Here is a 114,069-nt window from a genome sequence, read left to right on the forward strand (position 1 = left end):
GTAGGCGAGCGAAGCCGTGAACGGCAGCTTGGTGACGTTCCCGCTGTCGAGGTTGACGATGGCGGCGAATGCGCCGCCCTGCATCAGATCCGGCTTGTTCGTGAACGTGCGGGGCGCGTAGACGACGGCAGCGTGCGCGTTGTCGATGACGCACTGGTTGCCGATCCACGAGTCCGCTGGCATGCCGGGCTCGGCAAGGACGGTGGCGGTCTTCCACTCGTACGCCTTCGCGCTGTCGGCCACGAGGACGTGTACGCCGTCGGAGTCGGCGGCAAGGGTGACAGCCCGGTCCTCGGAGGTGTTCCAGCCCTTGCCGAGCTTGCGGCCCGGATGGGCGACCCGGCTGGTGGGCTCCGACGGTGTGGTGTGGCTGCGGTCGGGCTGCGGCTCGGGTGCGGCGGTGGCGGGCGCTGCCTGCAGGAGGCCGCCGGTCAGTGCGGCGCAGGCCAGCACGGTGGCCAGAGGCGCGCGTGTTCGTTTTCTGGGTCTCAAGAGAGTGCTTCCCCGCTTCTCGTTGAGTGGTCTCCCGTGCCTGGTCGGGGCACAGCTAGGCCCGCCTCCGGGCGAGACGGGCCTGAAGGGACGGGCGTGTCCTGGTGGTCAGCCGGTTGCTTCGAGAACCGCGCGGAAGACGGCACCGACGGGCTCCGGACGGTGCGCCTGCTCGGTGGTGGCGGCGATGGCCAGGCCCTCGCGGAACGCGTTGAGGCGACCTTCGTCTCGTCCGATGGCGGCGGTGGCCGCCAGGCTCGCGACAACGACGCGGGCCTGGCGAACGGGTCTGAGTACCTTCAAAGCTTTTACCCTTCGTATGCATGTCTTCGTGCATGACAGGGCGAAGCCGCCGCACCTCGGGGTGTCTTCATGGAAGGACCACGAACTCTGGGATATGACGGCTGACTTGAGAGAACGGCGAAGGCGGCCTACTTCGTGGCGGTTCGTGTGAGACGCAAGGACCCTCCCCCTTGGAAGCTGTGTGTGCTGCCAGGGGAGTGCACATGGCTGGGCACGCTCCCCCGCTTGCCGTTCCCAGCCTGCGTACGGGCGGACTGGTCTGGTCCATTCGCCGCAAGAAGTGCACTGTAGACACACGCACACCACGTGTAGCAAGGGCGCTTCATGTGCATGACGGGAAACTGGCAGGCGTGCGCGGAACCCACTGCCACGCGCTTCCATCTGTGCGTCTTCTTGAATGCGGAACGCGCTGGAACCCTGTGAGCGTTGCGGAGATGGCGGAGACCCGCCTATCACTCACCGGCTCCTGGCCAGTGCATGCTCCACCCTCAACCAGCATCATCCGGACGGGTTGATGAGACTCCTAGCCCATCAGCAGTACCGCCTTAGCCTTCCGGCGTCATGCTCACGCGAACTGCTGCCTGCGTCGCAGCCCTCCTCGCCACCCTCGCCGCGTGCACCAGTCACCCTCCAAGGCGGGCCACACAAAAGACGCGCCGCAGGTCTGAGCCTCTGTCACGTGGTCCCCGGAGTACAGCCGATCCTCGCGATCCGGACCGGCGCCTGCCCCACCTGCCACCGCAACACACCCACCCCGATTCCACCCTGACCAAGCCCTACTGGCTAGGACGCGTCCGGGAAGCCGCCCACCCGGAGAGTGACGTTCAGTCTGCCGGTGAGCCCCAACTCGGGGGGCGCCGTGCCCGCGTGCACCCGCGGGACCCCGTGGTACGCGAGCCGGGAGGCTCCGCCGAAGACGAAGAGGTCCCCGCTGCGCAGCTCGACGTCCGTGTACGGGCGGGTCCGCGCCTCGGTGTTCCCGAACCGGAAGACGCAGGTGTCGCCGAGGCTCAGGGACACCACCGGCGCGTCCGACTCCTCGTCGCTGTCGCGGTGCATGCCCATCCGGGCGTCGGCGTCGTAGAAGTTGATCAGTGCGATGTCGTGGGCGGGGTGATGCGCGGCCGCCCGGCCGAGGGCATCCGTCACCGCGCGGCGGCCGAGGTCCGCCAGCCAGTCCGGGAAGGGCTTCACCGGCGAGCCGTCGCCGTCCACCACGGTGCGCGCGTACCCGTAGGGATACCAGTGCAGGCCGAGGCAGACCTGCCGGGAGGTCATGGTGCCGCCGCCGGGGGTGCGGACCGTGCGCAGCCCCGCGGGCGGTTCGGCCCACGCGCGGCAGGCCGCCAGCAGTTGCCGCTGGCCCACGGGGTCGAGCCAGTCCGGCAGGTGCACCGCGCCCGGCGCGACCTCCGTCCGTCCGCGCGGAAACAGCTCGCTGTCCATGGCTCCATCATGACCCAGGCGCCGACGGGGCCGGTCGGTCGCGTCGGGTCAGGGCCGGGACCGCGCCCCGGCATCGCGCGGCCCGGGGCGCCCGGGTACCCCGGCCGCACCCACCCTGACCGGTGCTGAGCCGCGCCTCGGATAGCCTGGGGCACGATGAACGACCGGATGGCCACACCCTGGGGCGAGTACACGCTGGCCCGCTTCCCCGAGGACCCCCGCGACCGGCTGCGTGCCTGGGACGCGTCCGACGCCTATGTCCTGCGCCACCTCGCGGCGAGCGACACCTCCCTGTCCGGGTCGGTGGTCGTGACCGGCGACCGGTGGGGCGCGCTGACCACGGCGCTGGCGGCGCACCGGCCGGTGCAGATCACCGACTCCCACCTCGCGCGGGAGGCGACCCGGGCGAATCTGCGGCGCAACGGCGTCGACGAGGACTCCGTACGCCTCCTCACCACGCGGGACACCCCGCCCGACCGCGTCGACGTCCTGATCGTGCGTGTCCCCAGGAGCCTCGCGCTGCTGGAGGACCAGCTGCACCGGCTCGCACCCGCCCTGCACGAGGGGACGGTCGTCGTCGGCACCGGCATGGTGAAGGAGATCCACACCTCGACGCTGCGCCTGTTCGAGCGGATCGTCGGCCCGACCCGCACGTCCCTCGCCGAGCAGAAGGCCCGGCTCATCTTCAGCACCCCCGCGCCGGGGCTCGTACGGCCGACGAACCCGTGGCCGTACCGCTACGAACTCCCCGACGGCGTCGGCGTGGTGTCGGGACGGACCGTCACCAATCACGCGGGGGTCTTCTGCGCCGACCGCCTCGACATCGGCACCCGCTTCCTCCTCCAGCACCTGCCGGAGAGCCGGGGCGCCGAGCGCGTCGTGGACCTGGGCTGCGGCAACGGGGTCGTCGGTACGGCGGTCGCGCTGGCCAATCCGCGGGCGAGCGTGCTGTTCGTGGACGAGTCCTACCAGGCGGTGGCCTCCGCCGAGGCGACGTACCGGGCGAACGTGGAACAGCCGGCCTCGGACGGCCCGGCGGACCCGGTGGGCTCGGCGGACCCGGTGGGCTCGGCGGAGTTCCTCGTCGGGGACGGGCTGACCGACGTACCGAGCGCGAGTGTCGACGTCGTGCTGAACAATCCGCCCTTCCACTCCCACCAGGCGACGACCGACGCGACGGCGTGGCGGATGTTCAGCGGAGCACGCCGTGCGCTGCGGCCGGGCGGCGAGCTGTGGGTCATCGGCAACCGGCATCTCGGCTACCACCTCAAGCTGCGCCGCCTGTTCGGCAACAGTGAACTGGTCGCGAGCGACGCGAAGTTCGTGCTCCTCAGGGCGGTCAAGAAGTAGACGCGCCCGGCTGCGGTGCCGGCTCACTGGGCCCGCGCCCGGTGCGCACCGGACCCGTGAGCCGACGCGCACCGGACCCGTGAGCCGATGCGCACCGGACCCGACTCAGGCGCTCACCGGGTGCCTCTCGGACGACCGCCGGTGCGACGCAGGTGCTGACCGGCGTGTCCCAGGCGCTCACCGGGTGCGGCTCAGCCGCGCAGCACCCTGATGAGGCGCGCCACCGTCCGCGCCATGGCCTCCCGCCCCTCGCCGAGGTACGTGCGGGAGTCCGCCGCCTCGGGGTGGGCGGCGAGGAACTCCCGGATGGCACCGGTCATGGCGAGGTTCAGCGCCGTTCCGATGTTGACCTTGGCGATACCGCCCGCGACGGCCGCCGTCAGTTCGTCGTCCGGTACGCCCGAGGAACCGTGCAGGACGAGCGGCACGTCCAGGGCGGCGGCCAGCCGCTTGAGCAGCTCGTGATCGAGGGCGGCGGTGCGGGTGGTCATCGCGTGCGAACTGCCGATCGCGACCGCCAGGGCGTCCACGCCCGAGTCGGCCACGAAGGCGCGGGCCTCGGCGGGGTCGGTGCGGGCACCGGGCGCGTGCGCGTCGAGCGCCGGTTCCCCCTTCTTGCCGCCCACCTTGCCCAACTCGGCCTCGATCCAGAGCCCTTGGGCATGAGCCCAGTCGGTGGCCGCCCGGGTGACGGCGAGATTCTCCTCGTACGGCAGGCGGGCCGCGTCGTACATCACGGAACTGAACCCGGCATCGGCCGCCTGGCGCAGGAGTGCGTCGTTCCGCACGTGGTCGAGGTGGAGCGCGACGGGGACCGCGGCGCGCTCCGCCGCCGCGGCCGCGGCACGGGCCAGCGGGAGCAGGCGTCCGTGCCGGAACCGCACGGCGTTCTCGCTGACCTGGAGGACGACGGGCGCGTTCACGGCCTCCGCACCGGTGACGACCGCCTCGATGTGCTCAAGCGTGATGATGTTGAACGCGGGGACGGCGGTCCGCGTCCCGACGGCGGCGGCGATCAGGTCACCGGTTGCGGCGAGGGGCACAACTCTTCCTTCTGTCCGGGCGGTTGGGCCGGCTCACTGCGCGCTCTGCCGGAGGATGACCGAGCGGGTGAGGTGGCGCGGCCGGTCCGGGTCGAGCCCGCGGGCGGCGGCGACCGCGACCGCGAGCCGCTGGACGCGGACGAGTTCGGCCAGCGGGTCGAGCGCGCCGGCCACCCACAGGGCGCCGGTCGCCCCCACCTGCTCGGCCAGCCCGTCGGGGGCGTCCCCGAGCATCCAGGTGGCCGTGCCGCGGGTGGCGATGCTGATGGGACCATGCCGGTACTCCATCGCCGGGTAGGCCTCGGTCCACGCCAGCGAAGCCTCGCGCATCTTGAGCGCGGCCTCGCAGGCCAGCCCGACGGTCCAGCCACGGCCGAGGAAGGTGAACTGCGTGCCGTCGACAAGCCCTTCGGGCAGCGGAGTCTTCAGTGCGGTGGCCGCGTCGGCCACGACGGCGTCGGAGTGCAGACCGAGGTGGGCGCGCAGCAGGGTGAGGGCGGTGGTCGCGAACCGGGTCTGCACGACGGACCGCTCGTCCGCGAAGTCGAGGACCACGACGTCGTCGGCACAGTCCATGACGGGCGTGCGCGGGTCGGCGGTGACGGCCGTCGTACGCGTACGGCCCCGGAGCCGGCCGAGGAGTTCCAGCACCTCGGTGGTGGTGCCGGAGCGGGTGAGGGCGACCACCCGGTCGTACGTGCGGCCGTGCGGGAACTCGGACGCGGCGAAGGCGTCGGTCTCGCCCTGCCCCGACTGTTCGCGCAGCGCGGCGGCGGCCTGGGCCATGAAGAGCGAGGTGCCGCATCCGACGACGGCGACCCGCTCCCCCGGTGCCGGCAGCGCGGCACCGTGCCCCTCGGCCTGTTCGGCGGCCCGGGCCCAGCACTCGGGCTGAGTCATCAGCTCGTTCTCGACATGGGTCATGCCGTGTTCCTCCTGCGCATGCGCCGATGCTTGTTCATGCAAGATATAGCCGACTTTCGCGCACAATCAAGCATTCGAGCAGGGGAAGGGGTGCGTTAGGGTCGCGGAAGATCGAGGAACGGAGAGTGCGGATGTCGCGCGACGCCCGCTGGAAGACCCTGCTGGAACTGCTCGTGGAGCGGGGCCGGCTGGACGTCGAGCAGGCCGCGGCGGAGCTCGAGGTGTCCGCCGCGACGATCCGGCGCGACCTCGACCAGCTCGCCGAGCAGCAGATGCTGGTCCGCACCCGCGGCGGCGCGGTGGTCCACGGGGTCTCGTACGAACTGCCGCTGCGCTACAAGACCGCCCGCCGGGCCCCGGAGAAGCAACGGATCGCCGAAGCGGTGGCCGATCTCGTCACGCCGGGCGAGGCGGTGGGCCTGACCGGCGGCACGACCACGACGGAGGTGGCCCGCGCCTTGTCCGTACGCCCCGACCTGGCGTCCGGCTCACCCGCGCTGACGGTGGTGACGAACGCGCTCAACATCGCCAACGAGCTGGCCGTGCGGCCCCAGTTCAAGATCGTGGTGACCGGCGGGGTGGCGCGCCCGTCGTCGTACGAGCTCATCGGCCCGCTCGCGGACGGCGTGCTGGGGCAGATCACACTCGACGTGGCCGTGCTCGGCGTGGTCGCCTTCGACGCCGAGCACGGGGCGGCGGCGCACGACGAGGCGGAGGCCGCGATCAACCGCCTGCTGTGCGAGCGCGCCGAGCGGGTGATCGTGGCGGCCGACTCCAGCAAGCTGGGACAGCGCGCGTTCGCCCGGATCTGCGCGGCCGACGCGGTCGACATCCTCGTCACGGACACCGCGGTCGCCGGAGAGACGGTGCGGCGGTTCGAGGAGGCGGGAGTGGAGGTCCTGGCGGTCTGATCGCCCGTCCGAGAACCCCGTCGTTCAGCCGCTCGGCCGCTCAGCCACTCAGCCGCTTCTCCGGCAGCACCCCGTACGCCGGGGCCGTGCCGCGCGCCTCCTGCGTGCCGCCGCCGACGCACGCGAGGGCCTTGCCGTGCCCCATCGCCCCGCCTACCCTGACTTTGTGCCGCTAATAAACAAAAGAGTCCAGCACAGTGTCGTGCCGGGCACCGACCTCACCCGGCTCCGGGCCGCCCTGACCGCCTTTTTCGCACTGGACGGCTTCATCTTCGCCGGCTGGGTGGTCCGGATCCCCGCCATCAAGGAGCAGACCGGCGCTTCCGCCAGCGCCTTGGGGCTCGCGCTCCTCGGAGTCTCCGTCGGCGCCGTGATCACCATGATGCTCACCGGGCGCCTGTGCCGCCGCTTCGGCAACCACCCCGTGACGGTTGTCTGCGGCGTGCTGCTCTCACTCGGCGTCGCCCTGCCGCCGCTCACGCACTCGGCACTGACACTGGGCGCCGTTCTGCTGGTCTTCGGAGCCGCGTACGGCGGGATCAACGTCGCCTTCAACAGCGCGGCCGTCGATCTTGTCGCAGCGTTGCGGCGGCCGGTCATGCCGAGTTTCCACGCCGCCTTCAGCCTGGGAGGCATGATCGGTGCCGGGCTCGGCGGACTTGTCGCGGGCACGCTCTCCCCCGCACACCATCTGCTCGGCCTCACCGTGGTCGGACTGCTGGTGACGGCCGTCGTGGGCCGCATCCTGCTGCGCCTGGAGCCACCGGCGCCCGCGGACCACGCGCAGCCCCGGGAGAAGGACGGCACTCCACGAAGTCGGGACGCGCGGACCCGGGGGCTCGTCGTCGTCCTCGGTCTGATCGCCCTCTGCACCGCTTACGGGGAGGGCGCCCTCGCGGACTGGGGCGCCCTGCACCTGGAACAGGACCTGCACGCCCACCCGGGCGTCGCCGCGGCGGGGTATGCGTGCTTCGCACTCAGCATGACGATCGGCCGGGCCGGCGGCACGACCCTCCTGGAACGGGCCGGGCGGACGCGGACACTGGTGGCGGGCGGCGCTCTGGCATGCGCGGGCATGCTGCTCGGCGCACTGGCACCCTCGGCCTGGGCGGCGCTGCTGGGTTTCGCGGTGACGGGACTCGGCCTCGCCAACATCTTCCCGGTCGCCGTCGAACGTGCGGGCGCGCTCGCCGGGCCGGCCGGCGTCGCGACCGCGTCCACCCTCGGCTACGGCGGCATGCTCCTCGGACCGCCGGCGATCGGGTTCATGGCGGACTGGTTCTCCCTGCCGGCGGCCCTCACCAGCGTGGCGGCGCTGTCGGCGGTGGCGGCCGTCATCGGCTTCGCGACCCGCCGCTCGGCGGTGGGCTGACGGCCCCGCCCCGGGGAGCGGGTCGGCCCGTGGCAGGCCTGCTCGGCCGAAACCCGCGCGGGGAGAGGCAGTTCTCGCCGCCGCAGCGCGATCCGGTTCACGCGAAGGGGCGTGCGGGGTTGGCTCCCGGCGGTCGAGCCGCACTCCCCCGGCCTCGGCCCATCGGTCACACTTGCGCCATGAAGATCACTGAGTTCCTTGAAACCCTCGACCACGAAGGCCGGTTGCTCGCCTCGGCCGCCGCTGAGGCCGGGGTCGAGGCCGCAGTGCCGACCTGCCCGGGGTGGCAGGTGCGCGACCTGCTGCGGCACACGGGCATGGTGCACCGCTGGGCAGCGGCGTTCGTCGCCGACGGGCACACCTCGTACCAGCGCGACGGCGGCCTGCCGGACCTGGACGGCGGAGAACTCCTGGCCTGGTTCCGAGAGGGCCACCGCCGGCTCGTCGACACGCTGGCCGCGGCACCGTCCGACATACAGTGCTGGAGTTTCCTGCCCGCGCCCTCCCCGCTGGCCTTCTGGGCGCGGCGGCAGGCCCACGAGACGACCGTGCACCGGGTCGACGCCGAGTCGGCACTCGGAGGTGAGCCGACCGCGATCGCCACGGCCTTCGCGGTGGACGGCATCGACGAGCTGCTGCGCGGATTCCACGCCCGCCCGAAGAGCGGGGTGCGTTCGGAGGCGCCCCGTGTGCTGCGCGTACGAGCCATCGGCACCGCGGACCTCGCGGAAGCCACGGGAGGCGCGGACGCCGTGGAGGCCGTGTGGACCGTACGGCTGTCGGCTGAGCCGCCCGCGGGCGAGCCGGGCGAGGACGGGGACGCCGACTGCGAACTGGCCGGACCGGCGGACCAGTTGTACCTGGCGCTGTGGAACCGCCGGCCCTTCCCGAGCGTGGCGGGCGACGCCGGACTCGCCGACCTGTGGCGGGAGAAGTCGGCCGTCACCTGGAACTGAGAGGACCGAGGAGGCGCACGAGCGAGGCGAGTTGCCCGATCCGAGGGCAGGTGGTCCGCAGCCGGGCGGCCCGACCGGACCGGGGGCCGTTCAGGTCAGCGGCATCCGACCGGGCGGTCCGCCAGCATCCGGTGCAGCACCGCCCGCTGCACCGGCAGCACCTCGCCGTGCAGCTCGCGCCCATTCGGCGTGAGGGCCACCCGGACGCCCCGGCGGTCGGTCGGACACACACAGCGTGTGACGTGCCCGTCCTTCTCCAGGCGGCCGATCAGCCGGGACAGCGCGCTCTGGCTCAGGTGCACCCGCTCGGAGATCTCCTGCACGCGGTACGAGGGGCCGCCGTCCGACGCCGCCCCTTCCGCCAGTACGTCGAGGACCTCGAAGTCGCTCGCGCCCAGGCCGTACGGGTGCAGCGCTCGGTCGAGTTCACAAAGTGTGCGCGCATGCACCGCGAGGATGTCACGCCACTCGTCCACGAGCACCTGCTCGGCCTTCTTCGCCGCCGCCATGGGCGCACCGTAGCAAAGAATCCATTTTGTTGCATCGGAATTAAATGCGCTTGCATTGGATGCGTATGCATGTACTGTCTTCGTCATGACTTCTCCGCTCACCGCCCCCGAGTCCCGGAGCACGTGGACGCCCCGGCTGTGGGGCACCCTGCTGGTGCTCTGCGCCGCGATGTTCCTGGACGCGCTGGACGTGTCGATGGTCGGCGTCGCCCTGCCGTCCATCGGTTCCGAACTCGACCTCTCCACGTCGACGCTCCAATGGATCGTCAGCGGCTACATCCTGGGCTACGGCGGGCTCCTCCTCCTCGGCGGACGCGCCGCCGACCTGCTGGGCCGCCGCGAGGTCTTCCTGGTGGCCCTCGGCGTCTTCGCACTCGCCTCGCTGCTCGGCGGACTCGTCGACTCGGGACCACTGCTGATCGCCAGCCGCTTCATCAAGGGTCTGAGCGCCGCGTTCACCGCGCCCGCCGGCCTGTCCATCATCACCACGACCTTCGCCGAGGGCCCACTGCGCAACCGCGCGCTCTCCATCTACACCACCTGCGCGGCCACCGGCTTCTCCATGGGGCTCGTGCTGTCCGGCCTGCTGACCGAGGCCAGCTGGCGGCTGACCATGCTGCTGCCCGCCCCGATCGCCGTCATCGCACTGATCGTGGGCCTGAAGCTGATCCCGCGCAGTGAGCGCGAGAAGGACCACCGCGGTTACGACATCCCGGGCGCCGTGATCGGCACCGCCTCGATGCTGCTGCTCGTCTTCACCGTCGTCCAGGCGCCCGAGGTGGGCTGGAGCACGGCCCGTACCCTGCTCTCCTTCGCCGCCGTCGCACTTCTGCTCACGGTCTTCGTCGCCGTCGAACGCCGCAGCCCGAGCCCGCTGATCCGGCTCGGGGTACTGCGCTCCGGCAGTCAGGTCCGCGCCCAGCTCGGCGCGATGGCGTTCTTCGGCTCGTACGTCGGCTTCCAGTTCATGGTGACGCTGTACATGCAGTCGCTGCTCGGCTGGTCGGCGCTGCACACCGCCCTCGCCTTCCTGCCCGCCGGCGCGCTGGTCGCGCTGTCCTCCACGAAGGTGGGCTCGGTCGTCGACCGGTTCGGCACCCCGCGTCTCATCGCCGTGGGCTTCGCCCTGATGGTCCTCGGCTACGCCCTGTTCCTCCGTGTCGACCTCGACCCGGTCTACGCGGCCGTCATCCTGCCAACGATGCTGCTGATCGGCGCGGCCTGCGCCCTGGTCTTCCCGTCCCTCAACATCCAGGCGACGAACGGCGTGGCGGACCACGAGCAGGGCATGGTCTCCGGCCTGCTGAACACCTCGGTCCAGGTGGGCGGCGCGATCTTCCTCGCCGTCGTGACGGCGGTCGTGACCGCGAACTCCTCCGGGAGTTCCTCCCCGCAGGCCGTCCTCGACAGCTACCGGTCGGGCCTGGTCGTCGTGACCGGCATCGCCCTCGCGGGACTGCTCGTCACCCTCACCGGCCTGCGTACTCCGCGGACGCGGGAGACGATCGTGGTCGCCCGCTCGCCGCAGGAGCCGGGTACGGCGCACAAGGAGTCGGAGGAGGCGCGGGTGGCGGTCGTCGACTGAGCGGCCCGCCTCGCACGCGCATCGACCGGCCCGGCGCCCGGCTCTCGCGACCGGGCCGGTCCTGCGTCCCCGATCGGGCCCGCCCGGCGGCCACTTGCTTGCCCGCCGGGCGTTCCCCTGTTTGACTCGGTGCATGGGGAGACGTACACAGGCGGAGCGGGACGCGATGACGGTCGAGATCGGCTACGCGCTGTTCGCGGGCGCGGTGCTGGCCGGAGCGGTCTGCCTGGGCGTGCTCCATGCCGTCCCCGCCCTCTTCGGGACTCCGGGCGGGACGAGCCACACACTGAAGCAGGCCGCGGCCGGTCTCACGGCCGTCACCTTCTTCGCGACCGTGGCGACGGTGCTGATCCGCTTCCAGCACCTCCGTCAGCCCAGCCAGCCCGGCCGCACCAGTCCCGACTCGTAGGCCAGCACGACGAGTTGGGCCCGGTCACGCGCTCCGAGCTTCACCATGGTCCGGCTGACATGGGTCTTCGCGGTCAGCGGGCTGACGAACAGGCGGCGGGCGATCTCGTCGTTCGACAGACCGATGCCGACCAGGGCCATCACCTCCCGCTCCCGCTCGGTGAGTGCGGACAGCGACCGGACGGCCGCCGGCTCCTTGGAGCGGGCCGCGAACTCGGCGATCAGCCGCCGGGTCACCCCCGGCGACAACAGCGCGTCACCCTCCACCACCGCCCGCACCGCGCGCACCAGTTCCTCCGGTTCGGTGTCCTTCACGAGGAAGCCCGACGCTCCGCAGCGGATCGCCTCGAAGACGTACTCGTCCAGCTCGAACGTGGTGAGCATGACCACCTTGACGCCCTCCAGGTCCGATTCGCCGGTGATGCGGCGGGTGGCGGCGAGACCGTCGAGGCGGGGCATGCGGATGTCCATCAGGACGACGTCCGGGCGCAGTTCGCGAACCCTGCCCAGCGCCTCCTCGCCGTCGGCGGCCTCCCCGGCCACCTCGATGTCCGGCTGCGCGTCGAGCAACGCCCTGAAGCCCGCTCTCACCAGCGACTGGTCGTCGGCGAGCAGTACGCGGATCATCGGTCCTCCCCGAGTCCGAGTGGCAGCAGCGCCAGCACACGGAAGCCTCCGTCGGCGCGCGGGCCGGCCTCGATCGTGCCACCCAGCGCCGCGGCCCGCTCCCGCATCCCGGCGAGCCCGTTGCCGCTGCCGCCGGCGTCCGCGCCGGTCGCGGGGCCCTCGTCGTCGACCCGCAGCCGCAACGCGCCCTCCGTACGGTCGATCCGCACCCGCGCGTGCCGCGATCCAGAGTGCCGTACGACATTGGTCAGCGCCTCCTGCACGATACGGAACGCGGCGAGGTCGGTGGCGGGCGCGAGCCCCGTGACCTCACCCAGCACCTCGACCGTCAGTCCGGCGCTTGCCGCCTGCTCGACCAGTTCGGGGAGCCGGCCGAGGCCCGGCGCCGGGGCCCGCGGCGCCTGGCCGTCTGCCCGCAGCGTGTCGAGAACCTGCCGGACCTCCCCCAGCGCCTCCTTGCTGGCGGCCTTGATGGTGATGAGTGCCGTACGCGCCTGCTCCGGGTCGGAGTCGAGGAGCGCGAGACCGGCACCCGCCTGGACGTTGATCACGGAGATGCTGTGTGCGAGCACGTCGTGCAGTTCACGGGCGATCCGCAGCCGCTCCTCGTCGGCGCGGCGCGCCGCGGCCAGCGCCCGCTCGGCCCGGTCGCGCGCCCACTGCTCACGCCGTACGCGGACCAGCTCCGACACCGCCACGATCGCCACCACCCAGGCGGCCACCACGATCTCCTGGCCCCAGGCGGCGGCGCCGTCCCCCGTCGGAGGCAGCCGGCGGTAGAGCCAGTGCGCCACCAGCAGATGGCCGGCCCACAGCAGCCCGACCGCCGACCAGGCGGCCCTGCGGTGCCCGGCCACGACAGCGCCGAAGCAGCCGGCCGCCACGGTGAGGAACACCGGGCCGTACGGGTACCCGGCGCCCAGATAGACCATCGCCGCCGCGGCCGTGGCGAAGGCGACGAACACCGGGTACCGCTGCCGCCACAGCAGCACGCCGCATCCCGCGAGGAGCAGCACGCGGGCGAAGCTGTCCGGAGAGGCGCGCACGCCCGCCTGTGCGTGGGCCGCGAACTGCGAACCGGCGAGCACGAGGACGGTGAGCAGGAGGGTGGAACGCCACGGCCGGCCGGCGCCGCGGTCCTCGTCGTCCCGGCGGTCGCGCCCCGGCGGCCCGCACCGCCACCACCGGGACGGCCCGGCCGGGGCCGGGGGCCTGCGGGCGTGCTGCTCTTCCATGACCGTCACGCTAGACGCCGTCCGGTGTTCCCGGCGTCAGCCGGGCGTGGTGACCAGGCGTACTCCCCGCGGAGTACGCGGTGGGCCTGCGCACCTGCCCGGCCGACGGAAGGACGCTCTCACGCACCCGTCACCCGACGGGCGCACACCTCACCACCGGCGACCCGGCGGGCTCACGCCCTCACGCACCCGGCCGCCCGAAAGCCTCATGCTCGTACGCACCCGCCACCCGCGGACCCGCGCCTCCGCGCGTCAGTCGGTCGGCGGAGCGGGCTGCCGGTCGAGGGCGGTCAGGGCCCGCCCGGCCATGGGGTGGCTGCGCACCATCTCGCCGAGCGAGGTCGAGCCACGGGTGATCCCCGTGAACGCCTTCCACGCGGGCCGGAAACCGGTGAGCGCGGCATGGAACAGACCCGGACGGCGCTCGAAGGCCCCGAGCAGACGCTTGCCCACGCTCATCTCCACGCCCAGGCCCGCCTTGATCGCGAAGGCGTAGTTCAGGGCCTGGCGCCGGGTGTCCACGGCGTCGTGCGCCTCGGCGATCCGTACCGCCCACTCGCCCGCCAGCCGTCCCGAGCGCAGCGCGAAGGAGATGCCCTCGCGGGTCCACGGCTCGAGCAGTCCCGCCGCGTCGCCGCACACCAGCACCCGGCCGCGCGACAGCGGTGAGTCGTCGGCGCGGCAGCGCGTCAAGTGCCCGGAGGAGATGCTCGGTTCGAAGCCGGCGAGCCCCAGCCGGGCGACGAAGTCCTCCAAGTACCGCTTGGTGGCGGCGCCTTCACCGCGGGCCGAGATCACGCCGACCGTCAGGGTGTCCCCCTTGGGGAAGACCCAGCCGTAACTGCCGGGCATCGGGCCCCAGTCGATGAGGACACGGCCCTTCCAGTCCTCGGCGACGGTGTCGGGCACCGGGATCTCCACCTCCAGGCCGAGGTCGACCTGGTCGAGTTTCACACCGACGTGTGCTCCTATCCGGCTCGCGCTGCCGTCCGCTCCGACGACGGCCCGCGCGAGCACCGACTCGCCGCCCTGCAGTACGACGGCGACGGTGCGCCGGTCCGGTACCGCCGAACCGTGCTGTTCGACCCGCGAGACGGTCACGCCCGTCCGGAGTTCGGCACCGGCCTTCTCGGCGTGCTCGACCAGCTGCTGGTCGAACTCGGGGCGGTTGATCAGCCCGAACAGCATCTGCCTGGAGCGCCGGGTGCGCGCGAACTTGCCGTCCAGGGAGAACGTGACCGCGTGCACCCGGTCCCGGAACGGCAGCTCGAAGCCGGGCGGCAGTGAGTCACGGGAGGGGCCGATGATGCCGCCCCCGCACGTCTTGTAGCGCGGCAGCTCCGCCTTTTCCAGCAGCAGGACGCTGCGTCCCGCGACCGCCGCCGCATAGGCGGCCGAGGCCCCCGCGGGTCCCGCGCCCACCACGACGACGTCCCATACCCGCTCCGCGTCGTCCGCCGTCGAAGAGTTCTCGCTGCTCACGATGGTCTGTTGCTCCCGATCCAGCCGCCTGCCGCACCTTCCCCCCGCATCCTACGGCGGGCATCGCCGCAGGCCACTGTGGGAGGATCGGCGGCGTATGCGCCCTGCACACCGGTACGCGCGTACGCACCAGGAAAAGATCGTGGAACAACCCCCACGAGGTCCACACCTCGCACACCCCGTGCACCATGCACAGCCCGTACTCGTACACCGAAGTACCACGTCGCACCCACAAGGAGCGTGCCCATGTCGTCGAATCCGGTCGCCGAGATCGTCGCCTCGCTGATGCCCCGGGCGAAGGCGGAGCTCACCGAGCTGGTGGCCTTCAAGTCGGTGGCGGACTTCGGCCAATACCCGCGGAGCGAGAGCGAGGGCGCCGCGGCCTGGGTCGCGGACGCGCTGCGGGCCGAGGGTTTCCAGGACGTGGCACTGCTCGACACCCCGGACGGCACGCAGTCGGTGTACGGCTTCCTGCCGGGGCCCGAGGGCGCGAAGACGGTCCTGCTGTACGCGCACTACGACGTGCAGCCGCCCCTGGACGAGGCGGCCTGGGCGTCTCCGCCGTTCGAGCTGACGGAACGCGACGGCCGTTGGTACGGACGAGGGAGCGCCGACTGCAAGGGCGGCCTGATCATGCACCTCCTCGCCCTGCGCGCGCTGAAGGCGAACGGCGGTGTGCCCGTGCACGTCAAGGTGATCGCGGAGGGGTCCGAGGAGCAGGGCACGGGCGGTCTGGAGCGGTACGCCGAGGCGCACCCGGAGCTGCTGGCCGCCGACACCATCGTCATCGGCGACTCGGGCAACTTCCGGGTGGGCCTGCCGACGGTCACCTCGACGCTCCGGGGCATGACGCTGGTACGCGTACAGGTCGACACGCTCGAAGGGAACCTGCACTCCGGGCAGTTCGGCGGCGCCGCGCCCGACGCGCTCGGCGCGCTGATCCGCGCACTGGACTCGCTGCGCGCCGAGGACGGTTCGACGACCGTCGACGGCCTCACCGGCGACACGCGGTGGGACGGGCTTCAGTACGACGAGGAAAGCTTCCGCAGGGACGCGAAGGTGCTCGACGGCGTACAGCTGATCGGAGCCGGTACGGTCGCCGACCGGATCTGGGCGCGGCCGGCCGTCACCGTGCTCGGCATCGACTGCCCGCCGGTGGTGGGGGCGACGCCGTCCGTGCAGGCCGGGGCCCGTGCCCTGATCAGCCTGCGGGTGCCGCCGGGCACCGACGCGGCCGAGGCGACCAAGCTGCTCCAGGCCCATCTGGAGGCGCACACGCCGTGGGGGGCGCGCGTGCGGACGGAACAGATCGGCCAGGGCCAGGCGTTCCAGGCGGACACCTCCAGCCCGGCGTACGCGGCGATGGCCGAGGCCATGGCGGTCGCCTATCCGGGTGAGGAGATGCAGTACGCCGGCCAGGGCGGCTCCATCCCGCTGTGCAGCACCCTCGCCTCGCTGTACCCGCGGGCGGAGATCCTGCTGATCGGGCTCAGCGAGCCGGAGGCCCAGATCCACGCGGTGAACGAGAGCGTGTCCCCCGAGGAGCTGGAGCGCCTGTCCGTTGCGGAGGCGCTCTTCCTGCGGAACTACGCGGCGAGCTGATCCGGCCGGGCCCGACCGGCCCCCGCCGGCCCGGCCCCCTGGGTCCCTCCGCCCTCGGCAGAGGGGCCCAGGGCCTGTCGGAGTCGGCTCCTCGTGCGCCCCGTCGTCCTCAGCCCATCGGGACACCGGCCTCCAGGTAGAGTGCCGCCGCTCGTTCCCGGGCGCGCAGCGCCCAGCGCAGCCGTTCGTAGCGCACCGGCGGCAGCAGTCTGGCCGCCTCCTTCTCGGTGACGAAACGCCATTCGCGCAGTTCGGGGCCCGGAAGCAGCAGGCGTCGGGCCTCGTCGGCGGGCAGGCGCCCGCCGTCGAAGAGGAGGCGCAGGCCCCCGTAGCCCGGCGGTGCGGGCGGCTCCCAGTCGACGACGAGGAGCCGGGGCACCTCGTCGAGGACGATTCCGGTCTCCTCGGCGACCTCGCGCATGCCCGCGCGCGCGGGAGCCTCGCCCGGCTCGACGACACCCCCCGGGAACTCCCAGCCCGGCTTGTAGGTCGGGTCGACGAGCAGCACCCGGTCCTGCTCGTCGAACAGGAGGACGCCGGCCGCCAGGGTCTCGGCGGTCGGCTCGGGCGTCTGCACGATGTCGCTGACGGCCGCGTCCCCGCTGCGCACGGCCTCGGCGATGCGCAGGGCGGCCTCGTGCGGGGTGAGCGTGCCGGTGTCCACGAGGTGCGCATCGGCGGTGAGCCAGGAGGCGAGCGCGGCGCGGTAGGGCTCGATGTGGTCGAAGGACCACCGGCGCACCCGCAGCTCGCCGTCGGGCAGGTCGGCCGGCACCTCACGCCCGGCTATTCGCTCCCGCAGGATCGTTTCCGCCGGGGCGAGGAGCACATGGCGTACGGAGATGCGGCGCGAGGCGAGGCCGCCGAAGATCTCGTCGCGGTACTCCTGGCGCAGCAGGGTCATCGGGACCACGAGGACGCCGCCGAGGTCGGCGAGCATCGCTGCCGCGGTGTCGACCACGAGGCGTCGCCAGATCGGCAGGTCCTGGAAGTCGCCGACCTCGGCGAGGCGCTTGGCCGGCAGCAGGTGTGTGAGTGCTCCGCCCACCACCTCGGGGTCGAAGAGCGTGCTGTTCGGGATCAGGTCGATCAGTTCCCGTGCGGTCGTCGTCTTCCCCGCACCGAACGCACCGTTGATCCAGACGATCACGGTTCCCCCTCTTCTGTTGGCCCCCTGGGGCTTGCCCGCTCCACCCTGCCACGGAAACCGGGCGTTGTTGAGGGAGCCTCCCGAGGGGCGGCACGCGTCGGCGCCGGCACCCCGGCCGACCCCCGGGATGCCGGCGCCGCGAAGCTGCCGGTCAGCCGTCCTGGTCCAGGACGCCTTCCTCCATGTCCAGGCTGTCGCTGCTGACCGTGTGGTCCACGTTGCTGAGGGTGCGCTCGAGATGCAGATCACCCAGCGCGTCCCCTCCGAGGGCGTGGGAGGGAGTGACCGCCGCGACGACGAATCCGGTGGCGAGGGAGGCTACGGCGAGCATGGTTCGCTTCTTCATGCCCGGATCAACTACGGACCCGGGGATGAGTCACGGGTACTCCCCCGCCGGACCCACTGCCCACTGATCCGCTCACACCTCTCGCCATCGGGCTCACGGGCCCCGGGCAGCAGCATGCCCCGCCCTCCCGGTGCTGTCCCTGACGGGGCGGAAGGACGGGGCACAGCAGTAACCCGACTTGTTCGTAGTTACATTGCCGCCAGCGTAGCGACGGGCACTGACACCGCCGTCGGTGCGCGCGTTCCGGTGCGGACCGGGTGGGCCCGCCACCCCGCTCGGAACCGCCGCCGACCGTCCTCGAACCGGGGTCGCCGCTCGCTCCCCGCCCGGCACGCTCACACGCCGGCGGTCGTGCTCGGCCTCCCGCTGAGCGCTGCCGCCGCCGCACCGACCAGACCGGCGTCCGTACCCATCAGCGCGGGCGTCACGGTCAGCCGCTCGACGAACGACAGCGTCGCGTACGTGCTCAGTGCCCTGCGCAGCGGGGTGAAAAGGACGTCCCCCGCCTTGCCCACGCCGCCGCCGATGACGGCGACGTCGATCTCGACGAGGGTCGCGGTCGCCGCGATGCCGGCGGCGAGCGCCTGGGCCGCACGCGCGAAGGACGCGACGGCCACCGGGTCGCCCGCCCGCGCCGCGGCCGCCACCGCGGCCGCCGAGGTGTCACCGTCGGGGCCGGGCCGCCAGCCGCCCTCGAGCGCGCGCCGGGCGATGTTCGGGCCGCTCGCGATGCGCTCGACGCAGCCGCGGGAGCCGCACGGGCACGGGTCACCGTCCAGGTCCACGCTGATGTGTCCGATGTGACCGGCGTTGCCGGTGGGGCCCGGGTGCAACTGCCCGTTCAGCACCAGACCGCCACCGACGCCGGTGGACACGACCATGCACAGGGCGTTGTCGTGACCGCGCGCGGCGCCCTGCCAGTGCTCGGCCGCCGTGATCGCCACGCCGTCACCGATCAGCTCGACCGGCAGCCCCGCCGTGGCCGTACGGACCCGCTCGACCAGCGGGTAGCCGCGCCAGCCCGGCACGTTCACGGGACTCACCGTGCCGGCGGAGGCGTCCACCGGGCCCGCGCTGCCGATGCCGACGGCCCTCACCCCGCCCCACAGCGGGGAGAGCGCCAGCTCGCCGAGGACTCCCTCGACGGCCCGCATGACGGTGTCGCCGTCCTCCCGCGCGGGCGTCGCGCGCTGGGCGCGCAGGAGGATCCGGCCCTGGCCGTCCACCAGCGCTCCGGCGATCTTGGTGCCGCCGATGTCGAGCGCGGCCACGAGGTCGGTGTGCATCAGAGTCAGGTCTCCCGCTGCTGTGTCGTGCCGGTCCCGGCGCGCGGCGACTGCCGCGGCGGGCCCGGATCCCCGGCCGGAACCCGGCAGGACGACGCTCCCCCCTGGTGGGGAGCGGGACCGGAGATTGCGGTGGACAGTGTCTCCCGCATCTGACAACGTTGTCCAGGCTCTATGCTCGACGCCACATCCTCATACAACCCCATGGACCTACGCATCCCCGTGGACGACAGGACAGGACAGCACATCGTGGCCGAGACCGCCCGCCGCTCCGAGACCCGTTACGGCAACCGTCCCACCATGAAGGACGTGGCGGCGCGTGCCGGTGTGGGCCTCAAGACGGTCTCGCGCGTGGTGAACGGCGAGCCGGGGGTCACCCCGGACACCGAGCGCCGCGTCCAGGAGGCGATCGACGCGCTGGGCTTCCGCCGCAACGACAGTGCGCGGGTGCTGCGCAAGGGGCGCACCGCGAGCATCGGTCTCGTCCTGGAGGACCTCGCCGACCCGTTCTACGGCCCTCTCAGCCGCGCGGTCGAGGAGGTCGCCCGCGCCCACGGCGCCCTGCTGATCAACGGGTCCAGTGCGGAGGACCCGGAGCGCGAGCAGGAGCTGGTGCTCGCCCTGTGCGCCCGCCGCGTGGACGGGCTCGTCGTCATCCCGGCCGGTGACGACCACCGGTATCTGGAGCCGGAGATGAAGGCGGGCGTCGCCACGGTCTTCGTCGACCGCCCCGCGGGCAGGGTCGACGCCGACGTCGTGCTGTCGGACAGCTTCGGGGGTGCCCGCGACGGCGTCGCCCACCTCATCGCGCACGGTCACCGGCGGATCGGGTTCATCGGCGACATGCCGCGCATCCACACCGCCGCCGAGCGTCTGCGCGGTTACCGGGCCGCCATGCAGGACGCGGGCATACCGGTGGAGGACGCCTGGATGTCCCTCGGTGTCACGGACCCCGAGCGGGTGCGCCGCGCGGCCGAGGACATGCTGTCCGGCTCCTCCCCCGTCACCGCGGTCTTCGCGGGCAACAACCGCGTGACCGTCACCGTCGTTCGTGTCATCGCCGAGCGCGGCAGGCCCGTCGCCCTGGTCGGCTTCGACGACCTCGAGCTGGCCGACCTCCTGCAGCCCGGCGTGACCGTCGTCGCCCAGGACGCCGCCGCCCTCGGCCGCACCGCCGCCGAGCGTCTCTTCCGCCAGCTGGACGGCAGCCTCGTCACCCCCGAACGCATCGAACTGCCGACCCGCCTGATCACCCGGGGCTCGGGCGAACTGCCCCCGTCGGGCTGACGGCCGGAGCCCGGACCCCGCTGCGCTCGCCCGCACCGGAAGGACCGGGCCACGCTCCCGGTCCCCCGCGTCGCGGTGTCGCGCCTCGTCGCGGCCCCCGGCCTCCTCCCGCGAGCGCGACCTCACCCCGCGAGCCTGCGCGACACCGAAGGCGAAGCCCTCCGGCTCAGCGCGTGCCGGGCAGGCGGCGCAGCTCGGCGACCTTCATCAGCCGGGCGAGCACGAGGTATCCCAGAACGGTCGTGAGTGCGCCCGCGGTCAGCGCGGCGGCGGTCTGCCATGTTCCGCTCCCCAGCGCGGTGCACGTACGCGCCGCGGCCCAGCCCAGCGCCGCCGCCGGGCCCGCGGCGCACAGCAGCTTCACGTAGGTACGGCGCACACCTCCCTCGTCGAGGCGGCCACCGAGTTTCCTGCGGAGCAGATACGCGGTGAGGGTGAGGCCCGCCAGACAGGACAGCGTGTAGGCCCCGGCCATGCCGACCACGGCCCAGCGCGGGGGCAGCAGCAGATGGCAGGCCGTGGCCAGGGCGATGTTGACGCCCGCGGTCCAGGCCGCCATGAAGAAGGGGGTGCGGGTGTCCTCGAACGCGTAGAAACCGCGCAGCAGCAGATACTGGGCGGAGAACGGGATCAGCCCGAGCCCGAACGCCTGGAGCATGTACCCGAGCGGACGGACCGAGGCGGCGTCCGCTGCTCCATGGGCGAACAGGAGCGATGCGATCTGCGGTCCCAGGGCGACGAAGAGGAAGGCGGCGGGCACGATGACCGCCCCGCTGATCCGCAGCCCCCGGGACAGGTCCGCGCGCAGATCCGGGATGCGCCCCTCGGCGACGGCCCGGCTCATGCGGGGCAGCAGCGCCGTCACCAGGGACACCGTCACGATGGACTGGGGCAGCATCCAGATGGTCTGGGCGTAGGTGTAGGCCGAGTAGCCCGCGCCCGCCTCAGGCAGTTCCTGGTCGGCGGCGTTGGCGTAGTTCGTGACCACGGCCAGGGCGACCTGGTTCGCCAGGACGAACAACAGCGTCCACTTCGCCGCGTGGACGCTCCCGCCCAGACCCGTGCCCCGCCAGTCGAACCGCGGCCGGAACCGGAATCCCGCGGCCCGTGCGAACGGGATCAGCGCCAGCGCCTGCACGGCGATGCCCGCGGTCGTCCCGATTCCCAGCAACCGCACCTCGTCGGCGGTGACGTCCGCCACCTGACCGGGAACCGTCATCAGCCCCAGGTACGCGGCGAACATCGCGACGAGTACGACGTTGTTGAGGACGGGGGTCCACATCATCGCGCCGAACTTCTCGCGGGCGTTCAGGACTTGACCGTAGATGCCGAACAGGCCGTAGAAGAAGATCTGCGGCAGCAGGAACCGGGCGAATGTCACCGTCAGCTCGAACGCCTGGTGGCCGTCCGGGGTGTCGCGCATGTACACGCCCACGATCTGCGGCGCCGCCCACACCGCCAGCGCCGTCCCCGCTGCCAGCACGCACACCACGAGCGTGACGAGCCGCTGCTCGTAGGCACGCCCGCCGTCGGGCTGCGTCGCCCTGGCCCGCACCAGCTGCGGGACCAGCACGGCGTTGAGCGCGCCACCGATCAGCAGCGTGTACAGGCTCGTCGGCACCGTGTTCGCCGTGTTGTACGTACTGGCCAGCAGGCCCGTCCCCAACGCCGCGGCCTGCAGCACCTGACGGATCAGCCCGGTCGCCCGTGAGACCACCGTGCCGACGGCCATCAGCAAGGACGAACGAGCCGCCCCGCCCCCGCTCCGGTCCTTGTTCCGCCGGGCGGCGAACCGCCCGCTTGTCCCATCCTCCCGCGGCACGGCCTGCGACACCGCGGAGTTCGCCCCCTGCTCCATGCCGTCAACCTATGCCCACGGGGTCCCGCGGCTGCAACCGCCCTCGATGACCCCGGACTTGACGAACCAGGCCACGTCATGACCCGTGTGCGACGATTCAGCGGCACACGCGCCGCACCCGGCTACTTGGCCGACGCGGTCAGGTCGCCGCGCCGGGGGGACGCGAACGCCTCCAGGTCGGCACGGGTCAGGCCGCTGAGCCGGGCCACCTCGGCGACGTCGAGGGCACCGCAGTCGAGGCCGCGCAGCAGGTAGCCGCTGAGCGCCTTCGCGGTGGCGGGCTCGTCCATGACATCGCCGCCGGCCTGGTTGGCGTAGCGGGCGAGGCGGGCGGCGGCCTGCTCGAAACCCTCGCGGTAGAAGGCGAACACGGCCGCGTACCGGGTGGGAATGTGCCCGGGGTGCATGTCCCAGCCCTGGTAGTAGGCGCGGGCCAGGGCGCGGCGGGTGAGCCCGTAGTGCAGGCGCCAGGCGTCGTGGACCTTGGCGGTCGGGCCGACGGGCAGGACGTTGGTCGAACCGTCCGAGACGCGGACGCCGGTGCCCGCGGCGGCGACCTGCATGACCGCCTTGGCGTGGTCGGCGGCCGGGTGGTCGGACGCCTGGTAGGCGGCGCTCACGCCGAGGCAGGCGCTGTAGTCGAAGGTGCCGTAGTGCAGGCCCGTGGCGCGGCCGTCGGCGGCCTGGATCATGCGGGCGACGGTGGCGGTGCCGTCGGCGGCGAGGATGGACTGGCTGGTCTCGATCTGGATCTCGAAGCCGATCCGGCCGGGCTCGAGGCCGCGCGCCTTCTCGAACTCCTCCAGGAGCCGGACCATCGCGGTGACCTGTTCCGGGTAGGTCACCTTGGGCAGCGTCAGGACGAGTCCCCCGGGCAGGCCGCCGGCCTCCATCAGGCCGGTGAGGAAGATGTCCAGGGTGCGGATGCCGCGGTCGCGGACCGGGGCCTCCATGCACTTCATGCGGATGCCCATGTACGGGGCCGCCGTGCCGTTCGCGTACGCCTCGGCGATCAGTCGCGCCGCGCGCGCCGCGGCCGCGTCCTCCTCGGCGTCGGGGCGCGGGCCGTAGCCGTCCTCGAAGTCGACGCGCAGGTCCTCGACGGGCTCACGCTCCAGTTTGGCCCGCACGCGGTCGTACACGGGTCCCGCGAGGTCGTCGGCGAGGCCGAGGACGGCGGCGAAGGAGGCGGCGTCGGGGGCGTGCTCGTCGAGGGCCGCCAGGGCCCGGTCGCCCCAGGAGCGGATGGTGTCGGCGGCGAAGGCGTCACCGGGGACGTACACCGTGTGGACGGGCTGCCGGGTGCCGGGGTCTCCCGGATAGCGGCGCTCCAGCTCCGCGTCGACCGGGGCGAGGGAGGCGCTGATCTCCTCGCTGACGGCGCCCGCGAGGCTCGTTGCCACCTTCTCCTGCTGACCCTGACCCATTCCACACCCTCCTGTTTTCCGCTGCACGGAATCAACAATCCGTATAGCGAAGTTAATAGGCGGTTGCGATCTGCGTCAATGGTCACCCGGAACGGCTCGGGGCCGCGCGGTGACGAACACCACGCGGCCCCGGCAGGAGCGGCAGACGCGGCCCCGGCGGACCGGCCTCCCGTGGAGGGATCAGCCCTTGCGGGTGTTGATCTCCTCGGTGAGCTGCGGGACGACCTCGAAGAGGTCGCCGACCACGCCGTAGTCGACCAGGTCGAAGATCGGGGCCTCGGCGTCCTTGTTGATGGCCACGATGGTCTTCGAGGTCTGCATACCGGCGCGGTGCTGGATGGCACCGGAGATGCCGGAGGCGATGTACAGCTGCGGCGAGACGGACTTGCCGGTCTGGCCGACCTGGTTGGAGTGCGGGTACCAGCCGGCGTCGACCGCGGCACGCGAGGCACCGACGGCCGCACCGAGGGAGTCGGCGAGGGTCTCGATGATCGAGAAGTTCTCGGCGCCGTTGACGCCACGGCCGCCGGAGACCACGATCGCGGCCTCGGTCAGCTCGGGGCGGCCGGTCGACTCGCGCTCGGTGCGCGAGGTGACCTTGGTGCCGGTGGCCTTCTCGGAGAAGGAGACCGTCAGGGCCTCGACGGTGCCCGCGGCCGGCGCGGCCTCCACGGGAGCCGAGTTCGGCTTGACCGTGATGACCGGAGTGCCCTTGGAGACACGGGACTTGGTGGTGAAGGAGGCGGCGAACGCGGACTGCGTGGCCACCGGGCCCTCGTCGCCGGCCTCGATGTCCACGGCGTCGGTGATGATGCCGGAGCCGATGCGGAGGGCGAGACGGGCCGCGATCTCCTTGGCCTCGGCGGAGGACGGCAGCAGCACGGCGGCCGGGGAGACGGCCTCGTACGCGGCCTGGAGCGCGTCCACCTTCGGCACGACCAGGTAGTCGGCGAACTCGGAGGCGTCGGCGGTGAGGACCTTGACCGCGCCGTGCTCGGCGAGCACGGCCGCGGTGTCGCCGGCACCGGCGCCGAGGGCGACGGCGACGGGCTCGCCGATACGCCGGGCCAGCGTCAGCAGCTCCAGCGTGGGCTTGCGGACGGCGCCGTCCGCGTGGTCGACGTAGACGAGAACTTCAGCCATGGGACTTCTTCTCTCCTGCTTACGAAGTATGAGGGGGCAGTGGGGTCCGACGGTCCGGACCCCGGGCGAATCTGGCGGGCCTAGATGAACTTCTGGCCCGCGAGGAACTCGGCCAGCTGCTTGCCGCCCTCGCCCTCGTCCTTGACGATCGTGCCGGCGGTGCGCGCCGGACGCTCGGCAGCGGAGTCGACCTTGGTCCAGGAACCCCCGAGGCCGACCTCGTCCGCCTCGATCTCCAGGTCCGACAGGTCCCAGGACTCCACCGGCTTCTTCTTGGCGGCCATGATGCCCTTGAAGGACGGGTAACGCGCCTCGCCCGACTGGTCGGTGACCGAGACGACCGCGGGAAGCGAGGCCTCCAGCTGCTCGGAGGCGGCATCGCCGTCACGGCGGCCCTTGACGACGCCGTCCTCGACGGATACCTCGGAGAGCAGGGTCACCTGCGGCACACCCAGACGCTCGGCCAGCAGGGCGGGAACGACACCCATGGTGCCGTCCGTGGAGGCCATGCCGGAGACGACGAGGTCGAAGCCGGCCTTCTCGATCGCCTTCGCCAGCACCAGCGAGGTGCCGATGGCGTCGGTGCCGTGCAGGTCGTCGTCCTCGACGTGGATGGCCTTGTCGGCGCCCATCGACAGCGCCTTGCGCAGCGCGTCCTTGGCGTCCTCGGGGCCGATGGTCAGCACGGTGATCTCGGCGTCGTCGGCGTTCTCGGCGATCTGCAGCGCCTGCTCCACCGCGTACTCGTCGAGCTCCGAGAGCAGACCGTCCACGTCGTCGCGGTCCACCGTCAGGTCATCGGCGAAGTGCCGGTCGCCGGTGGCGTCGGGCACGTACTTCACAGTGACAACGATCCTCAAGCTCACGCCGGCTCTCCTACTGCATCGTCATTTCTGGGCTGCCTTCTTGCAGGCAGCATAGGCGCCTGAAGCGGCCGGTCCCGGTCGGGGCGACCCGCGCTCCGAACGAAATATTACTCGTCAGTACACCTACCGGATGCCCACTAAGCAAGCGCTTTGAACTGTGACCTTGACAACGCTGCGTAATCAACTGCGGGCGCCTGTGGCATCGGCCACACCGGTCCGGGACTCACGTCCACCAGTCGCGCAGTCCGTTGAATCGCCCCTGGTGGTAGAGCAGCGGGCGGCCCGCGCCGGAGGGATCGCCCTGGCAGACCTCGGCCAGGACGATGCGGTGATCCCCGGCCGGCACGCGCGCGACGACCCGGCACACCAGCCAGGCGAGGACGTCGTCGAGCAGGGGGACGCCCTCGGGGCCCTCGCGCCAGCGGGTGGGCGCCCCGAAGCGGTCGGCGCCGCTGCGCGCGAAGGTGGCGGCCAGATCCTGCTGGTGCTCGCCGAGGATGTGCACGCCGACATGGTCCGCCTCGGCCACCGCGGGCCAGCTCGACGCGCCGGTGCCGATGCCGAAGGAGACGAGCGGGGGCTCGGCGGAGACCGAGGTGAGCGAGGTGGCGGTGAAGCCGGCCGGGCCCGCGGCCCCCCGGGCGGTGATCACGGCGACTCCCGCCGCGTGCTGCCGGAAAACGGCGCGCAGGAGGTCGGGAGAGGCGAGCTGCGCGGTGCCGAGGCCGGGCGTGGCCGTCATCTGGTGGTCCTTCTTCGCGAGGCGGCGTGGCGGTCCCCCCGCTCGGCCGAAGCCGCGGTCGGGGGCGGGTCCGTGGGTGCTCAACGGCCCGGACAGCGCGCACTCGCGGTGCGGGCGAGGTCCACATGGACACGCTCGAAGAGAAGGAGTTCGCGGGGCATACGGTCAGGCTGACGACAGGCGTCGGGCACAGTCAAGGGCGTCCCGTGTTCTGCGAGATGCCTCACGAAGATCACCACGGGTCAGACGGCCTCGCCGAGCGCGGCGATCACGTCCGCCTTGCGCGGCTGCCCGGTCGCCCGGCGCACGATCCGGCCGTCCGCGTCGAGGACGAACACCGTGGGCGTCCTGAGGATGCCGAGTTCCCGCACGAGGTCCAGGTGGTCCTCGGCGTCGATCTCGACGTGGGACACGCCGGGGACCAGGCCGGCCACCTCGGCGAGCACGCGGCGGGTGGCCCGGCAGGGGGCGCAGAAGGCGCTGGAGAACTGGACGAGCGTGGCCCGCTCACCGAGGCGCGCCCCCAGCTCGGCCGCGCCGATTCGTCTGCCGTCGTCACGCCCGCGCACTGCGACTCTCCCGCTCCGCCGCCGATGCAGCACTCCGTAGGCGCTCGCGACCACGAGCACCGCCACGCACACCACAAGTCCGGTCATCCCCCGGAGCAGCGTTCACGAGACCGCAAAGATTCCCGGCCCACGGATCCCGCCCCGTACGGAATGCTTGATTCATGGACATCGACGTGAGGGGGCCGCGGTTCGGTGCGGCCGTGACGGCCGTGGTGCTGGCGACCGTGCTGATCACCGGCAGCGCCTGGCTGCTGGCCTGGCAGACCCTGGCCTTCGCCCTGGGCGCGGCGGGCGGCACGGGGCGCTCGCCGTACAGGTGGCTGTTCCGCACGCTGGTACGGCCACGGATCGGGCCGCCGACGGACTTCGAGCCGCCCGAGCCCCCGCGGTTCGCGCAGGCGGTCGGACTGGCGTTCGCCGTCGTGGGCCTGGCGGGTTACGCGGTGGGTCCGCAGTGGCTGGGGACGGCGGCGACCGCGGCGGCGCTCGCCGCGGCGTTCCTCAACGCCGTTTTCGGGTACTGCCTGGGGTGTGAGATGTACCTGGTCGTGCGTCGCCTGTCGGTGCGCGCGGAGTAAAGCCGAGGGAAAACGCCGAGGTCGATCAAGGGTCGACGTGACGAGGATCTCGCCACACTCCGGCACCAGGACTGGCCCCCGGTCCGTTCTTGGGGCACGATCTGCGCAATGCCGTAAACCTACGGCTGCGTAACTTACCGCCGGGAGCCCCTTTCCCAGGCAGAGAGAAGGGTCCACCCCGTCCATGGCAGAGCTTGTCTACCGTCCCGTCGTCGGTCTCGCCCTCACGCTGTTCAAGGCCTGGGACCTCAAAATCGACTGCAAGGGATCGGAGAACATTCCGCGCTCGGGCGGCGCCGTGCTGGTGAGCAATCACATCAGCTATCTCGACTTCATCTTCGACGGGATGGCCGCACTTCCCCAGAAACGTCTGGTCCGCTTCATGGCGAAGGAGTCGGTGTTCCGCCACAAGGTCTCCGGCCCCCTGATGCGCGGCATGAAGCACATCCCGGTGGACCGCAAGCAGGGTGAGCAGGCCTACGCGCACGCGCTGGACTCGCTGCGTTCCGGTGAGATCGTGGGCGTCTTCCCCGAAGCCACCATCTCCCCGTCTTTCACGCTGAAGAGCTTCAAGTCGGGTGCCGCGCGCATGGCCCAGGAGGCCGGGGTCCCGCTGATCCCGATGGCCCTGTGGGGCACCCAGCGCCTGTGGACCAAGGGGCACCCGCGCAACTTCAAGCGGAGCCACATCCCGGTCACGATCCGCGTCGGCGAGCCGGTCGAGGCTCCCCGCGACCAGTACGCGGGCGCGATCACGCGCCGGCTGCGCGACCGGGTCCAGGAACTCCTCGAAGCCGCGCAGCACGCCTATCCCGGACGCCCGCAGGGCCCGGAAGACGCCTGGTGGATGCCCGCGCACCTGGGCGGCACGGCGCCGACCCCCGAAGAGGTGCGTGCCGCCGAGGCGCGCTGACCTGCCGTCAGGCCGGGGCGTGGACGGTGATCCGCGCCCCGGGGCTGAACTTCTCCAGCAGCTCGGCGAGTTCGGCTCCGGCACGTTCCACGTCGGCGACCGGCATCGGGGCGAGGCTCTCCAGCAGGAAGATCGCGGAGGTCGACCTCTCCGTGAGCCGCGTCCGCGGCCCCTGGCGCCAGTTCCACCTCCGGCAGGTCACGCCCGCGTCGTCGCGCCACACCACCTCGCCCGCGTCCGGGTGCTCGACCACCTCTTCGCCGCCCGCGACGGTCACGAAGTCCTCGTCGCCCGTCGCGCGCACGAGCCGCATCCCGCCCTGGACCAGGGCGGCGTCCTCACCGCCGACCGGGATCAGGTGGGCGACGCTGATGGCGTTGTAGACGTCGACGAGCAGGTTGATCCGCGGCAGCCCGGCGTCCGACAGCGCCCTCTTCGCCAGTGCCTCTGCCGAGTTGCGGGTGCGGGCCGGCTTCGAGCCGAACGCCGTGTAGGTCTCGCGCCAGGCCGCCATGTGCGGGTCCTCGTGCGGGGCGCGGCCGTCGAGCCGTACGGCGAGACGGCGGGCCGCGTCGTCGAGCAGCGCGGACGTCCCCTCCGTGCTGGGCCCGTTGACGAGGCCGTCCGCCTCGATCGCCACGTGCGTGAAGCCGGGCGCGAGCGCGCGGACCTCGTCGGACACGGTGAGCGTGAGAGTCATCGTCTGCCTTGCCTCAGAGTGCGGTGGGAAGCGTCTTCCACAGCTGCGGGCGGTCCTGAGCGGCCTTGAGCGCTGCCAGCACCGCCGACTGAGGTTCAGCGTACAGCACCGGATAGTCCACCTCATTGGACTTCGGGTCGGGCACCCAGGCCAGCCGCTCGCCGTCGAGCGAGAACTGCGCGTCGACTCCCGGCTTGTTGCCACGGCAGTCCTGGCGGTGCCACGCCCCGTCGAACCGCACGGCGACCAGGCCGTGCACGGCGTATCCGTCACCGTCGTCGTGCCGCAGTCGCTGGTAGCACAGCGCCGTGGGGATGTCCTCCGCGCGCAGGAGCGCGGCCAGCGCGTGCGCCTTGGCGTGACAGATGCCGGTGCGCTGCTCCAGCACGTCGGAGGCGCGCCAGGTGACGCGGGGGTCCTCCGCGTCCTGCGAGTGCGGGATGGCGTCACGGACGAATTCGTAGGCGGCTCGCGCATAGGCATACGAGTCCGTCGCGTCCCGGGCCAGCGCGGCGGCCGCCTTTCGCACCGCGGGGTGATGGTGATCGATGACGTCGTCGGCAGCCAAGTACGCCGAAAGGTCAGGGGTTTCCTGGATCAGTTCCATGACCGCGGAGCATAGAAACACGGCCGACCGGAAGTCAATGACTTTTCGATCGACCGTATATCTATGCAGAGACTGGTCTTCGGGTTCAGACAGGTCCTAGCGGGCCATCTCCTCCTTGAGTGCCGCTACGAACCCGTCCACGTCCTCTTCCGTCGTGTCGTAGGCGCACATCCAGCGGACGTCGCCCGCGGCCTCGTCCCAGAAGTAGAAGCGGTACCGCTTCTGGAGCCGCTCGCTGACGTCGTGCGGCAGCCGCGCGAAGACCGCGTTCGCCTGCACGGGATGGAGGATCTCCACCCCGTGGACGGCGCGGACACCCTCGGCGAGCCGCTGCGCCATCCCGTTGGCGTGCCGGGCGTTGCGCAGCCACAGGTCCTTGGCGAGCAGGGCCTCCAACTGCACCGAGACGAAGCGCATCTTGGAGGCCAGCTGCATGGACAGCTTGCGCAGGTGCTTCATGCGGCGGACGGCGTCGTGGTTGAGGACGACGACCGCCTCGCCGAACAGCGCGCCGTTCTTCGTCCCGCCCAGCGTGAGGATGTCCACGCCGACCGCGTTGGTGAACGCCCGCATCGGGACGTCCAGGGCGGCGGCCGCGTTGGCTATCCGGGCACCGTCGAGATGGACGCGCATGCCGTGGGCGTGGGCGTGCTCACAGATCGCGCGGATCTCGTCGGGCGTGTACAGGGTGCCGAGTTCGGTGTTCTGGGTGATGGAGACGACCTGCGGCATCGCACGGTGCTCGTCGTCCCAGCCGTACGCCTGCCGGTCGATCAGCTCGGGGGTGAGCTTGCCGTCGGGGGTGGGCACCGTGAGCAGCTTGAGGCCGCCCATGCGCTCGGGGGCACCGCCCTCGTCCACGTTGATGTGCGCGCTCTCCGCACAGATCACCGCACCCCAGCGGTCGGTGACCGCCTGGAGTGCCACGACGTTGGCGCCCGTGCCGTTGAAGACCGGGAAGGCCTCGGCGCCGGCCCCGAAGTGGCTGCGGATGATCCGCTGGAGATTGGCCGTGTAGTCGTCCTCGCCGTACGCGACCTGGTGCCCGCCGTTGGCCAGGGCCAGGGCGGCGAGCACCTCGGGGTGGGCCCCCGCGTAGTTGTCGCTGGCGAAGCCGCGGACATCCGGGTCGTGGTGACGCCGGGCATCGGTCTTCGGAGGGTTCACGGCTTCTCGGTCAGCCACAGACGGTTTCCGTTCACTTCACCGGCGGGCTTGTCCCAGACGCCGGCGATGGCCTCGGCCAGTTCCGTGACGTCCGTGAAGCCCGCGAACTTCGCGTTGGGGCGCTCGGCGCGCATCGCGTCGTGCACCAGTGCCTTCACCACCAGGATCGCAGCCGCGGAACGCGGCCCGTCCTCGCTCCCCGCCTTGCGGAAGGCGTCGGCCATGGCCAGCGTCCACGCCTCGGCGGCGGCCTTGGACGCGGAGTACGCCGCGTTGCCGGCGGTGGGCTGCGAGGCACCGGCGGCACTGATCAGCAGGTACCGGCCGCGGTCGCTGCGCTGGAGCCCGTCGAAGAAGGCGAGCGAGGTGTGCTGGACCGTGCGGATCAGCAGCTTCTCCAGCAGCTCCCAGTCCGCGAGGTCGGTCTGCGCGAAGGAGGCGCTGCCGCGCCAGCCGCCGACCAGGTGGACCAGGCCGTCCACGCGGCCGAAGTCCTTCTCGATGCGGCCGGCCCAGTCACGGGCCGCCTGCGGGTCGAGCAGGTCGACCGTGTCGCCCACGACGGTGGCACCGCCGTGCGCGTAGCGTGCCGCGTCCACGGCCTCGGCGAGCCGCTGGGGGTCGGCGTCCGAGCCGACGACGACCGCGCCCGCCTCGGCGAGCCGCATCAGCGCGGCACGTCCGGCCGGTCCGCCGGCGCCCGCCACCGCGATCACCGCGCCGCCGAGTGCTCCGTTGCCGTTCCCCTGGGCCATCGTCTTCGCCTCCTGGGCGTCTTCGGCGCGGGCGCTCACGCGGCGATCCGCTCGGCGTTCTCCGCGGTGATGCCCTTGGTCGCGGCGATCACGTTCTTCAGCTTCTTCGCGAGCGCCTCGTAGAACATGCTCAGCGGAAACTCGTCGGGAAGCACGTCGTCGACGAGCTTGCGCGGGGGCAGGCTCAGGTCGAGGGCGTCGGGGCCCTTGGCCCAGCGCGAGCCGGGGTGCGGGGCGAGGTACTGGGAGACCAGGTCGTACGCGGCGAACCAGTGCACCAGCTTGGGGCGGTCGATGCCCGCCCGGTAGAGGTCCTCGATCTCGGCGCAGAGCTGGTTGGTGACCTGCGGGGCGCGCTGCCAGTCGATGTGCAGCTTGTTGTCGGTCCAGCGGACGACGTCGTGCTTGTGCAGGTAGGCGAAGAGCAGTTGGCCGCCGAGACCGTCGTAGTTGCGCACGCGCTCACCGGTCACCGGGAAGCGGAACATGCGGTCGAAGAGGACCGCGTACTGCACGTCACGGGCCTGCGGGACGCCGTCGGCCTCCAGCTTCACGGCCTCCTTGAAGGCGGTGAGGTCGCAGCGCAGCTCCTCCAGGCCGTACATCCAGAACGGCTGCCGCTGCTTGATCATGAAGGGGTCGAAGGGCAGGTCGCCGTGGCTGTGGGTGCGGTCGTGGACCATGTCCCACAGGACGAAGGCCTCCTCGCAGCGCCTCTGGTCGTGCACCATGGCGGCGATGTCCTCGGGCAGGTCGAGGCCCAGGATGTCGACCGCGGCGTCGGTGACGGCGCGGAAGCGGGCCGCCTCACGGTCGCAGAAGATGCCGCCCCAGGTGAAGCGCTCGGGGGCCTCGCGCACGGCGATGGTCTCCGGGAAGAGGACCGCGGAGTTCGTGTCGTAGCCCGCGGTGAAGTCCTCGAAGGTGATGCCGCAGAACAACGGGTTGTCGTAGCGGGTGCGCTCCAGCTCGGCCAGCCAGTCCGGCCAGACCATGCGCAGGACGACCGCTTCGAAGTTGCGGTCCGGGTTGCCGTTCTGCGTGTACATGGGGAACAGGACGAGGTGCTGGAGGCCGTCCTCGCGGCGCGCGGCGGGCTGGAAGGCCAGCAGCGAGTCGAGGAAGTCGGGCACCTTGAAGCCGTCGTCGGCCCAGCGCCGCAGGTCCTTGACGAGCGCCTCGTGGTAGGCCGCGTCGTGCGGCACCAGCGGGGCGAGCTGCTCCACGGCGTCGATGACACGGCGTACGGCCAGCTCGACGTCGGAGGCGTCCGGGGCACCCTCGGCCTCGAAGTCGATCGAGCCGTCCTTGGCCTGCCACGGCCGTATCTCCTCCACGGCATCCTTGAGCACGGGCCAAGCCGGGTGCTCCACCACCCTGACCGAGGGAGGAATGAGTTCCTCCGTAGCCGTCTGCACAAGAATCTCCGTCATGACCCATCCTCCACAAAAGAACCTCGCGTATCGACACCGTATGCATTCGAGGTTCCTTCCCACAAGTGGAGGTCCGGCAAATTATCCTGCGCGACCCCCGTCTTCGCCGCGCTTTTTCCTGTCGGACACCGTCGATGCGACGACTTGCACCATCCGTTGCCGGGATCGGGGGTGAGAGCGGCGACGGCGGTCAACCGGCGGGGGACTCGCCCACCCCGGGGTGACGCGCCCGCCGTGCCACGGTACGGGTCGGCCCTGCGGAGCGCCCCCATTGCCCGGCGCAGGAGCGGGTACACCGCACAGCGGGGCCGTTAGGCTGCGGCCTTGCCGCGTGGACGCCCCGTCGGACCCCACGCCGGAGCCGAGCCGCCGTCGACGGAAGCGAGACGAACCGTGAACTTCCTCACCATCGGTCATCGCGGGGTGATGGGTGTCGAACCCGAGAACACCCTGCGCTCCTTCGTCGCCGCCCAGCAAGCGGGCCTCGACCTGATCGAACTCGACCTGCACCTGAGCAAGGACGGCGCCCTGGTCGTCATGCACGACCCGGACGTGGACCGCACGACCGACGGCACGGGCCCGATCGCCGAGAAGACGCTCGCCGAGCTGCGCGTACTGGACGCGGGGCGAGGCGAGCGCGTCCCCGTCTTCGAGGAGGTCCTCGACGCCGTCAGCGCGCCGCTCCAGGCGGAGATCAAGGACGTGGCGGCGGCGCGGGCACTGGCGGAGGTCATGCACCGGCGGGACCTCGTCGCACGCGTCGAGGTCCTCTCCTTCCACGACGAGGCGATCGCCGAGATCGCCCGTCTCGTGCCGGGCGTGCGTACCGCGCTGGTCGCCAGCCGTTACGGCGTCGACGTCGTCGACCGCGCCACCGCCGTCGGCGCGGCCTGTCTGGTCCTGAACATCCGGCGGCTGACCCTGGAGATCGTCGAGCACGCGCGCAAGGCGGACCTGCGGATCATCGGCTGGGTGGTGAACACCCAGGACCAGCTGCGGCTGGTACGGGCGCTCGGGCTGGACGGCGCGACGACCGACTACCCGGAGATCAAACGCACCGGCCGCTTCACCGCATGAGCCTCACACCAGCGGCTTGACCAGCAGCTCGAACTGCAGGTCGGCCCGGCGCGGGACGCCGAAGCGCTCGTCGCCGTACGGGAAGGGCGTCATCCTCCCCGTACGGCGGTAGCCGCGCCGCTCGTACCAGGCGATCAGGTCGTCGCGTACCGATATCACGGTCATGTGCATCTCGCCGGCGCCCCAGACGTCACGCGCGTACCGCTCCGCCTCCGTCATGATCACCTTGCCGAGGCCGGCGCCCTGAAGTGCCGGGCTCACCGCGAACATTCCGAAGTAGGCGTGGTCGCCGCGGTGTTCGAGCTGGCAGCAGGCGACGACCGCGCCGTCCCGCTCGACCGTCAGCAGACGGCTGTCGGGCGACTTGACCACCGCCAGCACACCCTCCGGGTCGGTCCGCTGCCCGTCCAGGATGTCCGCCTCGGTGGTCCACCCGGTCCTGCTGCTCTCCCCGCGGTAGGCGGACTCGATCAGCCCGACCAGGGCGTCGACGTCGGCGTCGGTGGCATCGCGGAAGGTCAGTCCGGCGGCAGAGGTGTCCATGGGGCGGCTCTCCGATGTGTGGCGCGGCTCGGGCACCGCCGAGCCTAACCCTCGCCTAGGCTCCGGGTGCATGGTGCATGTACTGAGCAGCCGGACCCTGTTGCGTCCGACCGATCCCGAGCGTTCCCGGCGTTTCTACGGCGAGCAGCTGGGCCTCGCCGTCCACCGCGAGTTCGGCACGGGCCCCGAGCGCGGCACGGTCTACTTCCTCGGCGGCGGCTTCCTGGAGGTCGCGGGCCGCTCCGACACCCCGGCCTCCCCCGCGCTCAAGCTGTGGCTCCAGGTCGCCGACGCGGCGGCGGCGCACGAGGAGCTGACGGCCGCGGGCGTAGGCATCGTGCGTCCGCCGGTCAGGGAACCCTGGGGACTGATCGAGATGTGGATCGCCGACCCCGACGGGACGGAGATCGTGCTCGTCGAGATCCCGGCGGACCATCCCCTGCGGTACCGGCCGGGCATCTGACCTAGGGCGTCAGACGCGCGGCCTGCCGAGGCTTCCCTCCAGCCGACCCAGCAACTCGCCGAGCAGCACGGCGAGTTCGCGCTGCCGGCCGGGGTCGATGCCGGACAGGACGGCCGCCTCGTAGGCGAGCTGGTCGGGCAGGATGCCGTCGACGAGGTCGCGGCCCTCGTCGGTCAGCCGGACGTGCGCGACCCTGCGGTCGCGGGTGTCGCCGCGCCGCTCGACGAGGCCGCGACCGGTGAGCTGCTTGAGCCGCTTGGTGACTGCCGCACCGGACGAGAAGGTCTCGCGGGCGATCTCGCTCGGGGTCAGCTCGTGACCGGTGCGCCGCAGCGTGCCCAGGACGTCGAACTCGGGGCGGGTCAGTCCGGCCCGGCGCAGCGGGGCGTCCTCCGCCTGCTGAAGGAGCGCCGCGCTGCGGTTGATACGGCCGATGATCTCCATGGGACCGGTGTCGATACCGGGGTGCACCGACTGCCACTGCCGTACGACGACACCCATGGTGTCCACGGGTGCCGCCGCTCCCGCCCCGCTCACGGGCTCCGCGGCCCCCGGACCGCTCCGGGGCGTCTCGCCCGGGGTCTCCCCCGCGGGCGCCCGCCGGGCCGTGTCCCGCCCGGCCGCCGCCTTCGCCGCCCGCCCGTGTGCTGCCGTCATGCCTGTGCGTCCTCCAGGGAGTGGGGTCCGTGACCTCGTACCGTCGCCGCGAGCGTACGGTGTGCGGCCTGCTCGGCCCGCATCACCCGCTCCTCGGGCAGGGCGCGCTGCCACCACTCCCCGGCCGCGGCGTCGGATGCCGCGCGCAGATCGACGACGGCCGCGGCGAGGTGGCGGCGAGCGGATTCGAGGGCCCCGGGCGCGGGGTGCGGGCCGGCCAGGACGCGTGCCGCGTGCCCGCGGGCGCGCTCGACGGCGCCGAGTGCCTCCTCGACACGGTCGCCGGCCCGCCGGTTGGTGACCACGACCGCCGCGACGAAGCCGACCAGCGCGCCGACGAGGGTGTCCGCGACCCGGTCGGCCATCAGCTCGCCGGGCTCCTGGCGGCGGGCGAACTCGGTGATGAGCAGCGCCATGGGGGTGACGCAGACGCTGCCGAGCCAGTAGTTGCGGCCGATCAGTGCCTCGGCGCCGAAGTTGAGCAGGAGGCAGCTCAGCACGAGTGCCGGCTGTCCGAGGTGCGCGAGCGGGACGATCGCCGCGAAGACGAGCACGCCGGCCACGTTGCCGACGACGCGCTGGACGCCCCGGCTCCAGGTCAGGGTGACGTTGGCCTGGTAGAGGGAGGCCGCGGTGACCAGGGCCCAGTAGGGGCGGCCGATCCCGAGGGCGAGCGAGACGTATCCGGCCAGGGCGCAGCCGAGTGCCGTGCGCAGAGCGATGGGGGCCAGTGGAGCGAGCCTGGCACGCAACGGCCGTGCGGGAGCCTCGAGTTCGGCTTCGACACCGAGCAGCTCGCCGGCCTCCCGGACGTTCGGGCGCGGGACGGGCCCGGTGCCGCGCAGCCGGCGGGCCCACGCGCGCAGCCGCTCGGCCTCGGTGTCGTCGGGAGCGGCGAGGGCGGCCTCCGCTCGGACCACGAGCCCTTCCAGGGCGCGCCGGGACGCGGAACGGGCTCCGGTGGAGAGCAGGCACTGCCAGGCGGCGTGCACGGCGGCCGCCGCGGCGGCCCGGCTCCCGGCGCGGCCGTCGTCGGCGGCGCGCGTCCCGGCGTACGCGGCGGCGGCATGGAGCGCGTGAGCGGTGGCCCGGCGCTCGGGCCCGTGCGGCCGTACGAGAGCGGGCGCCATGCCGACCAGCCAGGCCCAGGCGCCCGCGCAGACGGCGAGCGCCAGGTGTCCGGGGACCTGGCCGAGCGTCTGCGGCGCGAACAGGGAGGCGGAGCTGATGAAGGTGAGGACGACGTGACCGGGCGGGCCGAGGCGGGTGGCGTCGCACAGCACCTTCTGCACGGCGGCCAGCAGCGCGCCGACGGTGACGAGGACGACGGCGTCCGTGGTGAGCGACGCCGTGACCAGGGCGACGGTGAGACCGCCGAGCATGCCGAGCACCACCCCGGCCAGGACGCGGGCCCGGGCGGCGTACGGGCGGTTGTGGGCGTACAGCGCGCACAGGGATCCGGCCATCGTGTAGATCGCCAGGTCGAGGCGGTCGAACGCGAGCAGCGTGAGGTTGGGCGGGGCGACCGCGGCGACGACGCTCAGGGCGGGCTTGAACCAGATGTCGGAGGGTCTGCCCAGCCGCAGCACCCCGGCGAGCGGGAGGCGGCGTACGCGGACGAGGGGTGACAGGGGGGACACACTGCTCATGACTCGAACTTTAACAGGTGTTTTACTCGTAAATTGTCAGCCTGGTTCATCCCCGCGGGCCGGTTCCCGGCAGGCCGCCACCCGCCGCCCGGGTCCATCGTCCGCCGTCCGGGTGCACCGTCCGCCGTCCGCCGTCGAGGTGATGGCCTGCGGTGCACCCCGCACGCTCCCCCGTGTACACCCTTGCGCTCGCTTGCGCACCGGGCGGCACGGGCATGCCCTGACCGACTGTCCGACACCGTCGAAGGGGGAGGTGTGCGGTGCACGGACCGGTTTCGTCCGGCTGGCTGCTCGTCGCGTTGTGCACGGCGACCGGCGTGTACTGCCTGCTCCGGATGCGCAGCCCGGTCGACGAGCAGCGCCGTGCGGCGGGCGGTGAGGCCCTCATGGGTTTCGGCATGGCCGCGATGGCCGTCCCGGCGGCCGTGGCCTCTCCGCCGCGCTGGACCTGGCTGGTGTACGCGGCCGTCTTCGGCACGGCAGCGGTCCGCGCGCTGTGGGCCGCCCGGGAGAGCGCCCACCACCTGCACCACCTGGTGGGCGCCCTGGCGATGGCCTACATGGGCGGGGCGATGGCCGCGTCGCCCTCGGTACAGGAGCACGGCGGACACGGCGGGTCCGGAGCCCCCCTGGTGACCGGTGCGCTCCTGCTGTACTTCACCGGATACGTGCTGTGGTCCGGCACCGGACTGCTGCCGGGCACGGCCGGGGCGCCGCCCGGGGCGAGCGCCGCGTCCCCGGCCCGGCGCGGCACCGCCGGCTGGGGCGACCGGCCCGAGCTGGCGCGGGCGTGCCGGCTGTCGATGGGGATCGCCATGGTGGCCATGCTGCTGACCCTCTGAACCCCACGCCGCCCGCGTGTCGGCGCCGCCGCACCGACGGACATGTGCGGGCCTTGGCATGCGGGCGGACCCGTCCGGCCGGCCGTACTCCCCCGTGGTGTGCGTCACTTGGCGCGGCAGCCCGTATCCTCCGGCGGTTCCCGCTCATAGGCTTCGCCCCATGATGGTCCCCGTGGCACTGCTGCTGCTCGGCGCCCTCGCCGCCGTCGCCGCTCCACGGCTGCTCGCCCGGGCCGACTGGACCGACCGGGAACCGGTGGTCGCCCTGTGGATGTGGCAGTGCGTGGTGGCCGCCGTCCTGCTGTGCTGCGTGCTGTCGATGACCCTGAGCGCCGCCGCCGCCTGGGCAGCCGTGCGGGGCCACGTGTTCGCCCCCGCGCCGCATTCCGTCGTGGACGCCTACTCCCTGGGCACGGGCGGCCCCTGGGCCGCGACGACCGCGCTGGTGCTCGCGGGCGGAGGTGTGTGGACCGCGGCGATGCTGACCCGCGAGATCGCCCGGGCCGCCGCGCACCGCCGGCGCAGCCGCGCCGAACTCCTCGACCGCGCTCCTCTGTTGCCCGGCGAAGAGTCCGGCCGTGAGCGCCTGGTGGTCCTGGAGGGCGAGCGCCCGGACGCCTGGTGGCTGCCCGGCGCGGCGCCCCGACTCGTCATCACGACGGCCGCGTTGCAGCGCCTCCGAGGACCCCGGCTGGACGCCGTACTCGCCCACGAGCAGGGACACGCGCGGGCGCGCCACGACTGGCTGCTGCACTGTTCGGCCGCGCTGGCCAACGGGTTCCCGCAGGTACCGGTCTTCGCCGCGTTCCGCGACGAGATGCACCGTCTGGTCGAACTCGCCGCCGACGACATGGCGTCCCGCCGCTTCGGCCGTCTCAGCATCGCGCTGGCGCTGGTCGAACTCAACGAGGATCGCGGCGTGTTCGGTCCCGGTCCCGCTCCGCACGCCCAGGTCCCGCAGCGCGTGCACCGCCTCCTCACCCCTGCGACCCGGCTCACGGCGGCGCGCCGGCTGCGGCTGACGGCGGCCGGAGCGCTGGTGCCGGTGATCCCCGTACTGATCGCGTTCATACCGGGCCTGCGGGCGCTCGGACACTGAGACCGGGGCCCGGGCACCGCCGATCCGTGGATCCGCCCGACGCCCGCGGGTGCCGCACGCCTGCCGGTCCGCCGGCCCCTGGCCGCGCGCCGAGTCGGTGCGGGCATCGGGACACGAGCGCTGGAGGTGGTGGGCGGGAGCACCAGCGGCGCCCGCCCACCGGAGGTGGTCACTGACTCGCGGGCACCGTGTCTTCGAAGGTCGTGCCTGCCGCCCGGTAGGCGGTGATCTTCGCCGCGACCTGGGCCGGGGTCAGCACCCGGTCCTTGACGTGCAGGACGTAGTCGACCTTCTGGTCGTAGGCGCGTGGGGTGGTGCTGGTCTGGCCCGCAAGGTCGATGAGCCACTGGTTGAAGTTGATGGACATCGGCCGTTCTGGCAGATATCGGGCGTCGTGGCGGCCGAACTCCTGGCCGTCGACGTAGTAGGTGATGTTGCTGTCGTTGACGGTGAAGACGAGGTCGTGCCAACCGGCGAAGCTGGTGCGCGACTCCGAGTGCTGGTTGACGGCTTCCCAGGGGTCGGGCCGGTAGGTCTCCCACGACGTGGTGTAGAGGATGTTACCGGGCTCGCCCCAACCGCCGTTGGGCAGGTACTCGAAGTCGTACTCGGCGTAGTCGTCCGCCATCGGGGCCTTGAGGTCGTTGATGGTGAAGAAGGTCTGTACGACGCGGTCGCCGTCGGGTCCCGACTTCGGCGTGTCGGAGAACCGCACCCGGGCCGCATAGGTCCCGTTCTTGAACTTCGCCGCCCAGGTGAGCACTTCGGCGTGTTCGGTGGACTCGGGCGTGCCGGCCGTCGAGGTTTCCAGGTTCATGATCGAGTTGGTCCCCTCCTTGGCGAACGTGACGTTCTGCGCCGCCCAGGTCGCGCCCGGCACGCCGGGCCCGCCCGCGTTGGACCGCACGCTCCAGCCGTGGGCGCCGATCGCCGGATCGCTGTGCGACGAGTAGTTGAAGTCGTCGAAGAGGGCGGCGCCGGTCGGTGGGTCGGTCGGATCCGGGTCGGGCCCCGGACCGCTGCCCTCCGGCGCCGTCCCCCACACCTGCGTACCCCCGACGCTTGCGGTGACCTTGGACCAGTTGCCGTACACGGTCTGGGCGGGCCCGAAGGAGTAGTCGTCGCTCTGGTTCAGCTGCTGCCAGTCGGAGCGGTGGAAGCGCAGCTGCATGTCGCCGGTGTCCGCGCCGGGCGCGAGAGTGCCGGCGCCGGCGGTGAAGCCGATCTCCAGGTAGCGGTCGGCGGTGGCGGTCGGCTTGGCGAGGGTGCCGAAGGTGCCGGTGATGTACGCGCAGCCCCTGACGGCCCAGGAACAGGCGAAGGTGTACGAGGCACCCGACTCGGACTTGAAGTAGTACCGGATCTTGACCTGGCCGAGGGACACCGGGGCGGTGCCGGTGTTGACGGCCTTGAACCAGGGTTCGGCCTGGTCGCTGCCGGAGGCGCTCTGCCGGTACTGGACGGTCAGTGACTCGCCGGCGGCGGCAACGGGCGTCGCCGACAGGGCGGTGCAGCCGAGTCCGGCCACGAGGGCGGCGGCCAGGGCCGCGCGTATCCGTGGGAGTCGCGCTGTCTTGCTCGTGCTGATGCTTCTCACCTGGTGGTCCTCTCGGGACGAAGGATCGCGGAGGGGCGGCTCGGCACTCCAAGGGCGTCGAGCCGGGTTCGGTGGTGGTGCAGCCGTGCTTGGAATCCCGGCCAGTCGTGGCCGCCGGACCAGGACGTGTCGGCCAGCGCGCACAGCCGGGGAAAGGCGAGGTACTCGGCGTGCGCCGCCGTGGCGACGTACTCCGTCCACAGCTGCGCCTGGGTGCCGAGCACCCGTGCGGCGACCGCTGCCTCCCAGTGGGCGGGGGCGGGTTCGGTGGCGTACACGGCCTGCAGGTCGACCGCGTCGCCCGGCTGGCCCGGCGGTTCGTCCGGGTGGGGGGACTGGGGATAGTCGAGGTACGTGGAGCGGTGCGGGGCCATGATCACGGGCTGGCCGCGGCAGGCCGCCGTCAGCCCGTGATCCGCGTCGCGCCAGGCGAGGGCGGCGAAGCAGTCGGGCAGGTCACGACCGGTCTCGGTCCACCCCAGCGGCCGCCTCCCGCGCCCGGTCAGGAAGCTCCCGATCTGTTCCATGAACCATCCGTGCAGCGCGTCGGGGCCGTCCAGCCCTTCTTCGGCGACGCGCCGCAGGGCGGCGGGGGAACGGTGCCATTCGGCGGTCGGGCACTCGTCGCCGCCGACGTGGACGTGGAGCGAGGGGAAGACGTCCATGACCTCGTCCAGGACGGCGCGGCAGAAGTCGAGGACCTCGTCGGTGACGCCGAGGACGGTGTCGCACACTCCCCAGCCCTGCCACACCTTCAGGGGCCGCCCGGGGAAGTTGCCGAGGTGCGGGTAGGCGGCCAGGGCGGCACGCGCGTGGCCCGGCATCTCGATCTCGGGCACGACGGTGACACCCCGGTCGGCGGCGTACGCCACCAGATCGCGCAGCTCCGCACGGCTGTACGCGCCGCCGTACGGTATCCCCGCGACCTCGGTGAGCCGGGGGTACGCCGTGATGGGCATCCGCCAGCCCTGGTCGTCGGTCAGGTGCAGGTGCAGCACGTTGAGTTTGTGCAGTGCGAGCAGGTCGGTGAAGCGGCGCAGGAAGGAGACGGGCTGGAAATGGCGGGCCACGTCGAGCATCGCGCCGCGCCAGGCGTATCGGGGTACGTCCGTGATCTCGATGCCGGGGATGGACCACCGCACTCCGCGTACCGGTTCTGTCCCGAGTACGGCGACGGGCAGGAGCTGCCGGAGGGTCTGGACACCGTGCCGGAGCCCGGCGACGCCCGCGGCACGGAGCAATACCGTTTCGCCGCTGACAGTCAGGCCGTAACCTTCCGCGCCGAGGCCGGTGAGGCCGGGTTCGAGGACGAGGACGATCCGGCCGTCCGGGGCGAGGGGCAGGGGCAGGCCGGTCGCGGGGGCCAGCAGCGTGCGCAGCAGTGCGGCGGCGGGCCCGGCGCCGGGGGTGGCGCGGATCGCCGTCCTCTCGTCGAGGGTGAAGGTCCCGGAGGACCGGCTGAGTCTCAAGGGGGCCGGGACGAGTCCGGGGCATGTGGATGGTCGTAACACGGTGTCTCCCAGGGCCTGTCGTTGGGATCGGGCCGGCTGTGACCGACGGTTCGTCCTGACCGACCCGAGTGCCGGCCCCGCGGACACGGCCTAGCCCTTGACCGCGCCGCCGGCGAGGCCGGTGGCGACCCGGCGCTGGAGCACCAGGAAGAGGATGAGGACGGGCAGCGCGAAGAGCGTGGAGGCGGCCATGGTGGCGCCCCAGTCGGTGCCGAAGACGTTCGAGAACGACGAGAGCCAGACCGGGAGGGTGCGGTCGTCCTGGTTCTTGATGATCAGCATGTTGGCGAAGGCGAATTCGTTCCAGGCGGTGATGAAACCGAAGAGCGAGGTGGCGAGCAGGCCGGGTGCGAGCAGCGGGAGGGTGACCCTGCGGAACGCGGCCGTGCGGGTGCAGCCGTCGAGCTGGGCGGCTTCCTCCAGTTCCTCGGGTATTCCGGCGAGGAAGCTCCGCAGGGTGACGATGGTGAAGGGCAGTGTGATCATGAAGTAGACGAGGGTGAGGGTGGCGAGCCGGTCGAGCATGTCGGTGTCGCGTGCGATGACGTACATCGGGATGAGGAGGGCCTCCCAGGGCGCGACCTGCGCGATGAAGACCATCAGGACGAAGCCGCGGCGGCCCTTCCAGTGCAGCCGCGCCACCGCGAAGGCCGAGCCGAGGGCGACTGCGAGGGCCAGCAGCACGCTTCCGGCCGTGACGAGGAGACTGTTGCGCCAGAACGACCAGAATCCGTCGGCGTTCACTGCTGCGGAGAAGTGCTCCAGCGTCAGCGAGGTGGGCAGGAAGAGGGGTGACTCGGCCTGGATGTCGGGTGTGGGCCTGAAGGCCGTGAGGACCATCCAGTACACGGGAAAGGCGCAGACCACGAAGGTGAGCAGCGCACCCGCGTGCAGGGGCACCCGCCGCAGCATGCGGGAGGTGGCGGCGGGGACGCGGCTCACAGCTCGGCCTCCTGCCGGTACATCTGACGGAAGTAGAGGATCAGTGCGGCGATCAGGATGAGGACGGTGAGGGTTGCCGCGGCGGCTCCGAGGTCGTAGCGGTGCAGTGACTGGGCCACCTGGTAGGCGTAGACCGGCAGGGTGGTGGTCGCTCCGCCGGGACCGCCCCGGGTGACGGCCCAGATCTGGGCGAAGCACCGGAAGACCCAGATGACTTCGAGACTCAGGACGAGTCCGAAGATCGGCCGGAGCAGGGGAAGGGTGATCGAGCGGAAGGTGCGCCAGCCGCCGGCGCCGTCGAGCCGGGCCGATTCGAAGAGTTCGGTGGGAACGGTGGTCAGCGCGGAGTGCAGGGTGATGGCGACGAACGGCACGGACTGCCAGACGACGAGCAGCACCAGGACGGTGAAGGCCGCCGGTCCGTGCGCCAGCCAGGAGTAGTCCTGGAAGGAGTCGAACCCCAGCCGCACCAGCAGCCAGTTGACCACTCCGAGGCGGGAGGAGAAGAGCCACTGGAAGACGGTGGTCGTGGCGATGACGGGGCTGGCCCACGCGAGTACGAGTCCGCTCAGGACCAGAGTGCGCATCCGTCTGCCGAGCCGCTGGAGCATCAACGCGACGGCTGTGCCGATCACCATGATGAGTACGACGTTGGTCGCGGTCCACCACAGGGTACGCCGGGTGACCTGCCAGAATTCGGCGTCGCTGAGGATCTGCCGGTAGTTCTCCAGACCGGCGAAGTCCGCGCCACCCCCAATCAGTTCGGCCATTCCGTAGTGCTGGAGGGAGATCAGCAGGTTGCGGGCGAGGGGATAGGCGAGCAGGAAGACGATGCCGAGGGCCGTGGGTGCGATGAGCAGGTAGGACCACAGGGCATCGGGAACGGCTCGTCGGCGTATGGCCGGCGCGGGGGCCGGTGTCGGCGCGGACGCGGAGGCTGCCGCAGTGGTGACCGGTCGAGCTGCCGGACCGGGACGGGTGTCGGGGCGCGTCATGCTCTCTTCCCCGGCCGGGTCCCGCTCATGAGTTCAGCGTCTTGCTGATGGCGTCGGAGGCGTCCTCAGCGGCCTTCCGCCGGTCGCTTCCGGTCAGCACCGCGGTCATGTATTCCTTGATCGGGTTCGTGGCCTCCACGGCGGCCCACTGCGGGGAGTTGGGTGTGGCGCGCCCTCGTGCGGCCGCCGCGGCCATGGCGGCGGTGCCCTCGTCGTCCTGCAGGGCATCGGCGAGCGACGTCCGGTTGGGTACGTAGCTCATGGTCCTGGCCAGGTCCCGCTGCCACTTCTCCCCCGCGAGCGACTTGACCACTTGGTAGGCCGCGTCGGGGTGGGCGGACGCGGCCGGAATGATCAGATCCGAACCGCCGGTGAAGGTCGCTCCCGGCGTGCCCGCCGTACGGCCGGGGATCGGGAAGAAGCCGAGCTTGCCCGCGAGGGCCGGGTTGGCCTGTTCCACGATCTTGGCTCCGCCGGGAACGGCGATGATCTGGGCGACGTCGCTCTTGGCGAACACGTCCGCCTGCGGCGGCTTGGCCTCGTCGGAATCCTTGGGGCCCTTGCCCAGCCCTTGGAGCCGCCGGTAGAAGTCCATGCCCCGGGAGGCCTCCGGGCTGTCGAGTGAACCCTGCCACCGGTCGCCGCTCTTCTCCGCGAGTTCTCCTCCCTCCTCCCAGATGAAGCCGGCGAGGGTGTACCAGTTCTGGCCGGGCAGGTAGATGCCCTGCGTCTTGCCCCGGTTCAGCTTCTCGGTGATCCGCAGCCACTCGTCGCGGGTTCTGGGCGGGGAGGTGATCCCGGCCTTGGCGAAGAGGTCCTTGCGGTAGATCACGACGCGGTTGGCCGCGTACCAGGGGACGCCGTACTGCTTGCCGCCGACCCTCCCCGGCTCGGCGAGGCCGGGGAGCCAGTCGGAGCCCCGCAGTTCCCCGACCTTGTCGCTCAGATCGAGGACACCGCCGCTCTGCGCGTACTGCGCGACCTGGGTGTTGCCCACCTCGATCACGTCGGGGGCGTCCTTGCTCGCGAGGGCGGCGGTGATCTTCTCACCGATTCCGTCCCACTCCTGTATCTGGATGTCCAGGACGGTGTCCTCGTGCTGCCGCTCGAAGTCCTTCTCGAACCGATGGAGATACGCGTCGGAAACGCTGTCCTTCATGATCCATACGGTCAGCGCGCCGGAGCCGCCCGCCTGGTCGGAGCCGGACGAGGCGCCGCTGCAGGCGGTGAGCACACAGGCGGCCGCAAGTGCCGCAACAGCGGGGATGAAGCGGATCTTCACTGGATTCACCTCGCGGGAGAGTTGACCAGTTGACCAACTGGTCAATGATGTGGTTCGAAGGTGGCATAGACCAATAGAGGCGTCAACCCCCTTGGTAATCAAGGCCTCTTCGCTGATTTGGCGGACGGTGGTCGCCTGAACTACCGTTTACCACCAGACCAGTTGTGGGTAGCGAGGCAGAGAGGTCGCAGACATGGAGAGCAGCTCCTCAGGTGCCGTACTCAAGCGGGAGCGGGTCCGGGAGTTCCTCCTCGGTCTGATCGAGGTACGCAGCCCCGGCGACGCCATCCCCTCCGAACGCACACTCAGCACCGAACTGGGCGTCTCCCGCCCGACCCTGCGCGCCGCGGTCGACGAACTCGTCGCCACCGGGCAGCTCGTACGCGAACACGGCCGTGGCATGTTCGTCGCCCCCGCCAAGATCACCCAGGAACTCGTCTCCGGCGACGCCACCTTCTCCGTGCCCCGGGCCGGCGGCACCTGGTCCAGCAGGCTGCTGCGGCTGGACACCATCCGTGCGGGCGCCCGCATCGGCCGCAAGCTGCGCGTCTCACCGGCCGCGGGGGTCATCTACATCGCCCGGCTGCGGCTGGTCGACGGAACGCCGATCGCCATAGAGCACCTGCACATCCCCGCCGACCTGGTGCCCTCCCTCAATCCGCAGGAACTGGAGGCAGGAGACCTCTACGACCACCTGCGCGAACACCATCAAATCCATGTCGACCAGGCGGTGCAGTCCATCGAGCCGACGGTCGTCAACGAGGCCGAAGCCGGCGTGCTCGACGTTCCGGTCCTCTCGCCCGCCCTGCTCATCGAACGCCTCACCACCGACACCGCCGGCCACCCGGTCGAGTATGTCCACTCGGTCTACCGGGGCGACCGCTACCGGATCGTCTCCCGGCTGGCCCTGGGCGCCACTGCCCCGCACTCACGTCCCGAGAGCCATCACCCGGGCATCCCCCCGGGCGACTTCGCGCACGGGGACATCATCACCTCGTCGACGACGGGAGACGCCCGTTGACCGGACCGACCCACCGGCAGCGACCACCGCGGGCTGCCGGCCGGCGGACCACCCCCGGGCCGCGCCCCCCGCAACGGCAGAACCGGTCGCGCCGGCCCTTTGACCTGCCGCCCGGAGTTGGCCGAGGCTCCCCCGACCGCGTCGCGGCGGGTGGGTACGGGATCACATGCCGGACATCGGCGAGGATCGGCGTATGCACAACCCGTCCGCCGGCTCCCCCGCCCGCACGCCGGCCCCGCGGGCCGCGGTCCTGGCCGCGGTCCCGCTCGCCGTCGCCTCCCTGGTGCTCCTGCTGCTGGTCGCGGCCTCCTGGCAGCCGCTGCTCGACCTCGACGGCGACATCTCACGCACCGCACACCGCCGGGCGGTCGAGGACGCGGGCACCACTCGGGCCTTCCGGGTGCTGACCGACTGGGTGTGGGATCCGACGACGATGCGCATCCTGTGCGTGGCCGTGATCCTGTGGCTGGTACTGAGGCACTCCGCCTGGCGCACGGCCCTGTGGCTGGCGGCCACCTGCGCGGCGGGCACCCTGCTGCAACAGAGCGTCAAGACGGCCGTGGACCGCCGCCGGCCGGTGTGGCCCGACCCCGTGGACTCCGCCCACTACTCCGCCTTCCCCTCCGGCCACGCCCTCACGGCCACCTTGGTGTGCGGGCTGCTGCTGTGGCTGCTGCACCGGTACGGAGCCGGGCGCGCCCTGTGGTGGGCCGGGTTCGTCCTCGCTGTGATCTCCGTCGCAGGCGTCGGGCTCACGCGCGTCTGGCTGGGCGTCCACTGGCCCTCGGACGTCCTGGCCGGCTGGCTCCTCGGGGGGCTCCTGGTCGCGCTCGGGGTACTCGCGCATCACCGCTGGGTGGAGCCGGCCGGGCCCGAACCCCTAGGGCCGCCCCCGGGCCCAACGGCCGGGCGGCCCTGACCCCTTCGGAGGGCCGGGCGGTCTTGACCCCCGCGACACGGACCCGAAAGATCGACTCCCATGGCGATCAAAGGTGCGCTCTTCGACTTCTCCGGAACCCTCTTCCGTATCGAATCCACCGAGTCCTGGCTGCGGGCGGTGCTGGCGGACGCGGAGATCTCCCTGCCCGACGCCGAGGTGGCCGCAACGGCGCGGGAGCTCGACTCGGTGGGCGCGCTGCCGGGCGGGGGCTCCGCGATACGGCCGGTCCCGGACGACCTCGCCGAGGTGTGGGCGGACCGGGACCGCAGCGCCGAACTGCACCGGGCCGCGTACACCGGCGTCTGCCGTCAGGTTCCGCTGCCCGATCCCCGGTTGTACGACGCCCTGTACGACCGGCACCGCACGCCGGCGGCCTGGACGGCCTACCCCGACGCCCGTGAGGTGCTGGCGGGGCTGCGTGAGCGGGGCGTCGCCGTGGGCGTGGTCAGCAACATCGGCTGGGACCTGCGGCCGGTCTTCCGCGAGCACGGCCTGGACGCGTACGTCGACGCGTACGCGCTGTCGTACGAGCACGGCATCCAGAAGCCGGACGCGCGGCTGTTCGCGACGGCGTGCGGTGTGCTCGGGATCGCCCCGCAGGACACGGTGATGGTCGGGGACGACCGACGGGCCGACGGCGGCGCCGCGGCGCTGGGCTGCCGGGTGCACTTCGTGGACCACCTGCCGGTGGCCCACCGCCCGGCCGGACTGCGTCCGGTGCTCGACCTGCTCGACTGACCGGCGGCGCGGGCGGCCCGGCCGGCTGACCGGCGCCCGGACGGCTCAGTTCTGATAGCCCTCGACCTGCGAGGAAGGTCGCGCCTGCGCGTCGTCCGGGTTCTCTCCGAACTCGGTCTTCGCGCGGCGCTGGCGCAGCAGGTCCCAGCAGCGGTCGAGCTCGCGTTCCAGCTCTTCCAGCCGCTGGTTCTCCGTGGCGCTGTCTATCTGTCCGGAGGCGAGGGCGTCACGCAGGCGCCGCTCGTCGTCCACCATCGTCGTGATCCTGGCCAGGATCTCTTCCTGATCCATGTCCGTATCGCCTCCTCGGCCCCCGTGCCCACTGTAGGGACGGTTCGCCGGCGCTGCGACAGGTGGCCGCGCGCGTCCGCCCTGGACGATCCCCCGCGTCGCCCAGGGCGGACGGCAGCCCGGACGGGACCCACGAGGGGTCTTGGCCGGACGCGTTGAGTATAGTTGGCTGGCAGCCAGTCAACGCAGGAGTTACAGCATGTCCCCGCGAAGCGCCTCGGTCAATGAAGAGTTGCGGCGGCGTTCCCGGGAGCGGCTCCTGCAGGCGGCCGTGGAACTGGTCCGCGAGCGTGGATACGACGCGACGACGCTCGGCGACATCGCGGACCGCGCGGGTTCGGCGCGGGGCCTGGTGTCGTACTACTTCCCGGGCAAGAGGCAGCTCCTCCAGTCCGCGGTGCACCGGCTGATGCACCGCACGCTGGAGGAGGCGCTGGAGCGGGAACCGCGCACCGAGGACGGGCGGGAGCGGATGGCCCGGGCGATCGACGCCGTCCTGGGCCTCACCCGGGACCACCCCGTCCTCATGCGGCAGCACATGGCGGGGATCCTCCAGGCCGAGGGCTTCGTGCAGTGCCCGGAGCAGCAGCGTCTCGCCGAGCTGCTGCGGGAGACGGTCGCCCGTCACGGCCCGCCGGACGCCGCCTCCGACTATCCGATGCTGCGGGCGCTGCTGATGGGCGCGGTGTTCGCGGCGCTGGTGCCGGGTGTCCCGATGCCGGTACCGGTCCTGCGGGCCGAGCTGTTCAAGCGCTACGGCCTGGACCGGACGATGGGCATCCCGCCGGAGGCCGAGGCATCCGGCGGGATCGGCGACGAGGACCTGTCACGGTTCTTCGCGACGGAGAGCCGCGACTCGTCCGGGCCGTCAGGTCAGTCGAAGTAGTCCGGCTGCGTCTGGACGTTGAGCTCGTCGAGCCGGATCCGCTTGGCCGGGTCCGTCCGCCGGTCGCTGAGCTTCAGCACGTCGAAGCCCTTGGCGATGTCGTTCGAGTAGATGTAGCCGTTGTAGTAGTACGCGGACCAGGAACCGCCGGTCGCGAGGGTGGTGGTGGACAGCGGGCCGCGCTCGAAGTAGGCGATCTCCTTCGGGTTCGCGGAGTCCGTGAAGTCCCAGACGGAGACGCCGCCCTGGTACCAGGCCTGGACCATGAGGTCCTTGCCCTTGACCGGGATGAGCGAGCCGTTGTGTGCCACGCAGTTCTCGGTGTCGGCCTGGTGGCGGGGGATCTTGTAGTAGCCCTTGAAGACGAGCTTGCGGTGGTCGCCCCGGCCGACGATGTCGTAGATGCCGTCGGCACCCCGGTTCGGGCCGATGGCCGCGTTGCAGGTGGCCGCGCCGCCGCCGCCCAGTTCGTCGGTGAAGACGACCTTGTCGGCCTTCTGGTTGAAGGTCGCCGAGTGCCAGAACGCGAAGTTCACGTTGTCCTGGACCTGGTCGATGACCTTCGGGTTCTCCGGGTCCTCGATGGAGAAGAGGATGCCGTCGCCCATGCAGGCGCCGGCCGCGAGGTCCTTGGAGGGCAGCACGGTGATGTCGTGGCAGCCGGTGGTCTTCGAGACGCCCGGGTTGGTGGGCGCGCCCGGGTTGCCGCCGCCGTCGGGTCCCTCACCGGGGAACAGGACGGGGAAGTTGACCACGGCGGCCTTCTCGGGGGCCTTGCGCGGCACCTTGATCACCGTGATGCCGTCGTGCGGAGGCTGGCAGTCGGGGAAGGCCGCGTTCGGCGAGTACGAGGAGACGTAGATGTAGACGTTCCTGCGCTCGGGCACCAGGGTGTGGGTGTGCGAGCCGCAGGCGGTCTCGACGGCGGCGACGTACTTCGGGTTGGCCTTGTCGCTGATGTCGAAGACCTTCATGCCCTCCCACGAGGACTTCTCGGTCGCCGGCTGCGTGGTGCTGTTGCAGGAGTTGTCGCTGCGCGAGGAGTCCGTCGACAGGAACAGCAGGTCCCCGGAGACGGTGATGTCGTTCTGCGAGCCGGGGCAGAGCACCTGCGCGACCGTCCTGGGCGCCCTGGGGTTCCGGATGTCGAAGATGCGGAAGCCGTCGTAGTTGCCGGCGAACGCATAGTGGCCCTGGAACGCCAGGTCCGAATTGGTTCCGGCGAGGGTTTCCTTGGGGATGTTGACGAGATGCTCGATGTTGTCGGAGTGGACGATCTCGTCCTGTCCGGGTATCTCACCGGCTGCGATGTCCGCCTTGACCTCGGCGGCCTCGCTGCTGGAGACCTTCTTCTGCGCGGCGGGGCCGTCCCCGGGGTCGGGGGTCGCGGCCGCCGGGCCGGCCGTGAGCAGCGCGGCCAGGAGTCCGGCCGCGGACGCCGCAACTCCAAGGCGTCTGCGCCGCGTTCGGGGATTGTTCAACAGGGTCACTGTGCCCTCCCTAGTCGCCGTTCGGGTTCGAACGGCACGGACCCCCGCAGTATCGTCTTCATCATGCACAGATCAACAGATGGCAACGGACCCTTAACAAAAGTTCCTGATCACCCAGATGCTCAAGCGTGCTAGGACGGACCTCGACACCCGAGAGGTGTCCGTCAATGCCCGGGCCACAGGAGGTCGTTGTGCTCGTTCGCCGTAGGTCCCGCGCATTGCTGGTCAGGGCGTCGCTGGCGGCTGCCGTACTCGTCCTAGCGGGCTGTGACGCGGACTCACCGGATTCCGCCGCCAAGTCACCTGCGGGGACGGGCCCTTCGGTGATCGCCCCGGGAAAACCCGGGGAGGCCGCCGAAACCCTCTCCGCCGAGGACGCGCGCAAGCAGAACTCCGGCGACGGCGCCCCCAATTCGGCGGACATCTCCTACGCGCGCATGATGATCGAGCACCACACCCAGGCCCTGGAGATGACGGGACTCGCGCCCGAGCGGGCGGCGTCCGGCAGGGTGCGGCGGCTCGCCGAGCGGATCACGGCCGCGCAGCAACCGGAGATCGCGGTCATGAAGAGCTGGCTGAAGAAACACGGCGGGGCACGGAAGAGCCCGGAGCACCAGCACGGGGCCATGCCGGGCATGGCGACCGAGGCACAGCTGAAGAAGTTGCGGGCGGCACGCGGGAAGACGTTCGACGAACTCTTCCTCAAGCTGATGATCACCCATCACGACGGGGCGATCACGATGGCCACCGACGTGAAGGCGCAGGGCAACAACGTCCAGATCGAGGAGATGGCGGACGACGTGATCGCGCAGCAGACGAGCGAGATCAGCCGGATGCGCGACATGTGACTCGGCACCGGCGCGCGGGGCGGCGTCGGTCACCCGGGCAGCGTCGGTCACCGGGTGGCGCGGGTCGGCTCAGCGGCGCGCGTGCCGCGGCGACAGGAATCCCGCGTCACGGGCGCCGGCGATCAGCCGCAGTGCGCGTCGGCGACTGTGTCCGGTCGCGCACATGACCGCGAGAACCGGGTCCGCGCCGGCCTCCTGGGCCGCGCGGTACTCCTCCGCGATCAGACGCCGGCCCTCCGTGCCGCGCGGCCAGGGGGGCCGGGCGCGACGCGGGGACCGCGGGCAGCCGTCGGACGCCCCGGCACCGCACGCCTCGTAGAGCGGACCCTCGATCCATTCCGCGAGCGCCGCCAGATCGTCGAGGGACAGCGGCGGGCAGGCCCGCACGTCCTCGACGAAGACGCCCTCCTCGGACACCACCGCGAGGACGTCGATCCGGGCGCCGTCGCCGAAGCCGAGGCGCACGTCGAACCACGACGTCCGGCTCTCGTTTTCCCGCACTTCCCACGCGGGCCGCACGGACACCGCACCATCCGGTCGATCACGATCAGAAAGATTAAGAAAGGATGCTTCCAGCACATACGCAACGTAAGCGCATGATCACATTCAATGCGGATAGGCACGCATGCGGATAGTGAGCTCCGTACGCCGACGGCGCAGCCCCGCCCCCGGGCCGCGCCCCCTCCCGTCGGGCGCCGCCCGGTGCCATGCTGGAGCCACCAGCGATCTCCTGGGACCGTTCGACGTCGCAAGGGAGTTCCGCCGTGCTCAATGTCGCCGTCGTCGGCTCGGGGCCCAGCGGGGTCTACACCGCCCAGAGTCTCGTCCAGCAGAGCGTGCTGCCGGCCGTCCGCGTGGACGTCCTCGACCGGCTGCCCTGCCCCTACGGCCTGGTGCGCTACGGGGTGGCACCCGACCACGAGAAGATCAAGTCCCTGCAGAACAGTCTGCGCACGGTCCTGGAGGACGAGCGCGTCCGGTTCCTCGGCGGGGTCCAGGTCGGACCGGGCGGACTGCCCGCCGACCGGTTGCGCGAGCTCTACCACGCGGTCGTCTACTGCGTCGGCGCCGCCACCGACCGCCACCTCGGCATCCCGGGCGAGGACCTGCCGGGCAGCTGGTCGGCCACCGAGTTCGTGTCCTGGTACAGCGCCCATCCCGACGCCGCAGCAGGCGACTTCGTGGCCGGCGCGCGCCGGGCCGTCGTCATCGGCGTCGGGAACGTCGCCGTCGACGTGACGCGGATACTGGCCCGCGGCACCGCCGAGCTGAGCACCACGGACATACCCGACGCGGCGCTCAGGGCCCTGGCCGCCAGCGAGATCACGGAGATCGGCATGGTGGGCCGGCGCGGCCCCTCCCAGGCCCGTTTCACCACCAAGGAGCTGCGCGAGCTGGGTGCGCTGCCCGACGTGGACGTGCTCGTCGATCCGCGGGAGCTGGCCCTGGACCCCGGGTACGCCGACCCCTCGGAGCTGCCTGCCGTGAACCGCCGCAACGTCGAGGTGATGCGGGGCTGGGCCGCCGCGCCGCCCGCGACCCGATCGCGGAGGATCCGGCTGCGCTTCTTCCTGCGCCCGGTGGAACTCCTCGCCGTCGGCGGGCGGGTGGGCGCCGTGCGGTTCGAGCGGACGGCGCCGGACGGGCAGGGCGGGGTGACGGGCACGGGCCGGTACGAGAACATCGAGGCGCAGTTGGTGCTGCGCTCGGTGGGCTACCGCGGAGTACCCCTGGAGGGGCTGCCGTTCGACGCGTCGCGCGGCACGGTGCCGCACCTGGCGGGCCGGGTCCTGCGGGACGGCGCCGTCGCTCCCGGCGAGTACGTGGCGGGCTGGATCAAGCGGGGCCCGACCGGCGTCATCGGCACCAACCGCCCCTGCGCCAAGGAGACGGTGACCTCGCTGCTGGAGGACGCGCCGCTGCTCGTACGGCGGAACGTGCCAGGGGATCCGCTCGCGGCGCTGCGGGCGGCCGGGCCGGCCCCGGTGGAGTGGACCGGGTGGCAGGCGATCGAACGCGCCGAGGCGGAGCTGGGTGCGTCCCTCGGGCGGGGTGTCGTCAAGCTCCCCGACTGGGCGTCGCTGCTGGCGGCCGCCCGGGCGGCGGGTTCCTAGAGCCTGTCCGGCGATTCCCGTCGTCGCCGCGAGGCAGACGGGATCTTCAGATGGGTCCTGGCCCTGGTGGGACGGCCGGGGCGCCGCCGCCTTGGCGGGCCCCGGGGCGCCGCGGCGCGGTCCTCAGCGCTCGCCCAGCCGGTCCGCCTGCCGGGCGGCCGCGGCGAGGACACTGTCCAGGAGGCCGGGGAACAGCACGTCCAGATCGTCCTGGCGCAGTTCGTTCATCTTGGCCGTGCCCCGGTACACCTGGCGGATCACTCCGCTCTCCCGCAGCACCCGGAAGTGGTGGGTGGTCGTGGACTTGGTGACCGGCAGGTCGAAGCGCGAACAGGAGAGCTCGCCGCCGTCGGCGGCGAGCTCGCGCACGACCCGGAGCCGCATCGGGTCGGACAGCGCGTGCAGCACGCTCTCCAGCCGGATCTCCTCGTTCGCGGGATGCGGGAGGTCGCGGCTGCTGCCTGCGGGGGCGGCGGTGGTCACGGGTGCTCCAGTTCGTCGGGGCGGGGCGCACGTCCGGCGACGTCCGCGGAGTGCGACCCACCGGGCCCCCATGGTACGAGGCCTCTCGTAGTTTGACATCTCCCGTACTACGATGCTTATCGTACGAGCTGTATCTGCCTCCGCGACGAATGGAGTCCGCCGTGAGCGCGCTCTTCGAGCCCTTCACCCTGCGCGATCTGACCATCCCGAACCGGGTGTGGATGCCCCCGATGTGCCAGTACTCGGCCGCGCCCGACGGTCCCGACGCGGGCGCGCCGAACGACTGGCACTTCTCCCACTACGCCGCTCGCGCGGCCGGCGGTACGGGCCTGATCGTCGTCGAGGCGACGGCCGTCTCCCCCGAGGGCCGGATCAGCCCGTACGACCTCGGCATCTGGAACGACACGCAGACCGACGCCTTCCGCCGGATCACGCGGTTCCTCACCGCGCAGGGCACCGTACCCGCAATCCAGCTCGCGCACAGCGGCCGCAAGGCGTCCACCGACCGCCCCTGGAAGGGCGGCGCGCCGGTCGGCGCCGACGCCCACGGCTGGCAGCCTCTCGCGCCGAGCGCGTTCGCCTTCGACGAGAGGCATCCCGTTCCCACCGAGCTGACCGTCCCCCGGATCCACGAGATCACCGGGCAGTTCGCCGACGCGGCCCGGCGCGCCCTCGCCGCCGGCTTCGAGATCGCCGAGATCCACGGCGCCCACGGTTACCTGATCAACGAGTTCCTCTCCCCGCACTCCAACCACCGCACCGACGCCTACGGCGGCTCGTACGAGAACCGCACCCGGTTCGCGCTGGAGGTCGTGGACGCCGTGCGCGAGGTGTGGCCGGACGACAAGCCGCTGTTCTTCCGCATCTCCGCGACGGACTGGCTCGAGGACGGCGGCTGGACCGCGGACGACACCGTGCGCTTCGCTACGCAGTTGCACGAGCACGGCGTGGACCTCCTCGACGTGTCGACCGGCGGCAACGCCTCCGGCGTGCGCATCCCGGTCGGTCCGGGCTACCAGGTGCCCTTCGCCGCCCGGGTGAAGACGGAGACGCCGATGCCGGTCGCCGCCGTCGGTCTCATCACCGGCACCGAGCAGGCCGAGAAGATCGTCGCCAACGGCGAGGCCGACGCGGTGCTGCTGGGCCGCGAGCTGCTGCGCAATCCGTCCTTCACCCGCCTCGCGGCCCGCGAACTCGGCGGCGAGGTGCATGTGCCCGACCAGTACCACCGTTCCGTCTAGACCACCCCGGCGGGCGGTCGCGGCACGCTCGGGTGGCCTCGATGGACTCGGCGGCCTGCCCCGGTGGCCACGACGTCCGCGCGGATGAGCCGTTTCTGCGGCGGTGGATTTGCAGGGGGGCGGCGGTTGCGGGGGGCAGGCCCGATGGCGAGGGGGCTGCGGGCGGGGGCGCGGAGTCAGCTCGTCTTGCGGCCCCACAGGGGGCCGAACCGCTGCCACTCCAGGTCCCACTGCTCCATGCGCCGCAGCTCCAGCCGCCCGCGCACCAGACGGCCGGCCGCGAAGGGCACGCTCGCCGCCCCCGCCCCGACGAGGAAGCCCACCATGGAGGCCCGCAGCCGCGCCTGGGACGCGGAGACGGGCTGGGCGACCAGCCGGCCGGCGCGGTCCGTCCACACGGTGACCGCAGTGCCGGCCGCGCTGCCGGACTCGACCCGGGCCTGTCCGGTGTGCGCGGCGCCGTCGGGCGCCGTCCAGCGCACCCTTCCCCACACCCGGTCGGCGCCGTAGGAGGTGGCGGCGGACCTCAGCCGTGGCGCGTCCTGAGTGACCGTCGCTGTGACCGGACGCCATTCCACGCGTTCCCGGGCCAGGCCGCTCTCGACGGACCGCGCCGTCGCCAGACCCGTGAACATCCCGCACAGCACGGTGAGGGTCCAGGCGATCAGCAGGACCCATGCCTCGAGGACGTCGCAGGGACGTCGCAACGAGTTGCGTCGCCAGCGCCACAGCCACACCTTCGAACCACGGAATGCCGTCACCGGGGCATCCTCCTCATGGGCTTCGGGACATGCCGGACCGCCCACCCGTACGGGAGCCGACTCGTCGATGCTCATACGGATGCTCCGAGTCGGCGCCCTCATGCCTGTCCGCGCCCCCCTCCTCGGGACGACGGAGGCCCGGGAGGGGCCGCCGTGCGTACGCGTAGCCGACGCGGACCCCGACACCACGCTCTGACCTGCGGGAACGCCGGTCCAGGGGTGACTGTCAGTGCCGGGGTGCAGACTGACCGGTGCTGGGACAACGACGTCGCGGAGGTGGTCGGCATGGCCGACGTACTGCTCACCGTAGGTACACGCAAGGGACTCTTCGTAGGCCGCCGCCGGGGCGGCACCTGGGAGTTCGACGAGAGTCCGTACTTCAACGCGCAGGCTATCTACTCGGTCGCCATCGACACCCGCGGCGAAACGCCCAGGCTGCTCGCCGGAGGGGACAGCGCGCACTGGGGCCCGTCCGTCTTCCACTCGGACGACCTCGGTCGCACCTGGACCGAACCGGCCCAGCCGGCCGTCAAGTTCCCCAAGGACACCGGGGCTTCGCTGGAGCGGGTCTGGCAACTGCACCCGGCGGCCGCCGAGCCGGACGTGGTGTACGCGGGCACGGAGCCCGCCGCGCTGTACCGCTCCGAGGACCGGGGCGAAACCTTCGAACTCGTACGTCCGCTGTGGGAGCACCCGACCCGCTCGAAGTGGGTGCCGGGCGGTGGCGGCGAAGGGCTGCACACCATCCTCACCGACGGACGCGACCCGCGGGCAGTGACGGTCGCCGTGTCGACCGCCGGTGTGTTCCGCACCGCCGACGGGGGCGCGAGCTGGGCGCCGTCCAACTCCGGTGTCTCTGCGGTGTTCCTGCCGGATCCCGACCCGGAGTTCGGCCAGTGCGTGCACAAGGTCGCGCGGGACGCGGTGGACCCGGACCGGCTGTACCTGCAGAACCACTGGGGTGTTTACAGAAGCGACGACTCGGGGGCGCACTGGACGGACATCGGCGCGGGGCTGCCGTCCACATTCGGGTTCGCGGTGGCCGCTCATCCGCGCCGCGGGGACACGGCGTACGTCTTCCCGATCAACGCCGACGCGGACCGGGTACCGGCCGACCGGCGGTGCCGGGTCTTCCGGACCGCGGACGCGGGCACGAACTGGGAGCCCCTCACGGCCGGCCTCCCGGACGGCGACCACTACGGGACCGTGCTGCGCGACGCCCTGTGCACCGACGACGCGGACCCGGCCGGTGTGTACTTCGGCAATCGCAACGGCGAAGTGTTCGCCTCCTCCGACGACGGCGACAGCTGGCGGCAGTTGGCCTCGCATCTGCCGGACGTGCTGTGCGTACGGGCGGCGGTGGTGGACTGACCGGCCGCGGTAGTGGACTGACCGGCGGCGGTAGTGGACTGACCGGCGGCGGTCCGCGAGTCACGGGCGGCCACAGGGCGGAGGCGGTCACCGCTTCCAAGTGACGGACCGTCATGCCAGCGGGGTGAGGGACCGGCACGCGGAGGCGGGGCGGGGCGGGCCGAGCAGGCGGTCCCGTGCCGCGTGCAGGCCGAAGGGCCCTCCCCTGCCGGTCTCCTCGCCCCCGGATCCCTCGCCGGTCGTCTCCGGTCATCCTTCGGCCACCGGTTGATCGCCGCTGCCCGTACGGCAGTAGGGTGACGCCCGTGGCACCACGACCGTTGCACGAAATCGTCGAAGCGGGCTGGGCGAAGGCCCTGGAACCCGTCGCCGGACGGATCGCCGGGATGGGTGACTTCCTGCGCGCGGAGATCGCCTCGGGACGCACCTACCTCCCGGCCGGACCGAACGTCCTGCGCGCCTTCCAGCAGCCCTTCGACGAAGTCCGCGTCCTCATCGTCGGACAGGATCCCTATCCCACCCCGGGGCACGCGGTGGGACTGTCGTTCTCGGTCGCGCCCGAGGTGCGGCCGCTGCCCGGCAGCCTGATCAACATCTTCCGCGAACTCACCACCGACCTGGGGGTTCCGCAGCCTTCCAACGGCGACCTCACGCCCTGGACACAGCAGGGGGTCCTGCTGCTCAACAGGGCGCTCACCACGGCGCCGCGCAGCCCCGCGGCCCACCGCGGCAAGGGCTGGGAAGAAGTCACCGAACAGGCGATACGGGCGCTGGCGGCCCGCGGACGGCCGCTGGTGTCGATCCTGTGGGGCCGCGACGCCCGCAATCTGCGTCCGCTCCTCGGGGACCTCCCGTCGATCGAGTCCGCACACCCCTCCCCCATGTCGGCGGACCGGGGCTTCTTCGGCTCCCGCCCCTTCAGCCGCGCGAACGACCTGTTGACCGGGCAAGGCGCCCAGCCGGTGGACTGGCGACTGCCGTGACGCCGCCCGGCCCGGTGTCCGGCGTCCTCGCCGTGGACTCGGGAGGCTCCGGGGTGCGGGCCGCGCTCGGTGTCCCCGCCGGCCACGGCACCGCCCGCCCCGCGCCGCTGACGTCCGAAGAGCCGGTACGCACGGGCTCCCGTGGCATCGACGCGGGACATCTGCTGGAGCAACTGCTGCCGATGGCACGGCGGCTGATGGCCGACGCCGGTGTCGGTGAACTCGGGGCCGTCGCTCTCGGCGCCGCCGGTTTCGCCACCCTCGGTGCCGATCTGCGCTCGGTGCTGCCGTCCGCCCTGCACCGTGAACTGGGCGTACGACGCGTGGTGTTGGCCGCCGACGCCGTCACCGCGTACACGGGCGCTCTCGGCCGGCAGCCGGGCGCGGTGATCGCCGCGGGCACGGGCATGATCGCCATCGGTACGGACCTGACGAGCTGGCGCAGGGCCGACGGCTGGGGTCATCTGCTCGGCGACTGCGGCGGCGGGGCCTGGATCGGGCGCGCCGGCCTGGAGTCGGCCGTCCGGGCCTTCGACGGACGGCGCGGGGGTTCGGCGGCGCTGCTGGCCCGCGCGGAGGAGATGTTCGGGCCGGTGCCTGAGCTGCCGGGCCGGCTGTACGCGCGGGCCGACCGGGCCGCGGTGCTGGCCTCGTTCGCTCCCGAGGTCGGCGCCTGCGCGGACGCCGACCCGGTGGCGGCGGGGATCCTGCGGGCGGCGGCCCGGTACATGGCCGAGTCCGCCGCGGCCGTCTGCCCGGACGGCAGCGAGGCGCAGGTCGCCCTCACCGGAGGCCTGTTCAGGATGGGCGAACCGCTCCTCGTACCGCTGCGCGCGGAGCTGGCGGAGCAACTGCCGCACGCCCGCGCGGTGCCGGCCGCCGGCGACCCCCTGCACGGCGCCATGCTCATCGCCGTCGACCTGGCCCGCGGCGAACTCGCGCTCGCGCGCGACGAACGCCTGCTGCACGTGGTGACCGAGGAGACCGGTTGACCGGCTTCACCCGGGTCGGCCGTGCGAGGACATTCCGCCGGACGAAACCGGACAGTCACGCCATGCGCGTCAAGTCGCACAGCGGCGATCATTTCTGATCCGTATGCAACTCATGCGACAAAACCGGACGGATACCGCTCACCTGCACCCTCCCCGAACAGGGGAGCCCAGGAAACCAGTAACATGCGGCGCCATGAGCTCCCCCACTGGGCCCGCGTCCGGCCTGCCCGTACGAATGCCGCGACCCCGCCAGCCAGGGCGGCACCGCCGCCCGGAACCCCTGGCGGCTCCCGAGGGCGCGCCCGCGCTCGTCCTCGCGCTGCCGGGCACTCCCAGTGCCGCCACGCGCAGCCTCGCCGAGGAGGTCGTGAGCATCGCCCGCTCCGAGCTCCCCGGCCTCGACGCCCGCATCGGGTACCTGGACGGCGACGACGCCGAGTTCCCCACCCTGCAGTCCGTGCTCGGCCGTGCCGCCGGTGAGCGCACCGCCCGCTTCGAGCAGGCGCGCGCCGCCGGGGCGGACGTGGCCGAGCCCGACGGCCCCGTGGCCGTCGTGGTGCCGCTGCTCGCCGGTCCGGACAACGCCCTGCTGCGCCGGATCCGCCAGGCCGTCATGGAGAGCCGGGTCGCGGCCGATCTGACCGACGTGCTCGGGCCGCACCCGCTGCTCGCCGAGGCGCTGCACGTGCGGCTGTCCGAGGCGGGTCTGGCGCGCGCCGACCGGGCCCGGCTGTTCACCGTGGCGACCGCCGCCGACGGCATCATCCTCGCGTCGGTGGGCGGCGAGGAGGCCGTGCAGGCGGCCGGGATCACCGGCATGCTGCTGGCCGCGCGGCTCGCGGTGCCGGTGATGGCGGCGGCGCTCGACGAGGAGGGCTCGATCGCGGCCATCGCCGAGCAGCTGCGTTCCTCCGGTTCCCAGCAGCTGGCGCTCGCGCCGTACCTGATCGGTCCCGAGCTGGACCCGGGGCTGCTCGAGGAGGCCGCCAAGGAGGCGGGCTGCTCCGCCGCCGAGGCGCTCGGCCCGTACCCGGCGATCGGCAAGCTCGCGCTCGCCAAGTACACGACGGCGCTGGGCATCGCCCCGCAGCAGCCGCAGGGCGCGCCGGTCCGCTAGACCTGTCCGGCCGGCGCGCGGAAGCCGCCGGCAGGGCGCACACCGCACGTCGGACGCCGAAAGGGCCCGTTTCCACGGAAACGGGCCCTTCGCCGTGCGGGAGGTCCGGGGGCGCCGGAGAGCGGTTCCGCGGTTCAGCCGAACACCACGCAGGACGCCGCGGGCGCCTGGATCGAGCCGCCCTTGCGCAGCATCCCGGTGACGGGGTCCACTGCGAACCAGGTCACGTCGCCGGAGCGTTCGTTGGCGACGTGGAGGAAGCGCCCCGAGGGGTGGAGGGCGAGGGCGCGCGGCCAGGTGCCGCCGCACGGGACCGTCGCGACGAGTCGCAGCTCCTCTCCGTCGAGCGCGAGCACCGAGATCACGTCCTCGCCGCGGACGGCGGTCCACACGAACCGGCCGTCGGGCGAGACGACGATGCCCGACGGGAACGCGTCGCCGTCCGGGGAGCCCGGCAGCACGGAGGTCTCACCGAGGGGCCGCAGCGCCCCCTCTGCGGCGTCCCAGCGGCAGACGGTCACGGTGGGCGCGAGTTCGTTCGCGAGGTACGCGTGCTCGCCGCGCGGATGGAACGCCAGGTGGCGGGGGCCGCAGCCGGGCCGCAACGCCGTCTCGCGGTGCAGCGCGAGCGTTCCGCCGTCCAGCGCGCACACCCGCACCGAGTCCGTGCCGAGGTCCACGCTCACGGCCCAGCGGCCGCTCGGGTCGGGCTGCACCTGGTGGGCGTGCGGGCCCTGCTGGCGGGGGGCGTGCGGGCCCGAGCCGGTGTGCGTGAACACGTGGGAGGGGGCGTCGGCGAGCCTCCCGTCGGCGCGGACGGGCACCGCGGTGACACTGCCGGAATCGTAGTTGGCGGTCAGGACGTGGCCGGCGAAGAGGCTGAGGTAGGTGGGTCCGCTGCCGCCGACCGGCACGGGCGGCCCGGCCTCGACCAGCTTGTCGCCGGACACGCGGTAGGCGGCCACCGCCCCGTCGGCCGTCTCGCTGACCGTGTAGAGCATGCCGCCGTCGGGCGACAGCGCGAGGTACGACGGGTCGGGTACGCCGTCCGCCGCGCTCAGCACCGTCAGGGTGCCGCCTTCCGCGTCCACGTCCGCGATGAGGACGCCGAGGCCTCCCGCCGCCGTGAACGAGCCGATGAACGCCCGTGGTTGCCGCATGACGCCGTCTGTCACTGCCGTCCCTCTCTCGCTCCTGCGCTGTCCGGGGCGACGGTAGCAGCCGGGGTCCATCGGTCTGGACCAAGTCGCCGCGACGCACGGCGCGTTCGGGGTTTGCGCGGAAAGGCACCGCCGAACCCCGCGGTCTCACGCCCCCAGCAGCCGCGAGCCTCCCAGCGGTGCGGCGAGGGCGGCGAGCGCCCGCTCCAGGCCGTGGAGGTGGGCGAGGGCCTGCTCGGCGCCGGGGTGGTGGCCGGGGACGGCCGCGTGCGCCGGCAGGGCACGTTCCGGTACGGCGCCGACGAGCGTCTCCATCGCCGCCTCGACGCGCCCGCAGGCGGCGGTCAGACGCGCGTCGTGCGAGGCGTCCGGGTCGGCGGCCACGGCGGCGAGTCCACGGGCCTCGCGGGCGCACTCGTCGAGCAGGGCGAGGACCTGACGGGCCCGTGCCTTGCGCGCCCGCAGCGGGTTGAGCGGATGGACCAGGGGTGCGAGGGCCTGCCGGACCCGCCCGAGGAGTGCTTCGAGTTCCGCCACGCGGGGCGCGGGATCCGCGGAGGCGTCACCGGCCAGCCGTCGGGCCGCGGCGGCGGTGCAGCCGTGGACCGCGTGCAGCGCCCGCTCGATCCAGCGGTCGGTCACCGCGTGCGTGGTGACCGGCAGGATCAGCGTGACCGCGAGCGCGGCGCCGAGGGCGCCGACCCCGGTCTCGGCGAACCGCAGCGCCAGCAGCCCCGGATGCAGCACGCCGAGGAGTCCGTACAGCAGGCCCGCCATGACGGTGACGAAGAACATCATCCAGCTGTACGAGGGCGCCGCCGTGTAGAAGATGCCGAAGACGCACACGGCGACGAGCACGGCGGTGGGCGCCGGGGCACCGTGCAGGGGGACGGCGACGAGCAGCCCGGCTCCGATGCCGGTGACCGTGCCGACGACGCGCCGGAAGCCGCGGACCAGGGTCTCGCCGCGCGACGCGGTGTTCACGAAGATCCACCAGGCGGTGCCGACGGCCCAGTACCAGCGCTCGTGCGAGAGGACCGGGCCCGCGGCGACGGCGAAGGCGCAGGCGGCGGTCGCCTGGAAGGCCTGGCGGGTGGCCGGGCGGCCGAGCCCGCGTCCGTCCAGCGGGGCGGGCGCGGCGGGCAGCGGAGTGCGCCGCTCGATGCACCACGCGCCGAAGCGGACCGCGGAGGTGGCGGCCAGGGACAGCGCGACGGCCTCGTACAGCTCCGGCAGCTGACCGGTCTCGGCGTGCAGGAACTGGGTGGTGAAGAACATCATGAACGCGAAGATCCCGAGGGCGTGGCCGCGCGGTCCCCAGCGGCGGGCGTACACCCCGCAGAAGATCACCGCGAGCCAGGTCGCGTCCCGCAGGGCCGGCACCCCGTGCAGCGCGGTGGCGACCGCGAGGACGGGGAAGCCGACGGCCGGCAGCAGCGCGGTGGTGACCGCCTGGCCGCGCACCGTCGGGTCGCCCACGGTGAACAGCGCGAGGAGCGCCGCGAGCCCGCCCGTGATCGAGGCGGGCAACGACAGTCCGGCGAGTTCCGACAGGGTCACTGCGAGGCCGATGCCGAGCACCGCCCGCGCCGAGACCCGCAGCCGGAACAGTCCCGGATCCGGAGCCTTGAACATCTTCTTCACCGCCGGCAGCCCGCCCCCATCGCGTCGACACAGCCTTTCGAGGACACCCTCAGGACGTGGGAATGGCGCCGCGGGCACGGATCCGGCTTCGTTGCCTGTCCTGCGCTGCGCGGCGCCATCAATGGGCACAAGGTAAACATCAGCTGGGCGATGGCTCAACCGGCCCTGATTTCACTGGGCCATTGGTACAGTCACCCAGGATCACTCATGACGGCAGGGAGGCCAACGGACCATGGCCGTGGACGAACTCGACACCCGCATCCTGCGGCTCCTCCTGGAGCAGCCGCGCACCAGCGTGCGGGAGTACGCGCGGATCCTCGGAGTCGCCCGCGGCACGCTGCAGGCCCGCCTGGACCGGCTGGAGCGCGACGGCGTGATCACCGGCACGGCGCCCGCCCTGTCCCCCGCCGCACTCGGCCACCCCGTCCTCGCCTTCGTGCACGTCGAGGTCACCCAGGGCAATCTCGACGACGTGGGGGACGCGCTCGCCGCCGTGCCGGAGATCGTCGAGGCCTTCTCGATCACGGGCGGCGGTGATCTGCTGACCCGGGTGGTGGCGCGCGACAACGCGCATCTGGAGGACGTCATCCAGTCCCTCATCAGCCTGCCGGGAGTCGTCCGGACCCGTACCGAAGTGGTGTTGCGCGAGCGCGTTCCGTACCGGCTGCTGCCGCTGGTCGAGTCGATGGGCCGGGCGGCCGACGGCTGACCCGGCGGCCCTTCCGGAGCCTCGCCCCACGCACCGGCGATCCCGGACCGGGCCCCTTCACCGCCCCGCCCGTGTGCTGTCGCCGGGATTGCTGGGCACACGTACCCGTACGGGTGGCGATGCGGAGGGCACCCGGATCGCGCGGCAGCCCGGTACGGGAAGCCGGAGGAGGATCGTCCGGGCCGTTCGCCCGGCCCGGACGGGCACGGACGTGCAGGAGAGCGCCGGTGGTCGTGGCTCGCCGCACCAGGGCCGGATGGAGGTGCGATGTCCACACGGACCCACCGTCTGACCATCACCGAGATCACCCGTTGCGACGCGTGCGCGGTCCTGCGGGTCAGCGGCGAGTTCGACCACAGCTGCGAGGGGCTCTTCCTCGGCACGCTCGGCGCCAGCATGGACGCCGGTCACCGGCATCTGGTGCTGGATGTCACGGCTCTCGTCTTCTGCGACTCACGGGGACTCAACAGCCTGCTGGCCGTCCGGTGGCTGCTGGAACGCCGCCAGGGAAGGCTCATGCTGGCCGGAGCGGGCCGCCGCCTCACGGAACTGCTGGCGCAGACGGGGAGTTCGGAGCTGCTGCCCTCCCGGCTCACGGTCGGGCAGGCCCTGCTGGACCTGCCCGCGGAGCACCGTCCGGTGTGGCCGCCGGTGGCATCCAGTCCGGAGGACCGTGCGGTCCGCGGGTCCCCGCAGCCGCCGCACCGTCCGTCACCGCAACAGAACCCGCGGGGCGGCGGGGGCGAGTGACCGGGCGGACGTCACGCCCGTCCCGGTCGGGGCTCACAGCCCGTCGAGCTGTCCCGTCGCGCGCCCGAGGTAGGTGACAGGACCGGGGTCGGGCACGTCGATCTCGTGGAAGCCCAGACGGTCGTAGAACGCCCTGGCCGGGCGGTTGGACGTCACCATCGCCAGGTGGACGGCCGGCACGCCCCTGTCCCGCAGTGCGAGCAGCAGGGTCCGCATCAGCGCACGGCCGTGGCCGCGCCCCTGCCACTCGGGGAGCAGGTCGATGTGCAGATGGGCCGGGTACGCGGCGACTTCCGGGACGACCATGCGCTCGGGACGGTGCAGCAGCAACATCATCGCCTCGTCGGGCGTGCTGGCCGGTTCGGGCGGCCGCGGATAGCGGTCCGCGACCAGGGGCAGCCACCGGTCGCGGAAGGCCGCGGCGAAGCGGACGGTGTCCGCGGTGCCGAGGATGTAGCCGACCGCCTCCCCCCGCCCGTCGTCCAGCACGAACGCGAGTTCCGGCTCCAGCTCCACGTACGGGACGGCGAAGGTCGTGGGAAAGATCCCGGGATCCTCGTAATGGGGCCTGCTGTCTCCGCCGTTGTGGGCGGTGCGGACGCAGATGTCCTCGAGGGCCGCTCGGTCCTTGCTGCGGTAGGGACGTACGGCGGGAGACGAAGTCACCGCAGCATCCTGCACAACGGGGAGCGCTCCCACAACTCCCCGTTCCAGGACGGGTGCTTCGAAGTCCCGTCACCCACCCGTCAGGAGCGGGGCTCCCGCGGAGGCCGGGGGCCGGCCCCGAGCAGGTGCAGGTACATCGCCGTGACGTCGCGCACGGCGGCCTCGGACGTCCCGGGTGCCGCGGCGGTGAGCCGGGCGAACTCGACGCACATGCCGCCCACCACGCGGGCGACGGCGAGCGGCTCCGCGACCGGCGCCGCCCTGCCCTCGGCGGCCAGCCGGCGGATGTAGCGCGCGTGGCGGTGCACGGGCCGCTCCCTGATCTCCTTCCACAGCTCACGCACGTGCGGGTCACTGCGGGTCTGCTGCTCCAGCAGGCCGAGCAGTGGCAGGTGCCGGGCGTAGGCGGCGATGAAGGCGCCGACGGAGGCCTGGAGGACGCGCGGTTCGCCGGGCGTGTCTGGATCAGGAGATCGTTTCGTCGGCCCCTCCCCCGAGGTGCTCGCCCTCTTCGGGGACAAGGCACGCGCGCTTGCGCTCGCCGTGGACCTCGGCGTGCCGGTCCTCGAAGGAACCCGCGCAGACACCGGCCTCGACGAGGCGCGGAATTTTCTCGCGGGCGGCCCGGTCATGGTCAAGGGGGTCGGCGGGGGCGGCGGCCGCGGGATGCAGGTGGTGCGGTCGGCCGGGGAACTGGCACAGGCCTGGGAACGCTGCCGCTCCGAGGCGCGACAGAGCTTCGGCAGAGCCGAGTTGTACGTGGAGCGGTTGCTGGAGGGCGCCCGGCACGTCGAGGTGCGGATCGTCGATGACACGACCGGGGCCGTCACGCACCTGTGGGACCGGGACTGCAGCGCGCAGCGTCGGCACCAGAAGCTTTCCTCGTTGGCGACGCTCGGGCGCCCGCCGACCCGGCCGCGCTCGCGGGCGGCGGCCAGGCCCTCGTTCGTGCCGATGACGATGGGTTCGCGGATGAACTCGGCGAGGGCTGCGAAGACGTGGAAGACCAGCCGGCCGCCCCTGCTGCGCGGCTGCCGCCCCGCGCAGCAGGGGCGGCAGCCGCAACGTGCGAGGTGTTTCTACCTCTTCTTCCCCTTGATCAGGAAGAAGGCCACGACAGCGGCTCCGAGGAGCAACATGACGATGGTTGCCGGCCAGTTGTCTGTTGTCGCCGCTGCCTGTGGGGACACATTTCCTCCTGCATGATCTCTCCGTCGAGAACTCCGCCAGCCCAGTACGCGCCCTTGACGCCCCGGTCCATCGTGCGGAGGTCTTCAGCGCCTTGGTGGCGAAACCGACCTTGGCTCCGGAGGGGGTGCCACCCGGACGAGGCGCTGTGGTGCGGCGCCGTGCCGGTCAGGCGACCTGGTGCCTGCCGACCTCCAGGAAGTGGCGCAGCGCTTCGGGTGTGTTGTCGTCGAGGGCGGCGTTGGCTGCCGCGCGCAGGGCCGGGCTGATGGATGGGTCGGCGAGGATACGGGCGATGGCGACGCGGTCGTCCTCGGCCTGGGCGATCCGGTGGCCGGTCTCCAGCCAGGCGCGCATCGCCTCGGAGTCGTTGGCGTCCAGGAGGGCGTTGACCTCGGCGATGACGCGCCGGCCGCTGTCGGGGTCGGCGAGCAGGCGCGTGATGGCGACGCGGTCGTCCTCGGCCTGGGCGATCCGGTAGCCGGTCTCCAGCCAGGCGCGCATCGCCTCGGGGTCGTTGGCGTCCAGGAGGGCGTTGGCTTCTCGTGTCACACGCCGGCCGCTGTCCGGGTCGGCGAGGATCCGGACTATGGCCACCCTCAGGTCGTCGGCGTCCGGCTCGTCCGCGGACGAGGACACCGCGGGCACCGTCACCGCGGTCGGTGCCGCCGTGGCGGCGAAGGACGGGGTGGCGAGCAGGAGGGCCGGGGCGAGGATGCCCGCGGCAATGCAGGGCGCTGTGCGATGCAGTCGCAAGGGGAATGCTCCTCTTCGTTTTGCTGCGGAGGTGAGTTGAGGACGCCTCAGGGCGTTCACTTCGGTGATGCTGCCACCTGGGTCTGACAGTGGCCATTGCCCCGCTGCGGTCGCAGGCCACCGTCGCCGCGGAGGTGGCCGGTGTTTCATAGCGGCGCGCCTTCGAGAAGGGCGGCCTTGTGCGCGGCTCGTGGCTGTCGGGGCATGATCGGGGCGAGACGATTCCTGGGGGCGGTCGTGGTGGGGTCCGAGCGCGTGGTGGTGCGCGATGGCGTTCGGCTTGTCTGCCGGGACCGGGGCGGGCCGGGGAGCCGGTCGTGCTGCTGCACGGCCGTCATGCGGGTCCTTACCCCATCCGGCAGTGAAATCCGAGAGGTCGTGTGCGGGCTGCGCACGCTCCTCGATCAGTCCGCCACGGTGGCGTACCGTTCGCTGGTGACCGAGCCGTGCCTACGGATACCGGCATCAGCCATGAACCGCTGGGGCCGGGGCACCGACCGCGCCCGCGCACGTCAGGGCCCCGGGACCCTGCGGCCCGCCGCCCTCGCCACCAGCACCAAACGCGCCGGCAAGGGAATACCCGGCGCGAATACGTTTTGCCAGCAGGACGCCTCGACCCTCAATGACCCCGATGCCCCCTCCCCAGACACCGGTAGGAGCAGTCCGACCATGGCATACGACCCGAATCTGGCCGACCGCATCCGGCAGGTACTGTCCGGCCGTGCCGACTCCCGCGAGGTGAAGATGTTCGGCGGCCTCTCCTTCATCTTCAACGGAAAGATGGCAGCCACGGCCAATGCCCACGGCCAGTTGATGGTCCGCTGCGACCCGGAGCGAGCTACAGAACTGCTGAAGCGGCAAGGCACCCACTGGCCCGAGATGCGGGGCAAACCGATGAGCCGGGGATGGATCGTTGTCGATGCCTCTGCCCTCGCATCGGAGAAGGCCTTCCGCTTCTGGATCCAGGAAGCACTCGACTACAACAGGAAAGCGACCTCAAAATGACCGACACCGCCCGCCCGGCGCTGCGGTGTGCTGTACCGGCGGCGGCGTTGTCACTGCTGTGGACCGCGTCGTGCCAGGTTTGAACAGCGGTCGGTCGCCGGCCAACAGGTCCGCTCCGCTTCCTCCTCGCGCCCGACGAACTGCCCACTCTTCCCGTCGCAGGGGTCATTGAGGCTCCTTGAGACAAGAGAGCGGTCCCGTCTGACGGCGGAACCGCTCGGTGGTGTGGCTGGCGACGGCCCGCGCTGGGGAGGTATCCCCCGTTCCGATCTGGGGGTGCGCCGGATAGTGCCCCAGTGGGAGCGAAACTAGCCTCCAGCCATGACTTCGACTCTGAGAAAGCACCTGGTCATGGCACTCGGTGTCGCTACGCTGCTCGCCGCCGAGGTGGCCCCCGCCATCGCTCGGCCCGCCAGTCCCTCCCCTGTGGAGCAGTTACGCCGGGACACCAAGGCGATCCACGCCCTCGGTGTGAGCGGTGTGCAGGCCCGCGTGATCGCGCCTGACGGTCGGCAGTCAGTCGCCACCAGCGGTACCGCCGACCTGAACACCGGCCGCCCGGTCTCTTCCGGCGGCTACTTCCGCATGGCCAGCACGTCCAAGACGCTGGTTGCCACCGTGGTCCTCCAGCTGGAGGCCGAGGGCCGGCTGTCCCTGGACGACACGGTCGACCACTGGCTGCCCGGAGTTGTGCGCGGCAACGGCAACGACGGCAGCCAGATCACCATCCGCCACCTGCTCCAGCACACCAGCGGCATCCGGGACGCCCTGCCCGGATACACCACGCCGAAGGAGTACTACCAGCAGCGCTACAACATCTACGAACCCGAGCAGCTGGTCGACCTCGCCATGGCCCATGAACCGGAGGACTTCCTGCCCGGCAAGGGCTGGGCGTACTCCAACACCGGCTACGTCCTGCTCGACATGATCACCCAGAAGGCAACCGGTCACCCCGCTCACCAAGAGACCGAAAACCGCATCCTGCGCCCGCTGGGCCTCGACCAGACCCGGTGGATGGGCACCTCGCCCACCCTGCCCAGGCCCCACGCCCAGGCTTACCAGCTCTTCGGCCCTGGTTCCCGGGTGGATGTCACCGACCAGATACCGGTGGACCACGCGAACCTTTCGTGGGTCACGACCACTCGGGATGAAAATCACTTCTTCCGCGCGCTGCTCGACGGCCGCCTACTACCGGCAAGGCAGCTGGCCAAGATGAAGCAGACCGTCCCCGTGAGCGCGGAGGTCCAACAGTTGTGGCCCAAGGGCCGGTACGGGCTCGGCCTGGTCGAACGTCCTCTTGGATGTGGAGGAACCTACTGGAGCCATGAGGGCGGGGACGGCGGCTACATCACCCTGAACGGAGTCACCGATGACGGGCGTCGAAGCGCTGTGGTCTCCATGTCCGAGGCCCGCGGCGACACCATGGAGCACATACTGGAGCAGGAGAACGCGGCCAGCGCCCTGATCGACCACGCACTGTGCACCGGGGATCCAAGCACCCCGTGAGCGGAGGTGTCGTCGCTGTGGGCGGTGAGCTCAGCGCGGCGCTCCGCTGGTGCCGCACAGACCAGCGGCCGTGCACCCCCTTGCCTCTCATGGGCCTTTCCCACTCACCCCGGCGATGGCCCGTCTTCGTCGTCCACGCTGCCCCTGTCAGCCCTGACGACGCGCCCGTCTACGGCGTGTCCGGTGAATCGTTCGGCGCCTGGCTAACCTTAGGCCGTGGCCCTCTACTTCGATCCGGTGCCTGTGCTCGGCGATGCGCGCGGAGCGTTCCTCGGGCAGTGGTCGGATCGGAAGTGGCTCAACGTGCCCGGACCGTTCTATGGGGCAGACACTGACAACTGTGGCACCGGCCGTATCCATGCGCCGGAGCTCGTGCTCTACGAGGCCGACTACTTCACCGAGTACGTGTACCGGCAGCCCCGGACGCCGGACGAGCTCCAGCAGCTGGTCGGCGCAGCAGAGTCCGAGGCGTTCTCCGGCTATGGCTGTGACGGCGACATCCATTGGACGCCGGCAGCGGTGCGGGAATGGTGGCACGACCGAGGGCTGATCAGGGAGTATCTGGCGAATCGGCGAGCGGACTGGGAGGCCGATGACGCGAAGGCCGGGCAGAGGGTGGCCGCGGCTGCCAGGAGCTACGCCGCGTACCTCGACGGCGAGCTGGCATCGCATCTCCGCGTCTACCTTTTCTGGCTTGAGGAGCGACGCTCTCCGACGAGAGCGAACCGCCTGCCGCAGCTCTGATGGCGGTGGGGCATCAGTCGCAGAGCCGGAGGCGGATCGCGGCGACGGTCACGGTGCCGTGGAACACGCAGGCGCGCTTGTCATAGCGCGTCGCCGCAGCACGGAAGCCTTTCAGCCGGTTGATCATGCGTCGGACTTCGTTGCGGCGCTTGTACGTGGTGCGGTCAAAGCCGAGTGGACGGCCGCCCGCTGAACCGCGGGCCAGCGGTGGCCTACCTGATCCTTCTTCTCCGGAAGGCTGTGCGGGATCCGACGTTTGCGCAGATAGATCGTACGCGGCGGGAGCTCAGGCCTTGTCGGCGCTCAGTGTGTCCGGACGCGTGCGGGGGCGGCCGCCACCTTGTCGAGGAACGCGGACCTCGGCCGGGCCGCCCCGCGACTCACATTGAGCAGGGGCTGAACCATGCGGACTTTTGTGGCGCGAATGAATCGCCCCCGTCCCGCTCTCGTCGACCACCCTCCTCTGCCCGCTTCCGAAGCCTCAGGGTTCGACGTCAGAACAAGTCCTGCAGAGAGCTTCCGTCCAGTTGCCCGGCGCGTCTACGCTCACTACCTATGGGAGCGCTCCCACGGTCGTCGGAACAGCGTTGTGCGCCGCATGGAAGGCCATCCAGCCAGGGAGAGGCGCATTGCCCATTGTGGAACCCGCTTTGAGGCCGGTCTCTCGCCGGGCGGCGCCCATATGGCGTGTTCGGTCACATACGTGCGTTGAGGGAGAGTGCGATGAGCATGCGAAGAGCCCTGCGGGCTTTCGGCGTTGTCGGAGTGCTTGTGGCGGGTTCGGTGGCCGGATTCGGCGGCCCGGCCTCGGCGGTCGGTCGGTCCGCCGCAGACGGCAGGGCATCGGCGGCCGCCGCGGCGCCGGCACTGCACGTTTCGGGCAACCGCCTGGTCACCGGGTCCAATTCGACGTTCCGCCCACTGGGCGTCAACCGGTCCGGCGGGGAGTTCGGCTGTGTCCAGGGCAAGGAGATATTCGACGGGCCGACGGACCAGGCGGCCGTCGACGCGATGAAGGCATGGAAGATCAACACTGTCCGGATCCCGCTGAACGAGGAGTGCTGGCTGGGCACCGGGAACTTACCTCCGACAGCGCCCACCGCTGCGGCGTACCAGCAGGCGGTCAAGACCTACGCGGACCGCCTGGTGGCCAACGGCATCAACGTGATCCTCGACCTGCACTGGACTTGGGGCGAGTACACCGGCCCCGGCGGCGGCTGCACGGACGTCGCGGCCACCTGTCAGAAGCCGATGCCGGACGCGCGCTACACCCCCACGTTCTGGTCCGAGGTGGCCACGATGTTCAAGGGGAACGGGGCGGTCATCTTCGACCTGTTCAACGAGCCGTACCCGGACGCGGCCAACAACTGGTCCGACGCCACGGCCGCATGGACCTGTCTGCGTGACGGCGGCACCTGCGCCGGGATCACCTACCCGGTCGCCGGCATGCAGACCCTCGTCAACGCGGTACGCGCCACCGGCGCCACCAACGTGATCATGTCGGGCGGTCTGGAGTGGACCAACAACCTGAGTCGGTGGCTGGAATTCAAGCCGGCCGACCCCACCGGCAATCTGATGGCCTCATGGCACTCCTACAACTTCAACGGCTGCGTGACCACCTCGTGCTGGGACAGCAACATCGGAGCGGTCGCCGCCCAGGTGCCGGTCCAGGCCGGCGAGATCGGTCAGAACACCTGCGCCCATGACTACATCGACAAGGTGATGGCCTGGGCGGACGCCAACAAGGTCGGGTACACGGCCTGGACCTGGAACCCTTGGGGTTGCAGCGGTGGCAATGTGCTCATCGAGGACTGGAACGGCACACCGACCAGCACCTACGGTGAGGGGTTCAAGGCGCACCTGCTCAGCCAGACCCCCGATGATCCCGGCGGTGACACCGCTGCGCCCACCGCTCCGGGGACTCCCACCGCCTCCGAGGTGACGGCCACCTCCGCGACCTTGAGCTGGGCGGCCTCCACGGACAACGTGGGTGTCACCGGCTACGACGTCGTCCGTGTCACCGGCGGCACCGAGACGCGGGTGGCCGGCTCGGCGTCCAACCGGGCCACGGTCACAGGGCTGTCCGGCAACACGGCCTACACCTTCGCCGTTTACGCCAAGGACGCGGCCGGCAACCGCTCCACCCGCTCCGCCACCGTTACCGTCACCACCACCGGCACCCCGGCGGGCACCTGCTCCGTCGGCTACCGCTTGGTGGGGGACTGGGGAAGCGGCTTCCAGAGCGAGATCACCATCCGCAACACCGGCGCCGCCGCCGTCAGCAACTGGAAGCTCGGCTTCACCTTCACCAACGGCCAGACCATCAACAACATGTGGGGCGGTACCCCCACCCAGGCAGGCGACTCCGTGAGCGTGATCCCCGCCTCCTACACCGACACCATCACCGCCGGCGGTTCCGTCACTCTCGGTTTCATCGCCAGCAGGGGCGCCACGAACACCGCCCCGACCACCTTCACCCTCAACGGCAGGACCTGCACCACAGCCTGACCACAGCCGCTGCCCCGCAACCGACATCAGTTGCGCCCCCGCAGTGGCCCCACCGCAACCCCCGGAAACCCAGACCCGGCGGTATCGGACAGGAAGCACCCGCCGGCCCGGCCACAACCGCCGGGCCGGCGGCCCTGTAGGGTGCCGAAATTGCCGGAGCAGCCCGAGCATCTTTTGGTTACCGGTGCTGGTGGCGCCCAGCAGCGTGAAGTACTCGCGGTCCTTGGCGGTGCCGCCGAGTCTGTTCGGAGGGCCTTTGCCAGCAGTGCGGCGAGGGCGGGTGAGGCGGGCCCGGTCGCGCCGGGCGGCTCGGCGAGCAGGGCGCCGAGTCGGCAGCGGCGTTCCCGGATGTCGGCTTCCTGGCGGGCCAATATCTCGGTCAGTTCGCGCCCGGCGTCGTCGGCGAGGGCGTCGCGCACTTCATCGAGGCTGAGGCCGAGTTCGGTGAGCCTCGCCCGAGCGCGGCTCCTTCCCGGCCTCCGGCACGGTTGAGGAGCTCGGGGAGTGGTGCGCCGGCTGGTTCGAGAGCCTGTTGAGCCGCTCTATCGTCCGAGTCGAACAGCCGTTCAAGGGCGGGAGGCATGTGGCCCACTGGGGGTTCGCCGACACAGGCGAGGTCCTGGCGACGCGTGGTTCCATCCCGACCGACGGCTCATACGCGGCCCGCCGCCTCCCGGCCCGGCCCTGACCCGCCGGACAGCCCGTAGTCCGCACAGGAACGCCGGCGGACCGTGACCGCACCTCAGCTCGTCGCCCTGGTCCGGGCCGGTGCCCGCTCCGAACGGGCCACCTCGTCGAACGGCCCGAGCCGCCGCGGGCCTGACCGCCCACCTGGCATGGGGGCCTTGCCGCAACTCCCGCCGTCAGGGAGCTTCTCTCGTCGAGATCACCAAGAGGATCGAGAGCGCGTAGATCGAGCAGTTCGGCCAGCTGCGCTACGCGACGGGCGTCCTCGCCGACCTGGACACGCGCACCGGTGTGCTGACCTGGGTCAACCGCGGCCATCATCCGCCGGTGACCATTCGTGGTCGCCGCCGGCACACCCACCTGAACTGCCGTCCCGCGCACCCGATGGGCACCAACCTCGGCCTGCCCGTCACGGTGTGCCGCCACCAACTGGATCCCGGAGACCGCGTGGTGATGTACACCGAGGGCATCACCGGAGCCCGTGGGTGCGGCGAGCGGGAGTTCGGGCTGGAACGCTTCGCCGACTTCCTGGTCCGTCGGCACGCGGACGGTCCGTCCGTGCCAGAGAGCCTGCGGCGCCTGATCCACGCGGTGCTCGAATACCACGACGGCCGGCTGCAGGACGACGCGACCGTACTGTTCTTCGAGTGGCTCTGCCCCTCGGCCGTCCCCACCGATCGGGCCGGAGCCGTCGCCGGCCTGCCGTCCCACGACCGCCCGGGAGAGGGCGACGACTGCGGGAGCGTCCCTCGGTGACGCGCCTCGTTCGCGGTGCCGGCTGAGCCGGAACACCTTGTCGGGACGGCCGTACTCCGGGTAGGTGGAGCCATCAGGGGCGATGCGATGACGCCGCGCAGCTCAGCCTTGGATCCGTCTTCCGCCCGGCGGGCTGGGCCATTCGAGTGGTCGCACGCCGACTTGACCTGCCCCTCGCGCAAAGTGAACATTCTACGCTTATTGTCTACCTAGGCGATATGCGTTTCATAACGGCGCATATTGAATCCGACGGAAGTGGAGATGCAGTGCGTAAGCTTCGCAAGGCCGCTGTGGTGACTGCCATGATCGGGTGTGTCAGCACGTTCGGGGCCGGTGTGGCCTCCGCCGAGGACGGGTCCCGCTACGGTGACGACACCGGAGGCGACTCGGGTGTGACGCTGTGTGAGCAGTCGGCTGAGGTGCCGCAGAACACTGTGCAGAACGGCCTCATCAATCTGGGCAGCCTCGGACTCCTGGGCACCGGCTCGGCCCCCTCGAGTGCCATCCAGCAGATCTGCGCCGGTGGGGACGTCGATGCCGCCAACATCAACGACTCGGAACCGACCGGGGGCCTCCTGAACCTCGGGCTTGGCCTGTAAGAGCTGATACCGGCTCACTGGGCAGCTCCGAACATGGTTCGGGGCTGCCCTTCCGGCGTCGACCCGTCGGCTTGCACACGCCATCAGTGACGGCCCGCTCTCCGGCCCTTGGTTGACGCTTACAACCGCGGCCGTGACCCCTTACGACGGCCGGACGGAACACGTTTTGGGCACGCGGCTTCGGCCAGAGAGGGATTTGGGTGCGGCCCGCGTCGGCACACTCTGCATCTCGTCGGCAGGTTCTTCGCGAGCGCACCCGTCGGCGAGTGCCTCACGCAGCACATCTCATGGGGTTCGTCGGTCCTGGTGCCGGGCCCGGGGGAGCCTGATGGTGAACACGCAACCCTTGCCGGGCTCACTGTCGACGGTGACGGTTCCCTCGTGTGCTTCGACGAACTGGCGGACGATGGACAGGCCCAGGCCACTACCGCCGGTGCGCCTGCTGCGGGACTTCTCGGCCCGCCAGAAGCGCTCGAAAACCTGGGGGAGGTCATCGGCGGTGATGCCGCTGCCCGTGTCCTCGACGGTGAGGACGGTCAGGTCGCCGACCCGACGGGCAGTGAGTGTGACAGTGCCGCCGGCCGGGGTGTGCCGAAGCGCGTTGGAGGTCAGGTTGCCCAGGACCTGCCGCATCCTCACCGGGTCGGCGTCCAGGACGAGTCCGGAATCGGTATGGGTACACAGGTGGATGCCCGAGGACTCTGCCCGGGGCGGTGTGATCGTCATGGGGGACGCCGTATCCCTCAAACGCTGAGACGAACGGTGCGAGACGACAGCGCCGACCTCCCGGTGAGCTCCGGGGTGCTCGGCAAGACAGAAGAAGGGCGGATCGTTGATGCGTGCCGGGCGCATATGGGTACTAGGCCATTTCGTTTGGATCAGCCGGTCGTTGGTCCGGGTGTGCCGTTGACTGATGCGCAGTGGGCGCGGATCGAGCCGTTGCTCCCGGACCGGACGCCGAGGCGGGGTGGTCGGTGGCGTGATCATCGTGAGGTGATCGACGCGATCGCCTTCAAGTTCCAGACCGGTACCCAGTGGGTGCACCTGCCGGAGAAGTACGGCAACTGGCGGGGCGTCTACAACCGGCTGCGGATGTGGGCCGTTGACGGCACGTGGGAGCGGGTGTTCACCGCCCTGGGCCCAGGCGGACGCGAACGAAGACGTCAGCTGGGCCGTGTCCGTGGACTCCACCATCATGCGCGCTCACCAGCATGCGGCCGGGGCCCGCAGAAAGGGGCCCCGGCCGGCGAGCCGGACGATCACGCCATCGGCCGGTCCCGCGGCGGACTGACCACGAAGATCCACCTCGCGGCCGACGGCCGGTGCCGGCCACTGGCCACGTCGGCAACGTGGTCCAGGTCCGGCTGTCCAGCTCCGGCGAGGTCCTGCTGAACATGCTGGCCATGACGACGGCTCTGTCGGCGGAGGCCGGAGGGCACTTCGAAAAGCGCCGCGTCAGCCGCCAGTAGATTTCGGGCATACGGCGTTCCAGCAAGCGGGAGGTGGGCCGCGGTGGCTCGGGTTGCGGTGTTCTCCGCCGGCTCGTGGGGAACGGCCATGGCGAAGGTCTTGCCGAAGCCGGCAACCGCGTCATGGTCCCTGCCCGCCGGGACGACGTCGTCGACGCCATCAACCCCCGGCACGAGAACCCCCGCTACCTCCCCGGCGTCCTCCTGCCGCCCGCTGTGCAGGCGACGACGAACACGACGTTTGCCCTCTCCGGTACCCAGTACCTGGTGCTGTCGGTCCCGGCGCAGACGCTGCGCGCCAAACCTCGCCGACTGGGCCCCGTACATCCGGCCCGGCACGGTCGTCGTCAGCCTGTTCAAGGGCATCGAGACGGACACCGGGCTGCGCATGTCAGAGGTGATCCACGAGGTGACGGGCATCCCCTTCGAGCCAATCGCCGTCCTGTCCGGGCCCAACCTCGCGCGGGAAGTCGCCAACGGGCAGCCCGCCGCCTCGGTCATCGCCTGCCCCGACGAGACCGCAGCCACCACGCCGCAAAGCGGGTGCCACACCCCCTACTTCCGCCCCTGCGCGACGACGGACGTGACGGGCTGCGAGCTCGGCGGCGCCACCAAGAACGTCATCGCCCTCGCCGTCGGAATCGCGACCGGCCTCGGCCTGGGCGACAACGCCCAAGCCCTCCTCATCACCCGCGGCCTCGCGGAGACCACCCGGCTCGGCGCCGCGATGGGCGCCGACCCGCTCACCGTCTCCGCCTCGCCGGAGCAGGCGACCTCATCACCACCTGCTCCTCACCCCTGTCCCGCAACCGGACCTTCGGCGAACATCTCGGCCAGGGCATGACCGTCGACGAGGCCGTGCGGGCGACGAACCAGACCGCGGAGGGCGTGAAGTCCTGCCGCGCGATCCTGCACCTGGCCCGGGAACACGGCATCGAGATGCCGATCACCGAGGTCGTCACCGCCGTCATCGACGGCACAGCAACCGTGAAGGACGCAGCTACGGCCCTGATGTCCCGGAGCCCGAAACCCGAGCTCTGCAACACCTGAAGCGGCTCGACGCCGCCCGCCCGGCGCTGCCGGACGTCCCGGGATGCCTACGCGTCCTTCGACGCGGCTACCGGGCCTCTGATTCCCAAAGCCCTTCGGGCAGCCTCCTGGAACGCGCGGTCCGGAGCGGGTTTCGCCTGCCACGCCTCGTGAACGCGGAGTGCTCATCGAGCTGGCCACGTCCTTCCCGCAGAGCCCCGCCGCGAACCAGTCCATCCCGTCCTTTTCCCACTCGTCCATCGCCACACGCAGCTGCTCGGCCGCCTCCGCGGCGGTGGAGGCATTTCCGGCGGGCCGGCAGCCTGTTGAAGGGCTGGGGAACGGTGTCCTTAGCGCGCGTCCCTGTTACTCGCAGGGATAGCTGGTGATGCGGACGGTGTACACCATGGAGACCCAGCGGTTGGTACCCACATTGCGGAAGCCGTTGGTGGTGGACGCCGACGCGAGGATCGTGGAGCCGTTGGCGTAGGACCCGACGACCGAGTAGCCGGTGCCAGGACCGCTGCGGATCAGCAGACCGCCGCTGGCGTTGACCCTGTAGTAGCACTGGGTGGCGAGCGCACCGGCCGGCGCGAGCTCCACGGCCGCGCCCGTCGTGCGGGCGGGTGCGGCAGCCTGGGCCGTGAAACCACCCCCGAGGAGCGCGGTGGCGAACAGCGCCGCCACGGCCGCCGTGCGGGTGGCGGAGCGACGCGGTGACATGGTGCGGCGTGCTGCTGTGACGGTCATGGAATCGATTCCCCTTGCGTCGTCGGTTCTGGGTGCGGAACACGTACGTAGGAGCAGGCCCGGGTCGGCCGAGCGGTGTCACCGCTCAAAAGACACCGGAGCCGCGCACGACGTTAGCGCCGCCGGGGCGACGTCGGTGGAGCAGTCATGCGCATACTCCCCTTTTGTCGAAGGCGGTGTACCTCCAGTGGTCCGGCGTCGGGCTTCCCCGGACACGCCGGAATGCCATGAATGCTCCGGGGTGTCGCGTGGTGTGGCCATGCCCTTAAGCCGTGGCTTAAAGGGCTGTGGCAGGGCCGTGCGGCGCTATTGGTTCCCGTCCAGCAGTTCACGGCCCAGCGCGGTGGTCATATGCAGTACGGAACCAGGTCTACGCTCCACCGGTAGTCGATGGCCTCGAAGACTCACCAGGTCTGTTCGGTCCAGTGGCCGTCGGCGCCCCACCCTTCCTTCGGAGAACGCCGCATCCTCTTGCAGGCGGCAGCAGGGGTTGCAGACCCGGCCTGGCGGGCGCCGCCCGGGCGCAACTGCGACAGGCGGGCCTGTTGCCGCCGGGATATCGGGACGTTGCGGGCTGCGGAGCAGCACTGCCCTACGCCTGCGGTTGAGCCGGCCGGCTCCCGTCACGGGTGCGGACCCGGCCCGTCCGCGGTCCAGGAAGTGCCGACATTGGGCCGCAGCCTGATTGTACGGCGGCCCGGACATGCGGCCTGAAACGTGATCACATCCCGATGGCGCACCCGCTGGAGATCGTCATGTCCCCGGCCAGCCCCGACGTAGGCCGGGTGAGCGCCAATAGGTTTACCCAGCAACGGTGTTGTCCTTCCCCGGTCGCACCACCAGTGGCGTGTTCCGTGCGCCATAGTGGAGCAAAGCATCCGATGGGGGGTCTTTCATGATCACGCAGGCGTATGTTCAGGCCGGAGACGTGACCAACCAGGCGGTGGCGGCCTTGAAGGCCCGGATCGCAGCGGCGATCGACAACAACCCCGCACCGGGCGTAGGGACCGTGCTCGACCGCGTGAAGTTCTGGTTGCAGTTGCCGAAAGACACGACGTTCCCCAAGATGCTGGACGCGGACTGCGATCCTCGCAGCCAGCGCGTGGGGACAGCCCTCAGCGCCCCAGCAGCCCGGTACGACTCCCCATCCCTGTCCGCGGCACAGGACATCACGGCCACGTGGGCTGGGATCAGCAACATGTTGCACAACAACCGTGCCGTGACCGTCAAGGGTCCGACCGACCACGTGGGTGGCGAGTTGAGCCTGTTCAGGCTGGACAACAGCGCTGGGTTCCATGTGATCGTGTTCCTGGCCACCGGCAACGACGGCTGTGCAGGGCGTCGCCCGTACTTCCTGGCGTTCGACCCGGACGTCAGCGCGACGGATGCGGCCCGAAAGGCGTGGGTGACCCGGCAAACGGTCGGTGACACCGTCACGAAGGTGTCGGCGCTCACCGAGGCGGCTGCCATCGCCCAGACCAAGCTCATGCTCCTCGGCAACGACCCCAACAGCTTCGGCCCGTTGATCCGCAAGTACTACGTCGACACCACGGCGGTCTTCCCCTCGATCCTGCACGCCGTCTGATCGTCTACTCGGGGCGGCCACGGCGAAGCTGCGCAAGCCGTCGTTCGTAGCCGAGCGGCTTGCCGTCTGGACTGTGCCCTTTGCCGTGGCCGCTCGGGTGAACCCGGGTGGTTGCGGTCACGGTCGTGGTCTAGTGCTGTGACCGGAAAGGTTCACCGGGTTGAGTGGTCAGGCCGCGATGGGTAGGGGTCGTCCGCCCCAGCGGATGCCTTTCTCGCTGCGGATGCGGGCGCGTTCGCGTCGTTGTGCTGCCAGGACGTCGGGGTGGCGGGCGTTCTTATTGCGCCAGCGCAGGTATGCGTGCAGGGCTCGGGTCTGGACGGTGTGGTTTGGGTAGTGCGAGCTGGCCAGGGTGAACTGCCGTAGTGGTCCGAAGTGGGCTTCGATGGGGTTGGCCCAGGACGCGTAGGTCGGGGTGAAGCACAGTTCGACCTTGTTCCGGGCCGCCCACCTGCGGATTTTCCAGTTCAGGTGGGCGGAGAGGTTACAGCGAGCACGGGTTTGGACACGACCACGGCCCTCCGCATCGGATCTCCCATATCCCACGTCCTCCGCCGGGCACAGATTACACAGACGATTTCGGGAGCCGCCTTCATGGCGAGCACCGATTTCCCAGACAACTGACGGCAACTGCCAGCTCGCCTACGGCCTGCGTATGCCTCTTCGCCGGAGCGATGGACATCCACGGACTGAACGCGGTACGAGGACACGGACCGAGTAGGTATCGAGATGTTCCGGGGAAGCTGGACTGCTCCGTACTCACTGTTCCTGTCGTGCTCCGCAGGCCTGGCCGGCGATCTTAGAAGATCCTGGTTCGCATCGGGCGCTTGCGGTGCGCAGCGTTTCCTGCTGCGGCGGGATGGCGCGTGGCGGCCGGGCGGGGTGACGGGTGGGCGGGGCGGCTGCCGTAAGAGGGTGGGGGCGGGCGTGATGGTCTCCGTTCTCGCCCTTCGGGGTGGAATTGGGAGAGGCGCACCCCCGTGCTTTGCGCGCCGAAGGGGGATTGCCTCTTGCTGTGTGATCACCCGGTGCCGCGTGGTCGGACGCTGCGGGATGCTATACAGTGCGCCGGTTTGTGACGGAGCAGGCGCACCCGGGACGGCCTGCCTCTAGTCGAAGCCGTAAGCCGTCCCGGGCCGGCCACGGCGTATTTCGCCCTACTCGGGGCTCTGGTCCGGGACGACCGCGAACGCTCGTGGTCGCGAATGCCCACGGCAGCCCTATGTCCACTCTGCGGTGGTGATGCGAACGCGTCGGGGCCGGTGAGGTCCTCGTCGCCTGCGAGGTGGCGGTGTGCGCCGTCGACGACCCTGGTGAGGATGCCGAGGCCTTCCTCGGTGACGAGGCTGTCGGCCAGGTTGTCGATTTTGCGGTGGTCCGGGACGACACGTTCGAAGGGGATGAGGCGCATGCGGCGCCAGAAGGCGAAGCCGCCGGTGCCGACTTCGGGGCGGTGGTTGCCGAGCAGCCGGAAGGCGTACGGGCTCGGGGCGATGGCCATGATGGGCGGCTCCACCCGCGCTCCCCTGGCCACCGCCGCCTGGCCGAGCGGGGAGTTCGGCGGTATGGGACTGGAGGGCGCGGTCCGGCTCGGCTACCGCAGGGAACTGGAGGCGATCCCGGACCCCGGGGAACGCGCCAGTGCCTTCGAGGCCCGCGTCGCCGAACTCCACGAACACGGCAAGGCCGTCAACGCGGCAGCCGCGCTGGAGATCGACGCGGTGATCGACCCCGCCGAGTCGCGGGAGTGGATCCTGACGGCACTCGACGCCCACGAGGACACCGGCCCACGGGAGGGCCGGGGGTTCGTCGACACGTGGTGAGCCGGGCGGCGGGGGGCGGCCGACCGCATGCACCGGGGGGCGCCGGGCCAGTCGCAGACGGACACCGTCCGGGGACCACGGGCCGGGTCCGTCTGCGACTGCACCGCCCCGCGCCGCGTGCGGCCCGCGAGTCCATGCCGGGGCGGCCGGACGCGGCCGGACGCGGTCGGCGTCCGGTGTGGACGGCGATGGTCCGCCGGGGTTACGAGCGGCGGCGTGGCTTGCCGCGCTTGGCGCCCTTGGACGCGCCGCCGGCTCCGCCCCGCGGACCCTTGCCGGTCTGCTTGCCGCCCGCGGGCTTCTGCCGGGCGTCGCCCTTCCGGGGCTGCTTCCGCGTCGGCTGGGCCGGCGTGGCCGCCGGGGCCGCGGTCCGGCCGCGTGAGCTGTTGACGGTGCGCCCGCGGACGATCCCGATGAAGTCCTCGACCAGCTCGGTGGTCTTCTCCTCCGGCCACGACAGCGCGACCCGCGACTCGGGTGCGTCCGAGACCGGGCGGTACGTGAGGTCCTTGCGATGGTGGAGCCGGGCGAGCGACTGCGGGACGACGAGGACTCCCACGCCCGCCGCCACCAGCTCCACGGCGTCCTCGGTCGTGGCGGGGCGCTCGATCGCGGGCCGCCCGGGCAGGCGCTCCCAGCCGAGGACGTCGTCGAGGGGATGCAGCACGATCTCGTCGGCCAGATCCTCGGCGGACACCTCGTCGACCGCCGCCACGATGTGGTCCTTGGGGACCACGACGACCGGCGTCTCCGCGTAGAGGGGGATCGCGCTGAGATCCGTGCCGTCGACCGGGAGCCGGACGAAACCGGCGTCAGCGCCGCCTCCGCGCAACAGGGCACTCGCCTCGACGGCGGGCACGGCGACCAGGGTGAGGGGGACGTCGGGCAGGCGCTCGTTCCAGATCCGCACCCACTTGGTGGGTGTCACTCCCGGGACATACGCGAGCCGGAACGAGGGGGATGCTTCCGAGCCTGTCACCTGGCCAGGCTACCGGGCGTGGTCAGAGGGGGCGCACATGCTCGATACCCTTGACACCATGACGTCGCAGCAGACCACCCAGACCATGAAGCCCGCCACCGCGGCGAAGAAGCTGGGTGTGTACCTCCAGGCCACGCCCGCCGAGTTCCAGGAGGGTGTCGTCTCACGCACCGAGCTGAGCGCGCTGCAGACCGATCCGCCGGAGTGGCTGGTGGAGCTGCGGCGCAACGGCCCGCATCCCCGGCCGGTGGTCGCGGCGAAGCTCGGCGTCTCGATCGCGGGGCTCGCCCGCGGCGGCGTCACCGAGGCCCTCACCACGGAGCAGATCGAGGCGCTGAAGAAGGAGAGCCCCTCCTGGCTGCGGCGGGAGCGCGCCACACAGGCCGAGGTCCGCAAGGAGTCCGTGCGCCTGAAGGAGAAGAAGGCGGAGCGTGCGGACGACTCCGGCGGCTCCCGCTCCTGATCCCTCTCCCCCGGCCGGCCGGGCGGCCCTCGTCGCCCCGGTCGGCCGGCGCCTGACCGCGAGGGCGTGCGGGGTGGCCGGTGACCCGGCCGTCTCGGCCACCCGATAGCCGTGGATCCCGTCCCCCAGCCGTGGATCCCGTCGTCCCCCAGCCGTAGCCCGTGGTGGATCCGCCGCCATGCGGAACGGGTTGCTCCGTGCGAGTGGTGCATCCCCCGGCGGACCCGTAGCGTCGGGACCAAGGACGACGGCCGGCGACGAGTCACGCGGTCGACGGCCGCCCGCCACCCCGGCCTGCCCGGCCGGGGGACAGGCGCGGGGCCGCAGGTCCCGCAGAGCAGGCCGGGAGCGGACATGCCCACACGAACAGTCAGGGCGGCCATCGTGTTCTGCGCCGCCGCGTCGCTGGCGACCGCCACGGCCGCCGCCTCCCCCGCGGCGTCGCCCACGTCCACGCACACCGTCGACCGGCAGGTGCGCACGCCGGTGATCGTCGACTGCTTCTCGCACGCACAGGTGCGTCCCGCCCGCTTCATCCTGGCCTGCGGGGACGGGAACAGCCGCCTCTCCTCGCTGCACTGGTCGCGGTGGGACGGCAACCGCGCCGTCGCCACGGGGTTCAACGTGGTCAACGACTGCAAGCCGTACTGCGCCGCGGGAAAGTTCCACGCGTACCCCGTCACCGTGCGCCTGGACCGCGCCCAGACGTGGAAGAAGCAGCCCCAGCTGTCCCACTACACGCGGATGAGCCTGGTCTACACCGGCAGCAGGCCGGACGGCTTCGGGCGAACGGTGATCCAGCCCCTCTGGAACTGAGCGCTGTCCGCTCAGCCGAATCATCCGAAGGGGAGCCCACGCCACCTCTCCGAACGCTGACGAGGGCCCGGCCCCTGTTTCCCTGCGCTTCCCCGTCAGCCGGGCGTGAGCACCATCCGGTAACGGGCCCCGCCCGCGAGCATCTTGCGATACGCCTCGCCGGCCCCGTCCAGGGGCACCGACTCGATGGTCGGGCGGATCCCGTGCAGCGCGCTGAAATCCATGGTGTCCTGCACGTCCTGCGCGGTGCCGGACGGATGGCCGCGGACGACACGGCCGCTCATGAGCAGCTGGATCGGGCTGATCCCGAGCGGCTGGGGGGTGGCCCCGATGACCACCAGCTCGCCGCGGTGCGACAGTCCGTCCACGGTCGCCGCGATGGCGTCGGAACTGCCGGCGGTGGCCAGGACGACCTTGGCGCCGCCGAGTGACTGCAGTGCGTCCGCGACGGGGGTCCCGGCCGTGCTGTCGATGTAGTGGTGGGCGCCGAGCCGCAGGGCGAAGTCCGCCTTGTCGGGCCCCCTGGCGATGGCCACGGTCTCGAAGCCCATGGCGACCGCGTACTGCACCCCGAGGTGCCCGAGACCGCCGATGCCGAGCACGGCGACCAGGTCCCCCGGCCGCGCCGAGCTGCGCCGCAGCCCGTTGTACGTGGTGACACCGGCACAGGCCATGGGTCCCGCGTCGCTCGCCGTCAGCGCGTCGGGGATACGGGCCAGGGCGTCGACCGGCGCGACCATCGCCTCCGCGAAGCCGCCGTCGTACGCCCACCCGGGGACCTTGAGGTTCTCGCACACGACGAAGTCGCCCTGGCGGCAGGGCTCGCAGTGGCCGCAACTGCCGCCGAACCAGCCGACGGTGACCCGGTCGCCGACCTGCCAGCCGCTGTCCCGCGCGCCCTCGCCGAGCTCGTCGACGCGCCCGGCGATCTCGTGCCCGGGAACCAGCGGGAAGCGGACGCCGGGCATACCGGCCGACACGAAGAAGGCGTCACTGTGGCAGATCCCGCAGGCCTCCACGGCGACCCGCACGTGGCCGGGGCCCGGTCGCGGAAGATCGCGCTCGACGATCTCGAACGGGCCGTTCGCGGCAGCCACCTGCGCTACTCGGTAGGTACTCATGCTGTCTCTCCGGAGCAGATACGACGACCCCCACGACCAGCAGACCAGCTCCCCGCCCGCCGCGCGCGCCGACGCGGGAGCCGGGTTGCCGAAGCAGACCTTTGGCGCCCTGAGGGCAGACCGCGTTTCGCGACCCGAGGCAGACCGCGTTTCCGTCCACCGCTTCGGCGGCATCGTGGTCGCCCTCCGGCTTCACCGACCCGGTCAAGTTCGCGGACGGCGAGCCCTACGTCACGTCGCACGTCGACGGCCGGGGCACCAACCCGGTGGACGACACCACACGTACCGCGCGGTTCGCTCCGCGCACGGCGGTCGCGACGGACGTCAACCGGCGGACGCGGCCGTCTCCGGCTCGCGGGCGCCGAGGATGGCGAGGCAGTTCCGCCACAGGACGCTGAGCCGCTGCGTGTCGTTGTAGAGCTTGGCGAAGAGCACCTGGCCCTCGAGCTGGGCGACGACGGACCGGGCGGCCTCGTGGGGGTCGCCCACGGTCACCTCACCCCGCTCGTGCGCGTCGGCGACGACCTCTTCCACCATGGCGACCTGCGCGTCGAAGATCTCCTGCAGGCGCGCGCGGATGGCTTCGGTCTGGTTGCTCATCTCCAGGGTCAGGTTCCCGAACATGCACCCCGAGACCGTGCCGCAGCTCTGCTGTCCCGCGCGTTGTGCGGCCTCCGTCTCCTCGAAGAGCCGCCGCAGCCGCTGGAGGGGATCGGCGTCGCCGCGCAGGGCGCGGGTCCAGTCGCCGCGCTGGGCGGCCCACTGCTCGTCGAGCACGGCGAGCGCGAGGGCCTCCTTCGACTCGAAGAAGTAGTAGAAACTGCCCTTGGGCACACCCGCGGCCTTGCAGATCTCGGCGGTGCCCAGGGCCGAGTAGCCCCGCTGCTCGATGAGCGACCGGGCGGCGGTGAGGATCTTCTCCCTGGCATTGCTGGTGCGTCCCATGCGCCCAGTATACGACCGACCGACTACAAGGGGGTCGACCGGTCGAGTGCTCAGGGGGGACGAGCCCGGCCCGGCGCCCGAGTTCGGCGCGGGCCCGGGTCCGCGTCACACGCTGCCGCGCCAGACGTTGTCGAAGGCCGCTTCCTCGACGGCCCGGCGCTGCCGTACGGCCTCCAGTTCCATCACGGCGTCGTGGACCGCGGCCAGGACCGTCGCCACCGTGTCGTCCGGGATGCCCGGGTCGTTCTCACCCGATTCGTCGGACGGTTCGTCGTACAGGCCGGCGGCCGCCGCGAGAGCGACGAGGACCGGCTCACGGTCCGCCCAGCGGGCCTCCGCCCGGCTCCGGGCCGGTGAGTCGACGAGAGCCGCGGGGGCCGCCGCCCGGAAGGATGCGAGACGCCGGTGCGGCCGCGCGAGCTGACCCTCCGCCTCGAAAGCGGCCTGATACGCCGAGGACAGGTCGCGGCCCCTGCGCCACAGCCAGTCCTCCACCGGCTCGTACGGCTCCTGCCGGACGAGTGAGGCGGCGGCCTCCCGCAGCAGCGGATCGTCCTGCCGCGAGTGATCAGCCGGCACGATGCGGACCCCGTCCAGCCGGAGCACTCCCCCGTCGAGGAGATCGAGAACCTCCGCGCCGGCGAGCGTGAGCGAAAGGGCGCCGGAATCCACGGAGCGGTCCGGCTCCAGGTCGATCGCGACGATCAGCAGGTCCCGCGCTGTGGTCATGTCGGCATCCTCTCGGAGGTGGGAACCAGGGTACGACGCGGCGGTGGTGCGGCGCCCGCCGTACGGCAGGACCCGCAGCGGGCCGGACGCCCCCGGCGGGCGCCCTCCCGCGGCGGGCCGTCCGCGGAACGGGTGGTCACGCGGCGGGCCCGGCCGCGCCCGGGTCGTTCGGATCCTTCGGATCCTTCGGGTCGTTCGGGTCGTTCGGGTCGTTCGGGTGGGAGACGAGCGGGGTGACGGTCGCGCTCATCCAGGGGCGCAGAGGGAGCGTGCCGAGCACCTCCCTATGGAGTTCCGCCTCGTCCGCGGCCCTCCATACGCCGATGCTGCGCAGCTCGCCGACGGGCCGCCACAGGCGCACCAGCCGGCCCGCGTCCGCCAGTTCCCGGGCCCGGTCCGCCTCGGCGGACCGGCGCCGGCGGACCTCGGCGGGGTCGGTGCCCTCGGGGACGGTGGTGACGAGTTCGACCAGGAACTCACGCATGGCGCCTCTCCGTTCGGTGACGCGTCCGCGGGATGCGCCCGCGGTGACTGTCCTTGATAATAGTAGACCGGTCGCTTATATTCCGTGCATGACCGGTCGGGCCGTCGCCGGACCGGCCGTGTCCCGTCAGTCGCGCCGCATTCCGTCAGGAGAAACCGTCATGAGCTCTCAGGGTCAGAAGGTCGCCGTGGTCACCGGTGCCTCGCAGGGCATCGGCGCGGGCCTGGTCGCCGGCTTCCGCAAGCTCGGCTACGCCGTCGTGGCCACGTCGCGGAGCATCGCCGAGTCACCGGACGCCGACGTCCTCACCGTCCAGGGCGACATCGCCGACCCCGCCACGGCCGAACGCGTCATCGCCGCGGGCCTCGAGCGGTTCGGCCGGATCGACACCCTGGTCAACAACGCCGGGATCTTCGTCGCAAAGCCGTTCACGGAATACACGCAGGAGGACTACGACGCGGTCCTCGGCGTGAACCTGTCCGGCTTCTTCCGGATCACTCAGCTCGCCGTCGCGAACATGCTGGAGCACGGCGGCGGTCACGTCGTACAGATCACGACCAGTCTGGTGGAACACCCCAACTCCGCCGTGCCGTCCGTGCTCGCCTCGCTGACCAAGGGCGGGCTCCAGGCGGCCACCAGGGCCCTGGCCATCGAGTACGCCGGCCGGGGCGTCCGCAGCAACGCCGTCGCACTCGGCACGATCAAGACCCCGATGCACCCCGAGGAGAACCACGCGGCCCTCGCCGCGCTCCACCCCGTCGGCCGCATGGGCGAGGTGAGCGACATCGTCGACGCGGTGCTGTACCTGGAGAAAGCCCCGTTCGTCACCGGCGAGGTCCTGGCCGTCGACGGCGGTCAGAGCGCCGGCCACTGAGCCGCCGGGACGGGCTCAGGACGGGTCGGTCGTGGAGATCACCAGCATCTTCGTCACCGAACCGTCGTCGCCGACCACGTCGCGCACGTGACGGAAGCCGAGACGGCGGGCCATCGCCAGACTGGCGGTGTTCCCGGCGCCCACCATGCCGTAGGCCTCCTTGAGGCCCAGGTTGCCGGCGGCGTGGCGCAGCAGGCCGCGGACCACTTCGGTGCCCAGCCCCTGGCCCCAGTACTGCGGAGCGAGGGCGGTGATCAGCTCGTACCCGTCCACGTTGCCCGTCTTCTTCACCTCCGCGTGGCCGGCGTACGCGCCCTCGAACCACAGGCCCCAGACGTCGAACAGCCGCTTGGGGTACACGTCGGTCAGGATCGTGCGGAACAGGGTCCGGAGGTCGGCCTCCGGGACCAGCTCCTGGCCCATCCAGCGGCAGACCTCCTCGTCGCGCAGAAGCGCGACGAAGTGGTCCTCGTCCTGGGGCCGGTAGGGGGTGAACTCCAGTCGCTCGGTGCGCAGTGCGGGCGTCATCGGCGTACTCCTCTGGGTGACGCGGGGCGGGACGGGCGTCGCGGAGGGGCGCGGCGCGAAGACGTGGTGGGGGGAGGGCCGTGCGACGGGCGCCGGGGCGGCGGTCTCGCCGCCCCGGCGCCGCGAGTCCGGGCAACGGGTGCTCACCGGCCGGGGCCCGAGCCTGAGCCGGGTTCCTGGCCCGGGCCGGGTTCCTGGCCCGGGCCGGGTTCCGGGCCCGGGCCGGGTTCCGGGCCCGGGCCGGGCGGGACGGGCGGGCTAGGAACCCGCCTTCTCCATGCGCTCGCGCAGGCTGCGGGGACGCATGTCGGTCCAGACCTCGTCGACGTAGGCGGAGCACTCGGCCTCGCTGCCCTCCTTGCCGACGGGGTGCCAGCCGGCGGGTACGTCGACGTCGACCGGCCACAGCGAGTACTGGTCCTCGTCGTTGCGCAGCACCTGGTAGCGGGTGTTCTCGTCCATGTCACGCTCTTTCGTCGTAGGTACGGTGTTGGCGGCCGGCCGGGGACCGGCCGGTCCTGTTCCCGGCGGACCGGGCTGCTGTGGTGGGCGCGCGGGGCGGTGGTGCCCGGCGCCCGCGGCACCTTGGGCCGCTCGCGGCGTCACTGCGGCGGGGGCCCGTCACCGGCCGCCCCGTGCGTGCCGGGCGATGTGGCGCAGCGCGTCGGCGAACTCCTCGGCGACGGCGCGCACGGTCTCGGTGTCGTGCAGACCGGTCCGGTGGTGCCAGGTGAAGGCGAGGCGTCCGTGCTGCACCGCGCCCACCACCTCGAGCGGGTGCGATCCGCTGTCCCGCGGGTCGTGGTCCCGGCCGAAGGAACCGTGCTCGGCGCGGACGAGGCCGGTGCCGGGGGCGGCCGGGCGGGCGTCCCACTGGCCGAGGTAGTTGAACACCACCTGTCCGTGCGCCGCCGAGCCGAGCCGCTCGCGGACCTCCGGTGAGCCGTACGTGCGCAGCGCGCCGTAGCCGAGCCCGTTCCCGGGCACCGTACGCAGCTGGCGGCGTACCGACTTCACCAGGGCGCGCCAGTCGCGGGCGGGACCGAGGTCGTCCGGGTCGGGTACCCGGAGGGCCACCGGGTGGACGGTGGTGAACCAGCCGACCGTGCGGGAGAGGTCGACCCCGTCGAGCACGTCCTCACGACCGTGTCCTTCGAGATCCAGGCGGACGCGGTCGCGTCCGGTCCAGCGGGCCAGCGCCAGGGCCAGCGCGGAGAGCAGGACGTCGTTGACGCGGGTGCGGTAGGCGGTGGGTGCGGAGCGCAGCAGCGCCGCGGTGTCCTCCTCGTCGAGTTCCACGGTGAGCACGCGTGCTTCGCCGGCGTCCGCTGCGGGGGTCGCGGCGGCGGGCAGCCGTTCCGCGGTCACCGCCTCCTCCCAGTAGGGGAGTTCGTGGTCAAGGCCGCCTTCGGCGACGTGGGCGGCGAGAGCTCGGACCCAGTCGCGGAAGGAGGTGCTGCGCTCCCCCAGCGTCACGGTCTCTCCCCGCGCCGCCTGCCGATAGGCCGCTTCCAGGTCGTCGCTGAGGATCCGCCAGGACACGGCGTCCACGACGAGGTGGTGGGCGACCAGGAGCAGGAACGCGGGCCGGTCCGCCCCGCCGGTGAACAGCCCCGCCCGCAGCAGCGGGCCGTGGGCGAGGTCGAAGCCGGCGTGCAGGTCGTCGGCGGCCCGCTCCATGGCGTCGTCGGCCTCCGCCGGCGACAGTCCCGTCAGGTCGTACCGGGCGAGGACACGGTCGCCGTCGCCCTCGGCGGGCGGCGGGTTGAACTGGTGCCAGCCGTCGTTGTCCCGGGTGAAGCGCATGCGGACGGCGTCGTGGTGTTCCAGCAGCGCGTCCAGGGCCGTGGCGAGGGCCGCCGGGTCGGGCGGGCCGTCGAGTTCCAGCAGCACGGACTGGTTGAAGTGGTGGTGGCTGTGGCGCGGGGTGGTGAGGAACCACTCCTGGATGGGCGTGAGCGGCACCTCCCCGGTCGCCGGGCCGTCCCCGGCGCGCTCGGGCGCGGCGCCGACGACGGTGGCGAGTTCGGCCACCGTCTGGTGGGTGAACAGGTCGCGGGTGGCCAGGTGCAGGCCGTCGCGCCGCAGCCGCGACACGACCTGCATGCTCAGGATCGAGTCGCCGCCGAGGTGGAAGAAGTTGTCGTCGGCGCCGACGCCGTCCACGCCGAGCACGTCCTCCCAGATGCGGGCGATGTGGCGTTCGGTGTCGGTGCGCGGTGCGGTGCGCGGGCCGCCGGCCGCGTGCGCCGGACCGGGTGCGGGCAGCGCACGGCGGTCGGTCTTGCCGTTCGGGGTGAGCGGCAGCCGCTCCAGGGGTACGAAGGCCGCCGGGATCATGTGGGGCGGCAGCAACCCCGCGAGGTGCTCGCGCAGTTCGGCGAGGGGCAGTTGGGCGGGAGCGCCCTGCTCGGGGACGACGTACGCCACCAGTCGTCCGTGGCCCTTGGCGGTCCCGTCGCCCGAGTCGTCGGTGCGGACGACGGCCACCGCGTCGCGCACCAGGGAGCTGCGGCGCAGCGCGCTCTCGATCTCTCCCGGTTCGATCCGGAATCCGCGCAGCTTGATCTGGTCGTCGGCGCGTCCGGCGAAGCGGAGCCGGCCGTCGGTGCCCCAGCGCACCAGGTCGCCGGTGCGGTACATCCGTTCCCCCGGTGCGCCGAACGGGTCGGCGGTGAACCGCTGGGCGGTCAGGCCGGGGCGGTTCAGGTAGCCGCGGGCCAGTCCGGGGCCCGCCACGTACAGTTCGCCGGTCACGCCGGGCGGGACGGGGCGGCGGGCGGCGTCGAGGACGTAGACGCGGGTGGCGCCGGCCGGGCGGCCGATCGGCGGGGCGCCCGCCTCCGGAGTCAGGGGGCCGGTCCAGGTGGCGACGACGGTGGCCTCCGTGGGCCCGTAGGAGTTGATCATGCGGCGGCCGGGGGCCCAGCGCCGGACCAGGTCGGCCGGGCACGCCTCGGCGCCGACGATCAGGGTGCGCAGGTGGGGCAGGGAGCCGGCCGCCTCGGGCGGCACGGTGGCCAGCGCGGCCGGGGGGATCAGGGTGTGGGTGACGGCCCGGTCCGCGAGGATCTGGGCCAGCCGCTCGCCGACCAGGGGGCCCTCCTCGCCGGTCACCAGGGCGGCGCCGGTGAGCAGGGAGACGCACAGTTCCAGGACGGAGGCGTCGAAGCTGGGCGAGGCGAACTGCAGGACCCGGTCGCCGGGGCCCGCTTCGTAGCGGTCGGCGGCGGCCGCGGCGAAGGCGGCCAGTCCGCTGTGCGTGACCACGACGCCCTTGGGCGTTCCGGTGGACCCGGAGGTGTAGATCACGTAGGCCGGGTGGTGAGGGGTGAGCGCGGTGGTGCGGTCCGCGTCGGTGGGCGCGGTGTCGGGCCCCGCCTCGACCCACACGTCGGCCGGGTCGTCCAGGACCAGTGCGGCGCCCGCGTCGCGCACCATGAACTCCCGTCGCTGCTCGGGGTAGGCCGGGTCCACGGGCAGGAAGGCCGCGCCGGTCTTGGCGACGGCGAGCTGGGCCACCACGGTCTCCGCCGCGCGGGGCAGGGCCAGGGCGACGATCCGTTCGGGCCCGGCGCCGCGGCCGATGAGCCGGTGGGCCAGCCGGTTGGCGGCGCGGTCCAGCTCCGCGTAGGTCAGCTGCCGGCTTTCGTCCGCGAGGGCCACCGCGTCGGGGGTGCGGGCCGCCTGTCGCTGGAACAGTTCCGGCAGGGTCGCCGCCGCTACCGGCCGGGCGGTGTCCCGGCCCTGGTCCAGGAGGGCCTTCAGTTCCTCGTCGGTCGCCAGCGGGAGCGCGCCGAGGGGCCGGTGCGGGTCGTCGGCGACGGCCGTGAGGAGGGTGCCGAGCTGGTCGGCCATGCGTTCGGCGGTGGCCGCGTCGAACAGGTCCGTGTTGTAGGTGAGCAAACCGTGCAGGGCTCCGGAGTCCGTCTCGGCGAATTCCAGGGTGAGGTCGAACGCCGCCTGCTGGAGGTCCGGTTCGATGTCGGAGACGTCGAGGCCGGGCAGGTCGAGGTCGGCCGCCGGCGTGTTCTGCAGGACGACCATGACCTGGAAGAGCGGGGTCCGGCTCGTGTCGCGGACCGGCTGCACCTCGTCCACCACCTGCTCGAACGGCACCTCCTGGTGGGCGAAGGCGTCCAGCACCGTGCGCCGTACGTCGGCGAGGAACTCCGGGAAGGGGCGGTCGGTGTCCACCCGGGAGCGCAGGACCAGGGTGTTGACGAAGAAGCCGATCAGGTTCTGGGTCTCCGCCCGGTCGCGGCCCGAGGTGACGGTGCCGACGGCGACGTCCCGCTCGCCGGACAGGCGGGCGAGGAACGTCTGCGCGGCGGCGACGAGGGTGGTGAACAGGGTGGTGCCGCGGTCCCGGCCGACCTGGGTGAGGCGGCGGGCCGTACGGGGCGGCAGGACCAGGCGGGCGGTCGCGCCGTTGCTGGTGCGCACCGCCGGGCGCGGCCGGTCGGTGGGCAGGTCCAGCGGTTCGGTGCCGGCCAGCTGCTCCTTCCAGTAGGCGAGGTGTTCGGCGGCACCGCTGCCGCCCGAGGTGCGCTGCCAGTGGGCGTAGTCGGCGTACTGGACGGGGAGCGGCGGCAGTTGACCGGCGGTGGCGTCCAGTTCGGCCCGGTAGAGGTGGGCCAGGTCACCGGCCAGCACGGACGTCGACCAGCCGTCGGTGACGATGTGATGCAAAGTCAGGTTCAGCACGTGGTCGTCGTCGGCCAGCCTGACCAGTCCGGCGCGCATGAGCGGGCCCCGGCGCAGGTCGAAGGGGCGGGTGCGCTCGGCCGCCAGCAACTGCTGCAGCCGGTCGGCGCGTTCGTCCTCCGGCAGCCGTGACAGGTCGTGCAGCGGCAGCGCGACGTCCTTGGGCGGGTGGACGATCTGCACACCGTGGCCGTCCAGCGAGTCGAAGGTGGTCCGCAGCGACTCGTGCCGGGCGACCAGTGCGCGCAGGGCCTCGGCGAGGGCGCCGGCGTCGAGCGCGCCGCGCAGACGCAGCGCGAGCGCCGTGACGTACTCGGCGCCGCCGGGTGCGAACTCCTCGAGGAACCAGAGGCGTTGCTGGGCGTACGACATCGGCGGCGCCGTGTCGCGGGCGACCGGGACGATGGCGGGCACGTCGGCCTCACCTGTCCTGCGCCGCGTGAGCAGGACGGCGAGCGCGGCGGGGGTGGGGTGGGTGAACACCGCGCGGGGCGACAGCTCCGTCCCGAACGTCTCGGCCAGCCGGGAGGCGAGCCGGATGCTGAGGATCGAGTCTCCGCCCAGCTGGAAGAAGTCGTCCTCCGTGCCGGGCCTTTCGACGCCGAGGACCTCGGCGAAGACCTCCGCCGTGCGGCGTTCCGCGTCGGTGCGGGGCTCGACGTGCGTGCCCTGCCCGGCGCCGTCGTCAGGGGCCGGGAGGGCCGCCCGGTCCACCTTGCCGTTGCGGCTGAGCGGGAGGGCCGGCAACGGGACGAACGTGGAAGGCACGAGGTAGTCGGGCAGGGTGCGTCCGGCGAACGCCCTGAGGTCCATGACGTCCTCGCCCGCGGGCCCGACGACGTAGGCCACCAGGCGCTTGGTGCCGGGCCGGTCCTCCCGTGCCACGACGGCCACGTCGCTGACGCCGGGGTGTGTCGCGAGCGCCGCCTCCACCTCGCCGGGCTCGACCCGGAAGCCGCGGATCTTCACCTGGTCGTCGGCGCGGCCGAGGAATTCGATCGTGCCGTCGAGGTGGCGGCGGGCCAGGTCTCCGGTGCGGTACATGCGGGCGCCGGGCGGGCCGTAGGGGTCCGCCGGGAAGCGGGCCGCGGTGTCACCGGGGCAGCCGAGGTAGCCGCGCGCTACGCCTTCGCCGGACACGAACAGTTCGCCGGCGCAGCCCGGCGGGACGGGCCGCATGCGGGTGTCCAGGAGGTGGATCCGCAGGTCGTCGAGCGGGTGGCCGATGGGCACGGTGCCGGGCACCCGCTCCGGGTCCGTGAGGGCGAAGGACGTGGCGAAGGTCGTGGTCTCGGTCGGCCCGTAGCCGTCCACCACGGTCAGGCCGGGGCAGGCGGCCAGTACCCGGCGTACGGCCGCGGCGGGGACCACGTCACCGCCGGTCCACACCTGGCGCAGCCCCGCGAAGCAGTCCGGCGCGTCCTGGGACAGCAGCCGGAACACGCCTGCCGTCAGCCACACCGCCGTCAGCCCGCCGTCCACGGCCCGCCGCCGCAGCAGGGCCGCGTCCACGGTGCCCTCGGGGGCCACCACCACGCAGCCGCCGTTGATCAGGGGCGCCCACACCTCGAACGTGGCGGCGTCGAAGGCCACCGGCGAGTGCAGCAGGACGCGGTCGCACACGCCGTCGGTGAAGCGGCTGTCGGTGGCCAGCGACGCCACGTCGCGGTGCCGGACCGCCACGGCCTTGGGACGGCCGGTGGATCCGGAGGTGAACATGACGTACGCCAGGCGGTCGGGGTCGGCGGGCGGCAGCACCGCTCGTGCCGGTGGCGCGGTACGCGCCGCGGCGACCTCCTCGGCGGTCAGCCGGACCGTGACGCCCGCCTCGGCGAGGAGGGCACGCTGCCGGTCCTCGGGGGCGCGGGTGTCCACCGGCAGGTAGGCGCAGCCCGCCTTGAGGACCGCGAGCTGGGCGGCAACGAGTTCGGCGGAGCGGTCCATGAGCAGGGCGATCCGGTCCTCGGGCGCCGGACGTCCGGCCAGCAGCCGCGCGGCCAGGGCGTCCGACCAGTCGGCGAGCTGCCGGTAGGTCACCCGGCGGTCGCCGTCGGACAGGGCCGGGGCGTCCGGGGTGCGCCGGACCTGCTCGGCGAACAGGTCGAGGGGGCTGCGGGGCGGTGCCTGCCGGGCGGTGGTGTTCCAGCGCTCCAGCAGTTCGCGGTCGGCGGCGCTCAGGACGTCCAGGCCGTCCACCTCGCCCTCGGCGCCGTCGACGAAGCGGGTGAGCAGGGCGGCCAGGCGGGACGCGGCGCGCTCGACGGTGGTCCGGTCGAACAGCGTGGCGTCGTAGGCCAGGTCGAAGCCGAGCCGGTCGGTGAGGTGGGCGCGCAGGCAGAGCGGGAAGGTGGTGGCGTCCTCGGCGTGCACCTCCTCGACGTTCACCCCCGTCCTGGCGGTCGCTGCCTCGTCGACGGGGTAGTTCTCGAAGACCACCATGCTGTCGAACAGGGCTTCGCCCGCCGGGACTTCGCTCAGCGCCTGGATGCGGGGCAGCGCGAGGAAGTCGAATCGCCGGGCGTCGCTCTGCTCCTCCTGCAGCCCGCGCAGCCAGGGCAGGACGCCGTCCGCGGGGATGCGGACACGGGTGGGCACGGTGTTGATGAACATGCCGACCATGGAGTCCACGCCCGGCAGTTCGGCCGGACGGCCGGAGACGGTGGTGCCGAAGACGACGTCACGGCGCCCGCTGTAGCGGGCCAGCAGCAGCGCCCACATGCCCTGCACCACGGTGTTGACGGTGAGTCCGTTGCGGGCGGCCGTCTCCCGCAGCCGCCGGGAGAGCGCTTCGTCGAGTTCGTGGTGCACGGCGTCGGCGGCGCGCGCCCGGTGCGCCTCGGCGGGTGTGCGGTCGTACGGCAGCGGGGTGCGTGCCGTGAACCCGGCGAGGGCCTCGGTCCAGTGGCGGTCGGCCGCTGCCTCGTCCTGGTCGCGCAGCCAGCCGAGGAAGTCGGCGAACGGCCTGCGCGGCGGCGGGGCGAGGTCCGTGCCCGTGGTGAGCGCGGCGTACCGCTCGCACACCTCGGTGAGCAGTTGCCCGGTGCTCCAGCCGTCGAGGATCAGATGGTGCGAGGACCACAGCAGCAGCACCTCGTCGCCGGGGAGGGCGGCCAGGGTGATGCGGGTGAGCGGTGCGTGGGTCAGCTCCATGCCCGCCGCCCGGTCCTCGGCGAGCAACCGTTGCGTGGCTTGCTCGCGTTGACCGGGTGTCAGGTCACGCCAGTCCAGGTGGGTGACGGGCAGTTCGACGCGCTGGTGGACCATTTGCACGGGGTGCGGCAGGCCCTGCCAGTGGACGCTCGTGCGCAGGGCCGGTGTGTGGTCGGCGAGCTGCTGCCAGGCGGCGGCGAACGCCCGCGGGTCGGCCACGCCCGACAGGCGCACGGCCGTCCGGTCGAAGTAGGCGCCCGCCGTGTCGACCAGCCCGTGGAAGAGCATGCCGGACTGCAGGGGCGTGAGCGGCAGGACGTCCGCCACCTGCCGTCCGTCGCCGACCAGCCGGTCCAGCTGGTCCCGGGTGAGTCCGGCGAGGGGGAAGTCGGACGGGGTCCGGCCGCCCGCGTCCGGGGAGGCGCAGTGCGCCACGATGGCGCGCAGTGCCGCGCACATCTCCTCGGCCAGCCGTCGCACGGTCGTCTCGTCGTAGACGGCGGTGGGGTAGGTCCAGCCGAGTTCGAGCCTGCCGTCCTGGACGACGCCCGTGACGTCCAGGAGGTAGGGGCGGGGCTCGTCCGGGTGGGTGTCGCGGCCGGCCGGCAGGAGCGCGGCCCGGTACAGGCCGCCGCCGTCGGCACCGCCGGCGTCCCACTGGCCGTGGTAGTTGAAGCCGACCCGCGGTGCCTGGGCGCCGGCCAGCGGGCTGTCGGGCAGCAGGTGGCGCAGCACGCCGTGGCTCAGTCCGCGCAGCGGCACGGCGCGCAGCGTCTCCTTCACGGACCGCAGGACATCGCCCCAGCCGGTGCCGGCCGGGACGGTCAGGGCCAGGGGGAACTCGGCGGTGAACCAGCCGACGGTCCGCGACAGGTCCACGTCGTCGAAGAGGTCCTCGCGGCCGTGCCCCTCGACGCCGACCAGGACGGTGTCGCGTCCGCACCAGTCGGCCAGCGTGCGGCCGAGGGCGCTGAGCAGGACGTCGTTGACCTGGGTGCGGTAGACCTCGGGGACCTGGCGCAGCAGCGCGTCGGTCTCCGCCGCCTCCAGGGTGACGGTGACGGTGGCGGCGGTGCCGTAGGTGTTGGGGCCGGTGCGGCCGGCGGGCAGGTCGGCGGGGGCGGCGCAGGTCCGGGTCCAGTGGGCCAGGTCGGCGTCGAGGGCACCGGAGCGGGTGTGCCGCTCCAGGCGGGCCGCCCACTGTCCGTAGGTGGTCCCCTCGGCGGGCAGGTCGAGGGGGCGCCCGGCCGCCGCGGCGCGCTGGGCGCTCTCCAGGTCCGCGAGGAGGATGCGCCAGGAGACGCCGTCCACGACCAGGTGATGGGCGGTGATCAGCAGATGCGCGGGGCGGTCCGGGCCGCGGTCCAGGAGCAGGACCCGGACGACCCGGCCCTCGGCGGGGTCGAGCGAGGCCTGTGCGGCCTCCGCCGCCCGCTGCGTCCGTGCCTCCAGCGCCGGCCCGTCGAGATGGGCCACGTCGTGGTGCGTGCAGACGCCTTCGGGTGCCTCCGGCAGCACCTCCTGGTACCAGCCGTCGCCGTTGCGCAGGAACCGGGTGCGCAGGGCGGGGTGGTGGCGTACGAGAGCGTCCACTGCCTGACGCATCGTCAGCAGGTCGGTGCCGTCGGCCAGTTCGAGGCGCTGGGTCATGGTGAAGCGCAGCGGGTCGCCGGGGTCGCGGCCGTCGAGGTACCAGCGCTGGATCGGGGCCAGGGGGGCTTCGGCGGGCGCGGCCTCGTCCGCCGAGGCCGGGCGCGGGTCGGTGTCGGCGACGCGCAGGGCGAGTTCGGCGACGGTCTGGTGGCGGAAGACGTCCTTGGTGGTGAGGGCGAGGCCCGCCTGGCGGGCCCGGGAGACGATCTGGATGCTGAGGATCGAGTCGCCGCCGAGCGAGAAGAAGTTGTCCCGCGCGCCCACCCGCTCGACGCCGAGGACCTCCGTCCAGATCGCGGCGAGGCGCTCCTCGGTGCCGGGCCGCGGTGCCACGTACGGCGTCGTGCTGTCGGGCTGGGCCGGCGGGGCGGGCAGGGCGCGCCGGTCGGTCTTGCCGCTGGTGGTGCGCGGTATCCGCGCCAGCGGGACGAACGCCGCGGGCACCATGTGGTCCGGCAGCGTCCGGCGCAGCAGGACCCGCAGTTCGTCGGCGGGCGGGGTGTGCTCACCGGCGGGCACCAGGTACGCCACCAGCATGAGACGGCCGCCGTGCTCGCGGGCGGTCACCACGGCCTCGGCGACGTCCGGGTGGGCCAGCAGTGCGGCCTCCACCTCGCCGGGTTCGATGCGGAAGCCCCTGATCTTGACCTGTTCGTCGGTCCGGCCGAGGAACTCCAGCAGCCCGCCGGTGTCCCAGCGGGCCCGGTCACCGGTCCGGTACATCCGCTGTCCCGGCTCCCCGAACGGGTCGGCCGGGAAGCGTGCGGCGGTCAGGCCGGGCCGGTTCAGGTAGCCGCGGGCCACCTGGGCTCCGGCGAGGTACAGCTCGCCGGGGGTGCCGGGCGGGACCGGCCGCAGGGCGCCGTCGAGGACGTAGGCGCGCAGGTTGCGGCCGGGGCGGCCGATGACGGGGCGCCCGGGGTGTTCGGCGCAGCGCCCGTAGACGGCGTCGACGGTGCATTCGGTGGGGCCGTACATGTTGTACGCGGTGACGCCGAGGTCGCTGTCCGCCGCGCACAACTCCTGCCAGGCGGTGCTGCCGACGGCCTCGCCGCCCACGAGCAGCAGGCGCGGGTGGTGGCGGCCGGGGGCGAGGAGTCCGGCCGCGGTCAGTTCGCGCAGGAAGGACGGGGTCACGTTGACCAGGTCCAGCCGCCGGTCGTCGACGAGGGCGCAGAACGCGTCGGGGTCCAGGCGGACGTCCTCGTCGACGAGGTGCACCTCCTGGCCTAGGGCGAGGAGGAGAGGGCCTTCCCAGGAGGTGTCGAAGGAGAACGACGCGCTCAGCGCGGCCCGCAGCCGGCGCCCGTCCGCGGTGTGCGGCGCGACGAAACCCTCGCGGTGGTCGTGGCAGAGGTTGACCAGGTGGCGGTGTTCCACGGCGACGCCCTTGGGGCGGCCGGTGGAGCCGGAGGTGTAGACGAGGTAGGCGGCGTTCTCCGGGCGCAGCGGCCGGCGCCGGTCGGCGTCGGTGGGGGCGTGCGCGGGCAGCCGGTCCCAGGGCACCTCGCGCAGGGTGCCGGCCGTCACGACGGTGTGCGGCGCGGCGTCCGCGAGGAGGAACGCGACGCGCTCCTCGGGCAGTTCGGGGTCCAGGCAGAGCAGGGTGCCGCCGGCCTTGAGGACGGCGAAGAGTGCCACCAGCAGCTCGGAGGTGCGCGGCAGGCGGACGGCGATCACGCGTTCCGGGCCGGCGCCCAGCGCGATCAGGTGGTGGGCGAGCCGGTTGGCGCGGTCGTCGAGGGCCGCGAAGTCCAGCGTGGCGTCCCGGGCCACCAGGGCGGTGGCGTGGGGGGACCGGGCGGCCTGCGCCTCGAACAGGGCGGGGAAGGTGGTGTCCGCGGCCGGGAGTCGCGCCCCCTGCCAGCTGTCGAGCACCTGGCGTCGTTCGCTGCCGGTCATCAGCGGCAGCGCGCCGGTCTCCCGGCCGGGGTCCTCGGCGACGGCGTCCAGCAGCATCCGCAGCCGGCCGGCCAGGCGTTCGGCGGTGGCCGCCGTGAACAGGCCGGTGTTGTACTCCAGATAGCCGGTGATGCCTCCGTCGCGTTCCACGAAGTCGAAGGCAAGGTCGAAGGTGGCGTTGCGGACCGGCGGCGTGAGCGGTTCGACGTCCAGCCCCGGGAGGCCGGGTGCTTCGGCCCCCAGGTTGTGCAGCGCGACCATGACCTGGAAGAGGGGGGTGCGGCTGGTGTCGCGTTCGGGCTGGAGGGCGTCCACCAGCCGTTCGAAGGGGACCTCCTGGTGGGCGAACGCCTCCAGGACGGTGGTGCGGACCTGTTCCAGCAGCGCGCGGAAGGACTGTCCGGGGCGCACCCGGTTGCGGAGCACCAGCGTGTTGACGAACATGCCGACCACGTCGTGGAGCTCGGGCCGGTCGCGGCCCGCGGTCACGGTGCCGACGGCGACGTCCTCCTGGTCGGCCCAGCGGGACAGCAGCACGGTGCAGGCCGTCACGAGGGTCATGTAGAGGGTGGCGTCGGCCTCGTGGCCCCTCTCGCGCAGCCGCTCCGTCAGCGCGGCGGGGAGCGCGAAGGTCACCAGGGCCCCGTCGCGGGTGCGCACGGCGGGGCGCGGCCGGTCGGTGGGCAGCTCCAGCGGGGCCAGGCCGTCCAGCGTCTCGCGCCAGTAGGCGAGCTCGTCGTCGGCCTGCTCGGTTCGGGCACGCTGCCAGGCGGCGTAGTCCGCGTACCGAACGGGCAGGTCGGGCAGGTCCGCGCGGCGGCCCTCCAGCGCCGCCGCGTACAGCTCGCTCAGGTCCCGCCCGAGGACGGCGACGGACCAGCCGTCGGTGGCGATGTGGTGGACTGCGAGGACGAGCGCGTGGTCGTCGTCGGCCAGGCGTGCCAGCCGGGCCCGCAGCAGGGGCCCGGCGGCGAGGTCGAACGGGGTGGCCGCCTCGCGTTCGACGAGCGCGTCCAGGGCCGGGCGGGTCCGGTCGGCGGGTGTGCCGGTGAGGTCGTCCAGTGTCAGTCGCGCCGCGTGCGGCGGGTGCACGATCTGCCGGGCCCGGCCGTCCTGTTCGGCGAACGTGGTGCGCAGCGCCTCGTGCCGGGCGACCAGGCCGTCCAGGGCGGCGCGCAGGGCGGCCTCGTCGAGCCGGCCGCGCAGCCGCAGCACGGACAGGGTCGTGTACTCGGTGCTGCCCGGCTCGAAGCGGTCGAGGAACCACAGCCGCTGCTGCGCGTACGAAAGCGGCGGCGGGGTGTCGGGGTCCGCGACGGGTATCGCGCCCTCGGGTGTCGATCCGTCCGTGACCGGGTCGCCGAGGGCGGCGGCCAGTGCGGCGAGCGTCGGGTGGGTGAACAGCAGTCGGGGCGAGACGTCCGCGCCGAACGCCGCACGCAGCCGGGAGGTCACGCGGACGGCGAGGATCGAGTCGCCGCCGAGCGCGAAGAAGTCGTCCTCCACGCCCGCCTCGTGCGCGTCCAGTACGTCCGCCCAGGCGGTGGCGACCAGGCGTTCGGCCGGGGTGCGCGGCGGGGTGCGGACGGTGCCGGTGGCGAATCCGCCGGGTCCCGGGGCGGGCAGGGCGCGCCGGTCGAGCTTGCCGTTGGCGGTCAGCGGCAGCGCCGCCATGGGGACGTAGGCGGCCGGAACCATGTGTGCGGGCAGCAACCGCTCCAGGTGGGCGCGGAGTTCGGCCGCGGACGGTGCGGCGGTGTGCTCCCCGTTGCCGGTGCCGACGACGTGCGCGACGAGCCGCCGCGTCCCCGAGGTGTCCTCGTGCACGCCGACGGAGGCGGCGCCGACGCCGGGGTGGGTGTGCAGGGCTGCCTCGATCTCGCCGGGTTCGATGCGGTAGCCGCGGATCTTCACCTGCTGGTCGGCGCGGCCCAGGTACTCCAGTGTGCCGTCCGTCCGCCGACGGGCCCGGTCGCCGGTGCGGTACATGCGGCTGCCGGGCGCGCCGAACGGGTCGGCGGGGAAGCGGGTGGCGGTCAGGCCGGGCCGTCCCAGATAGCCGCGGGCCAGGCCCTCCCCCGCCACGTACATCTCGCCGACGGCGCCGGGCGCCACCAGGGCCAGGTCGTCGTCGAGCACGTACACCCGCAGGTCGGGTATGCCCGTGCCGATGGGTCCCGCGGCGGCGGAACCGGTCGTCGTGCGGTCCAGGGGGGCGTACGTGACGTGCACGGTGGTCTCGGTGATGCCGTACATGTTGACCAGCCGCGGGGCGGTGTCCGGGTGACGGGCGTACCAGCCGGACAGCCGCTCCACGTCCAGTGCCTCGCCGCCGAAGACGACCGTGCGCAGGGCCAGGCGGGCGCTGAGCCCGGGGTGTTCGGCGTCGGCCCGGACCAGCGGGTAGAAGGCGGAAGGGGTCTGGTTGAGGACGGTGACCCGCTCGTCCGCCAGCAGGCGCAGGAAGTCCTCCGGGGACCGGGCGGTGTCGTCGGGGACGACGACGAGCCGGCCGCCGTGCAGCAGGGCGCCCCACAGCTCCCAGACGGAGAAGTCGAAGGCGTAGGAGTGGAAGAGGGTCCACACGTCGTGCTCGTCGAAGCCGAACCAGTGACGGGTGCGGGTGAACAGGCGCACCACGTTGGCGTGCGGGACGACGACACCCTTGGGACGGCCGGTGGAACCGGAGGTGTAGATGGCGTACGCGGGTGTCTCCGGCAGCGGGCGGCGGGCGGGGTCCGGTCCGGTGGCGGGACGCCGTTCGAGGTCGGCGTCGACCGCCGGGTCGTCCAGCAGGAGGGCGGGCACGCCGGTGCCCTGGGCCCGTCCGGCCGTCTCCGCGGTGGTCACCAGCGTGACGGCGTCGGCGTCCCGGAGCAGGTGGGCGATGCGTTCGGCGGGCAGCCGGGGGTCGATGGGCAGATAGGCGGCGCCCGTCTTCAGGACGGCGAGGACCGCCACGACCAGGTCGGTGGAGCGGGGCAGGGCGAGCGCCACGAACCGCTCGGGACCCGCGCCCGCCTCGGCGAGCCGGTGGGCGAGGCGGCCGGCCGCCGCGTCGAGCGCGCCGTAGGTCAGGCCGGCGCCCTCGTGGGTGACGGCGGGGGCGTCGGGGGTGCGGGCGGCCTGCGCCTCGAAGAGGTCCACCAGGGTCGATTCGGGGCGGCCGCGCTCGGTGCCGTTGAAGTCGGTCAGCATCCGCCGCCGTTCCTCGGCGGTGGTCCACGGCAGGTCGCGCAGCGGCCGGTCGGGGTCCTCGGCGATCGCGGCCAGCAGCAGGCACAGGCGGTCGGCGAGCGCGCGGACGGTCGCGGCGTCGAAGAGGTCCGGGTCGTAGGCCAGGTCGAAGCCGAGGTGCTCGCCCTGGTAGGCGCGCAGTACGAGCGGGTAGTTGGTGGCGTCCCGGGAGGCGACGTCCACCAGGCGCACCCCCGAGGTGGCCGAACGGGCTTCGTCGAAGGGGTAGTTCTCGAAGGCGACCATGCTGTGGAAGAGCGGGGCGCCGGACGGCACGTCGCTCAGCGCGGTCAGTTCGGCCAGGGACACCGCCGCGAAGCGCCTCGACTCGGCCTGGGTGTCCTGGAGTTCCCGCAGCCAGGCGGTGGCGGTGCGGTGCCCTTCGACCCGGACGCGGGTGGGCAGGGTGTTGATGAACATGCCGACCATGGACTCCACGCCGGGCAGGTCGTCGGGCCGTCCGGAGACGGTGGTGCCGAACACCACGTCCCGTTCGGCGCCGTACCGGGCCAGCAGCAGCGCCCACGCGCCCTGCACCACCGTGTTGACCGTGAGCCCGGCGTCGCGGGCGGTCCGCGCGAGGCGGGCGGAGGCCGGGCCGGGGAGTCCGGCCGTGTGGACGCCCGCCGAGCGCGCCCCGTGCGCCTCGCGCAGCGGGCGGTCGGCGGGCAGCGGCGTCGGGGTGGCGAAGCCGCGCAGGACCTCGCGCCAGTGCGCGCGTGCCGCGTCGGCGTCCTGGTCGGCCAGATGGCGGACGTAGTCGCTGAACGGCCGGCGCACGGGCGGGTTCGGTTCGCTTCCGGCGGTGAGTGCCGCGTACTCCTCGAACACCTCGGTGAGCACTTGGGCCAGGCTCCAGCCGTCCAGGATGAGGTGGTGCGAGGTCCACAGCAGGTGGAGCCGCGCGTCGGGCACCCGGACCAGGGTCAGGCGCATCAGCGGCGCCGAGCCGAGGTCGATGCCGCGCGCCAGGTCCTCGGAGCGGAGCCGGGCGAACCGGGCCTCGCGCTCCCCCGGTTCCAGGTCGCGCCAGTCGTGGTGGGTCACCGGCACGCGGACGTCCCGGTGCACGATCTGGAGCGGTCGGGGCACGTCCTCCCACACCACCGAGGTGCGCAGGGCGGGGGTGCGGTCGGTCACGCGCTGCCAGGCGACGGCGAGGGCGTGCGGGTCCGCGACGCCCTCCAGCAGGAGCGCGGCCTGGTCCACGTACACGTCGTCGGCGCCGCCGACCAGGCGGTGGAAGAGCATGCCCTCCTGGAGGGGGGTGAGCGGCAGCAGGTCCTCCACGCCGCGGCCGTCCCCGGCCAGCCGGTCCACGGCGGCCTGGTCGAGGCCCGCCAGCGGGAAGTCGGACGGGGTGCGGCCGCCCGCGTCCGGGCGGGCGCAGTGCTCGGTGACGTCGGCCAGCGCGCGGACCATGCCGTCCGCCAGGCCGCGGACGGTGGCCGCCTCGTGCACCTGGTCGCTGTAGTGCCAGGTGATCTCCAGTTCTCCGTCGGCGACCACGGCCGAGACGTCCAGCAGATGGTCCAGGGGCCGGTCGGGTGCGATGTCCCGGCCGGGCACCTCGGCGGCGGCCGGGGCGAAGTCGCGCCCGGCGCCGGCCTCCCACTGGCCGTGGTAGTTGAAGCAGACCTGGGGAAGCGGCAGTTCGCGCAGCGCACCGGCCGCGGGGTCGGGTGAGCCGAGGCGGGCCAGTGCCTCGAAGCCGAGGCCGCGCCGGGGTACGGCACGCAGCCGCTCCTTCACCGACTTCAGCGTGGCGGCCCAGTCCGGCGCGGCCGGGGTTCCGGCCGGGGTGAGGGTGACCGGGTACTGGCTGGTGAACCAGCCGACCGTCCGCGAGACGTCGAGCGCGTCGCCGAGGTCCTCACGGCCGTGCCCCTCCAGAGCCACGGTCACGCGCTCGGTGCCCGCCCAGTCGGCGAGGACCCGGCCGAGGGCGCTGAGCAGCACGTCGTTGACCTGAGTGCGGTAGACACCGGGCACGCGGCGCAGCAGGGCCTCGGTGGTGGCGGCGTCCACCCGGGTGCGGACGGTGCGCACCGAGCCGGCGAGGGGGGTCGCGGGGCGGTCGACGGGCAGCGGGACGCGCGGTTCCCGTGCCTCTGCCGTCCAGTACGGCAGGTCGTCGTCGAGGTCGCCGGCCCGCACCCGGCGGGACAGCTGCGCCGCCCACGCGGTGAACGGCGTGCCGACGGGCTCCGGTCGGAGGGGTTCGCCCGCGGCTGCCTGCCGGTAGGCCTGTTCCAGGTCGGCGAGGAGGATGCGCCAGGAGACGCTGTCCACGCCGAGGTGATGGGCCGTCAGGAAGAGCTGGGGCCGTTCACCCGACGGGGGCAGCAGCAGGGCCGCCCGCAGCAGGACGCCGGTCTCCGGGTCCAGGGCCGCGCGGGCCGCGTCGGCCGCCTCGGCCCGGCCGGCGGCGAGGTCCGCGCCGCCGAGTGCGGTGAGGTCGTGGCGGGTGAGCAGTCCGGCCGCCGGACCGGCGCCGGGGTGCTGTCGCCAGGTGTCCCCGGTGCGGACGAACCGGGTGCGCAGCGCCGGATGGTGGGTGGCCACGGCTTCCACGGCCCGGGTCAGGGCCGCTTCGTCGAGGTCGTGCGGCAGGTCGAGCAGCATCGACATGCTGAAGTGCCGCAGCGGCCCGTGGGTGGCGAAGAACCACTCCTGGACGGGGGTCAGCGGAGCGGGACCCTCGTCCTGCGGCGAACGCGGGGCGGGCACCGCGGCGGCCCCCCGGCCGGACGCGGCGGCGGCCAGGTCGGCGACGGTCTGGTGGCGGAAGATGTCGCGCGAGGTGAGGTGCACTCCGGCGGCGCGGGCGCGGGAGACGACCTGGATGCTGAGGATGGAGTCCCCGCCGAGCTCGAAGAAGTTGTCGTCCGCGCCCACCTCGGCCACGCCCAGCACGTCCGACCAGATACCGGCCAGCGTCTGCTCGGCGGGGGTGCGCGGGGCGGTGAACTGCCGCTCGCGGGGGGCGGTGTCGAGGTCGGGGGCGGGCAGCGCACGGCGGTCCAGCTTGCCGCTGGTGGTCAGCGGCAGCGCGTCGAGCGCGGTGAAGGAGGACGGCACCATGTGGTCGGGCAGGACGCGGCGGCAGGACGCCCGCAGTACGGAGGCGGCGGGGCGGGCGGCGCCGGGGGCCGGTACGACGTAGGCGGCGAGCCGGGTGTGGCCGTGCGGGTCGGTCACCGCGACGACCGCGGCCGCGGTGATGTCCGGCAGGTCCAGCAGCGCCGCCTCGACCTCGCCGGGTTCGATGCGGTGCCCGCGCACCTTGACCTGGTCGTCGGCGCGCCCGAGGTAGTCGAGACGTCCGTCGGAGGTCCAGCGGGCCAGGTCCCCGGTGCGGTACATCCGTCCGCCGGACGGTCCGAACGGGTCGGCCAGGAAGCGCGCTGCCGTCAGACCGGGGCGGCCGGCGTAACCGCGGGCCACCTGCTCCCCCGCCAGATACAGTTCGCCGCCGACGCCGGGCGGCACGGGCCGCAGCCGGTCGTCGAGGACGTAGGCCCGCACGTTGGGCAGCGGGCGGCCCACCAGCGGACGGTTGTCGCCGTCGATGCGGCACGCCAGGGCGTCGACCGTGCACTCGGTGGGGCCGTAGAAGTTGTACGCGGTGACGTCCCGGTGGGCGGCGAGTTCCCGCCACAGGCCGGGGCCGAGGGCCTCGCCGCCCAGCATCAGCACCCGGGGGCGGTGCCGCGGGTCGGTGAGCAGTCCGGCGGGCAGCAGCTGCCGCAGGTAGGACGGTGTCAGGTCCAGGAAGTCGACGCGGTGCTCGACGACGTACTCGACGAGGGCGGCGGCGTCGAGCCGGGTCGCCTCGTCGACCAGGTGCAGCGGGTGGCCGTCGGCCATCAGCAGCACGCCCTCCAGCGAGGTGTCGAAGGAGAACGACGCGGTCAGGGCCACCCGCAGCGGGCCGCCGCCGGCCTCGGCGACGAAGCCCTCCCGGTGACCTGCCAGCAGGTTCGTCAGGGACCGGTACGAGACGGCGACGCCCTTGGGGCGTCCGGTGGAGCCGGAGGTGTAGATGACGTACGCGGTGTGGTCCGGGTGGAGCGGAGCGCGCCGGTCGGTGTCGGCCGGGTCGGTGTCGGGGGCGTTGCCGGGCACCGAGCGCAGCATGGTCTCGTCCAGCACCAGGGCCGGCCGCGCGTCCTCGAGCAGGAAGCGGACGCGGTCGTCGGGCAGGTCGAGGTCGAGGGGCAGATAGCCGGCGCCGGACTTCCACACCGCGAGGATCGCCGTGATCATGTCGGCGGTGCGCGGCAGGCGCAGCGCGACCAGCCGTTCCGGCCCGGCGCCCTGGGCAATGAGGTGATGGGCGAGGCGGTTGGCGCGGGCGTTGAGGGCCGCGTAGTCGAGCCGGGTGTCCCCGGCGACCAGGGCCGTGGCGTGCGGGATGCGGGCCGCCTGCCGCTGGAACAGCTCCGGGTAGGTGGTGGCGGGGACCGGCAGGGCGGTGGCGTTCCAGTCCTCGGTCACCCGCCGTGTCTCGCGCGGGGAGAGCAGGGAGACCGTGCCCAGGGGCCGGTCCGGTTCGGCGGCGGCACCGGTCAGCGTGCGCAGCAGCTGGTCCGCCATCCGCTCGGCGGTGGCCGCGTCGAACAGGTCGGTGCGGTATTCGAGCAGAGCGCTCAGGCCGTCCCCGTCGGGTATGAACTCCACGCTCAGGTCGAAGGTGGCGGCCCGGCGCTCGACGGTGACGGGTGAGACGGCCAGGCCGTGCGGCGCGGGGGCCTCGGGCGGGGACGGGTGCAGCAGGACCATCACGTCGAAGAGCGGGTTGCGGCCCGCCTCGCGGGTCGCGCCCACCGCCTCGACCAGCCGCTCGAACGGCGTGTCGCCGTGCGCGAAGGCGTCGTTGACGGTCGTGGCGGTGGCGGCCAGCAGGTCGCGGAAGGATCCGGCGGTGTCGACGGGGGTGCGCAGGGCGATGGTGTTGGCGAAGAACCCGACCGTCCGCTCCAGGTCGGTGCGGGAGCGTCCGGGCGTCAGGGAGCCGACGGTGATGTCGTCCTGGCCCGACCAGCGGGCCAGCAGCGCCTGGCAGGCGGCGGTCAGGGCGGTGAACAGGGTGGTGTGCTGCTCGGCCGCGAGCTGCCGCAGCCGGGCCGTGACGTCCGCGGGGACGGCGAAGGAGTGGACCGCGCCCGCTCCGGACTCCTCGCCGTGGCGCGAGCGGTCCAGCGGCAGCCCGGGCGCCACCGCACCGGACAGCTGTCGCTTCCAGTAGGTGAGTTGACGCTCCAGGGCGGGACCGGACAGCTGCTCCCGCTGCCACGCGGCGAAGTCCGGGTACTGCGTCGCCACCGGCGGCAGGTCCACCGCCGCGCCGCGGGCCATGGCGTCGTAGGCGGTGCACAGTTCGTGGAGCAGGACGCCCATCGACCAGCCGTCGGTGACGATGTGGTGGGCGGTCAGCAGCAGCACGTGCGAGGCGTCCGACTCCCGGAGCAGCAGGGCGCGCAGCAACGGGCCGGTGCTCAGGTCGAACGGGCGGGAGTACTCGTCCCGCAGCGCCGTCTCCAGGGCGTCCGCCGGGGCGGTCCGCTCACCCGTCCCTGTCCCGTCGGTCCCGCCGTTCCCGTCGGCGGGGTCCGGCGCCGGCAGGTCGCGGACCGGCAGCGGTACGGGGCCCGCCGGGTGCACGGACTGTGCCGGGCGTCCTTCGACCTCCTCGAACGTGGTGCGCAGCGCCTCGTGCCGCCCCACGACGGTGTCCAGGGCGCGGGAGAGCGCGGCCCGGTCCAGCGGGCCGGTGAACCGCAGCGCGACGGCGCTGTTGTAGCGGGCGTCGCCGGGCCGCAGCCGGTCCAGGAACCACAGCCGTCGCTGGGCGAAGGACAGCGGCAGCGGCCGGGTGCGGTCGGCGTGCGGGATGGCCTGCCGGGCGGGTGCGCCCGGCGCGCCGCCGGCCCGTCCGGCCAGTCGGCGGCGCAGTGCCTCCTGGAGGTCCTGGGGCAGTGCCTCGGCGCGGTTTCGCTTCGAAGACGTCATGGTCGTCCGGTCCTCACCGTTCTTCGTCGTGGTCGGTGTCGCCGCGCAGGGCGTCCTCGAGTTCGCTCAGCACCTGCTCCTCCACCAGATCCGCCAGCCCGGCGACGGTGCGGGTGACCAGCACGTCGCGGGGGGTGAGAGCCACCCCGAAGGCGTCGTTGGCGCGGGAGGCGATGAGCAGGGCGCGCAGGGAGTCGCCGCCCAGGGAGAAGTAGTCGTCCTCCGCGCCCACGGCCGTGTGCAGGGCTTCCTCCCAGATCGCGGCGAGTGCCTCCTCGGTGGGGGTACGGGGGGCGACGTGCCCGGGTGTCTCCTCCGCGCCGGGTGCGGGTGCGGGCAGGGCGGCCCGGTCGGTCTTGCCGTTCTCGGTGAGCGGGAAGCGCTCCATCACCACGAACGCCGAGGGGACCATGTGGCCGGGCAGGACGCGCGCGGCCGACGCCCGCAGTTCGGCGGACGCGGGCGGCTCGCAGCCGGGTGCGGTGAGCAGGTGGGCCACCAGGCGCGGCAGCCCCGGCTCGTCCTCCCGTACGGTCACGACGGCGTCCAGCACGGCCGGGTGCCGCACCAGGACCTGCTCTACCTCGCCCGCCTCGATGCGGTGGCCGCGCAGCTTGAGCTGGTGGTCGGTGCGGCCCAGGTAGTGCAGCTCGCCGCGGGCGTCGCGCCGTACCAGGTCCCCGGTGCGGTACATCCGGGTGCCCGGCGGCCCGAACGGGTCGGCGGTGAAGCGGCTCGCGGTCAGGCCCGGCCGGTTCAGGTAGCCCCGGGCCAGGGAGGGGCCGCTGAGCCACAGTTCGCCCGCGACGCCGTCGGGGACCGGCCGCAGCCGCGCGTCGAGGACGTAGGCCCGGGTCGCCGGCAGCGGACGGCCGACGGGCGGCGCGGTGCCGTCCGGCTCCAGGGGGGCCGACCAGGTCGCGACGACCGTGGCCTCGGTGGGCCCGTAGGAGTTGATCATGCGGTGGTGAGGTGCCCAGCGGGCGACGAGGTCCGCGCCGCACGCGTCGGCGCCGACCGTTAGGGTCCGCAGGTCGGGCAGGGTGCCGGGGGTGTCGGGCGGCAGGGTGGCCAGGGCGGCCGGGGGCAGCAGGGTGTGGGTGATCCGTGCGTCGCGCAGGACGCCGGCGAGTTCGGCGCCGAGCAGCGGGCCGGGCGGCGGTACGACCAGGCGGGCGCCGTTCGGCAGCGACATGCACAGTTCCAGGACCGAGGCGTCGAAGCTGGGGGTGGCGAAGGCCAGGACGCGGTCCCCGGGACCCACCTGGTAGTGCTCGGCCTCGGCGGCGGCGAAGTCGGCGAGGCCGCGGTGGGTGACGACGACGCCCTTGGGGGTGCCGGTGGAGCCCGAGGTGTAGATGACGTAGGCGGGGTCGTCGAGGTCGAGCGGCCGGGTGCGTTCGGCGTCGGTGGGCCGGTGTCCGGGTACGCCGTCCGGTGCCGCGGCGAGCAGGCGGCTGACCTCCTCGGCGTCGAGGGTGAGGGCGGGCTCGGCGTCGCGCAGCATCAGCGCGACCCGTTCGGACGGGTAGCCGGGGTCGACGGGCAGGAACGCCGCGCCGGTCTTGGCCACCGCGAGCTGGGCGAGGACCATTTCCGCGGAGCGCGGCAGGACCAGGGCGACGAGGGTTCCCGGGCCCGCGCCGCGGGCGATGAGGCGGTGCGCCAGGCGGTTCGCCCGCTCCTCCGTCTCCGCGAAGGACAGCAGCAGCCCCGGCGCGCCGAGGGCCGGCGCGGTCGGGCTGCGGTCCACCGCGGCCTCGATCAGGTCGGGCAGCGTCGCCGGGGTCACCGGCCGGGACCGCGGCCGGGTGGGCGGGTCGAGCAGCCGGGCCCGCTCCTCCGGCGGCAGCACGTCCACCGCGGCGAGGGGCGCGGTGTCCGCGGAGGCGGCCAGGGCGCGCAGCGTGTGCAGCAGCCGGGCGGCCAGGGAACGCGCCGTGCTCTCCTCGAAGTACCGGGGGTCGTAGCCGAGTTCGACGCCCAGCCGGTCTCCGGGCGAGATGACGACGGTGAGCGGGTAGTTGGTGGCCTCCCGGGCGTCCAGGTCCCGCACCCGCACTCCGTGGGCGCCCGCGGTCGTGTCGCCCACGGGATAGTTCTCGAAGACCAGCAGGCTGTCGAAGAGCGCGGTCCCCGCGGGCACCGCGCTGAAGTCGTGCAGGTCCGTCAGCGGGGTGTGGTCGAAGCGGCGGTCCTCGGCGCGGGCGGTCTGCATCTCACGCAGCCAGGCGTCGCACGGCGCGTCGTCGTCGACGGTGACCCGGGCGGGCAGGGTGGTGATGAACAGCCCGGTGATGCTGTCGGCCCCGGGCAGATCGGCGGGCCGTCCGGAGACGGTGGTGCCGAAGCACACCTCCCGTTCGCCGCCGCAGCGGGCCAGCAGCAGCGCCCAGGCGCCCTGGACCAGGGTGTTGAGGGTGAGGCGGTGACGGCGGGCGAAGTCCTGCAGCCGCCGTGTGTCGGCCGGTTCGAGATGCTGCGACAGCCAGGTGCCGGAGCGGGCCGCCGCGCCCTGGGCGGGCCGGCGGTCGTACGGCAGCGGCGTCGGGGCGGTGAGGTCGGCGAGCGCCTTCCGCCAGTGGTTCTCGGCCCCGGCGGCGTCCCGGCCGGCGAGCCAGGCGGCGTAGTCCGCGAAGGGCCGGCGCTCCGGCAGTCGGGGTGCCTCGCCCCGGGCGAGCGCGGCGTGGCACGCGACGACGTCGGCCAGGACGTGGAAGACGCTCCACCCGTCCAGCAGCACGTGGTGGAAGGTCCACACCACCCGTACCTCGTCCGGGCCGAGCCGGATCAGCGCGACGCGCAGCAGCGGCGCACTGTCCAGGTCGAGGCCGCGTGCCTTGTCCTCGGCCAGCAGCCGTTCCAGTTCCGCCTCGCGCCGCTCGGGTGCCAGGCCGCTCCAGTCGTGCTCGGCGACGGGCAGGGCGACTTCGCGGTGCACGGTCTGGAGCGGCACGGGGGCCGCGTCCAGGACCACGGCGCTGCGCAGTACGGGGGTGCGGTCGACGACCTGCTGCCAGGCGGCGGCCAGCGTCCGCGGGTCGCGCACGCCGTCCATCACGAACGTGATCTGCTCGACGTACAGTCCCTCGCCCGGTTCGTCCATGGCGTGGACGACCATGCCGGTCTGGGTGGGCGTGAGCGGGTAGATGTCGACGACGTCGCGGCCGGTGCCGGCCAGCCGGTCGACGGCCGCCTGGTCCAGCGGGGCCAGCGGGAAGTCGGCGGGGGTGCGGCCCCCCGCGCCGGGTCCGGCGCAGTGCCGCACGATCGCGCGCAGTTCGTCGGCCAGTTCGGCGGCCAGGCGGGCGACGGTGTCGCGCCGGTGCACCTCACGCGAGTACGACCAGGTGAACTCCAGGCGCTTGTCGGTGACCCGGCCCAGCACGTCGAGGAGGTGGGGCCGGTCCGCCGAGGGGTCCATGCCGCCCGCGAGTCCGTCCCAGGGCGCGTGCAGCAGGCCGCCCGGGGACACGTCCCGGTCCTGCCGGCCCAGGTAGTTGAAGCCGATCTGCGGCAGCGCCGGCAGCTGTCCGGCCGCCGTGGGGTGCAGGTGCCGCAGGGCGCCGTAGCCCAGTCCGCGGCGCGGTACGGCCCGCAGGGTCTCCTTGACGGACTTGAGCGCGGTCCCGGGGTCCGCTTCCCGGGGGACCTCCAGCGCGACGGGGAACAGGGTGGTGAACCAGCCGACGGTCCGGGACAGGTCGACGTCGTCGAACAGTTCCTCCCGGCCGTGGCCCTCCAGCGCCACCGTCACCCGGTCCCGGCCCGTCCAGCGGGTCAGGACCCGGCCGAGGGCACACAGCAGGACGTCGTTGACGCGGGTGCGGTAGACGTCGGGCACGTCCTGGAGCAGGCGGCGGGTCTCCTCGGTGTCCAGTGCGACCGTCAGCGTCTCCTCGCAGGCGACGGTGTTGCCGCCGGAGAGGTCGGCGGGCAGGGCCGCGTCGCCCTCCAGGGCCCGCCAGTGGGCGAGTTCGTCGTCGAAGCCGCCGCCTGCGGTGTGCGCCGCGAGCCGCTCGGCCCACGAGCGGTAGGAGGTGGTCTTCGGGCCGAAGTCCGGTCGGTCGCCGGCGCGCAGCGCCCGGTACGCGCTCTCCAGGTCCTCCAGGATCACCCGCCACGAG

General features: G+C 72.4%; 93 protein-coding genes and 6 pseudogenes (2 of these 99 running past the window's edge). 43 read left to right on the top strand and 56 right to left on the bottom strand.

Annotated elements, in window-relative coordinates:
• From ACFYP4_RS16565 to ACFYP4_RS16575, 3 genes are all read right to left on the bottom strand, one after another.
• Window positions 1–492, bottom strand: partial view of a hypothetical protein gene (locus ACFYP4_RS16565; RefSeq protein WP_388785932.1) — the 5' end (the start) only. 3,915 nt of this gene lie to the left of the window's left edge; 492 of the gene's 4,407 nt are visible here — the first part of the coding sequence; it begins with the start codon at window positions 490–492; its stop codon lies beyond the left edge, outside the window.
• Window positions 493–600: 108 nt separating this feature from the next.
• Window positions 601–795 (bottom strand): hypothetical protein, encoded by a 195-nt coding sequence (locus ACFYP4_RS16570; protein WP_358851290.1) that lies wholly within the window; start codon window positions 793–795, stop codon window positions 601–603.
• A 783-nt stretch (window positions 796–1,578) separates the two neighbouring features.
• Window positions 1,579–2,241: an alpha-ketoglutarate-dependent dioxygenase AlkB gene (locus ACFYP4_RS16575; protein WP_358851289.1), complete on the bottom strand. Its 663-nt coding sequence runs from the start codon at window positions 2,239–2,241 to the stop codon at window positions 1,579–1,581.
• A gap of 156 nt (window positions 2,242–2,397) precedes the next feature.
• Between ACFYP4_RS16575 and ACFYP4_RS16580 the strand changes: the two genes are divergently transcribed.
• On the top strand, window positions 2,398–3,591 hold the full coding sequence (locus ACFYP4_RS16580) for a methyltransferase (protein ID WP_388785935.1): 1,194 nt from the start codon (window positions 2,398–2,400) through the stop codon (window positions 3,589–3,591).
• A 191-nt stretch (window positions 3,592–3,782) separates the two neighbouring features.
• Here the strand turns inward: ACFYP4_RS16580 and ACFYP4_RS16585 are convergent, their stop codons facing one another.
• Both ACFYP4_RS16585 and ACFYP4_RS16590 read right to left on the bottom strand, forming a co-directional pair.
• Complete coding sequence (locus ACFYP4_RS16585) at window positions 3,783–4,634, bottom strand: class II fructose-bisphosphate aldolase (protein ID WP_358851287.1); 852 nt, start codon at window positions 4,632–4,634, stop codon at window positions 3,783–3,785.
• A gap of 33 nt (window positions 4,635–4,667) precedes the next feature.
• Complete coding sequence (locus ACFYP4_RS16590) at window positions 4,668–5,558, bottom strand: SIS domain-containing protein (protein ID WP_388785938.1); 891 nt, start codon at window positions 5,556–5,558, stop codon at window positions 4,668–4,670.
• A gap of 131 nt (window positions 5,559–5,689) precedes the next feature.
• Between ACFYP4_RS16590 and ACFYP4_RS16595 the strand changes: the two genes are divergently transcribed.
• From ACFYP4_RS16595 to ACFYP4_RS16605, 3 genes are all read left to right on the top strand, one after another.
• A complete protein-coding gene (locus ACFYP4_RS16595) occupies window positions 5,690–6,469 on the top strand; it encodes a DeoR/GlpR family DNA-binding transcription regulator (RefSeq protein ID WP_358851285.1) in 780 nt (259 codons plus the stop codon).
• Window positions 6,470–6,671: 202 nt separating this feature from the next.
• On the top strand, window positions 6,672–7,841 hold the full coding sequence (locus ACFYP4_RS16600; RefSeq protein WP_388785940.1) for an MFS transporter: 1,170 nt from the start codon (window positions 6,672–6,674) through the stop codon (window positions 7,839–7,841).
• Window positions 7,842–8,020: 179 nt separating this feature from the next.
• Complete coding sequence (locus ACFYP4_RS16605; RefSeq protein WP_388785942.1) at window positions 8,021–8,797, top strand: maleylpyruvate isomerase family mycothiol-dependent enzyme; 777 nt, start codon at window positions 8,021–8,023, stop codon at window positions 8,795–8,797.
• 95 nt (window positions 8,798–8,892) lie between these two features.
• On the opposite strand, the gene ACFYP4_RS16610 is transcribed toward ACFYP4_RS16605, so the two are convergent.
• Complete coding sequence (locus ACFYP4_RS16610) at window positions 8,893–9,306, bottom strand: MarR family transcriptional regulator (protein WP_358851282.1); 414 nt, start codon at window positions 9,304–9,306, stop codon at window positions 8,893–8,895.
• Between the two features lie 85 nt (window positions 9,307–9,391).
• On the opposite strand from ACFYP4_RS16610, the gene ACFYP4_RS16615 reads away from it, so the two are divergent.
• Together ACFYP4_RS16615 and ACFYP4_RS16620 are read left to right on the top strand one after the other, a co-directional pair.
• The gene (locus ACFYP4_RS16615; protein ID WP_358851281.1) at window positions 9,392–10,891 is read left to right on the top strand and encodes an MFS transporter; all 1,500 of its coding nucleotides are present in this window, start codon (window positions 9,392–9,394) and stop codon (window positions 10,889–10,891) included.
• 133 nt (window positions 10,892–11,024) lie between these two features.
• Window positions 11,025–11,300: a DUF6332 family protein gene (locus ACFYP4_RS16620; RefSeq protein ID WP_358851280.1), complete on the top strand. Its 276-nt coding sequence runs from the start codon at window positions 11,025–11,027 to the stop codon at window positions 11,298–11,300.
• Here ACFYP4_RS16620 and ACFYP4_RS16625 read toward each other — a convergent pair.
• From ACFYP4_RS16625 to ACFYP4_RS16635, 3 genes are all read right to left on the bottom strand, one after another.
• A complete protein-coding gene (locus tag ACFYP4_RS16625) occupies window positions 11,261–11,926 on the bottom strand; it encodes a response regulator transcription factor (RefSeq protein ID WP_358851279.1) in 666 nt (221 codons plus the stop codon). The genes ACFYP4_RS16620 and ACFYP4_RS16625 overlap by 40 nt on opposite strands.
• The gene (locus ACFYP4_RS16630; RefSeq protein WP_388785946.1) at window positions 11,923–13,161 is read right to left on the bottom strand and encodes a sensor histidine kinase; all 1,239 of its coding nucleotides are present in this window, start codon (window positions 13,159–13,161) and stop codon (window positions 11,923–11,925) included. The genes ACFYP4_RS16625 and ACFYP4_RS16630 overlap by 4 nt, the downstream gene beginning before the upstream one ends.
• A gap of 252 nt (window positions 13,162–13,413) precedes the next feature.
• The gene (locus ACFYP4_RS16635) at window positions 13,414–14,643 is read right to left on the bottom strand and encodes a geranylgeranyl reductase family protein (RefSeq protein WP_358851277.1); all 1,230 of its coding nucleotides are present in this window, start codon (window positions 14,641–14,643) and stop codon (window positions 13,414–13,416) included.
• 246 nt (window positions 14,644–14,889) lie between these two features.
• Between ACFYP4_RS16635 and ACFYP4_RS16640 the strand changes: the two genes are divergently transcribed.
• The gene (locus tag ACFYP4_RS16640) at window positions 14,890–16,245 is read left to right on the top strand and encodes a dipeptidase (RefSeq protein ID WP_388785948.1); all 1,356 of its coding nucleotides are present in this window, start codon (window positions 14,890–14,892) and stop codon (window positions 16,243–16,245) included.
• Between the two features lie 109 nt (window positions 16,246–16,354).
• Here ACFYP4_RS16640 and ACFYP4_RS16645 read toward each other — a convergent pair whose 3' ends face one another.
• From ACFYP4_RS16645 to ACFYP4_RS16655, 3 genes are all read right to left on the bottom strand, one after another.
• Window positions 16,355–17,395 carry an NUDIX domain-containing protein gene (locus ACFYP4_RS16645; protein ID WP_358851275.1) on the bottom strand — a complete coding sequence of 347 codons (1,041 nt, stop codon included), beginning with the start codon at window positions 17,393–17,395 and terminating at the stop codon, window positions 16,355–16,357.
• 151 nt (window positions 17,396–17,546) lie between these two features.
• Window positions 17,547–17,741 carry a hypothetical protein gene (locus ACFYP4_RS16650; RefSeq protein ID WP_388785950.1) on the bottom strand — a complete coding sequence of 65 codons (195 nt, stop codon included), beginning with the start codon at window positions 17,739–17,741 and terminating at the stop codon, window positions 17,547–17,549.
• A 335-nt stretch (window positions 17,742–18,076) separates the two neighbouring features.
• Window positions 18,077–19,027, bottom strand: coding sequence for an ROK family protein (locus tag ACFYP4_RS16655; protein ID WP_358851273.1), 951 nt, complete (start codon window positions 19,025–19,027; stop codon window positions 18,077–18,079).
• 204 nt (window positions 19,028–19,231) lie between these two features.
• Here ACFYP4_RS16655 and ACFYP4_RS16660 point away from each other — a divergent pair, with 204 nt between their 5' ends.
• Entirely contained in the window at window positions 19,232–20,314 is a 1,083-nt protein-coding gene (locus tag ACFYP4_RS16660) for a LacI family DNA-binding transcriptional regulator (RefSeq protein WP_358851272.1), read from the top strand.
• Window positions 20,315–20,480: 166 nt separating this feature from the next.
• On the opposite strand, the gene murJ is transcribed toward ACFYP4_RS16660, so the two are convergent.
• From murJ to ACFYP4_RS16690, 6 genes are all read right to left on the bottom strand, one after another.
• Entirely contained in the window at window positions 20,481–22,172 is a 1,692-nt protein-coding gene (murJ, locus tag ACFYP4_RS16665) for a murein biosynthesis integral membrane protein MurJ (protein WP_388785953.1), read from the bottom strand.
• A gap of 122 nt (window positions 22,173–22,294) precedes the next feature.
• Window positions 22,295–23,599 (bottom strand): DUF6986 family protein, encoded by a 1,305-nt coding sequence (locus ACFYP4_RS16670; protein ID WP_388785955.1) that lies wholly within the window; start codon window positions 23,597–23,599, stop codon window positions 22,295–22,297.
• 180 nt (window positions 23,600–23,779) lie between these two features.
• Entirely contained in the window at window positions 23,780–24,742 is a 963-nt protein-coding gene (locus ACFYP4_RS16675; protein WP_358851270.1) for an electron transfer flavoprotein subunit alpha/FixB family protein, read from the bottom strand.
• 80 nt (window positions 24,743–24,822) lie between these two features.
• Entirely contained in the window at window positions 24,823–25,608 is a 786-nt protein-coding gene (locus ACFYP4_RS16680) for an electron transfer flavoprotein subunit beta/FixA family protein (RefSeq protein WP_358851269.1), read from the bottom strand.
• 223 nt (window positions 25,609–25,831) lie between these two features.
• Complete coding sequence (locus ACFYP4_RS16685; RefSeq protein WP_358851268.1) at window positions 25,832–26,350, bottom strand: flavin reductase family protein; 519 nt, start codon at window positions 26,348–26,350, stop codon at window positions 25,832–25,834.
• Between the two features lie 242 nt (window positions 26,351–26,592).
• Entirely contained in the window at window positions 26,593–27,006 is a 414-nt protein-coding gene (locus ACFYP4_RS16690) for a thioredoxin family protein (protein WP_358851267.1), read from the bottom strand.
• 74 nt (window positions 27,007–27,080) lie between these two features.
• Between ACFYP4_RS16690 and ACFYP4_RS16695 the strand changes: the two genes are divergently transcribed.
• Window positions 27,081–27,497, top strand: coding sequence for a DUF4395 domain-containing protein (locus ACFYP4_RS16695; protein WP_388785958.1), 417 nt, complete (start codon window positions 27,081–27,083; stop codon window positions 27,495–27,497).
• A gap of 184 nt (window positions 27,498–27,681) precedes the next feature.
• Complete coding sequence (locus ACFYP4_RS16700) at window positions 27,682–28,410, top strand: lysophospholipid acyltransferase family protein (RefSeq protein ID WP_358851265.1); 729 nt, start codon at window positions 27,682–27,684, stop codon at window positions 28,408–28,410.
• A 7-nt stretch (window positions 28,411–28,417) separates the two neighbouring features.
• On the opposite strand, the gene ACFYP4_RS16705 is transcribed toward ACFYP4_RS16700, so the two are convergent.
• From ACFYP4_RS16705 to ACFYP4_RS16725, 5 genes are all read right to left on the bottom strand, one after another.
• Window positions 28,418–29,110, bottom strand: a complete 693-nt coding sequence (locus ACFYP4_RS16705; RefSeq protein WP_388785960.1) for a B3/4 domain-containing protein — start codon at window positions 29,108–29,110, stop codon at window positions 28,418–28,420.
• A gap of 13 nt (window positions 29,111–29,123) precedes the next feature.
• Complete coding sequence (locus ACFYP4_RS16710; RefSeq protein ID WP_358851263.1) at window positions 29,124–29,717, bottom strand: transglutaminase domain-containing protein; 594 nt, start codon at window positions 29,715–29,717, stop codon at window positions 29,124–29,126.
• A 96-nt stretch (window positions 29,718–29,813) separates the two neighbouring features.
• Window positions 29,814–30,884, bottom strand: coding sequence for a low specificity L-threonine aldolase (locus ACFYP4_RS16715; RefSeq protein WP_358851262.1), 1,071 nt, complete (start codon window positions 30,882–30,884; stop codon window positions 29,814–29,816).
• Window positions 30,881–31,639 carry an SDR family NAD(P)-dependent oxidoreductase gene (locus ACFYP4_RS16720; protein ID WP_388786240.1) on the bottom strand — a complete coding sequence of 253 codons (759 nt, stop codon included), beginning with the start codon at window positions 31,637–31,639 and terminating at the stop codon, window positions 30,881–30,883. The genes ACFYP4_RS16715 and ACFYP4_RS16720 overlap by 4 nt, the downstream gene beginning before the upstream one ends.
• Before the next feature lie 35 nt (window positions 31,640–31,674).
• Window positions 31,675–33,072 carry a DUF6421 family protein gene (locus tag ACFYP4_RS16725; protein WP_358851261.1) on the bottom strand — a complete coding sequence of 466 codons (1,398 nt, stop codon included), beginning with the start codon at window positions 33,070–33,072 and terminating at the stop codon, window positions 31,675–31,677.
• Window positions 33,073–33,465: 393 nt separating this feature from the next.
• Between ACFYP4_RS16725 and ACFYP4_RS16730 the strand changes: the two genes are divergently transcribed.
• A complete protein-coding gene (locus ACFYP4_RS16730) occupies window positions 33,466–34,149 on the top strand; it encodes a glycerophosphodiester phosphodiesterase family protein (protein ID WP_358851260.1) in 684 nt (227 codons plus the stop codon).
• A gap of 3 nt (window positions 34,150–34,152) precedes the next feature.
• Here ACFYP4_RS16730 and ACFYP4_RS16735 read toward each other — a convergent pair whose 3' ends face one another.
• Window positions 34,153–34,692 carry a GNAT family N-acetyltransferase gene (locus tag ACFYP4_RS16735; protein WP_388785964.1) on the bottom strand — a complete coding sequence of 180 codons (540 nt, stop codon included), beginning with the start codon at window positions 34,690–34,692 and terminating at the stop codon, window positions 34,153–34,155.
• Between the two features lie 70 nt (window positions 34,693–34,762).
• Between ACFYP4_RS16735 and ACFYP4_RS16740 the strand changes: the two genes are divergently transcribed.
• Window positions 34,763–35,155: a VOC family protein gene (locus tag ACFYP4_RS16740; RefSeq protein WP_358851258.1), complete on the top strand. Its 393-nt coding sequence runs from the start codon at window positions 34,763–34,765 to the stop codon at window positions 35,153–35,155.
• Between the two features lie 9 nt (window positions 35,156–35,164).
• Here ACFYP4_RS16740 and ACFYP4_RS16745 read toward each other — a convergent pair whose 3' ends face one another.
• Together ACFYP4_RS16745 and ACFYP4_RS16750 are read right to left on the bottom strand one after the other, a co-directional pair.
• The gene (locus ACFYP4_RS16745; RefSeq protein ID WP_388785967.1) at window positions 35,165–35,812 is read right to left on the bottom strand and encodes a MarR family winged helix-turn-helix transcriptional regulator; all 648 of its coding nucleotides are present in this window, start codon (window positions 35,810–35,812) and stop codon (window positions 35,165–35,167) included.
• Window positions 35,809–37,461: an FUSC family protein gene (locus ACFYP4_RS16750; protein ID WP_388785969.1), complete on the bottom strand. Its 1,653-nt coding sequence runs from the start codon at window positions 37,459–37,461 to the stop codon at window positions 35,809–35,811. The genes ACFYP4_RS16745 and ACFYP4_RS16750 overlap by 4 nt, the downstream gene beginning before the upstream one ends.
• Window positions 37,462–37,721: 260 nt before the next feature.
• On the opposite strand from ACFYP4_RS16750, the gene ACFYP4_RS16755 reads away from it, so the two are divergent.
• Window positions 37,722–38,303 (top strand): DUF5134 domain-containing protein, encoded by a 582-nt coding sequence (locus ACFYP4_RS16755; protein WP_358851256.1) that lies wholly within the window; start codon window positions 37,722–37,724, stop codon window positions 38,301–38,303.
• Between the two features lie 160 nt (window positions 38,304–38,463).
• The gene (locus ACFYP4_RS16760) at window positions 38,464–39,402 is read left to right on the top strand and encodes a M56 family metallopeptidase (protein WP_358851255.1); all 939 of its coding nucleotides are present in this window, start codon (window positions 38,464–38,466) and stop codon (window positions 39,400–39,402) included.
• Between the two features lie 169 nt (window positions 39,403–39,571).
• Here ACFYP4_RS16760 and ACFYP4_RS16765 read toward each other — a convergent pair whose 3' ends face one another.
• The 5 genes from ACFYP4_RS16765 to ACFYP4_RS16785 all read right to left on the bottom strand — a co-directional run bounded on the left by ACFYP4_RS16765 (window position 39,572) and on the right by ACFYP4_RS16785 (window position 45,729).
• The gene (locus ACFYP4_RS16765) at window positions 39,572–40,999 is read right to left on the bottom strand and encodes a cellulose binding domain-containing protein (RefSeq protein ID WP_388785972.1); all 1,428 of its coding nucleotides are present in this window, start codon (window positions 40,997–40,999) and stop codon (window positions 39,572–39,574) included.
• On the bottom strand, window positions 40,996–42,510 hold the full coding sequence (locus ACFYP4_RS16770) for a beta-N-acetylhexosaminidase (RefSeq protein WP_388785974.1): 1,515 nt from the start codon (window positions 42,508–42,510) through the stop codon (window positions 40,996–40,998). The genes ACFYP4_RS16765 and ACFYP4_RS16770 overlap by 4 nt, the downstream gene beginning before the upstream one ends.
• 90 nt (window positions 42,511–42,600) lie before the next feature.
• Entirely contained in the window at window positions 42,601–43,422 is an 822-nt protein-coding gene (locus ACFYP4_RS16775; RefSeq protein WP_358851314.1) for a carbohydrate ABC transporter permease, read from the bottom strand.
• Between the two features lie 26 nt (window positions 43,423–43,448).
• Complete coding sequence (locus ACFYP4_RS16780) at window positions 43,449–44,447, bottom strand: carbohydrate ABC transporter permease (RefSeq protein WP_388785976.1); 999 nt, start codon at window positions 44,445–44,447, stop codon at window positions 43,449–43,451.
• A gap of 25 nt (window positions 44,448–44,472) precedes the next feature.
• Window positions 44,473–45,729 (bottom strand): extracellular solute-binding protein, encoded by a 1,257-nt coding sequence (locus ACFYP4_RS16785; protein ID WP_358851252.1) that lies wholly within the window; start codon window positions 45,727–45,729, stop codon window positions 44,473–44,475.
• A gap of 193 nt (window positions 45,730–45,922) precedes the next feature.
• On the opposite strand from ACFYP4_RS16785, the gene ACFYP4_RS16790 reads away from it, so the two are divergent.
• The 3 genes from ACFYP4_RS16790 to ACFYP4_RS16800 all read left to right on the top strand — a co-directional run bounded on the left by ACFYP4_RS16790 (window position 45,923) and on the right by ACFYP4_RS16800 (window position 48,428).
• Complete coding sequence (locus ACFYP4_RS16790) at window positions 45,923–46,750, top strand: GntR family transcriptional regulator (RefSeq protein ID WP_388785978.1); 828 nt, start codon at window positions 45,923–45,925, stop codon at window positions 46,748–46,750.
• Between the two features lie 193 nt (window positions 46,751–46,943).
• The gene (locus ACFYP4_RS16795) at window positions 46,944–47,669 is read left to right on the top strand and encodes a phosphatase PAP2 family protein (RefSeq protein ID WP_388785980.1); all 726 of its coding nucleotides are present in this window, start codon (window positions 46,944–46,946) and stop codon (window positions 47,667–47,669) included.
• 66 nt (window positions 47,670–47,735) lie between these two features.
• Entirely contained in the window at window positions 47,736–48,428 is a 693-nt protein-coding gene (locus ACFYP4_RS16800) for an HAD-IA family hydrolase (RefSeq protein WP_358851312.1), read from the top strand.
• 45 nt (window positions 48,429–48,473) lie between these two features.
• Here the strand turns inward: ACFYP4_RS16800 and ACFYP4_RS16805 are convergent, their stop codons facing one another.
• Entirely contained in the window at window positions 48,474–48,719 is a 246-nt protein-coding gene (locus tag ACFYP4_RS16805; RefSeq protein ID WP_388785982.1) for a DUF2630 family protein, read from the bottom strand.
• A 199-nt stretch (window positions 48,720–48,918) separates the two neighbouring features.
• On the opposite strand from ACFYP4_RS16805, the gene ACFYP4_RS16810 reads away from it, so the two are divergent.
• Window positions 48,919–49,605 (top strand): helix-turn-helix domain-containing protein, encoded by a 687-nt coding sequence (locus tag ACFYP4_RS16810; RefSeq protein WP_358851248.1) that lies wholly within the window; start codon window positions 48,919–48,921, stop codon window positions 49,603–49,605.
• On the opposite strand, the gene ACFYP4_RS16815 is transcribed toward ACFYP4_RS16810, so the two are convergent.
• Entirely contained in the window at window positions 49,593–51,095 is a 1,503-nt protein-coding gene (locus ACFYP4_RS16815) for an LVIVD repeat-containing protein (protein WP_388785984.1), read from the bottom strand. The two genes, ACFYP4_RS16810 and ACFYP4_RS16815, sit on opposite strands and share 13 nt — an antisense overlap.
• 167 nt (window positions 51,096–51,262) lie before the next feature.
• Between ACFYP4_RS16815 and ACFYP4_RS16820 the strand changes: the two genes are divergently transcribed.
• The gene (locus tag ACFYP4_RS16820) at window positions 51,263–51,943 is read left to right on the top strand and encodes a DUF305 domain-containing protein (protein ID WP_358851246.1); all 681 of its coding nucleotides are present in this window, start codon (window positions 51,263–51,265) and stop codon (window positions 51,941–51,943) included.
• Window positions 51,944–52,012: 69 nt separating this feature from the next.
• Here ACFYP4_RS16820 and ACFYP4_RS16825 read toward each other — a convergent pair whose 3' ends face one another.
• Window positions 52,013–52,468, bottom strand: coding sequence for a DUF6214 family protein (locus ACFYP4_RS16825; RefSeq protein ID WP_358851245.1), 456 nt, complete (start codon window positions 52,466–52,468; stop codon window positions 52,013–52,015).
• Between the two features lie 239 nt (window positions 52,469–52,707).
• Between ACFYP4_RS16825 and ACFYP4_RS16830 the strand changes: the two genes are divergently transcribed.
• On the top strand, window positions 52,708–54,057 hold the full coding sequence (locus tag ACFYP4_RS16830) for an FAD-dependent oxidoreductase (RefSeq protein ID WP_358851244.1): 1,350 nt from the start codon (window positions 52,708–52,710) through the stop codon (window positions 54,055–54,057).
• Between the two features lie 123 nt (window positions 54,058–54,180).
• Here ACFYP4_RS16830 and ACFYP4_RS16835 read toward each other — a convergent pair whose 3' ends face one another.
• Window positions 54,181–54,540 carry a helix-turn-helix transcriptional regulator gene (locus ACFYP4_RS16835; protein WP_358851243.1) on the bottom strand — a complete coding sequence of 120 codons (360 nt, stop codon included), beginning with the start codon at window positions 54,538–54,540 and terminating at the stop codon, window positions 54,181–54,183.
• A 161-nt stretch (window positions 54,541–54,701) separates the two neighbouring features.
• Between ACFYP4_RS16835 and ACFYP4_RS16840 the strand changes: the two genes are divergently transcribed.
• Window positions 54,702–55,781, top strand: a complete 1,080-nt coding sequence (locus ACFYP4_RS16840) for an NADH:flavin oxidoreductase/NADH oxidase (RefSeq protein ID WP_388785987.1) — start codon at window positions 54,702–54,704, stop codon at window positions 55,779–55,781.
• Window positions 55,782–55,957: 176 nt separating this feature from the next.
• On the opposite strand, the gene ACFYP4_RS16845 is transcribed toward ACFYP4_RS16840, so the two are convergent.
• Window positions 55,958–56,542 (bottom strand): hypothetical protein, encoded by a 585-nt coding sequence (locus ACFYP4_RS16845; protein ID WP_358851241.1) that lies wholly within the window; start codon window positions 56,540–56,542, stop codon window positions 55,958–55,960.
• Between the two features lie 285 nt (window positions 56,543–56,827).
• Here ACFYP4_RS16845 and ACFYP4_RS16850 point away from each other — a divergent pair, with 285 nt between their 5' ends.
• The 4 genes from ACFYP4_RS16850 to ACFYP4_RS16865 all read left to right on the top strand — a co-directional run bounded on the left by ACFYP4_RS16850 (window position 56,828) and on the right by ACFYP4_RS16865 (window position 61,005).
• Complete coding sequence (locus ACFYP4_RS16850; protein ID WP_358851311.1) at window positions 56,828–57,913, top strand: sialidase family protein; 1,086 nt, start codon at window positions 56,828–56,830, stop codon at window positions 57,911–57,913.
• 305 nt (window positions 57,914–58,218) lie between these two features.
• On the top strand, window positions 58,219–58,896 hold the full coding sequence (locus ACFYP4_RS16855; RefSeq protein ID WP_358851240.1) for a uracil-DNA glycosylase: 678 nt from the start codon (window positions 58,219–58,221) through the stop codon (window positions 58,894–58,896).
• Window positions 58,893–59,888 carry an N-acetylglucosamine kinase gene (locus ACFYP4_RS16860; protein WP_388785990.1) on the top strand — a complete coding sequence of 332 codons (996 nt, stop codon included), beginning with the start codon at window positions 58,893–58,895 and terminating at the stop codon, window positions 59,886–59,888. Before ACFYP4_RS16855 ends, ACFYP4_RS16860 begins: the two co-directional genes overlap by 4 nt.
• A 193-nt stretch (window positions 59,889–60,081) precedes the next feature.
• Window positions 60,082–61,005, top strand: a complete 924-nt coding sequence (locus ACFYP4_RS16865) for a hypothetical protein (protein WP_358851238.1) — start codon at window positions 60,082–60,084, stop codon at window positions 61,003–61,005.
• Between the two features lie 134 nt (window positions 61,006–61,139).
• On the opposite strand, the gene ACFYP4_RS16870 is transcribed toward ACFYP4_RS16865, so the two are convergent.
• Both ACFYP4_RS16870 and ACFYP4_RS16875 read right to left on the bottom strand, forming a co-directional pair.
• Window positions 61,140–62,180 (bottom strand): lactonase family protein, encoded by a 1,041-nt coding sequence (locus ACFYP4_RS16870; RefSeq protein WP_388785992.1) that lies wholly within the window; start codon window positions 62,178–62,180, stop codon window positions 61,140–61,142.
• 132 nt (window positions 62,181–62,312) lie between these two features.
• Window positions 62,313–63,800 carry an FUSC family protein gene (locus ACFYP4_RS16875; RefSeq protein WP_388785994.1) on the bottom strand — a complete coding sequence of 496 codons (1,488 nt, stop codon included), beginning with the start codon at window positions 63,798–63,800 and terminating at the stop codon, window positions 62,313–62,315.
• 241 nt (window positions 63,801–64,041) lie between these two features.
• On the opposite strand from ACFYP4_RS16875, the gene ACFYP4_RS16880 reads away from it, so the two are divergent.
• Together ACFYP4_RS16880 and ACFYP4_RS16885 are read left to right on the top strand one after the other, a co-directional pair.
• Window positions 64,042–64,518 carry an Lrp/AsnC family transcriptional regulator gene (locus ACFYP4_RS16880; protein WP_358851235.1) on the top strand — a complete coding sequence of 159 codons (477 nt, stop codon included), beginning with the start codon at window positions 64,042–64,044 and terminating at the stop codon, window positions 64,516–64,518.
• A 267-nt stretch (window positions 64,519–64,785) separates the two neighbouring features.
• On the top strand, window positions 64,786–65,268 hold the full coding sequence (locus ACFYP4_RS16885) for an STAS domain-containing protein (protein ID WP_388785996.1): 483 nt from the start codon (window positions 64,786–64,788) through the stop codon (window positions 65,266–65,268).
• 33 nt (window positions 65,269–65,301) lie between these two features.
• Here the strand turns inward: ACFYP4_RS16885 and ACFYP4_RS16890 are convergent, their stop codons facing one another.
• Window positions 65,302–65,934 (bottom strand): GNAT family N-acetyltransferase, encoded by a 633-nt coding sequence (locus tag ACFYP4_RS16890; RefSeq protein ID WP_388785998.1) that lies wholly within the window; start codon window positions 65,932–65,934, stop codon window positions 65,302–65,304.
• 80 nt (window positions 65,935–66,014) lie between these two features.
• Entirely contained in the window at window positions 66,015–66,455 is a 441-nt protein-coding gene (locus ACFYP4_RS16895) for a hypothetical protein (RefSeq protein ID WP_388786000.1), read from the bottom strand.
• Here ACFYP4_RS16895 and ACFYP4_RS16900 point away from each other — a divergent pair.
• Entirely contained in the window at window positions 66,433–67,140 is a 708-nt protein-coding gene (locus ACFYP4_RS16900; RefSeq protein ID WP_388786002.1) for a hypothetical protein, read from the top strand. The genes ACFYP4_RS16895 and ACFYP4_RS16900 overlap by 23 nt on opposite strands.
• Before the next feature lie 150 nt (window positions 67,141–67,290).
• Here the strand turns inward: ACFYP4_RS16900 and ACFYP4_RS16905 are convergent, their stop codons facing one another.
• Window positions 67,291–67,878 (bottom strand): ALF repeat-containing protein, encoded by a 588-nt coding sequence (locus ACFYP4_RS16905; protein ID WP_388786004.1) that lies wholly within the window; start codon window positions 67,876–67,878, stop codon window positions 67,291–67,293.
• A 435-nt stretch (window positions 67,879–68,313) separates the two neighbouring features.
• On the opposite strand from ACFYP4_RS16905, the gene ACFYP4_RS16910 reads away from it, so the two are divergent.
• The 3 genes from ACFYP4_RS16910 to ACFYP4_RS16920 all read left to right on the top strand — a co-directional run bounded on the left by ACFYP4_RS16910 (window position 68,314) and on the right by ACFYP4_RS16920 (window position 71,133).
• On the top strand, window positions 68,314–68,883 hold the full coding sequence (locus ACFYP4_RS16910) for a TfoX/Sxy family protein (protein ID WP_388786006.1): 570 nt from the start codon (window positions 68,314–68,316) through the stop codon (window positions 68,881–68,883).
• A 321-nt stretch (window positions 68,884–69,204) separates the two neighbouring features.
• A complete protein-coding gene (locus ACFYP4_RS16915; RefSeq protein ID WP_358851230.1) occupies window positions 69,205–70,389 on the top strand; it encodes a serine hydrolase domain-containing protein in 1,185 nt (394 codons plus the stop codon).
• A gap of 216 nt (window positions 70,390–70,605) precedes the next feature.
• On the top strand, window positions 70,606–71,133 hold the full coding sequence (locus ACFYP4_RS16920) for a ferredoxin (protein ID WP_358851229.1): 528 nt from the start codon (window positions 70,606–70,608) through the stop codon (window positions 71,131–71,133).
• A gap of 13 nt (window positions 71,134–71,146) precedes the next feature.
• On the opposite strand, the pseudogene ACFYP4_RS16925 reads toward ACFYP4_RS16920, so the two are convergent.
• Window positions 71,147–71,491 (bottom strand): annotated as a pseudogene (locus ACFYP4_RS16925) (IS5/IS1182 family transposase); the annotation flags it as partial.
• Between the two features lie 365 nt (window positions 71,492–71,856).
• Here ACFYP4_RS16925 and ACFYP4_RS16930 point away from each other — a divergent pair.
• Window positions 71,857–73,641, top strand: a complete 1,785-nt coding sequence (locus ACFYP4_RS16930; protein ID WP_388786008.1) for a cellulase family glycosylhydrolase — start codon at window positions 71,857–71,859, stop codon at window positions 73,639–73,641.
• A gap of 159 nt (window positions 73,642–73,800) precedes the next feature.
• On the opposite strand, the pseudogene ACFYP4_RS16935 reads toward ACFYP4_RS16930, so the two are convergent.
• Window positions 73,801–74,135, bottom strand: a pseudogene (locus ACFYP4_RS16935) (MerR family transcriptional regulator); the annotation flags it as partial.
• 484 nt (window positions 74,136–74,619) lie between these two features.
• Between ACFYP4_RS16935 and ACFYP4_RS16940 the strand changes: the two are divergent.
• Together ACFYP4_RS16940 and ACFYP4_RS16945 are read left to right on the top strand one after the other, a co-directional pair.
• Window positions 74,620–75,084 carry a PP2C family protein-serine/threonine phosphatase gene (locus tag ACFYP4_RS16940; RefSeq protein WP_388786010.1) on the top strand — a complete coding sequence of 155 codons (465 nt, stop codon included), beginning with the start codon at window positions 74,620–74,622 and terminating at the stop codon, window positions 75,082–75,084.
• Window positions 75,085–75,350: 266 nt separating this feature from the next.
• The gene (locus tag ACFYP4_RS16945) at window positions 75,351–75,683 is read left to right on the top strand and encodes a hypothetical protein (RefSeq protein WP_358851227.1); all 333 of its coding nucleotides are present in this window, start codon (window positions 75,351–75,353) and stop codon (window positions 75,681–75,683) included.
• 285 nt (window positions 75,684–75,968) lie between these two features.
• Here ACFYP4_RS16945 and ACFYP4_RS16950 read toward each other — a convergent pair whose 3' ends face one another.
• Complete coding sequence (locus ACFYP4_RS16950) at window positions 75,969–76,409, bottom strand: sensor histidine kinase (protein WP_388786012.1); 441 nt, start codon at window positions 76,407–76,409, stop codon at window positions 75,969–75,971.
• A gap of 126 nt (window positions 76,410–76,535) precedes the next feature.
• Here ACFYP4_RS16950 and ACFYP4_RS16955 point away from each other — a divergent pair, with 126 nt between their 5' ends.
• From ACFYP4_RS16955 to ACFYP4_RS16970, 4 genes and pseudogenes are all read left to right on the top strand, one after another.
• Window positions 76,536–77,075, top strand: a complete 540-nt coding sequence (locus tag ACFYP4_RS16955) for an IS5 family transposase (protein ID WP_388786243.1) — start codon at window positions 76,536–76,538, stop codon at window positions 77,073–77,075.
• Window positions 77,006–77,152, top strand: coding sequence for a hypothetical protein (locus ACFYP4_RS16960; protein WP_388786251.1), 147 nt, complete (start codon window positions 77,006–77,008; stop codon window positions 77,150–77,152). Before ACFYP4_RS16955 ends, ACFYP4_RS16960 begins: the two co-directional genes overlap by 70 nt.
• 123 nt (window positions 77,153–77,275) lie before the next feature.
• Window positions 77,276–77,392, top strand: a pseudogene (locus tag ACFYP4_RS16965) (glycerol-3-phosphate acyltransferase); the annotation flags it as partial.
• 1 nt (window position 77,393) lies between these two features.
• Window positions 77,394–78,202: pseudogene (locus ACFYP4_RS16970) on the top strand (NAD(P)H-dependent glycerol-3-phosphate dehydrogenase).
• A 345-nt stretch (window positions 78,203–78,547) separates the two neighbouring features.
• Here ACFYP4_RS16970 and ACFYP4_RS16975 read toward each other — a convergent pair.
• Entirely contained in the window at window positions 78,548–78,931 is a 384-nt protein-coding gene (locus ACFYP4_RS16975; protein WP_358851225.1) for an SH3 domain-containing protein, read from the bottom strand.
• 895 nt (window positions 78,932–79,826) lie between these two features.
• Between ACFYP4_RS16975 and ACFYP4_RS16980 the strand changes: the two genes are divergently transcribed.
• Window positions 79,827–80,516: a hypothetical protein gene (locus ACFYP4_RS16980; RefSeq protein WP_388786014.1), complete on the top strand. Its 690-nt coding sequence runs from the start codon at window positions 79,827–79,829 to the stop codon at window positions 80,514–80,516.
• A gap of 168 nt (window positions 80,517–80,684) precedes the next feature.
• Here ACFYP4_RS16980 and ACFYP4_RS16985 read toward each other — a convergent pair.
• Window positions 80,685–81,002, bottom strand: a pseudogene (locus ACFYP4_RS16985) (IS630 family transposase); the annotation flags it as partial.
• Window positions 81,003–81,768: 766 nt separating this feature from the next.
• Window positions 81,769–81,984, bottom strand: a pseudogene (locus ACFYP4_RS16990) (DNA primase); the annotation flags it as partial.
• A gap of 25 nt (window positions 81,985–82,009) precedes the next feature.
• On the opposite strand from ACFYP4_RS16990, the gene ACFYP4_RS16995 reads away from it, so the two are divergent.
• Window positions 82,010–82,339 carry a carboxyl transferase domain-containing protein gene (locus ACFYP4_RS16995; RefSeq protein ID WP_388786016.1) on the top strand — a complete coding sequence of 110 codons (330 nt, stop codon included), beginning with the start codon at window positions 82,010–82,012 and terminating at the stop codon, window positions 82,337–82,339.
• A 202-nt stretch (window positions 82,340–82,541) separates the two neighbouring features.
• On the opposite strand, the gene ACFYP4_RS17000 is transcribed toward ACFYP4_RS16995, so the two are convergent.
• On the bottom strand, window positions 82,542–83,318 hold the full coding sequence (locus ACFYP4_RS17000; protein ID WP_358851222.1) for a LysR substrate-binding domain-containing protein: 777 nt from the start codon (window positions 83,316–83,318) through the stop codon (window positions 82,542–82,544).
• Window positions 83,319–83,376: 58 nt separating this feature from the next.
• Between ACFYP4_RS17000 and ACFYP4_RS17005 the strand changes: the two genes are divergently transcribed.
• On the top strand, window positions 83,377–83,781 hold the full coding sequence (locus ACFYP4_RS17005) for a DUF5997 family protein (RefSeq protein WP_358851221.1): 405 nt from the start codon (window positions 83,377–83,379) through the stop codon (window positions 83,779–83,781).
• A gap of 354 nt (window positions 83,782–84,135) precedes the next feature.
• The gene (locus tag ACFYP4_RS17010; RefSeq protein WP_358851220.1) at window positions 84,136–84,597 is read left to right on the top strand and encodes a hypothetical protein; all 462 of its coding nucleotides are present in this window, start codon (window positions 84,136–84,138) and stop codon (window positions 84,595–84,597) included.
• A 95-nt stretch (window positions 84,598–84,692) separates the two neighbouring features.
• Here ACFYP4_RS17010 and ACFYP4_RS17015 read toward each other — a convergent pair whose 3' ends face one another.
• The 4 genes from ACFYP4_RS17015 to ACFYP4_RS17030 all read right to left on the bottom strand — a co-directional run bounded on the left by ACFYP4_RS17015 (window position 84,693) and on the right by ACFYP4_RS17030 (window position 87,876).
• Window positions 84,693–85,718, bottom strand: a complete 1,026-nt coding sequence (locus ACFYP4_RS17015) for an alcohol dehydrogenase (RefSeq protein WP_388786019.1) — start codon at window positions 85,716–85,718, stop codon at window positions 84,693–84,695.
• 324 nt (window positions 85,719–86,042) lie between these two features.
• Entirely contained in the window at window positions 86,043–86,663 is a 621-nt protein-coding gene (locus ACFYP4_RS17020; RefSeq protein WP_388786021.1) for a TetR family transcriptional regulator, read from the bottom strand.
• 105 nt (window positions 86,664–86,768) lie between these two features.
• Window positions 86,769–87,392 carry a GPP34 family phosphoprotein gene (locus ACFYP4_RS17025; RefSeq protein WP_358851217.1) on the bottom strand — a complete coding sequence of 208 codons (624 nt, stop codon included), beginning with the start codon at window positions 87,390–87,392 and terminating at the stop codon, window positions 86,769–86,771.
• A gap of 136 nt (window positions 87,393–87,528) precedes the next feature.
• Window positions 87,529–87,876: a muconolactone Delta-isomerase family protein gene (locus ACFYP4_RS17030; protein WP_388786023.1), complete on the bottom strand. Its 348-nt coding sequence runs from the start codon at window positions 87,874–87,876 to the stop codon at window positions 87,529–87,531.
• A 160-nt stretch (window positions 87,877–88,036) separates the two neighbouring features.
• On the opposite strand from ACFYP4_RS17030, the gene ACFYP4_RS17035 reads away from it, so the two are divergent.
• Window positions 88,037–88,750, top strand: coding sequence for an SDR family NAD(P)-dependent oxidoreductase (locus tag ACFYP4_RS17035; protein WP_388786025.1), 714 nt, complete (start codon window positions 88,037–88,039; stop codon window positions 88,748–88,750).
• Window positions 88,751–88,765: 15 nt separating this feature from the next.
• Here ACFYP4_RS17035 and ACFYP4_RS17040 read toward each other — a convergent pair whose 3' ends face one another.
• From ACFYP4_RS17040 to ACFYP4_RS17055, 4 genes are all read right to left on the bottom strand, one after another.
• Window positions 88,766–89,278: a GNAT family N-acetyltransferase gene (locus ACFYP4_RS17040; protein WP_388786027.1), complete on the bottom strand. Its 513-nt coding sequence runs from the start codon at window positions 89,276–89,278 to the stop codon at window positions 88,766–88,768.
• Between the two features lie 258 nt (window positions 89,279–89,536).
• Complete coding sequence (locus tag ACFYP4_RS17045) at window positions 89,537–89,740, bottom strand: MbtH family NRPS accessory protein (protein WP_358851211.1); 204 nt, start codon at window positions 89,738–89,740, stop codon at window positions 89,537–89,539.
• A 159-nt stretch (window positions 89,741–89,899) separates the two neighbouring features.
• Window positions 89,900–109,942, bottom strand: coding sequence for a non-ribosomal peptide synthase/polyketide synthase (locus ACFYP4_RS17050; protein WP_388786029.1), 20,043 nt, complete (start codon window positions 109,940–109,942; stop codon window positions 89,900–89,902).
• A gap of 13 nt (window positions 109,943–109,955) precedes the next feature.
• Window positions 109,956–114,069, bottom strand: the end of a protein-coding gene (locus ACFYP4_RS17055) for a non-ribosomal peptide synthase/polyketide synthase (RefSeq protein ID WP_388786031.1). 14,660 nt of this gene lie beyond the right edge of the window; the window shows 4,114 of its 18,774 coding nt (coding positions 14,661–18,774); its start codon lies off the right edge, out of view; its stop codon occupies window positions 109,956–109,958.

This window comes from Streptomyces sp. NPDC005551 (genome assembly GCF_042871785.1).
Lineage (GTDB): Bacteria > Actinomycetota > Actinomycetes > Streptomycetales > Streptomycetaceae > Streptomyces.

Coding starts and splice junctions, on each gene's coding strand:
- ACFYP4_RS16575 (WP_358851289.1), bottom strand. CDS start 2,241: ATGGACAGCGAGCTGTTTCCGCGCGGACGGACGGAGGTCGCGCCGGGC.
- ACFYP4_RS16580 (WP_388785935.1), top strand. CDS start 2,398: ATGAACGACCGGATGGCCACACCCTGGGGCGAGTACACGCTGGCCCGC.
- ACFYP4_RS16590 (WP_388785938.1), bottom strand. CDS start 5,558: ATGACCCATGTCGAGAACGAGCTGATGACTCAGCCCGAGTGCTGGGCC.
- ACFYP4_RS16595 (WP_358851285.1), top strand. CDS start 5,690: ATGTCGCGCGACGCCCGCTGGAAGACCCTGCTGGAACTGCTCGTGGAG.
- ACFYP4_RS16605 (WP_388785942.1), top strand. CDS start 8,021: ATGAAGATCACTGAGTTCCTTGAAACCCTCGACCACGAAGGCCGGTTG.
- ACFYP4_RS16610 (WP_358851282.1), bottom strand. CDS start 9,306: ATGGCGGCGGCGAAGAAGGCCGAGCAGGTGCTCGTGGACGAGTGGCGT.
- ACFYP4_RS16615 (WP_358851281.1), top strand. CDS start 9,392: ATGACTTCTCCGCTCACCGCCCCCGAGTCCCGGAGCACGTGGACGCCC.
- ACFYP4_RS16620 (WP_358851280.1), top strand. CDS start 11,025: ATGGGGAGACGTACACAGGCGGAGCGGGACGCGATGACGGTCGAGATC.
- ACFYP4_RS16625 (WP_358851279.1), bottom strand. CDS start 11,926: ATGATCCGCGTACTGCTCGCCGACGACCAGTCGCTGGTGAGAGCGGGC.
- ACFYP4_RS16630 (WP_388785946.1), bottom strand. CDS start 13,161: ATGGAAGAGCAGCACGCCCGCAGGCCCCCGGCCCCGGCCGGGCCGTCC.
- ACFYP4_RS16640 (WP_388785948.1), top strand. CDS start 14,890: ATGTCGTCGAATCCGGTCGCCGAGATCGTCGCCTCGCTGATGCCCCGG.
- ACFYP4_RS16650 (WP_388785950.1), bottom strand. CDS start 17,741: ATGAAGAAGCGAACCATGCTCGCCGTAGCCTCCCTCGCCACCGGATTC.
- ACFYP4_RS16655 (WP_358851273.1), bottom strand. CDS start 19,027: ATGCACACCGACCTCGTGGCCGCGCTCGACATCGGCGGCACCAAGATC.
- ACFYP4_RS16660 (WP_358851272.1), top strand. CDS start 19,232: ATGGACCTACGCATCCCCGTGGACGACAGGACAGGACAGCACATCGTG.
- murJ (WP_388785953.1), bottom strand. CDS start 22,172: ATGGAGCAGGGGGCGAACTCCGCGGTGTCGCAGGCCGTGCCGCGGGAG.
- ACFYP4_RS16670 (WP_388785955.1), bottom strand. CDS start 23,599: ATGGGTCAGGGTCAGCAGGAGAAGGTGGCAACGAGCCTCGCGGGCGCC.
- ACFYP4_RS16675 (WP_358851270.1), bottom strand. CDS start 24,742: ATGGCTGAAGTTCTCGTCTACGTCGACCACGCGGACGGCGCCGTCCGC.
- ACFYP4_RS16685 (WP_358851268.1), bottom strand. CDS start 26,350: ATGACGGCCACGCCCGGCCTCGGCACCGCGCAGCTCGCCTCTCCCGAC.
- ACFYP4_RS16690 (WP_358851267.1), bottom strand. CDS start 27,006: ATGACCGGACTTGTGGTGTGCGTGGCGGTGCTCGTGGTCGCGAGCGCC.
- ACFYP4_RS16695 (WP_388785958.1), top strand. CDS start 27,081: ATGGACATCGACGTGAGGGGGCCGCGGTTCGGTGCGGCCGTGACGGCC.
- ACFYP4_RS16700 (WP_358851265.1), top strand. CDS start 27,682: ATGGCAGAGCTTGTCTACCGTCCCGTCGTCGGTCTCGCCCTCACGCTG.
- ACFYP4_RS16705 (WP_388785960.1), bottom strand. CDS start 29,110: ATGACTCTCACGCTCACCGTGTCCGACGAGGTCCGCGCGCTCGCGCCC.
- ACFYP4_RS16710 (WP_358851263.1), bottom strand. CDS start 29,717: ATGGAACTGATCCAGGAAACCCCTGACCTTTCGGCGTACTTGGCTGCC.
- ACFYP4_RS16720 (WP_388786240.1), bottom strand. CDS start 31,639: ATGGCCCAGGGGAACGGCAACGGAGCACTCGGCGGCGCGGTGATCGCG.
- ACFYP4_RS16725 (WP_358851261.1), bottom strand. CDS start 33,072: ATGACGGAGATTCTTGTGCAGACGGCTACGGAGGAACTCATTCCTCCC.
- ACFYP4_RS16735 (WP_388785964.1), bottom strand. CDS start 34,692: ATGGACACCTCTGCCGCCGGACTGACCTTCCGCGATGCCACCGACGCC.
- ACFYP4_RS16740 (WP_358851258.1), top strand. CDS start 34,763: ATGGTGCATGTACTGAGCAGCCGGACCCTGTTGCGTCCGACCGATCCC.
- ACFYP4_RS16745 (WP_388785967.1), bottom strand. CDS start 35,812: ATGACGGCAGCACACGGGCGGGCGGCGAAGGCGGCGGCCGGGCGGGAC.
- ACFYP4_RS16750 (WP_388785969.1), bottom strand. CDS start 37,461: ATGAGCAGTGTGTCCCCCCTGTCACCCCTCGTCCGCGTACGCCGCCTC.
- ACFYP4_RS16760 (WP_358851255.1), top strand. CDS start 38,464: ATGATGGTCCCCGTGGCACTGCTGCTGCTCGGCGCCCTCGCCGCCGTC.
- ACFYP4_RS16775 (WP_358851314.1), bottom strand. CDS start 43,422: ATGCTGCGGCGGGTGCCCCTGCACGCGGGTGCGCTGCTCACCTTCGTG.
- ACFYP4_RS16780 (WP_388785976.1), bottom strand. CDS start 44,447: ATGACGCGCCCCGACACCCGTCCCGGTCCGGCAGCTCGACCGGTCACC.
- ACFYP4_RS16790 (WP_388785978.1), top strand. CDS start 45,923: ATGGAGAGCAGCTCCTCAGGTGCCGTACTCAAGCGGGAGCGGGTCCGG.
- ACFYP4_RS16795 (WP_388785980.1), top strand. CDS start 46,944: ATGCACAACCCGTCCGCCGGCTCCCCCGCCCGCACGCCGGCCCCGCGG.
- ACFYP4_RS16805 (WP_388785982.1), bottom strand. CDS start 48,719: ATGGATCAGGAAGAGATCCTGGCCAGGATCACGACGATGGTGGACGAC.
- ACFYP4_RS16810 (WP_358851248.1), top strand. CDS start 48,919: ATGTCCCCGCGAAGCGCCTCGGTCAATGAAGAGTTGCGGCGGCGTTCC.
- ACFYP4_RS16820 (WP_358851246.1), top strand. CDS start 51,263: ATGCCCGGGCCACAGGAGGTCGTTGTGCTCGTTCGCCGTAGGTCCCGC.
- ACFYP4_RS16850 (WP_358851311.1), top strand. CDS start 56,828: ATGGCCGACGTACTGCTCACCGTAGGTACACGCAAGGGACTCTTCGTA.
- ACFYP4_RS16865 (WP_358851238.1), top strand. CDS start 60,082: ATGAGCTCCCCCACTGGGCCCGCGTCCGGCCTGCCCGTACGAATGCCG.
- ACFYP4_RS16875 (WP_388785994.1), bottom strand. CDS start 63,800: ATGTTCAAGGCTCCGGATCCGGGACTGTTCCGGCTGCGGGTCTCGGCG.
- ACFYP4_RS16880 (WP_358851235.1), top strand. CDS start 64,042: ATGGCCGTGGACGAACTCGACACCCGCATCCTGCGGCTCCTCCTGGAG.
- ACFYP4_RS16885 (WP_388785996.1), top strand. CDS start 64,786: ATGTCCACACGGACCCACCGTCTGACCATCACCGAGATCACCCGTTGC.
- ACFYP4_RS16915 (WP_358851230.1), top strand. CDS start 69,205: ATGACTTCGACTCTGAGAAAGCACCTGGTCATGGCACTCGGTGTCGCT.
- ACFYP4_RS16930 (WP_388786008.1), top strand. CDS start 71,857: ATGAGCATGCGAAGAGCCCTGCGGGCTTTCGGCGTTGTCGGAGTGCTT.
- ACFYP4_RS16950 (WP_388786012.1), bottom strand. CDS start 76,409: ATGACGATCACACCGCCCCGGGCAGAGTCCTCGGGCATCCACCTGTGT.
- ACFYP4_RS16955 (WP_388786243.1), top strand. CDS start 76,536: ATGGGTACTAGGCCATTTCGTTTGGATCAGCCGGTCGTTGGTCCGGGT.
- ACFYP4_RS16975 (WP_358851225.1), bottom strand. CDS start 78,931: ATGACCGTCACAGCAGCACGCCGCACCATGTCACCGCGTCGCTCCGCC.
- ACFYP4_RS16980 (WP_388786014.1), top strand. CDS start 79,827: ATGATCACGCAGGCGTATGTTCAGGCCGGAGACGTGACCAACCAGGCG.
- ACFYP4_RS16995 (WP_388786016.1), top strand. CDS start 82,010: ATGGCCATGATGGGCGGCTCCACCCGCGCTCCCCTGGCCACCGCCGCC.
- ACFYP4_RS17005 (WP_358851221.1), top strand. CDS start 83,377: ATGACGTCGCAGCAGACCACCCAGACCATGAAGCCCGCCACCGCGGCG.
- ACFYP4_RS17010 (WP_358851220.1), top strand. CDS start 84,136: ATGCCCACACGAACAGTCAGGGCGGCCATCGTGTTCTGCGCCGCCGCG.
- ACFYP4_RS17015 (WP_388786019.1), bottom strand. CDS start 85,718: ATGAGTACCTACCGAGTAGCGCAGGTGGCTGCCGCGAACGGCCCGTTC.
- ACFYP4_RS17020 (WP_388786021.1), bottom strand. CDS start 86,663: ATGGGACGCACCAGCAATGCCAGGGAGAAGATCCTCACCGCCGCCCGG.
- ACFYP4_RS17025 (WP_358851217.1), bottom strand. CDS start 87,392: ATGACCACAGCGCGGGACCTGCTGATCGTCGCGATCGACCTGGAGCCG.
- ACFYP4_RS17030 (WP_388786023.1), bottom strand. CDS start 87,876: ATGCGTGAGTTCCTGGTCGAACTCGTCACCACCGTCCCCGAGGGCACC.
- ACFYP4_RS17035 (WP_388786025.1), top strand. CDS start 88,037: ATGAGCTCTCAGGGTCAGAAGGTCGCCGTGGTCACCGGTGCCTCGCAG.
- ACFYP4_RS17040 (WP_388786027.1), bottom strand. CDS start 89,278: ATGACGCCCGCACTGCGCACCGAGCGACTGGAGTTCACCCCCTACCGG.
- ACFYP4_RS17045 (WP_358851211.1), bottom strand. CDS start 89,740: ATGGACGAGAACACCCGCTACCAGGTGCTGCGCAACGACGAGGACCAG.
- ACFYP4_RS17050 (WP_388786029.1), bottom strand. CDS start 109,942: ATGACGTCTTCGAAGCGAAACCGCGCCGAGGCACTGCCCCAGGACCTC.